Origin of the sequence: uncultured Modestobacter sp. (assembly GCF_947486615.1) — a bacterium.
Taxonomy (GTDB): Bacteria; Actinomycetota; Actinomycetes; order Mycobacteriales; family Geodermatophilaceae; genus Modestobacter.
Genome location: NZ_CANKUD010000008.1, coordinates 57011 through 172353, shown reverse-complemented (window position 1 = coordinate 172353; position 115343 = coordinate 57011). Strand labels below are relative to the sequence as shown.

Genomic DNA, 115343 nt, shown 5'->3' with positions numbered 1-115343 from the left:
AACCCCCCACGCTTGCGGGTCAGGAAGAGGAACAGGTAGACGCCGATGAAGACGACGATGCCCAGCGCGAAGGAGATGGCGGAGGCGTAGTTGAACTGCGCGAAGCGGAACGCGAGGTTGAACGCGTAGACGTTCGGCGTGATGTCGGTGCTGATCGCCCCGTTGGAGATCGGGGTCAGGACCTGGGGTTCGGTGAAGAACTGCAGCGTGCCGATCAGCGAGAACACCAGGATGAGGATCAACGCCGAGCTGATCATCGGGACCTTGAGGCGCAGCGCGATCTGCCGGGAGCTGGCGCCGTCGATCCGGGCCGCCTCGTAGACGGCCGGGTCGATGCCCTGCAGGGCGGCGTAGATGATGATCATGTAGTAGCCGGCCCACTGCCAGGTGACCACGTTGGTGAACCCGTAGAAGAGGTTGTCCGGGCTGAGCAGGAACGGCGCCCCGTCGCCGAAGAGCTGCTCCAGCGGCCCGAAGTTGGGGCTGTACAGGAAGCCCCACATCACCGCGCCGATCACCGCGGGGATCGCGTACGGCACGAAGATCATCAGCCGGGAGAACCGGGCGAACCGGCTGGTCACCGAGTCCAGCACCAGCGCCGCGGCCAGCGCGACGAGGATCTGCACCGGGATGACCACCAGCGAGAACCGGATGACGAACCAGACGCCGCTCAGGAAGGCGGGGTCGGTGAAGGCGCGGGTGTAGTTGTCCAGCCCGGCGAACCGCTCACCAGTGGCCAGCCCCTTGGTGAAGAGGCTGAGGTAGAAGGCGTACAGCAGCGGTGTCACCAGGAAGAGCAGGAACACCACGGCGAAGGGGGCGAGGAACGCCCACCCGATGAGGCCCTGGGCCCGGCCGCGGCGTTGCCGTCGGCTGCGTGCGGGGGCCGGGTCCGCGGCCGGGGCCTGCGGCCGCGGCGCCGTGTCCAGCGTTGCCATTGCGGTCTCGCTCTCGTGCGCAGGGAGGAGGGGTGGCCCCGGGAGCGGGTCGCGCTCCCGGGGCCCGGACGGCCGGCCGGGCAGCTCAGTCGAGCGTGAAGCCCTGCTGGGTCGCGTACGTCTCCATCTCCGCCTGCAGGTCGTCCAGCGCCTCGGAGCCGGTCTTCTCCCCGGCGTTGATCGCGGCGATCTCCTCGGTGAACTGGGCGTAGAACGTCGTGCCGAAGGGGCTGTAGGTCGACCCCTCGTAGGCCTCGGCGGCCGGGATGTAGACGTCCCGGTTCGCGGTCTGGCCGGAGAAGAACTCCGACTCGTTGTCGATGAACTCCTGCGAGCTGAGCACCGACTGGTTGAGCGGGAAGATCGTCTGGCTGGTCCACCCGTCGGTCAGCGAGGCCTCGTCGGCGTAGAGCTCCTTGGCCACCTGCGCGGCCAGCTCGGGCTGCTCCGACTGGCTGGTGACCGAGAACACCGAGCCACCCCAGTTCACCGACACCGGGTTGGCCGGGTCCCACTGCGGCAGCGGTGCCACCGCCCAGTTGCCGGCGTCCTCACCCTCGCCGGCCCCTGCGCCGGTCAGGTAGCCCGGAGCCCAGGCGGCGGAGATGTAGGTGGCGTAGTCCCCGCGGATCGCACCGGCGATGTAGTCGGTGGTGAACTGGTCCTGGGTGCCGACCAGGCCGTCGCGCACCAGGCCGGCCCAGTAGTCGAGGACCTCCTTGCCCTCCGGGCTGTTGAGGTCGATCTCCAGCTGCGTCGGGTCGCCGGAGTCGTAGACCCACGGCTCGGCGCCGTTCTGCTGCATGAGCGCGACCGTGGGGGCCGGCACGTTGGCCGGGAAGTCGCCCATCAGCGGGCCTCCGGCGGCCTTGAGCGCCTCGCCCGCGGCCCGGTACTCCTCCCAGGTCGTGGGCGGGGTGATGCCGTACTGCTCGAAGACGTCCGTGCGGTACATCATCGCCATCGGCCCGCCGTCGACCGGGATGCCGTAGACGGCGTCACCGCTGGAGACGTCCCGCCAGGCGCCCTCGCCGAAGTTCCCCTGGACCTCGTCGGCCCCGTACTGGGTCAGGTCGACGAGCGCCTCCTGCAGCGCGAAGACCGGGACGGTGTCGGTCTCCAGCATGATCACGTCCGGCGCCCCGGTGCCCGCGGAGACCGCCGTCTGGAAGCGGGCGTACTCGTCGGCACCCTGGCCGGCGTTGGTCAGGCAGACCTGGACGTCGTCGTGCAGCTCGTTGAAGTCCTCCACGACCGTCTTGGCGTTGGGGTACCAGGACCACACCGAGACGACGGGCGCCTCGGTCTCGGCGATCGGGACGCTGCAGTTGCCCGCGTCCGCGCTGGCGGTGTCGCCGCCCCCGCCGCCGCCACCGCAGGCGGAGAGCGAGGCCATGACGGTGCCGGCGCCGATGGCGGTGGTGAGGAGTCTGTTCTTCACGGTGCTCCCTCTCGGAGTGACGCCCACTGACGTCGTCGTCGTGGGGTGGTGCGGTGGTGCGGTGGAGCGGTCGTGCGGCGTGGGACGGCGCGCCGGGTGCGAGGTGCCGATCGGCGCCCCGGTGCGGCCGTCCGGCGGGGACGGCGGTGCGCCGGGCACCCACCGGAGCACCGCCGTCGCCCCGGTCGGGGCGAGCGGCGCGCGGGCCATCCCGTCCGCCGTCGGGCGACGGCGACGAGGACGACCCTCAGGCCCAGCGTGTGCGCTGGAGCACTTTTACAACGTTGTGAAACGAGATACTGCTCACCGGCTCAGAGGCTGTCAAGCACCCGCGACCGAGTCGTGACCAAGCCGCCGGGACCCCCGTGCGGGTGCCCACCGAGGCCCCTGCGCAGCGGCGCTCAGCCGGCGCGAGGGAGGCGGTCGCAGCCGTCCGGCAGGGCTCAGCTGGACTCGCGTTCCACCAGCGACCAGCCGACCTCGACGTGCTGCACCGGCAGGTCACGGTCGGCGATCCGCCGGGCCAGCGTCTCCACCGCACGATCGGCGATCTCCCGCCGTCCCGGGTCGATCGTGGTCAGTGACGGCTGGGAGTACTGGCCGTCGTCGGTGTTGTCGAAGCCGACGACCGCGACGTCCTCGGGCACCCGCCGGCCGGCGGCCAGCAGCGCGTGCATCGCGCCCAGGGCCAAGGTGTCGTTGAAGGCGAAGACGGCGTCGAACTCCGCACCGGAGTCCAGCAGCTGGTGCGCGGCCTCGGCCCCCTGGTGCCGGTGCCAGAGCTGGGCCACCCCGAGCAACCGCTCGTCGAGCGGGACCCCGGCCTCCTCAAGCGCCTCGCGATAGCCCCGGAACCGCAGACCGGCGGATCCGATGACCTCGCCGGGGTGGTACCCCACCACCGCGATGCGCCGGCGCCCGCGCTCGAGCAGGTACCGGGTCGCACCCCGCGCCGCCTCGACGTTCTGGATCATCACGTGGTCGACCGACGGGTGGAACAGCCGCTCCCCCAGCAGCACCAGCGGGACACCGATCTCCAGCAGTCCGGCGTCCTCCTCCCCCATCCCCAGCGGGCTGAACAGCAGCCCGTCCACCATCCGCAGCCGGTTGCTGGACAACAGGTCGACCTCGCGCCGCCGGTCCCGGTTGGTCTGCTCGATGAGCACCACCAGCCCCCGCCGCTCGGCCGCCCGGATCACCTCGTCGGCCAGCTCGGCGAAGTAGGGCAGGCGCAGCTCGGGCACCGCCAGGCTGATGGCGTCGCTGCGCCCGGAGCGGAGGCTGCGGGCGGAGAGGTTGGGCTGGTAACCGAGCTGCTCGATCGCCGCCTGGACGCGTTGCCGGGTGCTCGGCCGCACGTGCGGGTAGTCGTTCACGACGTTCGACACCGTCTTGAAGGAGACCCCGGCGAGCCGGGCCACGTCGTGCAGGGTGGCGGCCACCGGACCTCCTCCGCTCGTGGGTCGACGGGCCACCGGTCACGGCGGGGCGGGCACACGTCCGCCGTCCCATCGGCAGCGTGCCACAGCGGGCCCGTGTCCGAGGACCACCAGGGCCGATGCCCGCGCCCGGGGTCGCGCTGTGCACCGAGGGCGGCGCCGGACCGGCCGGCCAGGTCTCGAGGACCTGGCCGGCCGGGGAGCTGGCGGAGGCGGACGGGAATCGAACCCGCCTGGCCGAGATGCTCGGCCACGTCGGCTTTAGAGGCCGCGGGGGCCACCAGACACCCTGACGCCTCCACCACCGAGCCTACGCAGGCGGCGCACCCCCGGCCCGGGCACCTAGATTGGTCCGACGTGACCACCAGCACCGCTCCCGTCCGGCTCACCCAGTACGCGCACGGCGGCGGCTGCGCCTGCAAGATCCCGCCCGGCGAGCTGGAGGCGGTGGTCGCCGGCCTGACCCACACCGGCCCCCGCGACCCGGCGGCCGAGCTGGTCGTCGGCCTGGACGACGGGGACGACGCCGCCGTGGTGCGGATCGCCGGCGGGCAGGGGCTGGTGCTCACGACCGACTTCTTCACCCCCGTGGTCGACGACGCGTACACCTTCGGCCGGATCGCCGCGGCCAACGCGCTCTCCGACGTCTACGCCATGGGCGGCACGCCGGTGATGGCGGTCAACCTGCTGGGCTGGCCGCGGGACGTGCTGCCCGCGGAACTGGCCGCCGAGGTGCTGCGCGGCGGCCTGGAGGTCGCGCACGAGGCCGGCTGCCACGTCGGTGGCGGCCACTCCATCGACGACCCGGAGCCCAAGTACGGCATGGCGGTCACCGGCCTCGTCGATCTCGACCGGCTGATCCGCAACGACGCCGCCACCCCCGGGACGCCGCTGTCGCTGACCAAGCCGCTGGGCGTGGGCGTGCTCAACAGCCGGCACAAGAACACCGGCGAGGTGTCCGCGGAGGCGGTCGCCTCGATGACGTCGCTGAACGCGGAGGCCTCGATCGCCGCCGTCGCCGCGGGCATCCGGGCCGGCACCGACGTCACCGGGTTCGGCTTGCTCGGCCACCTCTACAAGATGGCCCGGGCCAGCGGGGTGACCGCAGTGGTCGACGCCGCCGCCGTCCCGTACCTGGCCGGGGCGCGGCAGGCGCTGGCCGACGGCTGGGTCTCCGGCGGCACCCGGCGCAACCTCGACTGGGTGCGGCCGCACGCCGACCTGTCGGCGGTCAGCGAGGACGAGGCGCTGCTGCTGGCCGATGCTCAGACCTCCGGCGGGCTGCTGCTCGGCGGCGAGGTGCCCGGCGCCCCGGTGATCGGTGAGTTCGTCGCCCAGCAGGAGCACGCCGTCGTCGTCCGGTGAGCCCGCGGCGTGACCCACGTCGCTGCCGCCGGCCGGCTCGGTTACGTTGCGGACATGCTGGCTGCCTTCGTCTCCACCCCTGCCCCGAAGGACCCGCTCTCCGTGCTGGAGGTGGGCGACCGCCCCGAACCGGACGCGCCCGAGGGCTGGACGACGGTGCAGGTGAAGGCCGCCTCGCTCAACCACCACGACCTGTTCAGCCTGCGCGGCGTGGGCCTGCCGGCCGAGCGGATGCCGATGACCCTGGGCTGCGACGCGGCCGGCGTCGACGAGGACGGCAACGAGGTCGTCGTGCACGCGGTCATCTCCTCCCCCGGCTGGACCGGCGACGAGACGATGGACCCCAAGCGCTCGCTGCTCTCGGAGGTGCACCAGGGCACGCTGGCCGAGCGGGTCGCCGTCCCCCGGCGCAACCTGGTGCCCAAGCCCGCCGAGCTCTCCTTCGCCGAGGCCGCCTGCCTGCCCACCGCGTGGCTGACCGCCTACCGGATGCTCTTCGTCCGCTCCGGCCTGCGGCCCGGGTCGACGGTGCTGGTGCAGGGCGCCAGCGGTGGCGTCGCGACCGCGCTGGTCACGCTGGGCCGCGCGGCCGGCTACCGGATGTGGGTCACCGGCCGCAGCGAGGAGAAGCGGACGGCGGCGCTCGCGCTCGGCGCGGACCAGGCGTTCGAGTCCGGCGCCCGACTGCCCGAGCGGGTGGACGGCGTGATGGAGACCGTCGGTGAGGCCACCTGGAGCCACAGCATCAAGTCGCTCAAGCCCGGCGGCGTCGTCGTCACCTGTGGCGCGACCAGCGGGTTCAACCCGGGCGCGGAGCTGAACCGAGTGTTCTTCACCCAGCTCTCGGTGATCGGCTCCACGATGGGCACCCGCGACGAGCTCGACGACCTCATCCAGATGTGCCGGATCACCGGGGTGCGCCCGGTGATCGACGTCGAGCTGCCGCTGAGCCAGGCCCGGGACGGCTTCGAGCGCATGCTCGAGGGCCGCACCGCCGGGAAGATCGTCTTCACCGTCTGACGGCGGTCAGGCCTGGGCGAGCCGCTTCTCGATCTTGGCGGTCAGCACCGGCCGGTCCTTCTCCGCCAGGAACGGCAGGATCGGGGTCAGCTCGGGCAGCCGGGCCTTCTCGGTCATCACGATCCGGAAGGCCGTCTCGACGGTGATCCCGTGGTCGGGCCGGGAGACCACCGTGACGGCGTCCCCCGCGCCGATCTCGCCGGTCTCCAGCACCCGGAGGTAGGCACCCGTGGCACCGTGCGCGGCGAACCGCTTCACCAGGTCGGGGACGCCCCAGAAGCGGGCGAAGTTGGCGCACGGGGTGCGCCAGGCGGTCACCTCGAACCGCGCCGTCCCGGCCTGCCACTGCTCGCCGATCACGGCGTTGCGCAGGTCGAGCCCGGTGGTGCGCAGGTTCTCGCCGAACCGGCCGGGCGGCAGCTCGCGGTCGAGCTCGGCCGCCCACCAGTCGGCGTCGACCTGGGCGTAGGCGTAGACCGCCTGCCCCTCGCCGCCGTGGTGCTTCTTGTTGACCTGGACGTCGCCGTCCAGGCCGAGCGGGTGGACGGCGACCCGGCCGGTGACCGGTCGCTTGTCGATGCCGGAGCGGTTCGGGCGCTTGTCGGGCAGCGGCAGCAGCTCGCTGCCGGAGACGCAGACCGCCTCGACCCGGCCGTTCACTTGGGCTTGGCGGCGGTCGACTCGTTGGTGGAGAGCGCGGCGACGAACGCCTCCTGGGGGACCTCGACGCGGCCGACCATCTTCATCCGCTTCTTGCCCTCCTTCTGCTTCTCCAGCAGCTTGCGCTTGCGGGTGATGTCACCGCCGTAGCACTTGGCCAGCACGTCCTTGCGGATGGCGCGCACCGTCTCGCGGGCGATCACCCGGGAGCCGACGGCCGCCTGGATCGGCACCTCGAACTGCTGACGCGGGATCAGCTCGCGCAGCTTGCCGGCCATCAGGACGCCGTAGCTGTAGGCCTTGTCGGTGTGCACGATCGCGGAGAACGCGTCGACGGCCTCGCCCTGGAGCAGGATGTCCACCTTGACCAGCTTGGACTGCTGCTCGCCCGCCTCCTGGTAGTCCAGGCTGGCGTAGCCGCGGGTGCGCGACTTCAGCGCGTCGAAGAAGTCGAAGATGATCTCGCCGAGCGGCAGCGTGTAGCGCAGCTCCACCCGGGTCTCGGAGAGGTAGTCCATCCCGGTCAGCGACCCGCGGCGGCTCTGGCAGAGCTCCATGATCGCGCCGGTGTAGTCGCTGGGCGCGATGATCGTGGCGTTGACGATCGGCTCGAAGACCTTGTCGATCTTCCCCTCCGGCCAGTCGCTGGGGTTGGTGACGACGACCTCGGACTGGTCCTCCATCACCACCCGGTAGACGACGTTCGGCGCGGTCGAGATGAGCGAGAGCCCGCCCTCGCGCTCCAGCCGCTCCCGGACGATCTCCAGGTGCAGCAGGCCCAGGAAGCCGACCCGGAAGCCGAAGCCCAGCGCCGCCGACGTCTCCGGCTCGTAGACCAGGGCGGCGTCGTTGAGCAGCAGCTTGTCCAGCGACTCGCGCAGCAGCTGGTACTCGCTGCCGTCGATCGGGTAGAGCCCGGAGTAGACCATCGGCTTGGGGTCGCTGTACCCGCCGATCGGCTCGGCGGCCGGCTTGTGCTGCAGGGTCACGGTGTCACCGACGCGGGACTGCCGGACGTCCTTCACCCCGGTGATGAAGTAGCCGACCTCGCCGACCCCGAGCCCCTCGACCGGCTTGGGCTCCGGGGCGATGACGCCGATCTCCAGCAGCTCGTGCACCGCGCCGGTGGACATCATCTTGATCCGCTCGCGGCCGCTGATCCGGCCGTCGACCACGCGGACGTAGGTGATCACCCCGCGGTAGATGTCGTAGACGGAGTCGAAGATCATCGCCCGGGCGGGGCCGTCGGCGTCACCGACCGGGGCCGGGATCTTCGCCACGATCTGGTCGAGCAGCTCCGGCACGCCGACACCGGTCTTGCCGCTGACCCGCAGCACGTCGTCGGGGTCGCAGCCGATGATGCCGGCGATCTCCGCGGCGAACTTCTCCGGCTGGGCGGCCGGCAGGTCGATCTTGTTGAGCACCGGGATGATCGTCAGGTCGTTCTCGATCGCCAGGTAGAGGTTCGCCAGCGTCTGCGCCTCGATCCCCTGCGCGGCGTCGACCAGCAGCACCGCACCCTCGCAGGCGGCCAGCGACCGGGACACCTCGTAGGTGAAGTCGACGTGCCCGGGGGTGTCGATCATGTCGAGGACGAAGTCCTCGCCGCCGACCGTCCAGGGCAGGCGGACGTTCTGCGACTTGATGGTGATGCCGCGTTCGCGCTCGATGTCCATCCGGTCGAGGTACTGGGCGCGCATCTGGCGCCCCTCGACGATGCCGGTCACCTCGAGCATCCGGTCGGCCAGCGTCGACTTGCCGTGGTCGATGTGGGCGATGATGCAGAAGTTCCGGATCCGGGCGGGATCGGTGGCAGCAGGAGTCGTCACAGTGCCGCCATCGTCCCACGTCCGCGCCCCGGGTAAAGCGATTGCCCGGGCGGACACCGTCGCCCACCGTGAACCGGTGACCGTCCCCGGCAGTCCCCGCCTCCCCTACGACCGGCTCCCCGCTGCGCTGCGGACGGCGATCGACGCGGCGCTCGGCTCCCCGGTGGTCTCCGTGTCGCCCCGCACCGGCGGCTTCTCCCCGGGCCCGGCCGCCGTCGTGACCTGCGCCGACGGCAGCCGGGCGTTCGTGAAGGCCGTCGGGACGACGCTGAACCCGGACACCCCCGGCCTGGTGCGCGCCGAGGCCGCGGTGACCGCGGAGCTGCCGGCGTCGGTGCCCGCACCCGGCCACCGGGCGTTCCTCGAGTGGGCCCAGGGCGACGACCAGTGGGTCGCCCTGGTCCTCGACGCCGTGGACGCCGACTCCCCTCCGCTGCCCTGGACGCCGCGCACCGCGGCCGCCGTCGTCGACGGGCTCACCGAGCTGGCCCGGACCAGCACGCCCTGCCCGGTCGCCGGGCTGCCCACCGTCGCCGAGCGGCTCGGCCGGTCGCTGTCGGCCTGGGCGGAGCTCGCCACCGAGCCGCCGACCGACCTCGACCCCTGGGAGGCCGCTCATCTGGACTGGCTCGGGGCCGTGCCGGAACGGCTGGCCGCCGCCGGCTGGCTCGGTGGCGACACCTTGGTGCACAACGACCTGCGGGCGGACAACATGCTGCTCGCCCCCGACGGCACCGTGACCTTCGTGGACTGGGCGTGGGCGGCCCGCGGCGCGGACTGGGTGGACACCGTGCTGTTCGCCTTCGACGCCGCCACCCAGGGCGGGGTGGACCCGGAGTGGCTGCTCGACCGCTCCCCGCTCGCCGCGGCGGCCGACCCCGCGGTGGTCACCGACCTGGTGGCGGCGATGACCGGCATGTGGGCGTACGGCATGCGCCAGCCGGCGCCGCCGGGGCTCCCCACGCTGCGGGCCTTCCAGCGGCGTTTCCACGAGGCCGCGCTGGCCTGGACGGTGCGACGGGTGAGCGGGTGATCGCGGGTTGGGTCACTGGAGGGGAGCTGGTATCTTGTGAGGCCGGTCCGCAGTGCGCTGTGCTGCGCCGCGGACGCACTGTCAGAAGTACACCTCCCTGCGACACATCCGAGGCTCACGCGTGGCGAACATCAAGTCCCAGATCAAGCGGATCAAGACCAACGAGATCGCGCGCAAGCGCAACGTCGCGGTCAAGTCCGCCCTGAAGACGCAGGTGCGGCGTTTCCGCACGGCCGCCGACGCCGGGGACAAGGACGCGGCGACCGCCGCCCTCGTGACCGCCTCGAAGGCCCTGGACAAGGCTGCCAGCAAGGGCGTCATCCACAAGAACCAGGCCGCGAACCGCAAGTCGGCGCTGGCCAAGAAGGTCGCCAGCCTCTGAGCTGCGCACCCGCTCTGCGACGAGCCCCCTCCCTGCCGGGAGGGGGCTCGTCGCGTTCCGGGGGGTCTGCTGACGGGGCCGTCAGCGGCCGGTTCGCGCCGGTCGGAGTCGGGCCGTCGTCGGGAGCTGCGCTCCTGACCTCCCTGCCGGGGGGGCGCCCCGGGGGCGTTGCGTCCTGCGGGTCGGTCGACCGACGTCAGCGGGAGGTGCGTGCGCGGCCGCCGGCGCCGGCGGCGCGGATGGCGACGATGCGGCGCACCGCCCGCTCCAGCGCGTAGTCGGCGCTGGCCGCGGCGCCCTTGACGTCGGCGTTGAGCTCGGCCGCGACGCCGATCGCCTGCTGCAGCGCGTCGATGCTCCAGCCCCGGGCCTGCGCCTGGGCCTTCTTCACCTTCCACGGCGGCAGCTTGAGCTGGCGGGCCAGGTCGCCGATGTTCGTGGTGTTCAGCGACGCCACCCGGGCCGCGGTGCGCACCCCGTCGGCCAGCGCGTCGGCGATCAGCACGTGCGCCACCCCTCGGTCCAGTGCCCACCGGAGCATCTCCACCGACCCGGCGGTGTCACCCACCAGCACGCGCTCGGCGACGCTGAAGCCGGTGACCTCGGCCTGACCGCGGTGGAACCGGGCCACCGCATCGGCGTCGATGACCCCACCGAAGTCGGAGACCAGCTGGCTCGCCGCGGCCGACAGCCCGCGCAGGTCGTTGCCCACCGCGTCCAGCAGCGCCGTGACGGCGTCGGGCGTGATCTTCCCACCGGCGTGCCGGACCTCGTTGCGCACGAAGGCGACCCGCTCCCCCGCGGAGCTGATCTTCGGGCAGTCGTCGACCGCTGCCCCGGCGCTCTTGAACGCCTTCAGCAGCGCCTCGTTCCGCTTGCCGCCGTTGTGCACGACGACCAGCGTCAGCTCGGGGTCCGGGTCCTTGGTGTAGCTGACCAGGGAGTCGGCCAGCGCGGCCGCCGACTCCTGCACCCCGGTGACCACGACCAGCCGGTGGCCACCGAACAGCGAGGGGGCGAGCACGTCAGCCAGCTGCCCGACCGGCAGCCCGGCGGCGGCGAGCTCGTGCTCCTCGCTGTCGGGGTGGCGCTCGCGCACCGCGGCCCGCACGGCCGAGACCGCGCGGGCGCGCAGCAGCTCCTCCTCGCCGGCCACGATGCGGAGCCGGGAGGTCGGGGCAGGGGGCTGTGCGGGCACGCGGCCATGCTGCCACGCGGTGCCGACCGGACCGGCCCACCACCGGCGCCCGCCACCGACCGGGTGCGGCCCGTGCGGGCAGCCGGGTCGCTGCGGCTGCTGCGTGCGTCCGGACCGGTACGCCGGGTCCGTGCTCCTGGGTGTCCGGTGGCGCGGCCGTGGCACGCAGCGCCTCGTCCCGGCCACGCACGGCCACGCCCCAGTCCCCCGCGCTGCCGCTGACCGCGACGTCGCCGTCCCGGTCGGTGCGGTAGACGCGCATGCCGGCCAGCATGTCCAGCAGCCGGTCGGCGGGATGACCGTAGGTGTTGTCCGCGCCCACCGAGATCAGCGCCACGACGGCCCCGGTGGCCGACAGGAATCCCGGGTCGGCGTCCGCGCTGCCGTGGTGCGGCACCTTGACCACGTCGGCGGTCAGGTCGACGCCGGAGGCCACCAGCCGCGCCTCCGCCTCGGCGCCCAGGTCACCGGTGAGCAGCACCCGCAGCCCGCGCTGGGTGGCCCGGAGCACCAGGCTCAGGTCGTTGGGCTCGCCACCTGGCACCGCGAGCGCCGGGTCGGGCGCCAGCGCCTCGAACCCGGCGGTGCCCACCGTCCGCCGGTCACCGGGTCGCAGGACGACGTGCTCGGCCCCCGCTGCCGCCACGGCCGCGTCGAGGGCAGGGCGCCGCTCGTCGGTGGGGGTGAGCGTCCCGGTCGCCACCTCGCCGACCTCCCGGCCGGTCAGTGCGCCGGTCAGGCCGCCCACGTGGTCGGCGTCCAGGTGGGAGAGGACGACCAGCGGCAGCCGGTCGACCCCCAGCCGGTCCAGGCAGCCGTCGACCAGCGCCGGGTCCGGGCCGGCGTCCACCAGCACCGCCTCGCCCGGCCCGGTCGGCAGCACCAGCGCATCACCCTGACCGATGTCGCAGGCGACGACGACGGTGTCCGGCACCGGCCACCCCCGGGTCGCCTGGCGCAGCGGCCAGCCGACCGCCACGATCCCGACCAGCGCCGCCAGGGCCAGCGGGCGCAACCGTGGCCAGCGCAGCAGCGCCCAGGCGCCTGCCGCGAGCACCGCGGTGAGCAGCAGGGCACCGGGCAACCCGGTGGGCCAGCCGGTGACGCCGTCCGGCACCGCCGCGGCGCGCTCGGCGATCAGCACCAGCCAACGGACGGGCCACCCGGCCAGCCAGGTGAGCGCGTCGGCCGGACCCGGGGCAAGCGGTGAGAGCAGCGCGGCCAGCAGCCCGAGCACGGTGGCCGGGGCCACCGCCGGTGCCGCCAGCAGGTTGGCCGGCAGCGAGACGATGCTGACCACGCCGGACAGCGCGGCGATCAGTGGTGCGGTCACCAGCCCGGCGGCCGCGCTCACCGCCAGGGCGTCGGCCACCGGCCCCGGGGTGCCCCGGTGGCGCAACGCCCGCGACCAGCCCGGCGCGAGCAGCACGATCGCCGCCGTCGCCGCGACCGAGAGCACGAAGCCGCCGTCGACGGCCAGCGTCGGCGCCAGCAGGAGCAGCACGACCACGCTCGCGGCCAGCGCCGGGACGGCCGCCCGCGCCCGGCCCGACGCCAGCGCCAGCAGCGCCACCCCGCCCATCACCGCGGCCCGCAGCACGCTGGCGCCGGGCCGGACCAGGACGACGAACCCGATGACCGCCAGGCCGCCCACCACCGCCTGCACCCGACGATCGGCACCGCGCGCTCGCAGCGGCCAGAGCACCAGCGCCACGACGATCGCGACGTTCGCACCCGTCAGTGTCAGTTAGACACAGGGCACACGATCTGCCAACGGTGCGGGTCACGGCATCATTGCAGCTCAGGACGCCATCAGTGCGTTTGTCGGGGGTGAGCGATACGGTTGGGTCCGCAAGTGGCCCGGTCTGAGGCCGCACCAAGGATCGGAGTAGTCCTGGCCGCCCGTCACTCCCTCGTCGGCTTCCGGTTCACCATCGAGGACCGGTACGGGCGGAAGGCCAAGCGGCAGAAGTATCCGCTGGCCGCCCTGCCGCTGACCCCGTCCCAGGACACCCTGATGGCGGTCAGCGCCTACTTCGAGTCCTTCGACCAGAAGCTGGACTCGCACAAGGACATCTACTTCGGCGAAGTCGCCGGGATCGAGCGGCGGGGGCGCACCATCGGGGCCACCATGACCGCTGGCCGTGGGGGCCTCTCATCCACCCTGAGTGACCCCGCTGCGCCGCACGAACCGCACTTCCGCCGGGAGCCCCGGCATGTGGAGCGGGTGGCGATCAGGCAGCTGGTCGTCGTCCCCGAGAACAGCGTCGTCGGGTACTGGATCGTGGAGGCCGTGGGCCTACGTACCCTCAGCCAGGTCTACCGCGACAGGTTCCGGCGCGCCTTCACGGGCCGCTGGTCCCGGCTGTCCCCCAAGTTCGAGCCCATCGTGCACGCCGAGGCATGGGACCAGTACGAGGAGGACGACAGCGTCGAGGTCGAGGAGGTCCGGTTCGTCCGCAGCCGTGTGACACCCGACCGCGCGGAGGCACTAGGCGTCGGGGACGTCAAGGGCGAGTACATCGAGATCATGCAGTCCGTTGTCCCGCGCAAGGGCAGCTGGCTGAAGTCGGTGCGCGAAGCCAACTACCGCCGCAACGACAGCGGCGTCCTTGAGCCGCGCAGCGAGGATCTGACAGAGGTCTCTGCCAGAGTGCGTATCGGCGGCCGGGAGACCGACGTCATCATCGACCGGGAGAAGCCGGTCGGCATGCGCATCCTCCTCGGTGACGAGGGGGACGGTCGCCCGACGGACACCTACTTCTACAGCCGGGCGCGCGAGTGGGTCCTCGAGCTGGCGAAGCGCGATGATGTGCTCCTGCCCGCCGGTTGGGCCAAGGACGAGTGGGATCACGACCCGGAGTTCGGGCGACTGGGGGCGGACAGTGATTCATCTGATCAGGGCACTGACCAGTAAGATCAGGATGACGGAGGTGGGTCGGGCTCACCTGGAGACGCTGAGCACCGAACGCGACGTGGACGGACGCCCCGTCGCGTATCTCAGCTTCGGGGACCTCACCACCTTCTTCGGGATCCCGCTGTCCGTGGGGGCGGTCCTGTGGCTCACAGGGGTGCAAGCCCCCAAGCCGGACCCACTGCTGGCGTCCATCTCGATCTTGACCGGCCTGCTCTTCGCTCTCGTCGTCCTGGTGTTTGATCAGGTGAAGCGGGAGAGAGACCGCCCTGCCCCCGAGGCGGGCAACGACCCCTTGATGGACGCCTGGCAGCTGTTCGCCAACGTCTGCTGGGCGGTCGTGGCGTCGACGCTGCTGCTCACCGTCATGTTCACCACCGTCCTGTTCGTGGACGGCAAGCTGGCCCCGTGGCTGACCGCGCTGGTGACCACCCTCTTCCTGCACCTGATGCTGACCCTGCTCATGGTGCTCAAGCGCATCTTCTTCATGGCGCGCCGGATCGCCGGCATCCTGTTCGTGGGTCGGCGCTGAGCGGATGGGCTGGCCCGCACACGGGACCAGCCCATCCGGGGGACGCCTGCCGGTGCCCCAGCTCCCTACGCTGACCCGGTGCCCTATCCCCCGCGCCCGCAGCTGAGGCCGCTGGCGGAGTTCGCCGGGACTGCGGTGCCGCGCCCGGACCCGGCGGTACAGGCGCGCGTCGAGCGGTTCATCCTCGACGGCTACTCCGCTGGGCGGTCCCTGCGTGAGCTGGCGGAGCTGAGCGACCGCTCTCACTCAGCGGTCCGCAACATCCTGGACAAGCACGGCGTCAGGCGTCGCCCAACAGGGGCAGCCGCAATGTCGCCCAACGAGGCGAGCGAATGACTCAAGATCCCGGCGGCGAGGCTGGCCACAGCTCTCGGGCTCGAACCGGCTCTAGCTGGCCCGTTGGGCGGCTGTTCACCTATCGCAATCAGTCACTGTCCAGGCACCTATGGGTCTCAGGGACCGTCCACGCTCGTCGCGCGCTGTCCACATTTGGTCCAGCCGACCCCGACGCAGCACAGCTCACCGCAATCTCAGTGGGCTGTGCGGTCGAGCTGCTGAGCAAGAGCCTAGTTGCAGCCACGGCCCCCCCTCTTCTCACTGAGCGAGGCGACCGCGACACGCTGCTCCACCTGACTGATAATGGCCACCTGGCCAGTAAGCCAGCCACCGAAGTGCGGACCATCTCCGCTGCCGAGGCCGTAGCGACGGCTACTCACTTGTACCCCGGCCTGGCTTGGCGTAAGGAACCCGATTCGATTGTGTTCCAAGTGCGCAACGCCGCCGCTCATATGGGCCTCGTCGACCCTAGTGAACTCCATACCGCGATGCTCACGATGCTCCGCTACGTGGACAGCGCGCTGACCGTCAAGGCCGAGTCCGCTCGAACCTTCTGGGGCGAAGACCTGGCCGCACTAGCGTCCGAGCTGCTGAGCGAGGCAATGACCCAGCGCCGCCGCATAGTGGCAGCCAAGCAAGCGGCGGCGCGGGCTCGCCTCGCCACACTGCTCGGTGATCTCGATGAAACCGCTCGCACAATTATCCTCGCTTCTCTGAGTGGTCACAATGTGGCGCTCGACTCTGAGGTAGACCAGCCACAAACATGCCCAGTCTGCAATCAGCGAGGGTGGCTCTACTGCGGCGTCGAGATGGGCGACGTGCTGCGAGACGAACAGAGCGGCGCGAAGTTTGTCGCTCGGACCGCCCACCCCGTGACATTCATGTGCTTCGTGTGCGGCCTGGATATTGAGCGCGACGAGCTTGACGAGTTCGCCTTTCCTGACCAGGTGGAGTTGGAGCCGCTCGCGGTCGAGAACGACTCGGACCCGGACGAGGACTGGCTGCGAGATCGGTAGTCGTGCGAAAGCCAGCCGGAAGCGGGACACAGGGAGGACCCGCCCCCGGCTAGCTCGCCGTCCTGGCCGTGGACGCGGTGGGAGATCAGCACCGCGCTGCGACGGCCAGGACCAGGGAAGGCGCGCCCCGGCTGGGATGACCCAGCCGCGTCCGGGTGGGCACGCCGTCCCGGTCTGTGGTCAGTCCCAGCCGGGGACGCTGACCCCTGCCAGCCCCGCGCCCCCGTGGAGGGCGGACACGGCGCGGTCGGACCTCAGCAGTGCGGCGGCCTCGTCGTCCCCCAGCCGCCCGTAGGTCTGCACCAGTGCGTAGGCGGCGGCGTGGTCCGGCGCGGCGGCCAGAGCGCGGCGCACGGACGGCGGGACCTCGGACAGCATGGACACCGGGATGCCGGAGGCGGTGAAGCTGATCCGTGGGTCGGGCTCGGGCTTCGGCTCTGGGTAGGCCACGGCCTGCGCCGCCGCCCGCTCGGTGTCCTGCCGCCGGGCCACGGCCAGCACGTCAGCAGCGGTGACCGCACCAGCGGGGCCGCTCCCGCGCACGTGGCGCAGGCGCACGCCCCGGCCACCGGCCAGGTCCCGCACGTCCGCGTCGCACGCGACGGTGGCGTTCTCAGCCGCCAGCCAGGGCTGCACGATCGGACGGCCGTCGAGGCCGATGGCCGTCAGCGTGGTCGGGGCCGGACGCTGCGGGGGGTCCTGAGGCTGGGCCTCCGGGACGTGTGCCCGGGCGGCTGCACGGACGTCCTGGGCGCGGACCCGGCCGCCCTCACCTGTGCCGGTCACGGCGGCCAGGTCCACCCCCGCCTCGGCGGCGAGGCGCTGGACCATCGCGCTGGCGCGCACGGTCACCGGGTCACCCCCAGCACGCTGGCAGCGGCGGCGGCGATCTCCGCGCGGTGGGCAGCGTTGCGGCGCGCGGTCTGCTCGGCGCGCTGCTGCACGGCGGCGCGCTCGGCGGCCACGTCAGCGGCCGTGCGCACCGGCTGCCCGGCCCGGCGCAGGGCATCCTCGTACAACGGCTGCAACGCCCGGGCCGCGCGCAGCTCGGCGGTCTCGTAGACCGACCCGAGTGCGTCAGTGCCGCCCAGCTCGTCCACCAGCGGGATGGTGCTCATCGCGTGCTCTCCTTCCTGTCCTCGGCGGCCACGGTGACCGCGCGGGCGTCCAGCAACCAGGCCCCGCCGACCTTGCGGCCGCCGAGCTGGCCGGAGTGGGCGAGGTTGCGCACCTGCCGCTCCTGCACGCCGAGTAGGTGCGCCGCGTCCTTCACGGTCATCTGCTCGGCTGCGTCCCACGGTGCCTGCTTCACGAGCTGCGGCAGTGCCGACTGCCGTGTGCGGCGCTGAGCTGCCTCGTCTCGGTAGGCGTCCACCCGCCGGGCCAGGGTGTCCCGCAGATCAGCGACCTCCGGGCGTACCTGCACGCCGGTGCCCCGCTGCGCCCGGATCGCGCCGTCCAGGGCAGCCAGCACGTCCTGCATCGCCAGCGGGCTGGTCAGGAGGACCCCGCCCGCGCCGAGGTCCAGCGCGTAGGCCCCGGCCACGTCGGCGGCGGGGACCACCCGCCGGGGCACTGGCTGACGCGCGAGACCGGCAGTCCTTCGAGTCGGCGCAGACCGAGGGATGGGGGTGCCATGGGTGCCCGTGGTGCCCGGACCGGCTGTCGGGCCGCTGTCGCTGACGTCGCGGGCGGCGTTGGTGCTGCTCATGCTCTGGCCTCCGGTGGGAGACGGTGGCGGGTGCGCCCACTCGGTGCGGGCGCTCACCCTTCGCCGGTTGCTCCCGGCGCGCCAGCCACTGGCGCTGTCTCTGCGGTCAGACGGCAGCGGCCACCTCCGCACGGCGGCGCACCGCCAGGCGGCGACGGTCGCTCCAGGTCAGGCCACCCCACACGCCATGCGGCTCGCGTGCCGCCACCGCGTACGCCCGGCACTCGGCCAGCACCGGGCACCCTGCGCACAGGCTGGCCGCGCCCTCAGCCCCCACGTCCTCATGCCAGGCATCGGGCCGCGCAGCGGACCGGCATGGCGTGGAACCGGCTGAGGCGACCGCTGCACCAAGGCGCGCGTAGGCAGCCTGCGCAGCCCGCACACGGCCAGGAGCCAGCGGCCAGACCAGCCCCGGGCCGCTCCACACCTCTGGCCACTCCTCCCCCGGTCGCGGGTGGCCTGCACGCGGGCTCACAGGTCACCACCTACGGCAGCCCGGACCGCGCCGGGACGGACTGCCCACTCCTCGGCCCACCGCGCGACCTCGCCGGACGGCCACCGGCCACCCTGCTCACACCAGGCCTCCCGCGCCTGCCGCCACCGCGCCCACGCCCGCAGCTCGCGGGCCACAGAGGGCGGTAGCCGGTCACCCGGAACCCGTGGGAACGGCTCCGCATCTGGCCAGTCCGCCGGGACGAACGCCAGCAGCTCCGGCGGCGGCCAGCCGCGCCCGGCAGCCTCGCGGCGCTTCACCGGTCACCGTCCACGGCGTGCAGGCCGCGCGGCGCGTAGGGACCCCGCATGCCCCGGTACTGCGTGCGGGGAGCGGTCTCCCCGCCGTCCTGCTCCCCCAGGGGCACCCGCAGGGCGACGATGAGCCGCCCCAGCAGGAGGCGCTGCTGGCGCAGCTCCACGCTGGCGGGGTGGATGTGGTCCCCCAACATCAGGCCGTCACGGTCCAGCATCGCCTGGAGGTCTGCGCAGGTGTCCGCCACCCGCACGGCCTGACGCAGCAGCGCCAGCTCATGCTCCTCCAGCTCGTACTCGGCTGTGATGGCGTCCCACAGGCGGCGGCCCTCCGGCCCCGTGCCCTCGGGCGGCTGGTCCCCTGCCGTCTCGCCGCTCATCGATGCTCCCTTCGGTCAGTCACTGCTCGGCTCAGGTGTTTCAGCTCGTCGGGTGGGGTGGCCTGCCTGAACGGCGCGGGGGCAGGGCGGCCCCTGTCCCCAACTTTTCCCCAGGCCCGTCCACAGGGTCGCGCTGGCTGGGCCACTCCCGCCGCTGGCGGCCCCCTGCATGCCGCTGCGGTGGGGTGCTGCGGGACTGCGGTGGGGACGGCGCGAGGCTCGTGCCGTCCGTGTCCGCCTGGACGGCGGCGCACTCCGTTGCTGGCTGTCGGACCACTGCAGGCGCTGCTGGCGCTCGGTCATCGGGACGTCGGCGGTGCAGCAGTCCCGCGATGTGTCGGTCCGCTGTCCGCTGTCCGCTGTCCGCTGTCCGCTGTCCGCTGTCCGCTGTCCGCTGACTGAGACGTCGTCGCGTTCGGAGCAGCGACGCTGCGGCTGCGCGCCGTCGCGCGCTGTCCTGTCCCGTCTGGCTGGGTAGCTGGCTGCCTGTGGGACGCGGTCTGGGCCTTGGCCTGGGCTTCCTGCGGTGTCCGCGCTTGTGCGTGCGGGTGTCGTGCCGGTGGCCTGCCTGGACTGCCGTAGCTGCGCCCTGGCTGGGCTTTGCCCCATGCTCCCCAGCGCAACTGTCCCCACCCTGCTGTGCCGCGCACGGGACGGCGCGGGGTGCCGTGGACGTCAGCACACGGGCGGGGACGCCGGGTCCGCGTACGGCCACCGGGAGGGGGTGCACCCCCTCCCGTGCCGTGGGGGTGGTGCCGTGCCCCGTCGCCGCCCCCGCACGGCGGGCTGGGTGCTGCCTCCACAGGTGCCGGGCAGCGGACGACAGCGGGCGCGACAGGGCGAGAGGGCCGAGGGAGGAGTCGCCGGGGGCACTAGGCCATCCCTCGATGCCCACGGGCCAGGCGGCCAAGTCGGCGGTCATCGCCACGGCCTCGTCTGGAGCTGGGCCGTACTCGCCCACGCGCATCCGGAGCAGACGGTCGCCCCGTCCAAGCCGATCGTCTGCTTGTTGGCGGAGTGCCACGGGCACGGGCCGCTGCTGGTGGCCTCCAGCTCCATGGCCGTCCCGCCGGTGCCTTGGTGGTCCGGCTGCTCATCACCGCGCTGACGCGCGGCGCGCGGACGAACGGCGAGATCCTCGTCGGCGGCAGACGCTGGTGCGTCCTGGCCTGCGGTCAGCAGGGCTGGCGCACTGCCCGCGCTGGTGTCCGTCAGTAGTCGCGCGCGGGTATTGGTACCCCTGTTGGGGGTACCTGCCACCGGCGAATCCGCAGGTGGCAGGTACCCCAAACCAGGTACCCCGGCACCCGTTACCTGTTCCTCCACAGGTACCCCGGTTGGGGGTACCTGCTCGGAGGCCCCCTGCTGGTCCGCCAGCCAAGTCCTCTCGGCGCGCGGGATCATGGCCTGGTAGCGGGCCGGGCGGCCGTTGCTCCCCCCGTCCAGCTTGGACAGGTACCCGGCGGTGCAGGCGGCGAGCAGGCGGTCGGTGACCCGCTGCTTGTTGCTCAGGCGCAGCAGGTCCGCGAGCACCTGGCGGTTGACCTGCACCACCCCCCGGGGATTCATGTGCTCCGCGAGCGCCAGGCACGCCAGTCGCTCGGCAGGGGTCAGCCGGGGCGCGCCGAAGATGGCCTGCCGCCAGGCGGCGCGGACGGACTGCTTGCTGCGTGGCTGCGGGCCGGTCACCGGGCAGACCTCCGGTGGATCAGCTCGGCGCGGCGCACCGCCTCCTCCGCCTCCGGCCGGGCGATGCCGGCGACCTCGGCGGTGAGGACCGCGACCATGCGCGCACGCACCGCGTCCACGGCACCGGCGCGGACCAGCGGCCCCAGCAGCGCCAGGCCGCTGGCCAGCCGGATGGCAGGTGGACCGCAGGCCGCGTGGGCAGACACGTGCTCCGCTACGGCCGCCAGCGCGGTGTCTGCGGCAGCGTGTGCGTCAGCCGGGCCGGTACCGTCGCTGACGGCGCAGCGGACTCGCGTGGTGGCAGCAGCAGCGTCGGTACCGGCCCGGTTCCCCGTCTCACCGGGGGCCGGGCCGCTTCGGTCGGTCACCGCGCGTCCGCCAGGATCGCCGCCAACTCGCGCCGGTGGTCACCGGTCAGGAGGCCCGCGCTGAGCGAGGCCCTGATGTCACGGGCCAGGACCGCGCAGCGCAGGTGCTGCTTGGCAGCCAGAGCCTGTGCGGAGTCATCACCGTGACGGCGGGCGGCGAGCATGACGCGGCCGACTGCGGCGCGGATCTCGGGCGGCTGGTTACGGATGGGCACGGTGGGGCCTCCCTGACGGGTAGGCCCCTCGGTCCCCGGCAGCCCGTGGGCCACCGCAGTTCCTCCCGAGGGGAAAGTGTGGGCTGCTCGCGGGGTGGGTCTTCCCCACTAGCTGCCCTGCCCAGCACTGTAGGGCGAACGCCGGGCTTGTGAGCCGAACGTGCACCAGCGCGCTGCTCCGGGGACCAGGAGGCGCTGGGGTGGTCACTGCTGCTGGCCCCGCTGCTGCCTCGCGGGAGTCAGGAGGCCAGCGAGGCGGCTCCGCTGCTCGCTGGTCAGCGGCGGCGCAGCATCGACGACCCGCTTGATGTGGTCGGCCAGCTTGGCGGCCTTGAGGTCTCGGCGCGCCTGCTGGGCGGCCTCCGACTCAGGGCCTTGGTACCGGACGGACAGGCCCAGGCGGCTGCGCGCCTCGGCGGTCTCAGGGGACAGGGGACGGCGCATGAGCGGCGGTCCTTGGACCCACCGGAGGTGGACCAGCCCCACGCGGGAGCTATGCACGCAGGGTCTTCCTGCGGGCGGTCAGTCGGGCTGCCGGTGGACAGCTCGGCCGTTGCCCAAGCTACCTAGCTGGTCAGGGACTTGCCCAGACCGCGCACCCCAGGAGCAGTGACGTCCGCTACGGACCGCCTGATCACCCCACGGCCCCCTTCCAGACGATCTCCACGTCCTCAGGACGGAAGGTCCGGACGCCCCGACCGGTGGGGTGCACGCGCACGGTCATCAGGGTGTCGATGACCTCCCGGCGCTGCGGCAGCGTCAGCTCCGCCCATCGTGCCGCCGCGTCCGGCCCGGCGGTCCCCGCCACCACGGCCGGGACCGTGGCCCGCTGCGCCCGCCGCTCAGCCTCATCGATCTCCGGCAGCAGCCGCGCCTCGATGCGGGCCAGAGCCGCAGGCGTCAGCTCGCCGGAGGCAGCCGCGTCGTAGAAGCCGTCCAGGCGTGCGCGCTTCTCGCGCGCCTCGGCCAGAGCCGTAGCCACCGTCTCGTCCCCGTCGTCGGCCAGCACCGCCAGGACGTCGGGCCTCTGCAAGCGGGCCACGGTGACGCCCTGGACCAGCTCGTCCACCTTCTCCTCAAGGCGGCTGACGTGGAAGCCGTCCGTGCACAGGTAGGCCAGGAAGCCACGGTTCTTCTGCACCCGGAGGCGGCCACCACAGACACCGCAGACGGCGATGCCGGACAGCAGGTGCTTCACCGCTGAGTCCCGCTGGGAGCGCCGGCTCGGGTCGGACAGCTTGGCCACCAGGCTCAGGTGCGTGGCCTCGTCCACCAGCGGCGGCCAGGCCGCGTCACCTACGACGCGGCCCTGGTGCACCCGCTTGCCCGCGTACCCGGGGTTGACGCACAGCCGCTTCACCTGCGTGAGGTCCCAGCCAGCACCCCCGCGCGGGGTGGGGACGCCGCGCCGGTCGAGATCCTGGGCGACCGCGTAGGGCGTCTCCCCCGCCAGCACCCGGCGGGCGGCCTCCTTCACGACCTCGCTAGTCACCGGGTCCGGGACCTGCCCGATCAGCTCGCGGGTAGCCGGGTCGTACTCGCGCCGGTAGCCGTACAGCAGCCTGCCGTGGGGGCGACCCTTCTCCGCGTTGGCACGCACCGCGCGCAGCACCCGCTTCCTGGTCTGGTCGGACTCGCGCTCAGCCAGTAGAGCATCGAGGCCGGTGCCGAACCGGTCGTCAGCGTCGGTCATGTCGTAGGTGCGCCCGCTGTAGGACAGCAGCACCCCGCGTCGCTCACACAGGTCCCGGAGGCTGGCGTAGGCGGTCAGGTCACGCTGCGCCCGGCTGGCCTCCCAGGTGACCAGCACGTCCGCCTCGCCCGCGTCCACGGCGGCGATGACCCGCTTGTACTGCGGGCGCGCCTTGGTGGCGTAGCGGCTGGCTGACCGGTCGTTGTCGCTGTAGACGGCCACCACCTGCCAGCCCTCCCGCTGGCACACCGCGCGGCACTCGTCCTCCTGCTCACTGACGGACCGGCCCCGCTCGTTGGGGTCTGAGGACACGCGGGTGTAGATGACGGCGCGGACTGCGGCAGCGTCACGGGAGGCCGGACGCTGCCGGGGCATCGTGCTGGTCATGCGCGTCAAGCTACCTGCCTAACTGACGTTCGCGCCGGAGACCGCCGTCAGGTGTGCCAGGCCGGCCCGCCGGAACTCCGCGGTGAGCTCGGGGTCCATCGCGCTGGTGTCACCCACCACCAGACCCGGCAGCAGCCCGGCGGGGCGTGCCGGCAGCGTCCGGGCCGCCGAGGCGACCAGCCCGCTGCGCAGCGAGCCGGCGGCCAGCTGTCCCCCGCCCGGGCTCCCGACCGCCTCCGGGGGCGAGCGCGCCGACAGCACGGCCACCACGCCGTCCGCCGGCCCGGCTGCCCGGACCGCCGCCCGCAGCCGGACCGTCTGGCCGGGCAGCAGCCCCGTCCACTCGTCGGCCGGCCCGAACAGAAGGACGTCGTCCCCGTCCGCGGCGCGGTCCTCGACCGCTGTCACGCTCCCCCGGACCAGCGCCCGGGGCCCGCCGGCGGCCGTCAGCACGCGCGGGTCGTCGTCCAGCTCGAGCCGGACCTCGACGACCCGGCCGGCCAGCCCGGTCAACGGCGAGTCCAGCCGGTCCTGGGCGCGGGCCGCCGCCAACCCGCCGGTCACGGTGAGCGCGGCGAGACAGGCCACCGTCACCGATGCGCCCGCCCGGCCACGGCCGCCGGACAGGACCGCGGCCGCCCCGAGCGCGGAGCCACCGGCCAGCACGAGCAGCAGCCGCACGTCCAGGTACGGCGCGGCCAGCGTCAGCAGCCAGACGGTCACCGCCACCGGCACCAGGCGCAGGTCGACCCACGACCACCGCCCGGGTGCGCGGACCCGGTGGACCGGCCGCCCCGGCGCTCGTGCCGCTGCTGGACGGGTGGGCACCGTCAGACCCGGACCCGCTCGGCCAGCTCGGCGTAGATCGCCGGACCGATGCCGCTGACGTCGTCCAGCTGCTCGACGCTGGTGAACGGGCCCTGCGCGGTGCGGTGGTCCACGATCCGCTGGGCCAGCACCGGGCCGATGCCCGGCAGCGCGTCGAGATCGGTCACGGTGGCGGAGTTCAGGTCCAGCGGACCCCCTGGTGCGGCTGATCCCGCGGCGGCGGGCGCGGCGACGCCGGGGACGCCGATGGCGATCTGCTCGCCGTCGGTGACCACGGCCGCGGCGTTCACCGACGCCGGATCGGCCGTCGGCAGGAGCCCACCGGCGGCGGCGAGCGCATCGGCCACCCGGGCGCCGGCCGGCAGCGTCACCAGACCGGGAGCGGCGACCTGCCCGACCACGGAGACGACCACCGTCCCGGTCTCCACCGGGGCTGCCGCGTCCTCCGTCGGCTCGGCCGCCGCGGTCGTGTCGCCGGCCGGGACGCTCGACGAGGTCGAGGTGGGCACCTGCTCCACCGCCGGCCGATCCGCCCACGTCCAGCCCACGACCACCACCGCGGCGAGGACGGCGACGACCCACAGCGTCCACGCTCCCGGTCGGCCCGGGTCGAGCCTGGCCGTCCGACCGGGGGCGCGGTGGCGGCCCAGGCCGGCGGGCAGTGCGGCGTCGTCCCGCGGCAGGTCGGCCACGTCGTAGAGCTCATCGGTGTCGTCCTCGTCCGCCCAGCGGACGGCTCGGGGGCTCCGGGCAGAGGTGTCGTCCTGCTCCTCCGCCGAGCGGGCGGTCCGCGGGCTCCTGGCGCTGACGCCGTCCTCCCGTCCCGGCCACCGGGCGGCCCGGACACCGCCGCCATGAGGGGCGTCCTGCTCGTCCGCCCAGCGGACGGGTCGCGGGCGGACGTCGTCCTGCTCCGCCGCCCACGGGGCGTGCCGGGCGCGGACGTCGTCCTCCTCCCCCGGCACCCAGCCGGCTCGCTGCGGCTCCTCGGCCAGCAGCGCACGCAGCCGAGCGCGGATGACGTCGGAGTCGTCGCTGCGACGAGCGGAGGAACGCACTCGCCGGACGCTAGGAGCCGGTCACCCGCGGAGGCACCGGCCGGTCGGGACTGTGGACGACCGTTCCGGCTGTGGACGACCGGCAGCACCGACTCGGGCCGCGACGCCAGGGTGCCGGGATGCCGAGTCCACGCCTGCTGCCCCGACTACTCCTTCGGCTGGGCGTCCGCGGGCAGCTCGGGTGCACCGTCCTCCGGTGCGGCTGGTCCCGGCGGCTGCAGCCCGGTACCTGCCGGCCGGGGCGTCGGGTCGATCACCACGCCCACGGCGCCCGGCCCGACGTGCGCGCCCACCGCCGCGCCCAGCTCGCTGACGTACAGCTCGGTGAGCCGCGGCAGGCGGGCCGTGAGCTGGTCGGCCAGCCGTTGGGCCCGCTCGGGTGCGGCGAGGTGGTGCACGGCCGCGGCGACGGCACCGTCACCCGCGACGTCCACCGCCCGCTGGACCAGCCGGTTGACCGCTCGGGCGGAGGTCCGCACCTTCTCCAGGGCGACCACGTGGCCGTCGGTCACGTGCAGCACCGGCTTGACCGCCAGGGCGCTGCCCAGCAACGCGGCGGCCGCGCCGATCCGACCACCCCGCCGGAGGTGCTCCAGGGTGTCGACCACGAAGAACGTGCGGGTCGCCGCGGCCGTGTCCCGGGCCGCCGTCGCCACGTCCCCGGCCCCGGCGCCGTCGGCCGCCGCACGCGCCGCGGCGAGCACCGCGAACCCGGTGCCCATCGCCGCGGACCGGGAGTCCAGCACGGTCACCAGGTGCTCGCCGACCTGGCCGGCGGCGACCCGGGCCGCGTCCCACGTGCCCGACAGCTCGCCCGACAGGTGCACCGACACGACCCGCTCGGCACCACCGTCCAGCAGCCGGCGGTAGACCGCGACGAAGTCACCCGGCGTCGGCCGGGAGGTGGAGACGTGGCCGCCGCGCACCCCCAGCGACCGGGCCACCTCTGCAGAGGTGACGTCGCCGCCCTCCCGGCCCGACCGCCCGGCCAGCACGACGTAGAGCGGCACGACCTCGATGCCCAGCGTGTCCACGACCTCGGCCGGCAGGTAGGCCGTCGAGTCGGTGACCACGGCGACGGACATGGCGAGAGGTTAGACGGACAGGGCGCGGGGTCGGTCGGACTGGCCGCGAGGTCGGTGACGCGGACGACGACGGCGGCGGTCAGCCCGCGGCGTCGGCGTCGGTCAGGGTCGCCGGCGGGGCCTCATCCGGGGTGGCGCCCGACGGCGGGGCGTCGGGCACGTCCGTGCCGGACGGCCCGGGGAACGGGCCCCGGTCGCCGGTCGCCCACCGGCCGCCCTCGACCGGGACGGGCACCGACACGTTGTGCCGCATCAGCCGCCACCCCGAGGCCTGGAAGGACAGTTCGCTCCAGTGGCAGTTGCCCAGCGGCCCGAACAGCCGGCGGTGCTCCGGGCCGATGCCCAGCAGCGCCTCCAGCAGCCGACCCGCCGTGCCTCCGTGGGTCACCAGGACGGCGACGTCCGCGGGCGGGAGTGCGGCGACCGCGGCGAGCGCCCGGGCGGCGACGTCGGCCTGAGCCTCGCCGCCGCGCCCCGGCACCGGACGGCCGGCCATCCAGTCCGCGTACTGCTCGGGGTGCCGCTCGGCCACCTCGTCGCGGGTCAGCCCCTCCCAGCTGCCGAGTCCGTGCTCCCGCAGCCGCTCGTCGACCTGCAGCGGCACGCCCAGGAACGGCGCGAGCGCGCCCGCGGTGTCCACGGCCCGCTGCAGGTCACTGGAGACCAGCAGCACCTCCTCGCCGCGCAGCAGGCCGGCCAGCACCGGCGCGGTCCGCGCCGCCTGGGCCCGACCCTCGTCGTCCAGGGGCGGGTCGAGCTGGCCCTGGAACCGGCCACCGGCGTTCCACTCGGTCCGCCCGTGCCGCCAGACGAGCAGGCGGCGCACCGGCGGGTCGCCAGCGCCGTCGGTCACCGGTCGGACTCGCCCTGCTCCGGGTCGTCGGACCGGCCCTCGCCGGACGCGTCGGCAGCGACGGTCGCCTCGGCGGCGCCCGTCGCCTCGGCGACGCCGGACTGGTCAGCGGCGCCGGTCGTCGTCCCGGCCGATGGTGGGGCTGCCGCATCGGTGAAGGGGATGACCGGGCAGTCCTTCCACAGCCGCTCGAGGGCGTAGTAGGCCCGCTCCTCGGCGTGCTGCACGTGCACGACGACGTCCACGAAGTCCAGCAGCACCCAGCGCCCCTCTGCGACGCCCTCACGGCGCACCGGCTTCACGCCGTGCTCGCGCAGCTGCTCCTCCACGGCGTCGACGATCGCCGCCACCTGACGCTCGCTGGGGGCGGAGGTGAGGACGAAGGCGTCGGTGATCGCCAGTCGATCGCTGACGTCGACGATCGAGACGTCGGTGGCCAGTTTGTCGGCGGCGGCCTGCGCTGCGATCAGCGCGGTCTCGCGGGCCTCGGCCGAGGCGGTCATCGGGGCATCTCCTGCAGGTCGGGGGACGTGCCGTCCCCGGGGGCTGGGTCGTCGGGCAGGGTGGGCCTGCCCGACTCGAACGGGACTGGGGTGGCGGGCGTGCCGGCGCTCGTCGTCCGGTCGGGCGTGCCGTGGACGCGGACCCCGGTGCCGGGGAGCAGCTCGTCGGGACCGGCGGCGCCGGGGTGGTAGAGCCCGCGCTTCTCGATGTACTGCACCACGCCGTCGGGCACCAGGTACCAGACCGGCCGCCCCCGGCGGACCCGGTCACGGCAGTCGGTGGAGCTGATCGCCAGCGCGGGCACCTCCACCAGGCTGACCGCGCCCTGCGGCAGCTCGGCGTCTGCCAGCTGGTACCCGGGCCGGGTGACGCCGACGAAGTGGGCCAGGTGGAAGAGCTTGTCGGTCTCCCGCCAGCCCACGATCTGGGCGAGGGCGTCGGCGCCGGTGATGAAGAAGAGCTCCGCGTCGGGGTGCTCCCGGCGCAGGTCGTTCAGGGTGTCGATCGTGTAGGTCGGGCCGCCCCGGTCGATGTCGACCCGGCTCACCGAGAACCGCGGGTTGGAGGCGGTAGCGATCACCGTCATGAGGTAGCGGTCCTCCGCCGGGCTCACCCCGCGCTCGGACTTCTGCCACGGCTGACCGGTCGGCACGAACACGACCTCGTCGAGCCCGAACCTGCCGGCGACCTCGCTGGCGGCGACCAGGTGACCGTGGTGCACGGGGTCGAAGGTCCCGCCCATCACCCCGAGTCGACGTCCTGCCACCGACCGAGCCTAGCCCGGCTCCGCCACGGCCGGTCCTCCGACCGTCGGCCGCAGGGGACTCCGACGCCCCGCCGGCCCTCAGAGGGTGGTGACGAAGTCGGCCAACTGGGCGGCCGTGCGCACCTCCACCATGGGGATCACCTGCCGGTACTGGTCGGCCGCGGAGTCACCGCTCCCCCACAGCCGGCGGGGCTCCGGGTTGAGCCAGTGCGCGGTCCGGGAGCGGTGCACCAGGTCGGCCAACGTCGGCAGCCCGGGGTGCCGGTAGTTGGTGCGGCCGTCCCCGAGGACCAGCAGCGACGTCTTCGGTCCGACCGCGGCCGGCCACCGCTCGGCGAACACCTCCAGGGAGTTGCCGTAGTCGCTGTGCCCGTCGAAGCCGACCACGCCGGCCTCCCGCCCGATCCGGGCGATCGCGTCGACCACGTCGGCGCCGGGGGCGAAGAAGCGGGACACCTCGTCGGTGGTGTCGACGAACGCGAACGCCCGGACGCCGCTGAAGTGCTCGCGGAGCGCCTGGGTGAGCATCAGCGTGAAGTGGCTGAAGCCGGCGACCGACCCGCTGACGTCGCACAGCACGACCAGCTCGGGCTTGTGCACCGCGCGCGGCCGGTGGTGGGTGACCAGTGGCATGCCCCCGGTGGCCAGCGAGGCCCGCACGGTGCGCCGGAAGTCCAGCCGCCCGGCCCGCCCCAGCCGCCGCCGGGCGGACAGCTTGGCGGCCAGCCGCCGGGCGAGCGGGGCGACCGTGCGCCGCAGCTCGGCCAGGTCGGCCTGCTGCGCCCGCAGGAAGTCGACCTGGTCGGCCAGCGGCCGGACGGCGTTGCGGGCGACCTTGTCCCGCCCCTTCTCCGCCGCGGTCCGGCGCCGCACCTCGGCCTCCACCGCCGTCCGGAACGCCGCGATCCGCTCCTTGGCCGTCGACCGGGCCACCTGCTCGGCCAGGCCACCGCGGTCCGCCGAGCCCAGCATCCCGGCGAGCAGCTGGGCGACCAGGGTGTCCGGCGAGAGCGCGCGCAGCACGCGGTAGCTGAAGAACGACTGCCCCGACGCCGTGGGCGTACCCGCCCCCAGCCGGTCCACCGCGAGCCGGGCGAACCGGCGCAGCGCCTCCTCGTCGCCGTCCAGCAGCAGGCGCAGCAGCTCGGCGCGCATCGCCTCGGCGAGCGCACCCGGGTCGCCCACCGGCAGCGGCCCGTCGGGGTCCCCGCCGTCCTCGCCGTCGGCGTCCTCGGGCTCGTCCTGGCCGTCCGGAGCGTGGGCCGGGCGGTCGGTCAGCGGCCACCACAGGTCGAACAGGACGTCGTAGGCCTCCCGTTGCGCGGCCCGCCGGAGCAGCACCGCGGCCAGCCCGTGCCGCAGCTGCTCCCGGTCGAGCAGGTCGACCACGGTGAGCACCTCGGCGGCGTCCACCGCCTGGCTGATCCCGACCGGGACGCCGGCCTCGCGCACCGCACGGACGAAACCGTCCAGGTGCCCGGCCAGCCCCCCGGGCACGGCCGGGCCGCGCGGCTGCGGCGACGGCCCGGACATCAGTTCAGCCGCAGCTCGGCCGCGGCGCGGGCCTGGTCGCTGGCGTGCTTGAGCACCACGCCCAGCGTCGAGCGCATCGCCTGCTCGTCCAGGGTGTCCAGCCCGAGCGCCAGCAGGGTCTGCGCCCAGTCCAGCGTCTCGGAGATCGACGGCGACTTCTTCAGCTCCAGTGCCCGCAGCGCCCGCACCGTGCGCACCAGCTGGTCGGCCAGGCCCGGGGCGAGGTCGGGCACCCGGGAGAGCACGATCTCCCGCTCCCGCTCCGCACTCGGGTAGTCCAGCGCCAGGTACAGGCAGCGCCGCTTGAGCGCCTCGGACAGCTCGCGGGTGGCGTTGGAGGTGAGCACCACCATCGGCCGGCGGACGGCGGTGATCGTGCCCAGCTCGGGGATGGTCACCTGGAAGTCGCTGAGCACCTCCAGCAGCAGGCCCTCCACCTCGACGTCGGCCTTGTCGGTCTCGTCGATCAGCAGCACGGTGGGCTCGGTGCGCCGGATGGCGGTCAGCAGCGGGCGGGCGAGCAGGAACTCCTCACCGAAGACGTCGTCGTGCACCGTGTCCCAGTCGGCGCCGCCGGTGCCCGCGGCGGAGATCCGCAGCAGCTGCTTCTTGTAGTTCCACTCGTACAGCGCCCGGGCCTCGTCCAGCCCCTCGTAGCACTGCAGCCGGATCAGCTCGGCACCCGTCGCGGTGGCCATCGCCTTGGCCAGCTCGGTCTTGCCGACCCCGGCCGGGCCCTCGACCAGCAGCGGCTTGCCCAGCCGGTCGGCCAGGAACACCGTCGTGGCGATCTGGTGGTCGGGCAGGTACCCCGCGGCCGACAGCCGCGTCGTCACGTCCGCGACGTCGGCGAACTGGGCGGCGTGCGTGGGCGTGCGGGACATGCGGCTCCTCGTTGAGCGGGCGTGACGGGGTCAGCGGGTGTGGCCGCTGCCGGTGACGACGTAGGTGGTGGAGGTGAGCTCCGGCAACCCGAGCGGGCCGCGGGCGTGCAGCTTCTGGGTGGAGATGCCGATCTCGGCGCCGAAGCCGAACTCCCCGCCGTCGGTGAACCGGGTCGAGGCGTTGACCAGCACGGCGGCGGCGTCGACGCCGGCGGTGAACTCGGCGATCGCCCGCGCGGAGTCGGCGACGATCGCCTCGCTGTGCCCGCTCCCCCACCGGCTGATGTGGTCCAGCGCGGCGGGCAGGTCGTCGACCACCCGCACCGCCAGGTCCAGCGACAGGTACTCGGTCGCCCAGTCCTCGTCGGTGGCCGGGACGACGCCCTCAAGGGCGGCGCGGGCGGCCTCGTCGCCGTGCAGGGTGACCCCCGCCTCGGCCAGCGCCGCCAGCAGCCGGGGCAGGAACGCGACGTCCCGGTGCACCAGCAGCGTCTCCGCGGAGTTGCACACGCTGACCCGGGAGGTCTTGGCGTTCAGCACGATCGCCTCGGCCATCGCCGGATCGGCGGAGGCATCGACGTAGACGTGGCAGTTGCCGACCCCGGTCTCGATCACCGGCACCGTCGACTCGCGGACCACCCGGGAGATCAGCGACGCGCCGCCACGCGGGATGACCACGTCGACCAGGCCGCGGGCGTTCAGCAGCTCGCCGACCGACGCCCGGTCGGCGGGCAGCAGCGCGATCGACCCGGCCGGCAGCCCGGCCTTCTCCGCCGCCTCGGTCAGCACGGCGACCAGCGCGGTGTTGGTGCGGTGCGCCGAGGCCGACCCGCGCAGCAGCGCCGCGTTGCCGCTCTTCAGGCACAGCCCGGCGGCGTCGACGGTCACGTTCGGCCGCGCCTCGTAGACGATGCCGACCACGCCGAGCGGCACCCGCACCTGCCGCAGCTGCAGCCCGTTGGCCAGCGTCGACCCGCGGACGACGTCACCGACCGGGTCGGGCAGCGACACCAGGTGCCGCAGCGCGTCGGCCACCGCGGCCAGCCGGGTGGGGTCCAGCCGCAGCCGGTCCAGCACCGATTCGGCGGTGCCCTCGGCGGCAGCGGCCTCGACGTCGGCGGCGTTGGCGGCCAGCACCTCGTCGGCCCGCTCCAGCAGCGCGTCGGCCATCGCGGTGAGCGCGGCGTCCTTGGTCTCGGTGGGCAGGGTGCGCAGCACGCGGGCGGCCGCACGGGCGCGGGTCGCGGCGGCCCCGATGAGCGGGAGGTCGGCGTCGGACACGCGTCGAGGTTACGCGCGGCCCCCACGCCGGAGCCTGCCCCGAGCAGGCCGCCGGTCGGTCTCAGCCGGCGTGCCGGGCCAGCCGGGAGCGCAGGCCGGCGCGCACCGCCGGCCACTCGGTGTCCAGGATCGAGAAGACCACGGTGTCCCGGAGCGACCCGTCGGGCTGCCGGCGGTGGTTGCGCAGCACACCGTCCTGCTTGGCGCCCAGCCGGGCGATCGCCGTCCGGGACTGCTGGTTGTGCCAGTGGGTGCGGAACTCGACCGCGAGGCAGCCGAGCACGTCGAAGGCGTGGCCGAGCAGCAGCAGCTTGCTCTCGGCGTTGACCCCGGTGCGCTGCGCGGACGCCGCGGTCCAGGTGTAGCCGATCTCCAGCCGCGGCGTCTCGGCGTCGACGTTGCAGTAGGTGGTCACCCCGACCACGGCGCCGGTGTCGTTGCGCCGGACGGCGAAGGGCAGCATCGTGCCGGCGTCCCGCTGGGCGATCTTGGCCGCGACGTCGGCAGCCATGCCCTGCGGCGTGGGCACCGAGGTGTACCAGAGATCCCACAACCGGCCGTCGGACGCGGCGGTCGCCAGCGCACCCACGTGCTCGGCCGCGAGCGGCTGGAGGGTGACCAGCTCACCGGTCAGCGTGACCGGCGCGAGCCAGGCCTGGTCCGGTGCCACGCCCGCCATCGATCAGCTGCGGAGCGCCCGGAGCACCCGCTTGCGGGCCTCGCCGGTCAGCCGGTCGACGAAGAGCTTGCCGTCCAGGTGGTCGACCTCGTGCTGCAGGCAGCGCGCCATCAGGCCGCTGCCCTCGATCCGCAACGGCTCGCCGTGCACGTCGAAGCCCTCGGCCACACAGTGCATCGCCCGCACCGTCGGCGCGTAGAGGCCGGGGATGGACAGGCAGCCCTCGTCGTCGTCCTGGGTCTCCTCGGAACGCTCGGCGATCACCGGGTTCACCATGTGCCCGATGACGCCGTCCACGTTGTAGGAGAAGACGCGCAGGCCCACGCCGATCTGGGTGGCCGCGACCCCGGCCCGGCCGGGGTGGTCGACGGTCTCCTCCAGGTCGCGGACGAGCGCGGCGAGGTCGGTGTCGAAAGCGCGGATCGGGTCGGCCGGAGTGCGCAGCACCGGGTCGCCGATCTCGCGGATGGGACGAACGGTCACCGGGTGATCCTCTCAGCCGCGGGTGCGGCGGCCGACGAGCACCATCTCGTCGCGGTGCACCACCTCGCGCCGGTGTTCCGGGTCCAGGTCCCCGGTCTTGCGGCCCAGCAGCTCGGGCAGCTCCCGGGCGTCGTAGCCGACCAGGCCCCGGGCGACGACGACGCCGTCCGGGCCGACCAGCTCCACCGGGTCGTCGGCGAGGAACTCACCCGTCACCCCGGTGATCCCGGCGGCCAGCAGCGAGGCGTGCCGGTCGCGCACCGCGCGCACCGCTCCGTCGTCGAGCAGCAGGCGGCCGCGCGGGCGGCTGGCGTAGCGCAGCCAGAACTGCCGGGCAGAGGGGCGGCGGCCGGTCGGGGCGAACAGCGTGCCCACCCGCTCCCCCGCCAGCGCAGCCGCGGCCTGCGGGGTGGAGGTCACGACGACGGGGACGCCGGCGCCCGAGGCGATCAGCGCAGCCTCGACCTTGGTCGCCATGCCCCCGGTGCCCACCCCGTTGCGGCTGGCCGAGCCGAGGGTGACGGCGGCCAGGTCGTCGGGGCCGTGCACCGTGTCGATCAGCTGCGCCGGGCCGGTGCGCGGATCGCCGTCGTAGACGCCGTCCACGTCGGAGAGCAGCACCAGGGCGTCGGCCACCGCGACGTGCGCGACCAGGGCGGCCAGCCGGTCGTTGTCGCCGAACCGGATCTCCTCGGTGGCGACCGTGTCGTTCTCGTTGACGATCGGCAGCACCCCGAGGGCCAGCAGCCGCTCGATTGTCTGCTGGGCGTTGCGGTAGTGGCTGCGCCGGGTCAGGTCGTCGGCGGTGAGCAGCACCTGCCCGACGGTCACGCCGTGCGCGGCGAAGGCGTCGGCGTAGGTCTGCACCAGCCGCAGCTGCCCGACGCTGGCCGCGGCCTGCGCGGTGGCCAGGTCACGGGGACGGCCGGTGAGCGCCAACGGCGCCAGCCCGGCGGCGATGGCCCCGGAGGAGACGAGCACGACCTGCCGGCCGGCGGCGCGCAGTGCACCGAGGACGTCGACCAGCGCCCGCAACCGCGCCTCGTCCAGGCCGCCGGGCAGGGTGGTGAGCGAGGAGGACCCGACCTTGACCACCACGCGGTGCGCGGTGGCCACCTCCGCGCGGGCGCTCACCGGTCGGCGTCGTCGAGCAGGTCGGCGTCCACCCAACCGTCGCCCTCGGCGACCTCGTAGGGCAGTCGGCGGGCCTTCTTGGCCGCCAGCCGGTCCTCGGCCGACAGCCGGGTGTTCGTGTCCAGCCGGGCGTCCGTGCCCCGCCCGCCCAGACCGGCGGTCTCCTCGACGGTGAGCGTGCCCGCCGGCAGGGTCGGCTCCCAGTCGAAGGTGACGTCGCCGACGGTGACCGCGTCGCCGGGGACGGCACCGGCCTTGGCCAGCTCCTCCTCGACGCCGAGCCGGTTGAGCCGGTCGGCCAGGTAGCCCACGGCCTCGTCGTTGCTGAAGTCGGTCTGCCGGATCCACCGCTCGGGCCGGGCACCGCGCACCAGCCAGCCGTCGGTGCGGGGGTCGGGCTCGACGCTGAAGCCGCCGTCGTCCACCGCGCGGGGCGCGATGGTGATCGGCGCGGCCGGGATCTCCGGGAGCGAGGCCCGGTGCTCCGCCACCGCCGCGGCGAGTGCGTAGCCGAGTTCGGTGAGCCCCTCGCCGGTGGCCGCGCTGATCGCGAAGACCCGCAGACCGCGCGCCTCCAGGGCGCCGCGCACCAGGTCGACCAGCTCACGGCCGTCCGGCACGTCGATCTTGTTGAGTACGGCGATCCGCAGCCGGCCGACCAGGTCCAGCTCCTCGCCGCCGTACTCGCGCAGCTCGTGCTCGAGGGCGTCGATGTCGGTCTCCGGGTCGCGCCCGGGCTCCATCGTGGCCATGTCGACGACGTGCACCAGGACGGCGCAGCGCTCGACGTGCCGGAGGAACTCCAGGCCCAGGCCCTTGCCCACCGAGGCGCCGGGGATGAGCCCGGGGACGTCGGCCATCGTGTAGACGACGTCGCCGGAGCGGATCACACCCAGCTGCGGGACCAGCGTGGTGAACGGGTAGTCGGCGATCTTCGGCCGGGCCGCGGACATGGCGGCGACCAGCGAGGACTTCCCGGCCGAGGGGTACCCGACCAGGCCGACGTCGGCGATGCTCTTGAGCTCCAGCACGGCGTCGACCGCCTCGCCCGGCTCGCCGAGCAGGGCGAAGCCGGGGGCCTTGCGCCGGGCGTTGGCCAGCGCGGCGTTGCCGAGCCCGCCCTTGCCGCCGTGCGCCAGGACCAGGCGGGCGCCGGCGCCGACGAGGTCGGCGACGACCTGACCGTCGACGCTGACCACCGTGCCGGAGGGGACGCGGAGGACGAGGTCCTCGCCGCGGCCGCCGTTGCGGTAGTCCCCGGCCGCCTGCCTGCCGTTGCCGGCCCGCTGGTGGGGACGGTGGTGGAAGTCCAGCAGCGTGTGCGCGCTGGGGTCGACCTGCAGGACGACGTCGCCGCCGTCACCGCCGTTGCCCCCGTCGGGGCCACCGAGCGGCTTGAACTTCTCGCGGTGTACGGAGCTGACCCCGTTCGCACCCTTGCCTGCTGACACGTGGACCGTCACGCGGTCGACGAAAGCGGCCATGATCGCCGCCTCTCTGCGTTACGGCCGAACTGTCCGGAAAGGGAAACGGGTGGCGGCGCCGGAGTCCGGCGCCGCCACCCCTCAGTTGAAGGACCCCGTTCCCCTCAGCCCTCGTTCCTCGGGCCGAGCCTCTGAACGGGGCCGAAGAGCCTTACGCGGAGACGGTCTCGCGGGCCGGGACGGCCGAGATCGCGACCTCGCGACGACCGCGGCGGAACCCGAAGGTCACCGAGCCGGGGACGAGCGCGAACAGCGTGTCGTCCTTGCCGCGGCCGACGCCCAGACCCGGGTGGAAGTGGGTGCCGCGCTGGCGGACGATGATCTCGCCGGCCTTGACGACCTGGCCACCGAAGCGCTTCACGCCCAGGCGCTGGGCGTTCGAGTCGCGACCGTTGCGGGACGACGATGCGCCCTTCTTGTGTGCCATGTCGTCAGCCCTTCGTGATGTCGCGGACCACGACGCTGGTCAGGGGCTGACGGTGCCCCTGGCGCTTGTGGTAGCCCGTCTTGTTCTTGAACTTGTGGATGTGGATCTTCGGGCCCTTGCCGTGCTCGACGATCTCGCCGGTCACGGTCACCCCGGCGAGCGTCTGCGCATCGGCGGTGACGGTGTCGCCGTCCACCAGCAGGATTGCCGGGAGGGTGACGGTGTCACCGGCCACCCCGCTCAGGCGGTTGATGGTGAACGTGTCACCGACACCCACCTTGTGCTGCGCTCCACCGGCCTTGACGACTGCGTACACCACTGACTCCTCGATCGGTTCCATGTGTCCAGCACTGTGTCCTGCGCGCACGACCGCCACGAGGGCCGAGGTGCTGGACGAGCTGCTAGCGCCGGCCAGGCGGCACCGGAGTGCACTGCCCGTGGTGCAGCAACCCGTCCAGCGTACCCGAGTCCCCGAGCGCGGGTCGAACGTGGTCTGTCTGCCGGCCCCCGCCATCGGGGGCCGGCGTGACCGGCGGCGGGCCGGTCAGGAGGCCGGCGGACCGGCCGGCCGCGACGCCGCCCGGCGCCGCCGCGGCCGGGCCACCGGCGGTGCGTCCTCGGTCACCGGCTCGGCGACCGGCTGCGGCGCCACGACGACGGCCGGCTCCGGTGCCTCCGGCTCCACCGGGGCCGGCGCACCGGACGGCGCCTCGGCCTCGGAGACCGCGGTGGCCAGCAGCGTGTCCGGGGTCGCGGACTCCGAGGTCGTGGACTCCAGAGCCTCTGCTCCTGCCGGCTCCGGCTGCCCGGCCACGGCCGTCTCCGGCTGCTCGGTCACCGTCTCGTCGGCGCCGGTGGCGTCCTCGGCCGCGGCCCGGGCCTCGGCGGACTGCCCGCGCCCACGACGTCCCCGACCACGGCTGCGGCCGCGGCCGCTCGCGGTGGCGTCCCCGGGCTCCTCGGTCGGCTCGACCGCGTCCTCCGGCGCCGGCGCGGTGCCGACCGCGCTGCCCTGCAGGGCCATGGCGTCGGCGACGTCCCAGCCGGCGGCCGGGTCGACCCGGCGCGAGGACTCCCCCGCACCCGCCGGCTCGGCGGCCGGTGCGCCGGCGCCGTCCGCGACGGCCATCACCTCGTCGGCCGGGGCCGCGTCGGCCGGAGTCGTGTCGGCCGGAGTCCTGTCGGTCGCCGTCCCACCGGCGCGGGCGTCGGAACGCCCGCCACGGCGACGACTGCTGCGCGAGCCGCGCTCCTGCGGCGCCTCGTCGGCCGCCACGGCGTCCTCGACGGCACCGCCGCGGCGGTTGCCGGCGCCCACGGTCGACGCGACGGGTCCGGCGTCCCTCGTGCCCTCGTCCGCCGGCCCCGCGTTCCGGCCGGACCCGTTGCCCGCGTCCTTGGCGGAACCGTTGCCCGCGTCCTTGGCGGAACCGTTGCCCGCGTCCTTGCCGGACCCGTTGCCCGCGTCCTTGGCGGAACCGTTGCCCGACTCGTTGGCGGAGCCGTCGCCCGAGTCCTTGCCCGAGTCCTTGGCGGAGCCGTTGCCGGGCTCCTGGCTCCCGCGGTTCCGGCCACCACCGTTGCCGCCGCCGTTGCCGCCGGAGCGCTTCTTGTCGTCGACCGGGTCGATCTGCACCAGCACGCCGCGACCGCGGCAGTGCTCGCACGGCTCGGAGAAGACCTCGAGCAGGCCCTGGCCGACCCGCTTGCGGGTCATCTGCACCAGGCCCAGCGAGGTGACCTCGGCGACCTGGTGCTTGGTGCGGTCCCGGCCCAGGCACTCGGTGAGCCGCCGCAGCACGAGGTCGCGGTTGCTCTCCAGGACCATGTCGATGAAGTCGATGACGATGATCCCGCCGATGTCCCGCAGCCGGAGCTGGCGGACGATCTCCTCGGCGGCCTCGATGTTGTTCCGGGTGACCGTCTGCTCGAGGTTGCCGCCCGAACCGACGAACTTGCCGGTGTTGACGTCGACGACGGTCATGGCCTCGGTGCGGTCGATGACCAGCGAGCCGCCCGAGGGCAGCCAGACCTTGCGGTCCAGGGCCTTCATCAGCTGCTCGTCGATCCGCAGGTCGCGGAAGACGTCGCCGGTGCCGGTGTAGCGCTGCAGCCGCTGCGACAGCTCCGGGGAGACGTGCGCGACGTAGGCCTCGACCGTGTCCCAGGCGGCGTCCCCCTGCACGACCAGCCGCTTGAAGTCCTCGTTGAACACGTCGCGGATGACCCGGATCGCCAGGTCCGGCTCGCCGTAGAGCAGCGTCGGCGCGTTGCTGGTCGAGGACGCCTTGGTCTGGATGACCTCCCACTGCGCCTGCAGCCGGGCCACGTCGCGGGTGAGTTCCTCCTCCGAGGCGCCCTCCGCCGCGGTCCGGATGATCACGCCGGCGTCCTCGGGGACGATCTTCTTGAGGATGTCCTTGAGCCGGGTGCGCTCCTTGTCCGGCAGCTTCCGGCTGATCCCGGTCATCGAGCCACCGGGCACGTAGACCAGGAAGCGGCCGGGCAGGTTGACCTGCTGGGTCAGCCGGGCGCCCTTGTGACCGATCGGGTCCTTGGTCACCTGGACCAGGACCTTGTCACCGGACTTGAGCGCGGTCTCGATGGAGCGGGACTTGCCGGACAGCCCGGCGGCGTCCCAGTTGACCTCACCGGCGTACAGGACGGCGTTGCGGCCCTTGCCGATGTCGATGAAGGCCGCCTCCATGCTGGGCAGCACGTTCTGCACCCGGCCGAGGTAGACGTTGCCGGCGAAGGACGTCGCCTGCGCCTGGGTGACGTAGTGCTCGACCAGGACGTCGTCCTCGAGGACGGCGATCTGGGTGCGCTCGCCCTGCTGCCGGATGACCATGGCGCGGTCGACGGCCTCGCGGCGGGCCAGGAACTCCGACTCGGACAGGATCGGCGCGCGGCGGCGACCGCCGTCCCGGCCCTCGCGGCGGCGCTGGCGCTTGGCCTCCAGCCGGGTGGAACCGGCCACCCCACGGACGTCGTCGTCGCTGGAGGTACGGCCGTTGCGGCCCGCCCGCTCCGGCCGGTCGTCGGCGTCCTCGGTGCTCTCGTCGCTGCCGGCCTCGGCGCTGCTGCCCCGGCGACGACGGCGCCGCCGGCGGCGGGTGCTGGAGCCGGAGCCGCCCTCGGTGGCGTCGTCCTCCTCGTCGGACCCGCCCTCCGCGTCGCCGGACTCGTCCGGCTCGTCGGCGGTGCCGGCGTCGGACTCGGCCGGGCCGTCGGTGTCGTCCTCGGTGTCGGTGGCGTCCTCGCCCGTGCGGCCGCGGCCGCGGCCACGGCGGCCGCGGCGACGGCGGCGGCTGCCCGAGGCGCCCTCCTCACCGTCCCGGTCGTCGGTGTCCTCGGAGTCCCGCTCGTCGGTGTCGGTGTCGGTGTCCTCGGCCTCGGGGTCGGAAGCCGGTGCGTCCTCGGCGGCGGCACGGCGACGGCTCCGGGACCGGCGCGGCGGGCCCTGCTCGTCGTCCCGGTCGTCCCGGCCCTGCTCCGCGGGCGGGGTCACGGCGTCCGTGGGCTCGGCGGGCGACTCCGCCACTGCCCGGCGGCTGCGCCGGCGGGGCGGTACGACGTCGGCCTCGGGGGCCACGAAGGACACGAAGGCGGGGGCGGTCGGGGCGACCGGCGCCGGCGGTGCCACGGAGTCGGGGTCCGCGGCCAGGGCCGGCCGGGTGGCCCGGCGCCGCGGGCGGGCGGTGACGGTGGTGGGCTCCGGGGAGCTGAACTGGGCCCCGAAGCGGGGCAGCTCGGGCTCAGGCTCGGGCTCGGGGGCGGACGGGGCCTCCTCGGCCGCGAGACCGGTGAGGGTCTCCTCGTCCTCCTCGGGGGCGGCCTCCGGGTCCTGCCCCTCGGGGGCCTCCTCGACGGGGGGTGCCCCGAGCAGCTCGGCGGGGTCCGGAGCTCCCGCGGTCACGTCCCCGGTCGCGGTGGTGTCGCTGCTGTCACTGTCGATGCGGTCGGCCACGAAGGGCTCGCCTCCTGTGCGTTCCCGGGCGCCGATCGTCTCCGACTGGCGGCCGCGCAGGAACGGGGTTGGGCGGGTCGGGCGGCCGCTGCGCGGCAGTTGTGCCCGGCCCGCGAAGTCTGGGTGCGCGCCCCGGCCGGTGCGGCTGGGGCCCGGTGGTGCTGCGTGCTGTACGCGGGTGGTGCAGTGGATCGAAGGGTGCGGTGGAGCGAAGAGTGCGGTGGAGCTCAAGACTGCGATGGAGCGAAGACAGGGCGGTGCAGGTGCGCCACGGCTGGCAGACGTGTCGCAGGCGACGAGCGCCCGGCCTCCGGCTCCGCTGGATCAGACCTGCGCGCGCTCCTCCTGGCAGCAGGAGCGCACCGCACGGTCGGGTCCGAGCGGATCGGCGACGTCACCGCTGTCGTCGAGCCGGCCCTGCGCCTCACGCACGGCCCTCACGGGCAACGGCGGGCGCAGGTCGGCGACGGCAGCCAGAGCGGCCATCACGTCGTCCGGTCGCACTGTCGGCGTGAGCTGACGTACGACCACGTGCAGTATGGCACAACCTGCCTCCACGGCCACGGCTGCGCTGACCACCGCGGCCCGTGCGTCGACGTCCCGGGTGCCGTTCTTGGTGCGCTTGGTGACCGTCACCGTCTCGGCCGCCAGCAGGGCCTGCACGGCCCGGGCCAGCTCGTCGCCGTCCACCCCGGGCAGGTCGATCCGCCAGCGGGTGGCGTCGAGCCGGTCGGCCAGCGAGCCGGTCCCCTCCCCCGCCTCGACGCACTCCAGCACGTCGATCCCCGGCGGGAGCGAGGCGTCCAGGGCGGCCCGCACCTGCTCCGGGTCGCGACGCTGGGAGAGCCCGATCTCGAAGTACTCCGCCTCGGAGGCCGCACCGGTCGGCGCGGCCCCCATGTAGGAGATCTTCGGGTGCGGGCTGAAGCCGGCGGAGAACGCCATCGGCACCTGGGCGCGGCGCAACGCCCGCTCCAGCGCCCGCGCCAGGTCGCGGTGCGAGGCGAACCGCAGCGGCCCGCGCTTGGTGTAGCGCAGCCGGAGCTTCTGGACGGTGGGCGGCGGCGGGGGCCCGTCGGGCTGGCGGGCCATCAGTGCGTGTGGACGGGGTCGGTCGCCGCCGCGTCGACGTCCACGTCGACCTGCGGGCGCGCCCCCACCACCGACAGCGGGATCAGGCTGCGTCCGGTGGGGCCGATCTGGATCTCGGTGCCCATCGTCGGGCAGACACCGCAGTCGTAGCAGCCGGTCCAGCGGCAGTCGCCGACCTCGTCCTCGCTGATCGCGTCCTGCCAGTCGTCCCAGAGCCACTCCTTGTCCAGCCCGGAGTCCAGGTGGTCCCAGGGCAGCACCTCGTGCTCGGTGCGCTCCCGGGTGGTGTACCAGTCCAGGTCCAGGCCGAACGCGGCCAGCTCCTCGGCGGCGGCCGTCGTCCACCGCTGGAAGCTGAAGTGCTCGCTCCAGCCGTCGAAGTGCCCGCCGTCGCGCCAGACCCGCTCGATGACCCGGCCGACCCGGCGGTCGCCGCGGGACAGCAGTCCCTCGATCACGCCGGGCTTGCCGTCGTGGTACCGCAGTCCGATCGAGCGGCCGATCCGGCGGTCGGCGTTGATCGCCTCACGCAGGATCCGCAGCCGGTGGTCGATCGTCTCCGCACTCGCCTGCGCGGCCCACTGGAACGGGGTGTGCGGCTTGGGCACGAAGCCACCGATGGAGACGGTGCAGCGGATGTCCTTGCTGCCGCTGGCCTCCCGGCCGGCGCGGATGACCTCGACCGCCAGCTCGGCGATCTCCAGCACGTCCTCGTCGGTCTCGGTGGGCAGGCCGCACATGAAGTAGAGCTTCACCTGCCGCCAGCCGTTGGCGTAGGCCGTGGTGACCGTGCGGACCAGGTCCTCCTTGGACACGGTCTTGTTGATCACCCGGCGGATCCGCTCGCTGCCGCCCTCGGGGGCGAAGGTCAAGCCGGAGCGGCGGCCGTTGCGGGAGAGCTCGTTGGCCAGCGTCACGTTGAACGCGTCGACGCGGGTGGACGGGAGCGAGAGGCCGGTGTTGGTGCCCTCGTACCGGTCGGCGAGCTCCTTGGCCAGCTGGCCGATCTCGGAGTGGTCGGCGCTGCTCAGCGAGAGCAGGCCCACCTCCTCGTAACCGGTGGCCTTGAGCCCGGCGTCGACCATCGAGCCGATGCCGGTGATCGTCCGCTCGCGCACCGGGCGGGTGATCATCCCGGCCTGGCAGAACCGGCAACCCCGGGTGCAGCCGCGGAAGATCTCCACGCTCATCCGCTCGTGCACGCTCTCCGCCAGCGGCACCAGCGGCTGCTTCGGGTAGGGCCACTCGTCGAGGTCCATCACGGTTCGCTTGCCGACCCGCGGCGGGACGTCGTCCCGGGTGCGGAGCACCTCGGCGATCGTGCCGTCCGCGCCGTACGTGACGGCGTAGAAGCGGGGCACGTAGACGCCCTCGACCCGGGCGAGCCGGGCCAGCAGCTCCACGCGCCCGCCGGGGCGGCCCTGCTCCTTCCAGGCGGCGACCACGTCGGTGATGTCACCGACGACCTGCTCACCGTCGCCGAGCACGGCACAGTCGACGAAGTCGCTGACCGGCTCGGGGTTGAAAGCGGCGTGCCCGCCGGCGACGACCACCGGGTGGCTCTCGTCGCGGTCGACCGCGTGCAGCGGGACGCCGGCGAGGTCGAGGGCCTCGAGCAGGTTGGTGTAGCCCAGCTCGGTGGCGAAGCTGACGCCCAGCAGGTCGAACTCGCGCACCGGGCGGTGGGCGTCGACGGTGAACTGGCCGACGCCGTGCTCGCGCATCAGCCCGGCGAGGTCCGGCCAGACGGCGTAGGTGCGCTCGGCCAGGGCGTCCGGGCGCTCGTTGAGCACCTCGTACAGGATCATGAGGCCCTGGTTGGGCAGCCCGACCTCATAGGCGTCGGGGTACATCAGCGCCCAGTGGACGGCGACGTCGTCCCACGGCTTGATCTGGGCGTTGAGCTCTCCACCGACGTACTGGATCGGCTTCGCCACCTGGGCGAGCAGCGGCTCGAGACGGGGGTACAGGGACTCGACAGTCATGACCCGCCCAGGGTAGCCGCCCGCCCCGGCGGCCATGTCGGCGAACATGGCCGCCGGAGGCGTCGGGGTGGCCGACGCGCCGGGTACGCCGACGTGACCGCCGGGGCGTCAGCCCAGCTGGGGGAAGAAGAGCGCGATCTCGCGCGCGGCGGACTCGGGCGAGTCCGAGCCGTGCACGATGTTCGACTGGACCTCCAGGGCGAAGTCGCCGCGGATCGTGCCGGGGGCGGCCTTCACCGGGTCGGTGGCGCCGGCCAGCGCGCGGAAGGCCTCGATGGCCCGCGGGCCCTCGACGACCAGCGCGAGCAGCGGTGCGCTGGTGATGAACTCGACCAGCGAGCCGAAGAACGGCCGCTCGCGGTGCTCGGCGTAGTGCTCCTCGGCGACCTCGGTGGTCAGGGTGCGCAGCTCGGCGGCGACCAGGCGCAGGCCCTTGGCCTCCAGTCGGGCGACGACCTGGCCGACCAGGCCACGGGCGACACCATCGGGCTTGACCAGGACCAGCGAACGCTCAGCAGTGGGTGCAGACACGGCCGGGAGCGTACGGGACCACCCGTGTCAACTCCGGTTGACAGCCCGCACCCGTCAACCTACGTTGACGGCATGGCCTCTCCCACCGACGTCACCACCGCCGCCGCGGCCGACGACCCGGACACCGGGCTGCGCGCCATCCGCGCCCTGCGCGACCTCGCCGACCGGCTCGAGGTGCTCCAGGTCGGCAACGCCCGGGCGCGCGGCTGGTCGTGGCAGCAGATCGCCGACGCCCTCGGCGTCAGCAGGCAGGCCGTCCACAAGAAGCACGCAACCTCGCGAAGGGACCGCTGACGTGTTCGAGCGTTTCACCCGAGAGGCCCGCCAGGTCGTCGTCATGGCCCAGGTGCAGGCCCGCTGGCTGCACGCCGCGCGGATCGAGCCGGTGCACCTCCTGCTGGCCCTGACCGCCGACCCCGGTAGAGGGGGCCAGGTGCTGCGGGCGACCGGCGTCGACCTCGGATCCGTCGAGTCGGCCCTGGCCCGCTCGAACGGTGCGCTGGACGCCGATGCGCTGGCCGCCGTGGGCATCGACCTCGACCAGGTGCGCGCCGCCGCCGAGTCCGCCTTCGGGGCCGGTGCCCTGGACCGCGGGAGCCGCGAGCCGGCCGGGCACATCCCCTTCGCCGACGGCAGCAAGCGCGCCCTGGAGGAGGCACTGCGGCACGTGCTCCGCTCGAGGCTGCGCCGTCGTGCCCGGGCCATCGACACCGGGGCGGTGCTCGCCGGACTGCTGACGGTCGGCGACCCGGTGGTCGTGCGGGTGCTCCAGCAGGTGGGCACCGACAGTGACCGGCTCCGGGGCCAGCTCGGGGACGCCTCCGCGGCGTGACCACGGCCCCGCCGCGGGGCCGTGGTTCAGCGGGTCAGGTCGAGGCGGGCCATGTGCCGCCAGAGCTCCTGGTCCTTCTCGCTGAGCCCGTTCCAGCAGTCGTAGCTGGCCCGGGCGTGCAGCTCGCGGGCGTGCCGGTCCACGGCGTCCTCGCCCACCCGGTGCCGGACCCGCGCGGCGTAGGAGACGATCGTCGTGCTGATCGGCCCCGCCAGCGGGATGGCCGGGTCGACGTCCTGGCCTGAGCGCTTCCTGGGCTTGCCGTCGTGGTGTCCGGCGCAGCAGCGGCTGTGGTCACTCATCGCCGTCCTCCTGTCCCTCGGCTCTCCGCGCGACGCGTCCGTGCGTCACTGCTGGGGAGTTCGGCAAGCCTCGCCCGCCGGTGCAGCCGAGCGCACCGCGGACCCCCCGATCGGATGAGCCGGCGGAGCCGCCGTCACTCAGCGGCAGGCGGGGGTGCGGCCGGCGGCGGGCCGAGGGGCGAGCCCAGCAGGTCCTTGCGCACCTGGAGCAGGTAGAGCCAGATCAGCACGAAGACCCCGCCGACCAGCCACATGGCCGAGCTGAACAACCCGGTGATCAGCAGCGGCACCTGCAGCACGCTGCCGATCAGCAACCCCTGCGGCCGGCGCTGCACCCCGCTGGCCAGGATCAGCAGCACCGCCAGCACGATCAGGTAGCCCAGCCGGAAGCCGGTCAGCCCGTCGCCGCTCTGCGCGATGCCCCGCGGCACGAACAGGACGGCGATCCCCTCCAGCAGCAGGATCGCCGCCGCCGCGCCGCCCAGGGCCTTCCCGGCGCGCACCGGGTCGGGAGCGGTCATCGCGTCTTCCCGCCCAGCAGGGCGCGGGCCTCCCCTGCCGTGATCACGCTGCCGGTCACCAGCACGCCCGACCCGCCGAGGGCGTCGTCCGGGCCGGCCTCGGCCAGCTCGATCGCCGACTCGATGGCCTCGGTGAGCCGCGGGTGCACGCTGACCCGGTCGGCGCCGAACACGTCGACCGCGAGCGCGCCCAGCTCGTCGGCCGGGATCGCGCGCGGCGAGCTGCTCTGGGTGACCACCAGCTCGGCGCACAGCGGCTCGAGCTCGGCGAGCATGCCGCTGACGTCCTTGCCCTGGACGCAGCCGACGACCCCGACCAGCCGGGTGAAGTCGAAGGACTCGCGGACGGCCTCGACGGTGGCCCGCATGCCGGCGGGGTTGTGCGCGGCGTCGACCAGCACGGCCGGCGAGCTGCGCACCCGCTCCAGCCGGCCGGGCGACCGCACGGCGGCGAAGGACTCCCGGACGACGTCCTGGGCGACCACGCCGGTGGCCGCTCCGGCCCCGAGGAACGCCTCGACCGCGGCCAGCGCGACCGCCGCGTTCTGCGCCTGGTGCGCGCCGAACAGCGGCAGGTAGACCTCGTCGTACTCCCCGCCCAGGCCCTGCAGCCGCACCTGCTGGCCGCCGACGGCGACCCGGCGCTCCAGCACGCCGAACTCGGTGCCCTCGCGGGCCACGGTCGCGTCGACCTCGATCGCCCGCCGCACCAGCGCCTCCAGCGCGCCGGCCGGCTGGTGGGCCAGCACCGCGACGACGCCGCCGTCCGGGCGCCCGTCGGGCAGCACGGCGTCCGCGGCCGCCGGCTTGATGATCCCGGCCTTCTCGGTGGCGATCGTGGCGACGTCCGGGCCGAGGTACTCGGCGTGGTCCAGCGAGACCGGGGTGACCACGGCGACCCGGGCGTCGGCGACGTTGGTGGCGTCCCAGGTGCCGCCCATGCCGACCTCGATGACCGCGACGTCGACCGGCGCCTCGGCGAAGGCGGCGTAGGCCATCGCCACCATCACCTCGAAGAAGCTCATCGGGACGTCGCTGCCGGCGTCGACCATCTGCACGTAGGGCGCGATGTCGTCGTAGACCTCGACGAAGCGCTCGGCCGGCAGCGGCTCGCCGTCGAGCACGATCCGCTCGCGCATCGACTCCAGGTGCGGGCTGGTGAACCGACCGACCCGCAGGCCGAAGCCGCGCAGCAGCTCGTCGATCATGCGCGCCGTCGTCGTCTTGCCGTTGGTGCCGGTGACCTGGACGACCGGCATGGCGCGGTGCGGCGAACCCAGCAGGTCGACGAGGGCGGAGATGCGGGTGAGGGACGGCTCGAGCCGGGTCTCCGGCCAGCGCGCCAGGAGCGCCTGCTCGACCCGGGCCAGGTCACGGGAAAGGGAGGTGCTCATCGCTCTTAGGATGCCAGTCATGGTTGCCGACACCCGATCCCTGGACAGCACTCCCCCGGGGAGCACCGGCGGCGTACCCGAGAAGCCCTCGATCGACGGGCTGGAGGCCAAGTGGGTGGCCCGCTGGGCCGAGGGCGACACGTACGCCTTCGACCGCGACGCCGCGCTGTCCGCCCCCCGCGCCCAGACCTACGCGATCGACACCCCGCCGCCCACCGCGAGCGGCTCGCTGCACGTGGGCCACGTGTTCAGCTACACCCACACCGACATCGTCGCCCGCTACCAGCGGATGCGCGGCAAGCACGTCTTCTACCCGATGGGCTGGGACGACAACGGCCTGCCGACCGAGCGCCGGGTGCAGAACTACTACGGGGTGCGCTGCGACCCCTCGCTGCCCTACGACGACTCGTTCGAGCCACCGGAGAAGCCGGGCAAGGACCAGCAGCCGATCTCCCGGCGCAACTTCGTCGAGCTGTGCGAGCGGCTGACCGCCGTCGACGAGGCCGCGTTCGAGGAGCTGTGGCGCCGGGTCGGCCTGTCGGTCGACTGGACCAACGTCTACCGGACCATCTCGGAGTCCTCCCGGGCCACCGCGCAGAAGATGTTCCTGCACAACCTGGCCCGCGGTGAGGCCTACGCCCAGGAGGCGCCGACCCTCTGGGACGTCACCTTCCGCACCGCCGTCGCCCAGGCCGAGCTGGAGGACCGGGAGCGACCCGGCGCCTACCACCGGATCGGCTTCGCCGGCCCTTCCGGCGACCCGGTCTTCATCGAGACCACCCGGCCCGAGCTGCTGCCGGCCTGCGTCGCGCTGGTCGCGCACCCGGACGACGAGCGCTACCAGCCGTTGTTCGGGAAGACGGTCACCACTCCCCTGTTCGGCGTCGAGGTGCCCGTGGTCGCGCACCGGCTGGCCGAACCGGGCAAGGGCTCGGGCATCGCGATGATCTGCACCTTCGGCGACCTCAACGACGTCACCTGGTGGCGCGAGCTGCAGCTGCCCACCCGCCCCGTCATCGGCTGGGACGGCCGGTTCGTCGCCGAACCCCCGGCCGGGGTGCCCGCCGACGTGTACGCCGAGCTCGCCGGCAAGACCTCGTTCAGCGCGCAGCAGCGGATCGTCGAGCTGCTCCGTGAGTCCGGTGACCTGGTCGGTGACCCCAAGCCGATCACCCACCCGGTGAAGTTCTTCGAGAAGGGCGAGCGCCCGCTGGAGATCGTCACCACCCGGCAGTGGTACATCCGCAACGGCGGCCGGGACGGCGACCTGCGCGAGGCGCTGCTGGAGCGTGGCCGGGAGATCCAGTGGGTGCCCGAGCACATGCGGCACCGCTACGAGAACTGGGTCGAGGGCCTCAACGGCGACTGGCTGATCAGCCGGCAGCGGTTCTTCGGCGTGCCGTTCCCGGTCTGGTACTCCCTCGACGCCGAGGGCGAGCCCGACTACTCCGCGCCGATCCTGGCGCCGGAGTCGGCGCTGCCGGTCGACCCGTCCTCCGACGTCCCCGAGGGCTTCACCGCCGACCAGCGCGGCAAGCCGGGCGGCTTCATGGCCGACCCCGACGTGATGGACACCTGGGCGACCTCGTCGCTGTCGCCCCAGGTGGCCTCGGGCTGGGAGACCGACCCGGAGCTGTTCGCGCACGTCTTCCCGATGGACCAGCGGCCGCAGGCGCACGACATCATCCGCACCTGGCTGTTCTCCACCGTCGTCCGGGCGCACTTCGAGCACGGCTCGGTGCCGTTCACCCACGCCACCATCTCCGGCTTCGTGGTCGACCCCGACCGCAAGAAGATGTCGAAGTCCAAGGGCAACGCGACCACCCCGATCGACGTGCTGGAGCGGTACGGCACCGACGCGGTGCGCTGGCGCGCGGCCGGTGCCCGCCCGGGTGCCGACTCGCCGTTCGACGAGGCGCAGATGAAGGTCGGCCGCCGGCTGGCGATGAAGGTGCTCAACATCGGCAAGTTCGTGCTCGGCCTCGGTGCCTCCACCGACCTCTCGGCCGACGCGGTCACCGAGCCGATCGACCGGGGGCTGCTCGCCTCGCTGGCCCAGGTGGTCGACGAGGCCACCGCGGCGATGGAGGCCTACAACTACACCCGGGCGCTCGAGGTCACCGAGTCGTTCTTCTGGTCGTTCTGCGACGACTACGTGGAGCTGGTGAAGACCCGGGCGTACCAGTCCGACGCGGCCGCCGCCTCGGCGCAGGCCACGCTGGCGCTGGCCCTGTCGGTGCAGCTGCGGCTGCTCGCGCCGGTGCTGCCCTTCGTCACCGAGGAGGTCTGGTCCTGGTGGCAGACCGGCTCGGTGCACCGCGCGCTGTGGCCGACCGCGAGCGAGCTGCCGGCCGGCGGCGACCGGGCGGTGCCCACGGTGGCCGCCGAGGCCCTCGCGGCGGTGCGCAAGGCGAAGTCGGAGGCCAAGCAGTCGATGCGCGCCGACGTCGCCACGGCCACGGTGCACGCCCCGGAGGCGCAGGTGCCGCTGGTCGAGGCCGCCCGCCGCGACCTCGTGGACGCCGGCCGGATCCAGTCGCTCACCGTCGTCGCCGGAGACGCCCCGCTGCGCGTCGACGTCGTCCTCGCCGAGGTCCCGGAGGCCTGACCCCTCGGCTCTGAACGCCGGCGGCCCAGAACCCATCCGGTCTGGGCCGCCGGTGTTCAGTTCCCGACGGTCGTCCACAGGGACTCGACGCGGCGGCCGGGGGTTCGGGCAGCCTGCCCGGCATGTACGAGCTCGCCCCGCTGCTCCCCCACGGCGTCGCCCGCCGCGACGAGTTGACCCTCGCCACCAGCTCGAGCAGCGTGAGCCGCTGGCTCGACAGCGGCGAGCTGCTGCTCGCGCATGCGGGGGTGGTGGTCCTGCCGGATCGCGCCCGGGAGTGGTCGGTCAGGGCGCAGGCGGCCGCGCTCTGGGCACGCGGGCCGCTGAGCCACCTGTCCGCCCTGGCCGCGGCCGATCTCACCCCACCGCCCGCCGGGCCGATCCACGTGACCGTGCCGGCCGACCGGAACCCGCGGGGCTGCCGGGACGTGGTCGTCCACCGCTCGGAGTTGCCGATCGGCCCGACGGAGGGGTTCTCGCCACCCCGGCTGCCGGTCGCCCGCAGTCTGGTCGACGCCTGGGGCTGGGCACACTCCCCGCGTCGCAACCCGCGGGCAGACCAGGAGCAACCCCTCGTGCGGCACCTCCTCATCGAGTGCGTGCGCCAACGGGAGGTCCAGGTCGGTGACCTCCGGCGGGTGTCGGCCCGCCAGCTCGTGCACGGTGGGCGCAGTGCGTTCGGCTCGCTGCTCGACCTCGTGGAAGGCGGCTGCCAGAGCGAGCTGGAGGTCTTCGGGGTGACCCACGTGCTCCGGATCCCCGGCATCCCGGCGCCCGTGCAGCGACACCGGGTGTTCCTGCCCAGCGGCCGGTACGTGGACCTGGACGCCGCCTACCTGCAGGCGGAGGTCGGCGTCGAGCTGGACGGCGAGAGGTGGCACGGCAGCCGGGAGGCGCGCGAGCGTGACATGCGCAAGGACACCGCGCTGGCAGCTCTCGGCTGGGTCAGCCTGCGGTACAGCTACCACCGGCTGACCACGGAGCCGACGGCCTGCCAGCACGAGATCGAGACCGTCGTCCGGCGGCGACTGGGCCGTTGAACGGCCCCGTCCAGAGGCTCGCCCCGAGCGTGCGAGGGGTGAGGAGGACGGGGTCCTTCCTCAGGCGCTCTTCTCGCGGGGGGCGCGGGTGGGCTTGCGCGGGACGATCGTGGGGTTCACGTGCTCGAGGACGACGTCCTGGGTGATCACCACGGTGCCGACGTCCTCGCGGCTGGGCACGTCGTACATCACCGACTGGAGCACCTCCTCCATGATCGCGCGGAGGCCGCGGGCACCGGTGCCGCGCAGGATGGCCTGGTCGGCGATCGCCTCGAGGGCGTCGTCGGTGAACTCCAGCTCCACCCCGTCGAGCTCGAACAGCCGGCGGTACTGGCGCACCAGGGCGTTCTTCGGCTCGGTGAGGATGTTGATCAGCGCCTCGCGGTCCAGCTTCTGCACGCTGGTGATGACCGGCAGGCGGCCGATGAACTCGGGGATCATCCCGAACTTCATCAGGTCCTCGGGCATGACCTGGGCGAAGGCGTTGGCCTGCTCGATCTCGGCCTTGCCGCGCACCTCGGCGCCGAAGCCGATGCCCTGCTTGCCGGTGCGGGCCTCGATGACCTGGTCCAGCCCGGCGAAGGCACCACCCACGATGAACAGCACGTTGGTGGTGTCGATCTGGATGAACTCCTGGTGCGGGTGCTTGCGCCCACCCTGCGGCGGCACCGACGCCGTCGTCCCCTCGAGGATCTTCAGCAGCGCCTGCTGCACGCCCTCACCGGAGACGTCCCGGGTGATCGACGGGTTCTCGCTCTTGCGGGCGATCTTGTCGACCTCGTCGATGTAGATGATCCCGGTCTCGGCCCGCTTGACGTCGTAGTCGGCCGCCTGGATGAGCTTGAGGAGGATGTTCTCGACGTCCTCACCGACGTAGCCGGCCTCGGTCAGCGCCGTGGCGTCGGCGATGGCGAAGGGGACGTTCAGCATCCGGGCCAGGGTCTGCGCCAGGTGCGTCTTGCCGCAGCCGGTCGGCCCCATCAGCAGGATGTTGGACTTCGCGAGCTCGACGCCCTCGTCGCGGGCGGCGCGGTCACCGCCGGCCTGCACGCGCTTGTAGTGGTTGTAGACGGCGACGGCGAGCGTGCGCTTGGCCTGGTCCTGGCCGATCACGTACTGCTCGAGGAAGTCGTGGATCTCCTTGGGCTTGGGCAGCTCGTCGAACTTGAGGTCCGACGACTCCGAGAGCTCCTCCTCGATGATCTCGTTGCAGAGGTCGATGCACTCATCGCAGATGTAGACCCCGGGGCCAGCGATGAGCTTCTTGACCTGCTTCTGACTCTTCCCGCAGAAGGAGCACTTGAGCAGGTCGCCGCTCTCACCGATACGTGCCACCTGGCTGACCTCCACCTCGAGTGGGACGACGGAGTCGCCGTCCCCGGTATGTGCGTTCGTGTGCCCTCGTCGACGCCGTCGATGCGTGGCGTCCGTCGTCCCTGCGGTGTCGACCGGGGATCGGGTGTTCGCCGAACCTACCCGGCTGGTCCGACCTTCCGGGGCAGGAACTCACCCTGGTCGCCCGGCCCGCACCACCCGTCTCGGCACTCCCCCGTGACCCGGCGGAGACGCTGGCGCGGGCCGCCTGGACGGGTTGGGGAAACGGTACGGGCCGAGAGCGCGACACGCGCACCCTCGGCCCGCACCGGCCCCGTCGCCCCCCCCCCCCGTTCAGGGGGCGGGGTTCAGCCGGCCAGGTCGGGCAGCGCGTTGAGCTTGCGGCTGGTGACCACCTGGTCGACGATCCCGTACTCCTTGGCCTGTTCGGCCGTGAGGATCTTGTCGCGGTCGATGTCCTTGCGGACCTGCTCCTGGGTCTGGCCGGTGTGCCGGGCCAGGATGTACTCCATCTGGGTGCGCACGCGCTCGATCTCGTTGGCGTGGATCTCCAGGTCGGTCACCTGACCGCCGGCCTCGCCGGAGGGCTGGTGGATCAGCACCCGCGAGTACGGCAGCGCCAGGCGCTTGCCCTTGGTCCCGGCCGCGAGCAGGACGGCGGCCGCGGAGGCGGCCTGGCCCATGCAGACGGTCTGGATGTCGGGCCGGACGAACATCATCGTGTCGTAGATCGCCGTCAGCGCGGTGAACGAGCCACCGGGTGAGTTGATGTACATGGTGATGTCGCGGTCGGGGTCGTTGGACTCCAGCGTGATCAGCTGGGCCATCACGTCGTTGGCCGAGGCGTCGTCGACCTGCACCCCGAGGAAGATGATGCGCTCCTCGAAGAGCTTGTTGTACGGGTTCGACTCCTTCATGCCGTAGCTGGTGCGCTCGACGAAGGAGGGGAGGATGTACCGGCTCTGCGGCATCTGGAAGTCAGCCATGGTCACTTCTCCGGTCCGTCGGTGACCGGGTTGTCGGTCTGGGTCATGGTGTCGGCGCGGGTCACCACGTGGTCGACGAAGCCGTACTCGAGGGCCTCCTGCGCGGTGAACCAGCGGTCGCGGTCGGAGTCCTTCTCGATCTGCTCGACCGTCTGCCCGGTGAACTGGGCCTGCAGCTCGTTCAGCTGCTTCTTGGTGCTCCGGAACAGCTCGGCCTGGATGGCGATGTCGGAGGCGGTGCCACCGACGCCGGCGGAGGGCTGGTGCATCAGGATCCGGGTGTGCGGCAGCGAGTAGCGCTTGCCCTTGGTGCCGGCGGTCAGCAGGAACTGGCCCATGGAGGCGGCCAGGCCCATCGCGTAGGTGGCGACGTCGCAGTCGATGAACTGCATCGTGTCGAAGATCGCCATGCCGGCGGTCACCGAGCCACCGGGCGAGTTGATGTAGAGGTGGATGTCCCGGGTGGGGTCCTCCGCGGACAGCAGCAGCATCTGGGCGGCGAGCTGGTTGGCGATCACGTCGTCGACCTGGGTGCCGAGGAAGATGATCCGCTCACGCAGCAGGCGCTCGTAGACGGAGTCGTTCAGGTTCATCATCGACCCACCGGCGCGCAGCAGCGGCGCGCTCGGCGTGATCAGGTCTGGGTTGCTCACGGGTGCGGTGACCTCCGTAGGACTGCGGTGCAGTCGGTCTCGTGGAACGGGTTGGCCGGTGGTCGGGGGGCGGTCGGTGAGGCCGCGGACGGCCGGTCGGTGCCGGTCGCCAGTGCGGCCTCGTTCGATCGCCCATCAGGTTCTCCCGAGTGTCACGTCGACCCTAACGCGCACCCCCGACGGGTTCCTCCCGGTCCGGGCCGGTGTTCGCCCTGGGCGCAGCGTGCCCCGGAGGAGACCGGTGACCGGGTCCGCCAACGACAGCGCCGCCCACACCCGGGCGGGTGTGGGCGGCGCTGGTCAGCCGGGTGGATCAGGCCTTGTCGGTGCTGCCCTCGGCCTCGTCGACGGCGGACTCGCTGTCGGTGACGACCTCGTCGTCGCCGTCCGCGGCCGGCTCGTCGGACGCCGTGTCATCGGCGGCGACGGTGCGCGGGCGGAGCGCCTCCAGGTCGACGACGTTGCCCGACGCATCGGTGATCGTCGTCTGCTCGAGCAGCTGGGCCAGCGCCTTGGTGCGGCGCACGTCGGCGACGAACTCGGCGATGTTGTTGCCCTGCTGCAGCTGCTGGGCGTACTGCTCCGGGCTGACCCGGTTGCGCTGGGCCTGGGCCATGATCTGCGCCGACAGGTCCTCGTTGTCGACGGTGACCTCGCGGGCGTCGGCGATCGAGTCCAGGACGAACTGCGTCTTGACGGCCTTCTCGACGTTCTCGCGCATCTCCGCGTCGTAGGCCTCGCGGCTGTCGACCTCGGCCATCGAGAAGTAGGCGTCCCAGTCCATGCCGGCCTGCTGCAGCTCGCGCTCCATGGCCTGGCTGCGCCAGCTGAGCTCCTGCTCGACCAGCTTCTCCGGCACCGGGACCTCGATGGTCTCGAGCAGGTGCTCGACCAGCTTGTCGCGGGCCTGCGCCCCCTGCTGCAGCACCTTGGTCCGGGCCAGCCGGGTACGGACGTCCTCGCGCAGCTCGGCGAGGGTGTCGAACTCGCTGGCGATCGAGGCGAACTCGTCGTCCAGCTCGGGCAGCTCCTTGGCCTTGACCGAGCGGACCGTGACGGTCACCTCGGCCAGCTGACCGGCCTGGTCGCCGGCGAGCAGCTCGGTGGAGAAGGTGGCGCTCTCGTCGGCGGACAGCCCGCGGAGGGCCTCGTCCAGCCCGTTCATCAGGTTGCCGGCGCCCACCTCGTAGGACATGCCGGTGGTGCTGCCGTCCTCCAGGACCTCGCCGTCCAGCGTGGCCGCCAGGTCGATGGAGACGTAGTCGCCGTCCTCGGCGGCGCGCTCGACGCCGGCCAGGGTGGCGAAGCGCTCGCGCATGACGGAGACCTGCTGGTCGATCTCCTCGTCGGTGACCTCGACGTCGTCGACGGTCACGGCGAGCGCGTCCAGCGAGGGCAGCTCGAGGGTGGGGGCGACGTCGACCTCGGCGGTGAAGGCGAGGGCCTCGCCGTCCTCGAGGCGGGTGACCTCGACGTCGGGCTGGCTGATGACGCGGACCTGGTTCTCCCGGATCGCCTCGGAGTAGACCTCCGGGACGGCGTGCTGGACGACCTGCTCCAGGACGACCGGGCGGCCGATCCGCTGGTCGAGCACGCGGTTGGGGACCTTGCCGGGGCGGAAGCCGGGAACGCGCACCTGCTTGCCCAGCTCCTTGTAGACCTCACCGAAGGCGTGGTCCAGGTCGCTCCACGGCACCTCGATCGCGAGCCGGACCCGGGTCGGGCCCAGGTTCTCGATGGTGCTCTTCACAGCGGCGTGCTCCTCAGGTACGACGGGATGGGCGCGGCCTCCGTGGGACGGCGGCCGATCGTGCCCGCGAGTCTTCCAGACCTCGCGGCAGTGTCGGGGTGACAGGATTTGAACCTGCGGCCCCCTGCTCCCAAAGCAGGTGCGCTACCAAGCTGCGCTACACCCCGTGGCCACGGCGAGTCTAGGCCGACGGCCTGCGGACGCCACGGCGAGGGCACGGACTAGGCTGGCGCAGCACGCATGCGGGTGTAGCTCAATGGTAGAGCCCCAGCCTTCCAAGCTGGCCATGCCGGTTCGATCCCGGTCACCCGCTCCACGCATCGACCAGCTCGTATGCCCGTCTGCGCAGCTCAACGCGGCCTCGGCGCCACTCCTGTGCCCTGCCGGCGCTGACCCCTGTTGACCGCTGACTGCCCGCTTTGGCCGGTGCTTGAGGCACGCGTAAGGCACGACCCGAGTGCTTGCCGGCATGAGACTCCGAGTGGCAGGCGGGCATCAGCCGGCAGAGAAGGAGCGTCGAGCCGACCTCCGATCGTGCTGCGGAAGGCGCCATGCGGCCTACTGGGAACGGCTAGCGCTGGCACGGGCTGCCACCTCGCCGGGTGCCCAAGTCCTACGCGCTCACGCGGAACTGCGCAGGCTTCCCTCGCACTCGCCGCTTCTCCCTCACTGCCAGGCCGTCACGACCTCGCTCAGAAGATCTCGACCGTTCCGTAGGCCACTTGACGTGCCGTTCGTACGACCGCATACGCTGGTGCACCGGGGCGAAGGCGCACAAGTGCAACCAGAACCGCAACCACGTCGGCCTCGGCACCGCCGCCCATGCAAGGCCCTCCTTAAGCGACAAGTGGATGGCCGGGCGTCTGAATGTCCCTAACGGCCCGCCGCTGGGCCGCTCCCATGTCGAGGGACACGGTCCAGCCCTCGATGACAGTGGTTCCGGCCGAATACCGTCACGGCGAGTCGGCGTGCCCCTTCCGCCTACTTAGAGTTGGAAGGGTTGGTCCGACTTCCCGGCACAGCCACGTGAATGATGTGGCGCGGCTCCGGGTCGCCCTCAATGTCGAACGCGGTGTGGCCAATCAGTGATTTGATATGCGGCGGGGGACCGGTGGGGTCGAACGCCTTATGTCGCAGCGCGATGAGGAACCCGATGCGAACGTCATTACCCTGGTACGTCGCCGCCTGCTTCAAGTACGCAGTTCGATCACTCATCGGGAGCTTCGTACTGTCCACCTTCATCTCGACGTGGAGGGCAAAGGTACTAAACTTCAAACGAATGTCGACCCGACCCCCTCCGACATGCGACACTTCGTACTCGACCCGACTGCCGAGGTTACCGACAAGGTAGCCGTAGAGATCTTCGTGAATCGCGTCTTCGTTTGCCGCAACATCGAACAAGTAGCCGTAATGGCCAGCCGAAGATCCGGTTCTACTGGCTACGAAGTTGATGATGAGCAGTAAGACTTCGTCTACGGCCGACACAACCTCGTCTTTGTAATCAGGGCTCGTCGACAGCGCCGCGCGTAGCTTGTCGAATAGCTCCTGCTGCGCGAGGTTCAGGTGCGACCGTCCCGATGCAACGTGATCAAGTTGGTGTTCTATGGCGGCGAGCGTGTCCGGTGAGATTTGGGCGATCAGATCTTCGTCAATCGAGCCAGATGGGATCAATCGTCCAAGCAGAGGTGGCAGCGTCGAGGGCGGGACGCCGCGGACGGCTTTTCCCGGCGCCTCAACTCCCCTTGCTGCGCGTCGTGCCATCGCGATAATGCTGCGGGCAGCGTGGAGTTGAGTCGCCTCTTCATCGTCCTTATCGCCGCCACGTTGCGACTCAAGATCAGAGGCGTACTCCTCGAGGTTGCTCAGGTGGCTGGCGTTGCTGGCGAAGCCGTCGTCGATGACTGGCTGAATTAGGTCCTGCACACCGACGATTTCGGCGCCGCGGGTGCCGACGCGAAATGTTCTCGAGCTGACGTAGATGGCAAGGAGGTCGCGGACAACGATCTCAGCTTGATAGAAGCCATCCTTGCCGAGTTGACTGCCCATCCGTTCGAGGTCATCGGCGAGCGCGGACCAGGCACTGAGGGCCGCACGCTTGTTGTCGCCATACCAATGGTCCAAGCCGCTGGAGTCGACCCTGAATCTCAGAATCTGGTCGCGAACAACAGCGAGCGCGTTCGCCGAAAGCGGCGTTGTAGCCATTGCGCCCATCGCATCACTGGAGACAACGCCTTTGACCAGCTCGCCAAGAGCTTCGACGATGCCGAGCATCGGGGCAGCATCGGGCCGTTGGTGAGCGTTGGCGGCTACTCCGAAGAATCTAGCTGCGTCTTCGAGGTGCGGCGTCATGCCCTGCACCGAAGGCGCGCGCAACGATCGGAGCAGGGAAGCCATCGCAAGAACCCATGCGGCATCTGACTCCACGTCAGCTACGAGAGCGGGGTCACCACCGTCCACCGCGTCGACGCCACCGAGGACACGGACAACGTCGACCAGCGCGTCCGCTTCGGGCCAAACGTCAATGGCGGTGCTCACCGAACGGATGACTGCGCGCGACATGGGGGCGGTCGTCGGAGCGTTGAACTTCTGCAGCAGCGCCAACAGTGAGAAGTGTGATCCGTGCCCGGCAGCAACAAGACGGGTCATGGCCTCAAGAGCGTCCGCAGATGCCAGGTCGGCGAACGCTGGCGTTTCACGGGCAAGGAAGCCGGCGGCGATCGGCTCGAGCCCTGCGACGAGTTTGGCGCCGGCAGCCTGGGTGACGACAGCGCTGTCCAACAGCGCATCGAGCGAGTCCCGGAGGAGCGACGGCTGGGTAGTGGCGACCACAGCGTCGGCGATGGCTTCCGCGGCTGCAGCAGCGTCGGTGTCACCGGGCTGGGCCTCCCTGGCTACCAAGGCGGCGACGAGCGGAAGAACCGGTTGGCCAGTGAGGCTCGCGGCGTCCGAGGCGATCCTTGCCCATCCCCCGAGGTCGGTCACCACCGAATGTGGGAAGGGCCCGCCGCCGGCTTGCTGCGCGAGTGTCAGGACAGCCTCGGCGAGCGACACTGCACCGGTGTCACACATCTGGCCCCCTCCCGAATTTGGCCTGTTCGACCGACGGTCCTCGGGCCACCGACTTAGTCAGGTTGGAAATCACCACACAAAGCTGTCGCCGTCGGCGATCAGCCGGTTCTCCTCGGGCAGCAGTTCCACGAGCGGGCCAGTGCTTCGGGTAGCGACAATGATCTGCATCGGCGCCTCTTCGGCTACCTCCAAGAGGGCCGAGACCATGGTGGCCAAGTCTCCGTCCGGCATCTCCTCGGCCGCTGGCGAGTCCAGAAGCAGAAACCCCGGGTGACGACCGATCTTCTCGGCGTACCCGTGCTTGATGAGCGCGATTACGGTGGCAATCTTCAACCGCAACTGCTCTCCCGCCGAGACCGCCCCGTACGTCGACGGGTCCCCGTTCTGCCTCAACGTCATGTTCGCGGCGCCATCTAGCCTGACGTTGCTCAAGCTGTCGGCCCCAAAGTTCACAACAAGGCGCTCGATCTCGGCCGAGATAGTTGCGAGCAGCGGATCCTGGTGGCCCTTCACCCAGTCGCTGAGAACCTTCTGGGCGGCGTCAGCGACTGCCAGCTGCACGGGGTCGACCGGGGCCGCGTCCACCGGCGCGACCGGCTCGGCGAGTGCGCCGGCGGCACCCTCGGCCCGAGCCAGCTCCAGCTCCAGCAGCCGACGCCCCTCCACCGCCTCCAACAGCGAAGTACCCAGGTCGGTCTCTTTTACGAGTTCGTCGTGGGTGGCCTGCAACTCGTTGATCTGCTCACGCAGACCCGCCATCACGCTCTCGACGTTGACGCGAGCCTGCTCAAGCGCGTCGATCTCGCTTGTCGGCGCGTCCCCCTCCTCGCTCATCTCGATTGCATCGGCTGTGGACTCGACCAAAACGCTGGCGACGCCGGCGCCGACTGAGGTTGCGACCACGACGTTCGCCTCAAGCGCCTCCAAGTTCAGGTCGCTGCTGCACACCGAGCACTGGTGCTCATCGGACTCAGCAGCACGCCGCTCTACGGTCACGTTGGCAGTGCACCGCGGGCAGACTGTCGGTTCCATTTGGTGGAAGAACTTCGTCAACAACGCGTGCTCGTGTTCAGTATGACGGCGCGCCTTCGCAGCCTTTAGCTGCTGCCGCACGGTGTCGGCCGCCACCGAACGTCTTAGAAGATCCATCTCGAGCGCGTGCATTTCGCGAGCCAGTTTGCTGATTTTGGTGTTTGCCTCGGAAATCTTCGCCGGGTCGGGGACGCCCTCGGGGAGTGCGGCCATTCTCGCCTTGACCCCCTCGACTGCCCGCAACGCCTCATCCCTGAAGGTCTCCACCGCCGCGGTCGCGGCCTTCGTCCGCTCCTGGGCGGCTTTCTTCTCTGCCTCCAACGTTCCAGAGATCGTCGCAGCGGTCGCCAGCACCGGCACCCAGTCCGTTCCGATGAACATCTGCATCAGCCGGACGCTGAGGGTCGCTTCCTTGCCGATGATCGATTTTAGGTATTTGGGCCGCACCCAAAGTGCGTTCACATACGACGCCCACTTGTGCGTCACCGGCTTCCCTGATTGCGAGACGGTAAATGTCTCCAAGCGAAGGCGGCTCAACATGACCGAACTCATTGCGTCCTCGAACGACCCGCCGTCGAATGAAGCGAGAACTGTTCCCGAGGTTCCATCATCTTTGACAATCGTCACCGTGCCGCTACTGACTTCGCCGTTGTCGGCATCGAAGGCCACCCGCAATGTCTCAGCGCCGACGCCCCAGTCGACCTCGACATGTTCGATCCACCGCTTCACCGCCACCGAGAACTCCGCACACCGGCCGGATAGCGACCACAGGAGCACGTTGACGATGCTGGACTTACCGCGCAGGTTGCTGCCCGACCCGACACCGTTCACCCCATCGATCGGCCGCCACGTGAAGTCGAACGGGACCAGAGCACGGAGAACCGGCTCCTCAGCCTCGTCGCCCTCCGCACCCTCCCTGTCCTCACCGCCGCCGGACGGCACCCCACCGGTCTCGGCGTTCGCTCGTACGGCTTTGGCGGGCTCGTCGAGAGCTAAGGACAGCTGCTCGTCGCCGGTGTCCATCGCCTCGAGGTCGCAACCCTCGGCATCTGGATGCGACGGGTCTAGGCGCTTCGTCCCCCGGAAGGAAATCCGAGCTACACGAAGGTGAACCGGCACACCCTTCGACGCCGACGTGGGGATCCCCAGGTCTTCAAGGACCCGGTCCACCTCCGCGGACGTCATCTCGAGCCGCCCCTCCTTCCGGCGACGCCCGAGGACCTTCACGATCTCGTCAGCAAGAGAGCTCACATGCCACCCCCAGATGTCTCCGCCGCGGGGAGAATATGACCATCAAGGCGTTTCCGCACGTGTTCGGCAATCGGCGCAATGTCCAGACCCAACTCCGTTCCGGCATAGGTCGCCTGCTCGTACTGGCGTTCCTTCAGCTTGCTTCCGACCGTGTCACCGGCGACTAGCGCCACGAGCTCGGCTTGATGCGTGTACCAGCCCAATACTGGATCACCTGCCAATTCCGCGACAGCGTCCGCGCCGGCAGAGGTCAAAAACAACTGGTTGCGGTGACTCTTTGTGCCGGGTTCCCCAGAACGCCGAAACGTGGCCAATCGGTACGTCTCCAATAGGGCCATCGCGTCATCGATCGCCTCGTACGCGCCGTAGAACCATCGCGGCATCGGGTAGTAATGCAGGTCCGGTTCGGGGTCCTCCAGCAGACGATGCGCGACCTGCAGGTACGAGTCCGACAGCTTGCCCTCCTCAACCTGTGAGATGAGTTCATCAGCCAAGTAGTCCGGGTTGCGCATCCAGAAGTCCATGGCCTGCAAGCGCACCTCGCTGCGTACAGCCTTCACTGCAACTGGCGGGTCGCCGTCGGTCACGTCCTCGCCCGTCCGGTCGAGGAGCACGAGGAGACGAACTGCATGCTGCGTCCGGGTATGTGAGGGACGCTCAACGCCGACGCCAGAACTGGCCGTCATCGTCCTCCTCCCTTGGCGCGGTCACGTGCGCCACTCGTCGGAACGAACCAGGACCGTAAACCTAGGCGACTCTTGCCGCGCATCGGCGCCTGTCGACTTCAAGTCGTGTCCCTGTTGTTCAACGGTGAGAGTCGCTCGCCTTGGCTCCTGGGCGAGTCAGTCGCATCGTTTGACAGTCCGTGGATCCCAAACCCGACCCAGCGGGAGAAGTCAAGATCACGAGCCGTCACACGTCTTGCATCTGGGGCAGCCCGTCCGTCGCAGTCTGCTTGCGGGTGACGGGCGGCCACGCCCAGGTGGGGCCTGAGGGTTCGCCGAGCGAAGCCCTGGTCGTCGTGGGCGGGGATCTGCGTCATGTCCACGTTCGCGCGATCGTCGAGGGGCCCTGGCCGCCCCTCTCCCACCATCGAGCTACTGGAGAAGTGCGGCAGCCGTAGTGGAGTCCGCCTTCCTACCGTCCGCGGCCGTGATGACGCTGCACAAGCTGACCGCCGGCGACGGCTACACGTACCTGACGCGGCAGGTGGCAGCGTTCGACGCGACGGAGCGGGGTCACGCCGGGCTGGGTGACTACTACTCCCAGCGCGGAGAGTCCCCGGGGAGGTGGACCGGCAACGGCCTGGCCGGGCTCAGCGAAGTGAGCGCCGGTCAGCCCGTCGCTGAAGAGCAGATGAAGGCGCTCTTCGGGGAAGGGCGGCATCCCGACGCGCGGCGGCTCGAGAAGGAGGCCCTGGCCCGGGGACAGACGCCGCAGGAGGCACGGGCGGCAGGAGCCCTGGGGCGGGCCTTCTACGTCTTCGCTCCTCAAGCCGACGGGTTCCGAACCCGCTGCGCGGAGGAGTTCGCCGCCTTCAACACTGCCCGCGGGGAGCCGGCCACAGCGCCGGTCCCGGACGACGAACGAGCGCGGATTCGCAGCGACCTCGGCCGGGCCATGTTCGCCGAGACCTACGGCCGCGCACCGCACGATGCCCGCGAGTTGTCGGGGTTCCTCGCCCGGGTCTCACGGCCGGCCACGACGGCGGTGGCCGGCTACGACCTCACGTTCTCCCCCGTCAAGTCGGTGTCGGCGTTGTGGGCGCTGGCGCCGCGGGAGGTGGCCGAGCAGGTCGAGGCCGCCCACGCCGACGCGGTCGCCGACGCCCTGGCCTGGCTGGAAGCCAACGCGAGTCTCACCCGGCTGGGCACCGACGGGGTGCGACAGGTGGAGACCACCGGGTTGATCGCCGCGGTGTTCACCCACCGCGACTCCCGCGCCGGAGACCCCGACCTGCACAGCCACGTGGCGGTGAGCAACAAGGTGCAGACCCGCGACGGGCACTGGCGGGCACTGGACGGGCGGGTGCTGCACAAGGCCGCCGTCGCCGCCTCCGAGCGCTACGACACCCGGCTGGAGGCCCACCTGGTCACTCGCCTGGGTGTCCGGTTCACCGATCGTCCCGGCCCCACCTCGGGACGGCGGACGGTGCGCGAGATCGTCGGCATGGAGGACGGACTCCTGACGGCTTGGTCGTCGCGGCGTCGGGACATCGACGCTCGCCGCGCAGTGCTGGCCGGCGACTTCCAGCGCGACCACGGCCGGCCGCCCACAGCGGTGGAGGCGATCGCGTTGGCGCAGCAGGCCACGCTGGAGACCCGCGGCCCCAAGCACGAGCCTCGCTCCCTCGCCGAGCAGCGGGCCACCTGGCGGCAGGAGGCCGCCGCCGTCCTCGGCGCCCCAGACCGCATCACCCGGATGCTCGGCCGCGTGCTGGGCGCTCACGCGTCCCCGCGCCCGGGGGTCACCGAGGTCTGGGTTCGGTTGGCCGCCGTCCGGGTGCTGGACACCGTCTCGGCAGCGCAGGCCACCTGGCAGGTCTGGCACGTGCGCGCCGAGGCCGAACGGGTGGTGCGAGGCGCCGCCCTGGCACCGGACGACGTGGACGCCGCGGTCACCCGAGTCACCGAGGGGGCGCTCTCCCCCGCTCTGTCCGTTCCGCTGGGTGAGTCGGATCCCGTGGTCGAGCCGGCGGAGCTGCGCCGCTCGGACGGGGCCAGCGTCTACACCGTCGCCGGGGCCCAGCTCTACACCAGCCAGGCGGTGCTGGACGCCGAGGCGCTACTCCTGGGAGCCGCCGGCCGCAGCGACGGACGACGTGCCGATCCCGCCACCGTGCAGCTGGCGTTGCTCGAAGCCACCGCCAACGGCGCCGAGCTCAATCCCGGCCAGGCTCAGCTGGTGCGCGAGCTGGCCGGCAGCGGCGCCCGGGTGCAACTGGCCCTCGCCCCGGCCGGAGCGGGCAAGACGACCGCGCTGGCGACCCTGGCACGCGCCTGGACCGCCGGAGGTGGGACGGTGCTCGGCCTGGCGCCGTCCGCCGTGGCCACCGCCGGGCTCCGCGAGTCCCTGAGAGCACCGTGCGACACGCTGGCCAAGCTCGTCTGGTGCCTCGACGCCGGGCAGGCGCCCGACTGGATGGCCGGCATCGGACCGACCACGCTCGTCGTCGTCGACGAGGCCGGCATGGCCGGCACCCGGGAACTGGGGCGCGCGGTCGAGCACGTCCTGGGGCGGGATGGATCGGTGCGGCTGGTCGGCGATCACCAGCAGCTGACCTCGGTCGCCGCCGGCGGCGTGCTGGCCGAGATCGCCGCCATCCACGGCGCAGTCACCCTCACCCAGCTGGTCCGCTTCACCGACCCGGCCGAGGCCGCGGCCACCGTCGCCGTCCGGGACGGCGACACCCTCGGGCTGGGCTTCTACCTCGACTCCGGCCGGGTGCACGTCGGGGACCTGTCCGCCTGCGCCGAGCAGGCCTACGCCGCCTGGGCGGCCGACTCCGCCCGCGGCATGGACGCACTGCTGCTGGCTGCCACCCGGGACGTGGTCACAAAGCTGAACCAGCGCGCGCGGGCCGACCGGCTGGCAGGCGCTGCCTCCTCCCCGGGTGCGGAGGTCGAGCTGGCCGACGGCACCCGCGCCGGGGCCGGGAACCGAGTCATCACCCGCGCCAACAACCGACGGCTGCCGATCACCGCCACCGAGTGGGTGAAGAACGGTGACCGCTTCACCGTCCAGGGCGTCGGCCGGGACGGCGCACTCGACGTCGTCCACACCGGCACCGGACGGCGGATCACCCTGCCGGCGGGCTACGTCGCCGAGCACGTGCAGCTCGGCTACGCGACCACGGTGCACGGCGCCCAGGGCGTCACCGCCGACGTCTGCCACACCGTGCTCGCTGGCGGCGAGTCCCGGCAGCTGCTCTACGTCGCGCTCTCCCGCGGCCGCGTCGCCAACCACCTGTATGTGGCCACCGTCGGCGACGGCGATCCGCACAGCATCGTGACCCCCGCCGCCGTGTTCCCGCCCACCGCCACCGACCTGCTGGCCGACATGCTGGCCCGCGACGGCGCCCAGACCTCCGCCGTCGGCGCCCGCCGGGCGCTTGCCAACCCGGCCGAGCAACTGCACTCCGCCGCCACCCGGTACGCCGACGCGCTGCGCGTCGCCGCCGACCACCGCCTGGATGCTGCGACTGCAGAAGAACTGGAGGACGCCGCCGAGCGCCTGCACCCGGGGCTGACCAGCGCGCCGGCGTGGCCGGCGCTGCGCGGACATCTAGCGCTGCTCGCACTCACCGGTGCCGACCCAGTCGTCGTCCTGAGGACGACGGTCGAAGCGCGGGAACTGGAGACGGCGAACGACCCCGCTGCCGTCCTCGACCACCGGCTGCCCGAGTTCGACCCCGTCGGCCCGCTGCCGTGGCTGCCCGGCATCCCGGCCGCCCTGGCCGACGATCCGCAGTGGGGTCCCTACCTCGCCGCCCGCGCGGATCACGTCACTACCTGCGCGGCACGAGTCGCCTCCGCCGTCATCGAGATGACCTCGGCCACTGCACCGGTCTGGGCTCAGCGCCTGCTGGACCCGGACCACGAGGCACTGCGGACCGATCTCGCCGTCTGGCGCGCAGCACTCGCCGTTCCCCACGGCGACCGGCGCCCCACCGGACCGCCTCGGCGGCCGGCTCCGGAACGCCGATCCCAGACGCGACTCGACGAGACGGTGACCGCCGCCGCTCCCGCCCGGGACAGCTCGGTGTGGGCAGCGCTGGCCGACGGCATCGACCCCCGCATCCGACGCGACGAGCACTGGCCGGTCCTCGCCGACCGGCTGGCCGCCGCCGACCGCGCCGGTCTCGATGCCGCCGGCATGCTCGCCGCCGTCGCCGCACAGCGTCCCCTGCCCGACGACCTGCCCGCCGCGGCCCTGTGGTGGCGGCTGTCGCCCCACGTCACTCCGGCCACCGTGCCCGCGCAGGGCTCGGCCGGGCCGCGCCCGGACTGGTGCGCCACCCTGCTGGGCCGGCTGCCCGTCGAACAGGCCGAACGCGTGCTGGCCGACCCCGCGTGGCCGGCGCTGGTCGCCGCGGTCGCCACCGGCATCCGCACCGGCTGGTCCCCCGCCGACCTGCTCACCGCCGCATTCGCCGGGCTGCCACCCGCGGTGACCGGCGACGTAACCGGACTGGCCGAAGCGCTGGTCTTCCGGGTCGCCGCCCTCACCGACCCAACTCCCGCGCAGCACCCCGAACCGCTGCCACACGATTTGCAGCCACCCGACGACGCCCACCTGCTGCCGCCCGCGCCTGTCCCGAGGACCGCCACCGACCCGGCGCACGGGCCGCCCGGCAACGAGGACGCACCGTTCGACCCCGACTACGACACCCCTCCCCCGGCGTCGCCGCCGCGGTACCTCACGCCGGACCCGTTCACCCTCACCGGCGTGGTCGAGGCCGCCGACGACGCGGACTACCTGCTCGAGCAGCACTTCTGGGCCACCGCCGTGGTCGGCCGCGATCGGCTCATCGAACTCAACACTCAGGCGGCCGCCTTCTTCACCGATCACTACGCCGACTCCTGGGCGCCGGGCTACCTGCACGACCGGCTGGGCACCGACCTCACCGCCGATCCTGGCTTCACCCCCGGCTACGCCCCCGCTGGCTGGACCACCCTCGTCGACCACCTGCGCGACCTCGGCGCCACCGAGACCGAACTGGTCGCCGCGGGCCTCGCCCAGCGCGCCCGCACCGGCGCGCTGATCGACCGGTTTCGTGACCGGCTCACCTTTCCCATTTGCGACCACGACGGCGCCGTCGTCGGCTTCATCGCCCGCCGCAACCCCACCGCGCGCGACGACGAACGCGCCGGACCCAAGTACCTCAACACTCCAGGCACCGACCTGTACCGCAAGGGCGAGCACCTGTTCGGGCTGCACGAGAACCGATCCACGCTCGCCGCTGGAGCCGCCCCGGCTCTCGTCGAGGGACCGCTGGACGCCATCGCCCTCACCCTGGCCGGCGCCGGGCAGGCGGTCGGCGTGGCCACCCTCGGCACCGCCCTCACGGACCGGCAAGCCGACCTCCTCGGCCGACACATCCGCGCCGACGGTCCGGGCATCCTCGTGGCCACCGACAACGACCTAGCCGGTCAGCAGGCCGCCGAGCGCATCTACTGGCAGCTCACCAGCCGTGGCGACGCCCCGCGCCGCCTCGCCTTACCCGAGGGCCTCGACCCCGCCGACCTCGTCCACCGTGACGGCGCCACCGGGCTCCGAACAGCCATCGACTCCTCACGCAGCCTCGCCGACATCCTGCTCGACGCCCGCGTCAATCCGGCCTTGCGCGAGAGGAGCGACTCGGACATCTATGCGGCACTGCGCGAGGCCGGCGCGATCATTGTCGCCCTGCCACCCAGCCTGTGGCTGGCGCACATTGATCGGGCCACCGAGGCACTTGGCGTGCCACCCGGCACCGTCCACCAGGCCGTGCTCGACACCGAATCGATCACCGCTGCGCCTCGCGGGATCACGACTGGTCCCCAACAGGCGCTCCGCATGACGCTGCCATCCGAGATTCATCACCGGACGGCTCATACGGAACAGCCGTCGCAAGGCACAGGACCTGACGTGCGCCACTTCCGGTAGGGAATCCTTCTACGGAATGCGCGTACCGTCCCAAAGAATGCAGGATGCAGCGACAGATGATGCGTGCCCTCACCGTGATTGTTCAGTCCTCGCTCCGACGTCTACACCCCCACAGAGATGTCGCTGGCGACACCTTGCCCTTCTGTACTGCACGGTGCTCGCTGTGTTGACGGTCGCCACGCCCAGGCCTTGAAGTGCCCTCGACTTGGGCATTCCGGCCGAGAAATCGAGCGAACACACGGGGCGTGCTGGCTCCAACGCAAGAGTCGAGAGTCCTCGCGACGACTACTCGTGTCTCTAGGAGTTCTCTGAGTGGCTGCCGCTCGGGTTGTCCTCAGGCTCCTCCGTCTCGTCTCCCGGCAACGGGGTGCCCGCGAGCAGCGCGGTCACGTCTGCTTCGTCGGTGGGATAGCGGTACGCCAGGATCCTGAGCGCAGCGTGCGTGAGTGTCGCCAGGTCGGTAGCAGGCTTCGCGTCGAGCATCATCTCCGTGAAATCAGCGGTGATCTCAGACCGTTCGTCACCGACGCCCGTCGCGACCGTCACGGAGGGCAGGTGGAACGAATCGTCTGCGGTTTCGATGAACGCGGCGATGCGCTGCTTCATATCTTGCGTCGATTCCTGCGCCCCGTACTGGCTTCTCGTCGTAACGCCACTTAGGTCCACTGCCGTCACGGTGTATGTCTGCAAGCTTGGCAGGAGGTCGTCCCAGCGCGCAGACGTCAGGCTGCGATTTGCGGTCTTCAACTTCTGGGCCTTATTGGCGAACGTCAGCCGCCAATTACCAACCTCGGCCGACAGGAGGTTGCCGGTTACGGACCATCGGGGCGTGCGGTCGAAGTCCTCGTCGTCGATCGCCTCGGACCGCGCGCTCATCAGTACGCGCTTGGCGCGCCACAGCCCGCTGGCCGCGGAGGCCAGCGGCGTCAGGTCGAGGCCGGCGAACTGGTTCCACATACGCTCGATCTCGGCTAGGTCGATCAACCGCGCCACGGCCACCCAGAAGTCACGATCGCGGGTCACGCCTTCGAGGCCGAGAAGGTAGGGCACCAGTTCACGAATCTCGGTCTCGCTAAGCCGACCCGACAGCAACAGCGCCTCGGGACTCGGCTCCTCTGCGAGGGCTTGTTCGACGATGCCGAACACGCGGTTGATGCGAAGCACCGCGTCCTCGGTGAAGACCGACGAGACGGTCTCGGAGAACGCGTCCAACTCCGCCTGCGTGATCTGCCGGTCACGAGGAAGGACGAGGTTCTCGACATCGGATCCGAGGATTGCGCCCTTCGCACTACGTACGATGCTGGACCTCACCAGCCCTAACACCGGGTCTGGAGTCGCCGTGGTCGGGGTCAGGTCGTCGAGTGCGGCCACCGTGGTGACCAGCACTCTGCTCTCACGGTGTTCTCTGGCACGGGCGCGGACTCGCTGGGTCTCCTCCTCCGGCTCCTCCGGGGCCAGCGAGAGGTAAAACGCCGTGAGGTCGGTCCGGTCGAAGTCCGTCAAGTCGCCGGATGCGCGGCCCGATCGCAACGAGTGCCGCAGGAAGACAGGCCGCTCGAATGCCTCCCGCCCGTTGCCCCACTGCATAATGAGATCGGGCACGTACGAGTGGTTGAAATAGCCGGTGATATCGGTCGTCGCAGTCGGGTCCAGGCTGCGCAATTCCTGCGCCACGACCTGATGCACCCGGCGCCCTGCCTCCTGAGCATCCGAAGTGTCCAGCGCGGCTGAGATCTGCTCCACGAAAGTGCTCATGCCCGGTACCCCTCTTTCCGCAGGTGGTACAACGCCAACCCCGCCTCATCCTTGGTCAGCCGGAGGTTCACCTGCCGCTGGTGCACCACCAGGACCCCAATCCGTTGTGCGACCTTGGATAACAGGTCATCGTCTATCACCGCTCCGTCGAGGAGGCTGGCGTACTCCTCAACGCATCCCCGCAGGTGAGTCACACTCACCAGCTCATTCCATTTCGTCTGGGAGAAGGGGTGGTACGTCACCCAGAGGAACTCTCGCTCGGCGTCACCTCCCATCGACTCGATCGTGTGCACCGTGTTGGCGTACGCGACGGCCAGGAACTCGCGGTAACCCTCCGCCTGACCACCGACAGTCGTGTACTTTTTGCACTCGACGCTCACCGGACGGGGCCGCTCGTAGGGCGCTCCCACCGTGTTCCCCTCCAGGTCGAGCGCCTTCTTGGTTCCGTCGGGACACTCACGGGTGCACATGGGCTCGCTGTCCCACACTGTGTACGAGAACGCGAACCGCGTCGTGGCCTCCAGCCACTCCTTGATTTCGTGCAAGCCCTCGTGCCCGATCCGATGTGCAGTTTCCTTCGCCACTCGATGCGCCTCCTGGCACCCGACCCTAGCGGCGGCGCACACCGGCGGCGCGCACAACGGTCAAGAGTCGCCCCGCGGCCTGTCCGCCGCGATGGGAGGTATCACCAGACAGGCGCCCCATTGCGCGCGCCCGCGCGAGGATCGGCTATCGGGACGGTGGGATTTGTCGCGACGCGCGGAGCAGCCGGATTCCCTGGCTGTCGCAGTCGACGGCGTGGGCGCGACTGAGCAGGCGCTCGGCATCGCCCGGCACCTGCGCTCTCCGCTCACGCCGGTCGGTTGAGGGCCGTTGCGCCACTGACTCCGTCCTGGAGGCGCGGTGCAGCGCGTCGGCCAGTCGCGATGAGAGGTCAGCGGCCCGACCAACGACCTGCCGAAGGCGGTGGAGGTCGGCGCCGCTGGCCCGCACGTGCCGTCCGGCGATCACCGCCTCGATCCGGTCCGCAGGCATGGCTTCCATGGCTGGCAGGTCCCGGGCGTTCGCGAACAGCTGGCCGGTGCGGGACCAGTGCTCGACCGCCATGGTGAGGCGGTCGGCGAGGACCGGCATGTGGCTCGCGACCTGCTGGACCGCAGCTGCCACGTCCGCGAGCGTCCTAGGGCCATGTGGCTCGCCAAAGCGCGTGGGCGCGCCGACCTCGTTGTGCAGGGCGCGGACGAGCGCCTGCGACGACGCGACGACGCCTCCGCCGTCGCCGGGCGCTCCTCGGCGTCCGTCGTGGAAGACCATGCTGGCGCAACCGGCAAGTTGCCAGCCGAGCCCGGCGACCAGCAGCGGTCCGGCGTCCCTTCCGGTCATGCCCGCGGCGACGGCGGCGTAGCGACTGGTGAGCTCGGCGGCGGCGACGGCGGCACGGAAGTCCCGCAGTGTCAGGTCGTCGGCTCGCTGTGCACGGTCGAGCGCAGCCAGGAGGCCAGCGGCGGCGTCCAGGACGGTCACCTCGGCCTCTCCGGACGGCGGGCCCGACAGGTGAACCAGACGCTCGAGCACCACGGAAGCGGCGGCGGCCGGCGGATCAGCCTGCGCGTCACGCTCGATGGTGGCGGCCCACTGGCGGACGACGTCCAGCTCGGGAGCTGCCGCCTCCGGCAGCAGACGGCGACCGAGCCGTGCGCAGTGGTCGGCTACCTCGGCCACTTCGACGGTGGCCGCCCAGCGGTGGGAGCGGCCCATGACGGCCCGGTCGCGGCCGATGAGGTCGGCGGCGGCACCGGCGAGGTCGGTGAGCGGCCCGCCGCTGTGCGGCCACAGCCGGCCGGCGGTCATGCAGGCGGCTGCCAGTGCGGAGGCGTTGCGCTGCCGGTAGCTGTCGCCGGGGGTGAGCCCGTCTTCGGCCAGTCCGGACAGCGCCCGGCCGAGGTGGGCCATTGCTCCGCTGACGTCCTCGATGGTCGCCGCCGCGGGGCGGGCGCCGGCTCGCTCGGTGAGGCCGTCGAGCAGCTGCCGCAGGGTGGTGACCACCGCTCAGCCCAGCCGTCGCAAGGCACGGCGGGCGGCGCGCGCGGCGTCGAGGACCGGTGTGCTGGCGAAGGTGCGCTCGTCCAGCAGGCCGAGTGCGCCCATCGCTGCGCGGATGCTGGCGGCGGGGTCGCCGTCGATCAGCGGGACCGGTTGGGTGCGTCCGCCGGCGAGCTCGAGGAGCTCTGCGGCGTAGAGGCACTCCAAGGCGATGTCGGCAGGTACCTGCTCCCGGTCGGCGCCGACGGCGTCGAGCAGGGAGGCGGCATAGCCGAGCGGGTCGCTGACCGTGTCGATGGTCATGGGGCACGTCCTTTCCTCACGGGGTTGGTTCTGTCGACGCTTGCGTCGCCGCGGTGGGCTGCGGGGGTGTTGCGGGACATCTGTGGAGGACCGACCGGGCTGTGTGCGTTGGAGGAGCGGTGACCGGTGGCAGCGCGCGTCGGAAGGGCGGCGGCGCAGTCGTCGAGCAGCCGCCAGTGCAGCTCACGGGCGGGGTGCCGGACGGGCAGTGGAGCGGCGGCAGCCAGCGCGGGCAGCCGGGCGGCCACGTCGTAGCCGGCCGTCGCGGCGCGGGCAAGCGCGGCTGCCGGCGGCAGCCAGTCCGGGCCTCGGACCAGGCGGGCGTCGATGCGGGCCACGAGCTGCCGCCAGGCCGGGTCGGTGGCTGCATCGTCGCGCTCGGGTTCGCTCTCCAGGTCGGTGGCGATCTGCAGGATGCGCGTGGCGATCGCGCGGCGGCCCTCGGCGGTCGCGGCGTCGCACCAGGCAGCCAGCAGGTCGGGGGTGTTCCGGACCATCCAGCCGCGGCTGATCCGCACGCCGGCGAGCAGCGACACCCATTCGCCGCGGCCGGACGGTGATCCGTTGCGCATCACTGGCCTCCTGCCGCTTCGGGAGTACGACCGGTCGTGGCGGCGCGCAGGTCGCCACCGAACAGCGCTTGCCGCGCTGCGGTCGCCTGCGGGCTGTTGTATTCGGCGGCCCAGGAGCGGGCGGGCCAATCGGTGTGCCGGCCGGGTGGGCAGCCGATGCCGAGCCGCTCGGCCAGGCGGGCGTGGAAGGCCGGCAGCGCGTATCGGTGCCACTCCTCCAGCGCGTGCGGAGCCGCCGCGTCGGCGGCGGTGGCGCGCAGGCAGGCCAGGACCGCGAGCTCGTGCACGAGGTGGGGATGGGCGGGCCAGCAGGAGGGGATGGCCTGCGTGGTCTGCCAGGCGTAGCTGTGGTTGAGCCAGGCGGCGACGTCGTCCAGCCACGGCCACAGCCGGGTGCGCAGATGAGCCGAGCAGGTCGCCGGCTCCCAGGGCCGGTCCAGCAGCCGCAGGCCGGCGGGCTCGAGGCCGGCGTCCTCGGCCTGCCGGAGCTGCTCGAAGGCCCGGCGGATCTCCCGCGGCGGCGGTGGGAACGGCAGGGCCACGTGGGAGACGGTCATCGCAGGCCCCGCTCGACCGGGGTGAGCCCTGCGCGAGCGGCCGCGGCGTGCGCGCGACCGGTGCGGTCGACCACGCTGGTGGTGTGTTCGCGGGCGGCGGCGACACGGTCGCGGGCCGAGGCCTGTGCGTCCAGCAGCTGCGCGCCGCGGCGTCCGGTGAGGCAGCGGGTCAGCCGGGCGATCAGCGGCGGGGCGTTCTCCGCGACCACGAGGGCCCGACCGGGCGGCAGCTGGCGGATCTCTTCCGGGCGCAGCACAGGCACGGTCTCGCCATGGGTGGATCGGGCCCATCCGGTGCCCCGGTAGCTGTAGGAGGTGCGCCGGACCCGGGTGCTGCCCAGCAGCTCGGAGAGTTCGCGGTAGAAGCCGCCGTCCTTGCCGCCGCCGAAGGCGACGAGCACGTTGGTGAGCCCGAACAGGGCGCGGGCCTCGTCCTCCCCGTAGATGAGTACCAGCTGCCGCCACGTCTGCGCGGCGTAGAGGAAGCTGACCCCGAGGGCCCGGTCGTTGGCCATCCGGGTGCGCAGGGTGGGCAGCGGCGCGGTGGAGGGCAGCTCGTCCAGGCAGGCCAGCAGCGGCGGGCACAGCCGCCCGGTCGGGGCGTCGCCTGCCAGTTGCAGGGCGGTGTCGAGGACGTGCTCGGCCAGGGCCGTCATCAGCGGGGCCGCCGAGGCGTAGGGATCCTCGCGGCCGAGCAGGTAGACGGTGCCGCCGGCGGCGAGCAGCGCGGCGATGTCGGTGGCCGGCCGGCCGGGCCCGGGAGTGCACCGTCGGCGGATGTCGGCCTGGAAAAACAGGGTCAGCGCCTGCTGCACCGTGGTGGCGGTGTTTCCGGCGGTGCGCGAGTCGCCGTGCAGAGCACCGTGCAGCAGCCCGTCCCAGAAGGGCGCGGCGTGCGGATGAGCGCGCAGGACGTCGGCCGGCTGGGTCGCCGCCTGGGGGTGGGCGGCCCACTCCAAGACGTCCTCGATGGTGCGGCCGGTCAGCGCGGCGGCGTGCAGGTAGCCCTGGAGCACCTTGGCGGCTTCGAAGGCGTAGAAGCGGGCCGCCGAGTCGGTGGTGCCGCCGGTGACCGCACCGGGAACGGTGCCGGCGGTGAAGGCCTTGGCGCGGCGTTCGGCCGTCATGGGGTCCACGCAGCCGGCGACGGGGTCCCACACCAGCTCCGGCAGTCCAGGAACCGCACCGAAGGGGTCGAGCACGGCGACCGGGCGGTCGCCGGCGGCCCGGGCGTCGAGGGTGAGCAGCAGGTCCTCGGCCTTCGTCAGGGTGACCAGCGCCGCGCCGGGCGCGTCGAGCAGGGCAGGGGCGAGCAGGTCGAGGGTCTTGCCGGACCCCTGCGGGCCGTAGACGCCGGTCGTGCGGTCGAAAGGCACCCACAACTGCCCGGCGGCGGGCACGGTGGCGTCCCCCAGCCGCCATCCCACGTCCGTGTTCGCCACGCGGCGAGGCCTGCACCGGCGAGCCGGGGGCAGATCAGGGCGGACGACGGGTCCGACCCGGCGCAGCCGACCGCTGCCGAGCACGTCGGCGACCTGGCTGCGGGTGGCCATGCCCGACCGCCCGGTCAGCCATCGGTGCCCGGCCCAGGCCGCTCCCCCGCTGGCGGCCAAAAAGAGTGCGAGGCACCCGGCGATGACGGCGTACACAGCCGCGGGCGGCGGCAGCGTCGCCATCTGTGCGGCGTCCAGTCCGGCGGTGGGATCGGCGGTGAGCAAGCCGGCGACGGAGGTGACCAGGGCGGCCGACTCGTGCGGCCACACCCAGCCGCCGCCGACCAGCAGTGCCGCGGCCGCGCGGCCGGTCGGCAGCAGCAGCGCGGCGGCCGTCACCCACACCAGGGCGGCGGCGAGCGGGATCTCCCAGCTGGCGGGGCCGACGTCGGGCCGCGACCGGCCAACGTTCATCGCTGACCGCCTGCGTTCGCGTGGTGCATGACTTCTCCCTTGTGAGGGTCCGGGCGGCTCATGCGCCATCGGAGGCGTGCAGGTCGACGCCGCGGTCGGCCAGCCACGGGACCGGGTCGACCGGCGCGCCGTCCTGGCGGACCTCGAAGTGCAGGTGGACAGCGGTGCTGTTGCCGGTGGACCCCTGAAAACCGAGCAGCGCCCCGGCGCTGACGCGCTGGCCAGCGGTCACGGTGAAGGCCGACAGGTGCGCGTAGCGGGTAGCCAACCCACCGCCGTGGTCAAGTTCGACGAGGTTGCCGTAGCCGGCCAGGCTCAGGCTGCCGTCACGGTCGCAGTAGTCGCTGGTGCATTCGGCTCGAAGCACGGTGCCGTCGGCGGCGGCGTAGACGGGCGTGTTGTGGGGGCCGGCGATGTCCACGCCGGCGTGCAGCGTTCCCCAGCGGGACCCGTAGCCGGAGGTGACCGTGCCGGCGGTGGGCCGGATCCACGACCCGGCGGCCACCGGCAGCCCCGGGCAGACCGCGGGCGCTGGGCCGGAGGGGGCGGCCGCTGCGGCCAGGGCGGTGGGCCACAGCATGGCGGTCAGCTCCCGGGCCAGCGGCATCCAGCGGGCGTAGGCGCCGCCGGCGGCGGAGACCTGCACGGCCTGGGCCGCCTGCGTGAGCGGGATGGTCTGCCAGTCCGGCACCTCGACCAGCCGGGCGTAGAATTCCTCGGCGGCGTAGACGGGGTCCATCAGCTCGGCGAGGGTGCCCCAGCCGGCGAGCCAGCGCTGCTGGAAGGTGTTGACGCTGTCGTGGTCGGAGCCGATCCCGTCGTGCGGGTGTTGCAGGCTGGTGGCGGTCACCGCTGCCTGCTCGGCGGTGAGTTCGGGGCTGCTGCCGTCATTGGCCAGCATCCGGATACGGGACTCCTGGTAGGCGGTGGCCAGCGCCACCGTGGCCGCGTACGGGTCCAGCCCTCGTGCCGCAGCGACGGTCGCGATGGTCTGCGCGTGGCCCATCTGGACGGCGTCCAGCTCGATGCCGGTGACGGTGGCGGCGGTGCCGCCGATCGAGCAGGCCGACGAAGCGGTCGGCGTCGACGCCGCTCGAGCACCCATGACCGCGAGCGGGATCAGCAGCAGCGTGAGCCCCGCGAACACCGGAAGAGCGCAAGGAGAGGCGGCCCGCCACAGCCCCGCACGTGCGTACGAATCCGCCACGCGCGCCGTCGTCCCGCTCACGTCGGGCCTCCGGCGGCGAGCGCCTCGTTGGTGTAGGTCAGGCGGAGCTCGGGTTCGGTGAGGACGGTCTGCACCTTGAACGCCCGGTCCCCCACCAGCCACAGGGCGCGTCCCTTGCCGGCGATCGCCCAGCCGGTGACCACCCGCTGGGCGATCGGGGTCAGTCCGAGCATGCTGCCGAGCTCGTCGGCGACGGCCTGGTCCTGGCCGTGCAGCACCTTGACGTCGCACAGGTGCAGCAGGTCGCGGGCGATGGCGACCGCCTGGGACGTGGCGTCGCCGGCGGTGAGCATGTCCGACGGTTTGTGTGCCAGCAGGATCTGCACGTCGGCGTCGCGGCGGCTCAGCCGCAGGTTCGCATCCAGGCTCTTCATCGCCTCGGCACCCAGACGCATCTGCCGCCACGTCTCGTCGCGGACGACGATGCGCAGGTCACCCGGGTCGGCGACCTCTCGCATCGCCTGCCCCCAGGAGTTCAGGCAGGTCAACGCGATGCCGACGGCCTGGTCACCGAGCGGCTCGAGCCGGGACAGCGACAGGGATTGGATGGGCGCCCGCCAGTCGACGGCGATGGACGTGTGGTCATCGAACAGCCCGGCCAGCGACCCCTTCACGAGAGAGCCGAGGGCATCGCGCAGGGTGCGGGTGGCGTCGAGGAAGTGCCGCCGGTCGGCGTACCGGCAGCAGGCGACGAGCTCGTCGGTGGGCTCGTCCAGGGCCCGCCACAACTGCGGGATCGTGCCCTCGGTCAGCCGGGTGGCTCCGGTTCGGTAGCCGGTGAGCTGCCGAAGCGCCTCCCCGACCGCGGTCTCCTCCACCGGACCGAACGGCACGCCCTGGGAGCCGACCAGGCCACGGATCAGCACGATCCACCGGGCGAACATGATCGCCTCACGGCGGCGGGCCTCGGCGGCGTCCAGCCGGTCCCAGTTGCGCCCCAGCGGACCGAAGGCCAGCGGGTTGACCCGGGCGGACAGGCCATGGCCGATGACGAACGGCTCCACGCCCAGCGCGCGGCACAGTGGCTCGTACTCGTCCTTGGTGTCGCCCAGGATCAACGTGCGGTAGCCGTAGGCGAGCATGCGCAGCGCCAGGGCCTTGACCGTCGCCGACTTTCCTCTGCCGGGTTTGCCGAAGACGACGATGTTCGGGTTGGTGACCGGGATGTCGTCGTCGGTGACCCAGCCGACCGGATCGCAGTAGAACGCCCCGCCGGACAGCAGGTCGAGTCCCATCTGCGCTCCGGTGGGCGGCAGACCGGAGGTGGCGATCAGCGGCCACACCACCGGCGTCTGCTCCGAGGTCATCCGCCACACCGACAGCGGCGCAGTCGTCACCGCCCGGCCCCGGCCGGGGCCGCGTGGCCCGCGAGCGGGCACCAGCGTGGAAAACGGCCCGCGCTCGCGTCCCGGCGTCTCGAGCGCGGGGACAGCGGGCAGTCGGTGGCCGAAGTCGTCGAGCAGGACGGCGATGTCCCGTCCGCGGTGCGCAGCACGGCGCGTCATCGCCGGCCCCTGCGGTCGGGCAGCCCGACGCCGAGTGGGATGGCGGCGGCGGCGAAGGCGGAGTCCTGTGCCAGGTCCAACCGCAGCGGAACGTATCCGGCGGCGCGGATCGAGGCGTCCAGCCGGCGGCCGTGCTCGGCCACCGGCCAGCTCTGCGGCACGGTGACGCAGGCCGCGACGGCCGGGCGGACCAGCGCCCGCCCGGCAGCCAGCTTCTCGTCCGCGACGCCGATCCGCTCGGTGTCCCGGCGTTGCCGGGCCCGCTGCCGGAAGCCCATGCGGGCGCGCAGCTCGTTGCCGGTGGTGGCGCTCATCTCCTCTCGGCCCACCAGCCGGGTAGCTCGGTCCAGCGGCAGCGGAGCGAGGAACACCGTCACGCAGCGCCGCTCCCCCGCCGTCGTCGGCACCAGCACCGGGGCAAGCGCCCCGAGCACCGCCCCGGAGTCGGGCAGCAGGATCGTGTCGGTGACCGACGCCCACGCGTCGTGCACGTAGTGCCGCATCTCGGCCCGGGCCGAGGTGGGTCCGGCGGCGGCCATCGGCACCCCGGTCACCAGTCGGGTGCCGTTGGCGGCGGCCAGGTCGGCGGCAATCAGCTGGCCGCGGTCGCCAGGAGCGAAGCCGGTGCGCACCGCGGAAGCGAGTGCCGCAGAGTCCAGCCAGGTGACCGAGGTGCAGCCGACCGGGCCGCGCAACGCGCTCTCGACCTCGGCCATCACGCCGTGCAGCACCCGGGCGCGGCCGTCCAACCCTCCGCCGCTCTCCTTCGCCGCCCGGCCGATCCGACCTTCGCCGACCACGACGGTCACGAAGGCCTCGGTGCGGACCGCAGCCGGAGTGAGGGTGGCGCCCAGCAGCGCGTTCACCCGGGTGGCCAGTGGCGCGGCGTCGGCACGGGTGTGGGCCCGCTCCCAGGCAGCGCGCTCAGCACCGTCGTCGGGCACGGTGCGCACCTGCAGGGCCAGGACGTCGACCAGTTCGGTGCGCGCTGCGATCTCGCACAACTCGGCCAGGCCGGCGCCCATGCGGTCCCGCTCGCCCGGCTCGGCCATTCCGATGCCGGGATGGGCGATCCGCGCTACGGCCGCCCAGGTGCGGGCCGCGGAGTTCTGCACGATCACCGGGCGGGTGAACAGCTGCCCGTACGGCGGTCCGTCGTGGGTCCGGATGCCGGCGAGCACGCCGGGCAGATCCGCCTCGGCCAGCTTGTCCGCCGTCCCGGCGGCGGCTCGTGATCCGAACGTCCGCCAGCCCATGACTCCTCCGATCGCGTAGAGACAGAGATCGCCGATCCAGCGGCCGGCTGCCCGGCCCCGGATGGGAACCAGGAGGACCACCGCCAGCAGCGCCCACACCGGCAGCCACAGGACGAGCAGTCCCCATGCCTGGGCGTTGAGGGCCAGCAGCGCCGGGACGCCGGCGAGGGTGACCAGGGCCAGTTGGGTGCCGGTCATGCCGAGGAACCAGCCCGAGACGTCCTTGGCGTAGTCGCCGTACCGGGCGCTCACCGCGCACCGCCGTCGCCGGTGCCGCCGTCGGGGCGCTGGGTTCTCGGAGCCGGAGCATCGGCCTCATCCGGTTCGGTGGACCCGGTGCTGCTGGTGTGCTGCGCGGGCCAGGCCACGCCGACCGGGCCGTCGTCACCAGCGGTCGCCTGACGCGAGCCCTGGCTTCCACCGCCGGGCGCCCGGACCCCGTCTTCCCGACGGCTCGGGCCTCCGACCAGGGCCGGACGACCGAGCCGCAACCCGGACCCGTGGCTGCCCGTTCCGCTTCGGCTGGGCGAGGGCTGCCCGTAGTGGTGGACCGAGTGCCCGACGCCGGCACCGGACAGCACGTCGGCGGCCGAGGCGGCCACCCCGGTGGCGAGCCGACCGGCGGAGGAGGTGCCGGTGGCCAGCGCACGCAGCGCGCCGGCGAAGCGCCCACTGGTCGCCGCATCCGCGGTCGACTCACCCTGCGCGCGATCACCGGCCAGCTGGGCCGCGGCCCCCGAAGCGGCCACCCCACCCGACGCCGCAGCCGCTGCTGCCCCCGCGGCGCGACCCCGTCCGCCGCCGACGTTGCCCAGTGCACTCATCACCCCGCCCGAGGCGGTCAGCGACGACCGCAGGCCGGCCCCACTGGACGTGCCGGGGTCGACGAAGGCCAGTAGCCGGAACAGCACCAACGGGCAGATCGCACCGAGCAGGACCAGCAGGCAGCCGATGACCGCCATCCCCACCGCGGACTCGGTGCTCGTCCCTTCCGCCCCGGTGACGATCCCCTCGGTGATGGTCACCCCGACCCCGAGGACGAGGACGGCGACCGGGGCGACCAGCAGGGCGGCGAGGAACCAGCGCAGGCTGCGCCAGAACCACGTGCTCGAGGTCTGCGCCATCAGGCCCCCGGCTGAGATCGCCGAGGTCGCCGCCAGCACGATCAGCGCCGCTTCGCGGACGAGCATCAGCAGCAGGTAGCCCACGCTGGCCGGCACCAGCAGGAAGATCGAGCTGACCCCCAGCACGGTGGCGACCGTCCCGTCGACGAGGTCGCGGCCCACGCTGATCGAGGGGTCGAAGGCGGCCATGGTGTCGATGTCGAGCAGGCTGCGCAGGAGGCCGGTGGTCAACCCGGACACACCGGTGACCAGCAGAGCCGCCACCCCGACGTAGCCGACCCACACCAGGCCGAACTGGACCAGCCCGATCAGCAGCCGCCCCAGCGTCTCACCGTCCCGGCGCACCAGCGCCGCACCCAGTTGCACCAGCGCCATCAGCGCGGCCACGGTCGCGCCGATGCCAAAGGTCACCGGATAGATCCCGGCCAGCGGGCCGCCGGCGGACAGGTCCGGGGTGGTGAGGGCGTCGATCACCGAGAACGCCAGGCCGAGCAGCCAGAGCCCGGCCTCCCAGAGCGACAGCATGGCGCTGGTCCACACGTCGGCGGCCACCGCGCCGGCTGCCTCGCCGATCACACAGAACGGGTTGATCGGCAGACACGACGAGCTCTCCTCGGCCGATGACGGATCTGCCGGAAAGGCCCAGACCACCGGGCCGGCCGACGCCGGACCCGCGGTCGCCAACCACACCGGCGCCAGCAGCAGCACGAGGACCAACGCCCGCGGGCACAGCCACCGGATGCCTCGGCGAGGCTGCGGCCTAGCCATGGCGAAGGTCCCGCCACCCGGCTTCGATCGCGGCGTCGGTACCCGGCCAGACCGACGGAGCCTGCGCCGGCTCCTCCCCCGCACCGATCACCCACCGGCCCCGGTTCCACTGCATGCGCTGGCAGTCGGCGATAGCGATCCGCGACGTCTGCTCCACGGTGACGGTGAACTCGAAGTTGACGCACACCACCGCGAACTCCGACCCCACCGTGCCCTTGATCAGACCCATGACGGGGCGGACGACGATGGCCACCTGCGGCGAACCGGCACCGGACAGACCAGCCGCAGACAGCAGAGCGGCCATGCCGTCCACCCCGGACCAGGTCTCGGGGGTCGGGCCGCCCGGCGCTGCCCAGTCGGCGATGACCCGTCGCACGCCGTCCATCGAGCCGGTCTGCATCGCGGTCACGTCGATGGCCGCCAGCTGCGCCACCGCGCCTTCGGGTGTGCGGGAGAAGCCGCTGGGCACCCCGCCCGGGCCGGCACCGGTGGCGCGGGGCAGCTGGATCACGCCCGCGATCTGGTCGGACAGCGGTCCGGGCAGCGCGACGTCCGGATCGGCAGTCGTCATCGGCGCAGCGGCCAGCGCATCCTGCCGCGACGTGGCCGTGGTAGGGGCCGGCGGTCGAGGCGCGTCGGTCGTGCCGGGTTCGCCGTCGACGAACCTGCCGACGACCGCAATCACCAGGCCGGCCAACACCGCCAGCGCCACCACGGCGCTGGACACGATCAGCACGAGCAGGCGACCCGGACCCCACTCCGGGGCACCGCTTCCGCGAGCTTCTGGACGGCGGCGCATCAGGTGCACCCGCTGCCGGTGATCGAATCGAGGATCACCAGGATGACCGTGTAGATGATCGCCACCATCACGACCACCGCGACGCCCATCGCCCCGTAACGGGAGGCGTGCGGGTGGGAGAAGATGCGGCCCACCAGGATCGACCCCAGCGACGCCACGGCGCTGATCCCGATCAGGGCCAGCACTCCCCACTTCACCCAGCCGGTCACCTGGTTGGCGAAGGTCTCCATCCCCGGCGGCGCCTGAGGGCAGACCGCGGCGGCCAGGTCCACCGACGCGGCCTCGGCAGGCCACGCCGTCAGGGCGACCAGGCCAGCGCCAGGAGGGCGACGGTTGATGCGCCTCGAACCCACGCACGGTCCGTGCAGCGCCGATTGATCACCTCGAGACACCTGCGGCCTTGCGCCGGGTCTGCGCCTCCGGAGCCCGATGCCGCGGTTGCGGCTGCGACGGCGGCGGCACGGCCGGCATCAACAGCGCGGCCAGCGACCGGCCGGCGGCGGCCACCGCCTTGGGCAGCCGATCGCTTGTCAGGCCCGACGTCGCGAGTCGCCGGTCCCATGGCACCCGCACCACGCGGCCACGCGATCGCAGCTCAACCAGCCGCGGTCCACAACTGGCCTGGACCGCCCGCGGCCATCGGGCGGGTCCCACCGCGGCCACCACCGCCTCGCCGCCGACGGCGGCCAGCACGTGCTCCGTCTGCCCCATCGCTGGAACCGTCACCCGCGTGACGACGAGGAGCATCGAGCCGCGAGCGAGCGGACCGGGCGACGCCAGCAGCTCGGTGGCCACAGCCCAGCCCGCATCGACCACCGCCAGCCGCGCTGTGTCCGCTACCTCCGGTAGCGGCGGGCGCGCTCTGTCACTCGGATGCTGAGCGAGGCGGAAGACATCCAGCCGACCGCGGCGACCACGCCGCCACCCCGCGTTGTCCGTGCCCAGCTCGATGGTGGAGGCCGCAGCCAGCCCCGACCGCAGCGGTTCGGCGTAGTCGACCAGCTGCACCCGCTGGCTCTGCGCCAGTCCCTCGGCAACGGCCAGCGCAACCGCAGAGGTCCCGGCTCCGGCGTGGCCCGGCAGAACGATCACGACGGGAGCGAGGACATCGGCGGTTGCCCAGAGTGGGAGGTCGACAGCCGACCGGCACCGCTCAGAGATGGTTCGCGCGTTCGACGCCTCATCAGCGCGGTCGCCGTCGTGACCGTCAAGTCGGTCGAAGACTCCACCACGGATGGCGATGACGGCCGCACGCATGGCCGGCACCGTCATCGGCCACGGACCGTGTCGGGTCAGGGAGGCGGAGCTCGTCTTCGTCGCCGCGGAGACGTGGTCACGACGGTCCGTCGGATTGTGTCTCGACTGCGACGAACTCGACGGGGCTTCGGTCTGCATGCGCCGACCCTGCGACGCTGACCTCCGGTACTTCTCCGGTGCAGTACTGCAGAACTGCACACGCCTCCGCGAAGAGGGACAGGCGCGGAGACAGAAGGCCCCGTGGAACTACCGGAGACTTACTCAAGACCCCCGGCGGACCATCTGACGCGTACACCCAGCGGCCAAGAACTCGGCGTGGATGTCAGCACCAGAGACCAGATGTCACCTGCTCGTGCAGCAGTCCCACCCGTTCCTTCGGCTGGCCGCCGCGTGGTTGGTGAGCCACCCGAAGAAAACCGCGATCGCCTACCGGCGCGACCTACAGGCGTGGGCGACCTGGTGCACCGGCTTAGACGTGCACCCACTGACCGTCGAACGTCACCACGTAGACCTCTGGGTCCGACACCTCACCAGCACCCCGCAGCCGACCAGCCTCGGCCGCGACCGTCGCGCGCAAACTCTCTGCCCTGTCCGGCTTCTTCGACTTCGGGGTCCACGACGCCCAGGTCCTCACCCACTTCCCCGTCGCATATGTCCGACGCCCCCGGGTCTCGGACGAGTCGGCCGCGGTCGGGCTCACCGCCGACGAGTTGCGCCGGCTGCTGGCGGCCGCGGCCGTACACTCACCTCGCTCAGCCCTGGGGACGCTGCTGACCTTCTGCGGGCTGCGGATCTCCGAGGCCCTCGGCGCTGACGTCCGCGACTTCGGCCACGACCACCGCGTACTGCGGGTGACCCGCAAGGGGCGGCAAGACCGCCCGGGTGCCCCTGGCTCAGCCGGTGGTGCGCGCGCTCGAGCGAGTAATCGGCGACCGAACGACCGGCCCGATCCTCCTCAGCTCCGACGGCGCCGGCCGCTACGCCTACCGCCGGGCCCACGAGCAGCTGGCCCGCTGTGCCGGGCTGCCGGACTCCCGACCGGTGTGGTGCCCAGGGCTGACTGCACTGGACACCACGGCGGTCCAGTCAGTTGCTGCACGGCACCGCGGAGTGGCCAGGACGACGCGCGAGGAGATCGATGTGATGAGCCGCGACCTCATGCGCAGGCACGCCCTCGGGCTGCTGGGTCTGGTACCGCGAGCGGGCTCGTTGCCTGCTCGGGCTCACCGGGCACCGCCGGGACGTCGAAGGAGGACTCGGGCGAGTTCGACTTCACGGGCGCCACGCCCCTTGGCCAGGCCATCCCCCAAGCCGAGCGATTGACGGCCCCGCTTTCTACGGGCAGCTGCTGGATGAGGCACCGTTCGATTCCTCGGCGCTGGCCGGCGACCTCGCCGTGGTCAACTTCTGGGGGTCCTGATGCGCGCCCTGCCGGCTGGAGAGGCCGGACTCCCAAGCCGTCTACAGCGACATCAAAGACGAGGGCGTGCAGTTCCTCGGCGTCGACGTCAAGGACCAGAGACAGCTGGCCCAAGGCTTCGTGGACTCAATCGGCGTGGACTGGACCCACCGAACTGACAAGGTCGGAGGGCCGCTAGCATCGCTGTATGACGATTACATCGCCCCGGGCTGAGGCCCGGGAGGATTGCCGGATCGGGGCGGTCGGCCTGTCGCCGGCTGCGTCGCTGTTCCACAGCCTGGCTGATCCGGCGCGCCTGGCGATCCTGCGCCATTTGAGCCTGGGTGAGCACCGCGTGGTCGAGCTGACCGGGCACCTGGGCCTGGCCCAGTCCACCGTGTCCAAGCACTTGGCCTGCTTGCGTGACTGCGGCCTCGTCGACTCCCGCCCGCAGGGGCGGGCGTCGATGTTCTCCCTCACCACCCGCGACGAGCTCCTGGAGCTTTTCTCCGCCGCCGAGCGGCTGCTGGCGCTCACCGGCGATGCCGCAGACCTCTGCCCGACCTACGGGGCGGACAGCCGCAAGGAGGTCGCGTCCCGATGAGCGAGACCACCGCGCTGACGGCGGCGGAGACCGAGCGGCTCACCAAGCGTGGGCTGCGCCTGACGCAGTTCACCGTCGTCTACAACGTGGCCGAGGGCGCCATCGCCATCACCGTGGGCATCCTCGCCGGCCTGGTCTCCCTCATCGGCTTCGGCCTGGACTCCGGCATCGAATCGGCATCCGCGGTCCTCGTGGGCCTGCGCCTGGCGGCGCGACTGCGCAATGGAGAGGCCGACGAGGCCAAGGAACGCCGGGCTCTCAAGGCCGTGGCGATCACCTTCTTCGTCCTCGCCGCCTACGTGATCGTCGAGGGCATCCGCAGCCTGCTCGGCGACGAGGAACCCGACACCTCCATCGTTGGCCTGGTGCTGCTGGCCGCCTCGGTTGTCGTCATGCCGCTGCTGGCCCGCGCGAAGCGCCGTGTCGGCCTGGCATTGGGTGGCGACCCGCTGATCCTGGCCGACGCGGCAGAGACCAGGATCTGCGTCCTGCTCAGCATCTCCACCCTCATCAGCCTCGGTCTCTACGCCCTCGTCGGCTGGACGTGGCTGGACCCCGTCGCCGGCTTCGTCATCGCCGTCTTCGCCATCAGCGAGGGCCGGGAGGCCTGGGAGGGCGAACTCGTCGAGGACGATGACGAGGACGATGACGATGACGACTGACTCGGCAGCAGTGGCGATGAGCTCAGCCGCAGACGTTCCTGCACAGCAAGCCTGGGCTGTTGCTGCGACACCCCCTCCTGCTGGCCGCTCCGACAGCCTGACCCGCCGCACATTCCTCCGTCAGGTCACCGACGCCGGCGCGTGGGGTTGCCTCCGGTGTAGGGGCAGTCGTCGCAGCGAGGTGTGGAGCGGCAGCACTTGTCATCCGGGTCGAGGGGTGACGGCTCGGCGGCGGCGCGATCAGTGGAGCGGTCGGTCACGGCGGCCTTCTCGTTGAGGTGGAATCGCAGACAAGCGGGCGGCGAGGGTCACCGCTGACCGGCGCGGGCGTCGGCAAGCTGCCCGCTCGGGCTGGGCGAGGGGTCAGCGGGTAGCCGCAGGCGCTTGAGCAGTAGGGCGTTGACCGCGACGATGAAGCTGGACCCGGACATGGACAGGGCGGCGATCTCCGGTCGCAGGACGAGGCCGAAGGCCGGCTCGAACACTCCGGCGGCGATCGGGAGCGCGATGGCGTTGTAGCCGATCGCCCAGCCGAGGTTCTGGCGCATCTTTCGTCGGGTGCCGCGGCCGATCTGCAGTGCCGTGGGGACGTCCAGTGGGTCGGAGCGCATGAGGACGACGTCGGCGGTCTCGATCGCGACGTCGGTGCCCGCGCCGATGGCGATGCCCAGGTCGGCCTGGGCGAGGGCTGGGGCGTCGTTGACGCCGTCGCCGACCATGGCGACCCGCTTGCCGGCACGCTGCAGCTCGATGATCTTCGCGGCCTTGTCGCCGGGGAGGACATCGGCGATCACGCTGTCGATGCCGAGTTGCTCGGCGATGCGGCGGGCTGTGGCTTCGTTGTCACCGCTGAGCATCACGACGTGGACGCCGAGGTCACGGAGTGCGGCGACCGCGGCGGAAGAGGTCTCCCGCGGGGCGTCGGCGAGGGCGATGACTCCGGCCGGGTGGCCGTCGACGGCGATGAGGACGGCGGTCCTGCCGCTGTCGGCGAGCTGGTCCCGCCGGCGGCCCAGCTCCCCCAGGTCGATGCCTTCATCGGCCATGAGGCGCGCGTTGCCCACCAGGACGCGTCGCCCGTCCACCTGTGCGCTGGCCCCATGACCGGGGACGTTGCGAAAGCCCTGAGCGGTGAGGACCGGCAATCCGCGGCTGTCGCCGTGCTGGACGACGGCGGCGGCCAGGGGGTGCTCGGACTCCCGCTCCACGGCGGCGGTGAGGGCCAGCAGCTCCGCCTCGCTCATGCCGTCGGCGACCACGTTGGTGACCTCGGGCTTGCCCTTGGTGAGGGTGCCGGTCTTGTCCATCACGACCGTGTCGATGCGGGCAGAGGCCTCGAGGGCGGTGGCGTTCTTGAACAGCACGCCGCGCTGGGCACCCAGGCCAGTGCCGACCATGATCGCGGTCGGGGTGGCCAGGCCCAAGGCGTCGGGGCAGGTGACCACGACGACGGTGATGGCGAAGAGCATGGCGGTGGCGAAGGAGGCACCGGCTGCCAGCCAGATGGCGAAGGTCGCGCCTCCTCCGATCAGCGCGACGAACACCAGCCAGAAGGCAGCCCGGTCGGCCAGCCGCTGCCCGGGTGCCTTGGAGTTCTGGGCTTCCTGCACCAGGGCCACGATCTGGGCCAGTGCGGTGTCCGCGCCGACCTTGGTGGCCCGCACGCGCAGGGTGCCGGTCGTGTTCACCGAGGCGCCGATGACGCCGGCGCCGGTGGTCTTGTGCACCGGCAGGCTCTCGCCGGTGACCATGGACTCGTCGACCTCGGACTCGCCATCTTCGACGGTGCCGTCGACGGGGATCTTGGCTCCCGGCCGGATGAGCAGCAGGTCTCCGGTGGTCACCTCCGCGGTGGGCACCTCGACCTGCTGACCGTCGCGCAGCACGATTGCGCGCGGTGGTGCCAGTTCCAGCAGGGTGCGGATGGCGTCGTTGGCGCCACCGCGGGCGCGCATCTCGAACCAGTGGCCCAGCAGCACGAACGCGGTGAGCACCGAGGCGGCCTCGTAGAACACCTCACCGCCGCCGGTGAGGGTGATGGCGACGCTGTAGAGCCAGCCGGCGCCCACTGCGACGGCGACGAGCACCATCATGTCCAGGGTGCGGGCCCGCAGTGCCCGGTAGGCGCCGTCGAAGAAGATCCAGGCGGCGTAGAAGACCACCGGCAGGGACAGCAGCAGCGAGAACACGTCGTCGCGCAGCCCGAACGGTGCGGCCACGGTGAAACCGAGCACGTCGCGGCCGATCGGGGACCACAGCAGGATGGGGATCGACAGCACGGCGGCGATGAAGAACCGGTTGCGCATGTCGCGGACCATGTCGTCCATCGCCATCGAGCCGTGGTGCCCGCCGTGACCCATGGCGTCCTGGGGGCTGGGGCCGGCTGGCTGCTCGTGCCCTGTCTGGTGACCGGCGGCGTGGCCGTGCTCGCTGTGCGGGGCAGGCTCAGCGTGCTGAGCGTGGTCGCTGGTGTGTGTGGCCGGGTCGCTGGACCTGTGGGCGTGGGAGTGGGCGGCCGGCGCGGGCTCGGTCTGCGGCTGGCAGACGTGCGTGGGCACTGACTGGCCGACACAGTGGTAGCCGCAGTCCCGCACCCAGTCGGTGAGCTCGGTGACCGTCGTCGTCGCAGGGTCGTAGGCGACGTTCGCGGTCTGGGCGACCGGGTTGACCTCGACCGCGTGCACGCCGCGCTGGCGGGACAGCCTGGCCTCCACGACGGCTTTCGATGAGGCCCGCAGCATGCCCGAGACCTCGATGACCGTTGTTGTTGCTGGTGTCGCCACATCACCCTCCGTATGCCGGTTCGGTTCGTGCGCGAGCTGTCGTGGTTGTCGACGGTGTGGTGGGTGGCTGACGCCGCTCACTGGCTGGTGCCGGCCAGGCTGGTGAAGCGCCGCAGCCGCAGGCTGTTGGAGACGACGAACACCGAGGAGAAGGCCATGGCCGCGCCGGCCAGCATCGGGTTGAGCAGGCCAGCAGCGGCCAGCGGCAGGGCCGCGACGTTGTAGGCGAAGGCCCAGAACAGGTTGCCCTTGATGATCGTCAGGGTGCGGCGAGAGAGCCGGATGGCGTCGGCGGTGGCCCGGAGGTCTCCTCGCACGAGCGTGAGGTCGCTGGCTTCGATGGCGACGTCCGTGCCGGTGCCCATGGACAGCCCCAGGTCGGCCTGGGCCAGGGCCGCGGCGTCGTTGACCCCGTCGCCGACCATGGCCACGACCTTGCCGCGGGACTGCAGGCGCTTGACCACGTCGACCTTGTCCTGGGGCAGGACCTCGGCGATCACCTCGTCGATGCCGACCTGGGCGGCGACCGCTCGCGCGACCGTCTCGTTGTCACCGGTCAGCAGGATGGGAGTCAGGCCCAGCTGACGGAGCTCTGCGATTGCCTGGGCCGAGGTGTCCTTGACGGCGTCGGCGACGACCAGCACGCCTCGTGCGGCTCCGTCCCAGCCGACGGCTACGGCAGTGCCGCCGGTGGCCTCGGCGGCGCTCATGGCCTGTTGGAGGTCGGCGGGCAGCCGCTGGGACCAGTCGGCGAGCAGCCGGGTCCGCCCGACGATGACGGCGTGGCCTTCGACGACGCCCTGGACGCCGAGCCCCTCGGCGTTGAGGAAGCCCTCGACCGGAGGAAGTGACCCAGAGCGGTCCCGAGCCGCAACGGCGATGGCGGCGGCGATGGGGTGCTCGGAGGCATCCTCCAGGGCGCCGGCCAGCCGCAGCACCTGATCGGCGTCCTCACCGGTGCCGGCGATGACGTCGACCAGGGTCATCCGCCCGGTGGTGACGGTGCCGGTCTTGTCCAGCACGACGGTGTCGACCTTGCGGGTGGACTCCAGGACCTCGGGTCCCTTGATCAGGATGCCCAGCTGGGCGCCTCGGCCGGTGCCGACCATGAGGGCGGTCGGCGTGGCCAGCCCCAAGGCGCACGGGCAGGCGATGATCAGCACGGCGACGGCGGCGGTGAAGGCGACGGCGAGGCCGGCGCCGGTGCCGATCCAGAAACCGAGGGTGGCCACGGCCAGGGCGATGACCACGGGCACGAAGACCCCGGAGACGCGGTCGGCCAGTCGCTGGACCTCGGCCTTGCCGTTCTGCGCGTCCTCCACCAGGCGCGCCATCTGGGCCAGCTGGGTGTCAGTACCGATCCGGGTGGCGCGGACGACGATCCGGCCGCCGGCGTTGACCGTCGCCCCGACGACGGCGTCACCGGGACCGACCTCGACGGGCACGGACTCCCCGGTGAGCATCGAGGCATCGACTGCCGAGGAGCCTTCGGTGATGACGCCGTCGGTGGCGATCTTCTCACCCGGGCGCACGATGAACAGGTCCCCGGCGGCCAGCAGGTCGGCGCTGATCCGCTCCTCGCGGCCGGAGCGAAGCACCGAGACCTCCTTGGCGCCCAGCTCGAGCAGCGCGCGCAGGGCGGCGCCGGCGCGGCGCTTGGACCGGGCCTCGAAGTAGCGGCCGGCGAGGATGAAGGTGGTGACCCCGGCGGCGGCCTCGAGGTAGATGTTCCCGCTGCCGTCGGTGCGGCTGATGGTGAACTCGAACGGGTGGGTCATCCCCGGGATGCCGGCGGTGCCCCAGAACAGGGCGTACAGCGACCAGCCCAGCGCCGCCAGGGTGCCCATGGAGACGAGGGTGTCCATGGTGGAGGTGCCGTGGCGCAGGTTCGTCCAGGCCGACTTGTGGAACGGCCAGGCCCCCCACACGACCACGGGGGCGGCGAGGGTCAGCGACAGCCACTGCCAGTTGGTGAACTGCAGCGCCGGGATCATGGCCATGGCCACGACGGGGACCGTGAGGACGGCGGAGATCAGCAGGCGCTGTCGCAGGGAACGCACCGGGTCGGCCTCTACCGACTCGGTGGAGGTGTCTGTGCTGGCCCGGGGCGGTGCGGGGAGCTTGGCGGTGTACCCGGCCTGCTCGACCGTGGCGACCAGCGTCTCGGGTGCGATCCCGCCGGCGTAGGTGACCCGGGCCTTCTCGGTCGCGTAGTTGACCGTCGCGGTGACGCCGTCGAGCTTGTTGAGCTTCTTCTCGATCCGTGCGGCGCAGGAGGCGCAGGTCATGCCTCCGATGGTCAGCTCGACCTGGCCGCCGTCGGTGGCCACGGTCTGCGCGGGGTGGGTTGCTGAGCTCATCGGTCCTCCTGGGGAGCTGCGTGCTTGCGTGGGTCCGCGGTGCCGGTGTGGGCGCCGGACGCGGGGTGGCTCAGTCGTCGGCTGGGTGGTCGGTGCCTGGCTGCATGTCGTTGTGGTCGGTGCCGCCGGTGTGGGGCACCTCGGTCACCGCGGCCGGCTCGTCCCCGATCGGGCCGACCAGGCTTCCGATCCCGGTTGCTGCCGCGAAGACGACGACGAGGCCCAGGACGTAGGAGCTGATCTTCAGTGGGGTGTTCATGGGGTCCTCCTGAACCGGGCCGGTGAGGGTCGCCCGGTCCCGTCCGTGTGCGGTGGCGGGACCGGGCGAGCGGGCCTCAGCGGCCGGCGACCTGGTAGCCGGCCTCTTCGACCGCGGCCTGGACCGCGGAGTCCTCGACCGGGGTGTTGCTGGTGACGGTGAGGCCCCCGCTGGCCAGGTCGACAGCGACGTCGGTGACGCCGGGCACCTGGCTGACCTCCTCGGTCACGGAGCTGACGCAGTGGCCGCAGGTCATGCCGACGACGGTGTAGGTGGACGTGGTCATCTGACTTCTCTCCTTGCAGTGGTTGCGCGGCGGGCAGTAGGTGGCCCGCCGCGACGCCGCGCGGGTCGCGGGCGTCGGGTCGGGGTCAGGAGCGGACGAGGCGGGCGATCGCCTCCGACGCTTCCTGGATCTTGATGTCGGCATCGGGGCCGCCGGTGGCGGCGGCGCGGACGACGCAGTGGTTGAGGTGGTCGTCGAGCAGTCCCAGGGCGACCGACTGCAGGGCCTTCGTCATGGCTGAGACCTGGGTGAGGATGTCGATGCAGTACTTGTCGTCCTCAACCATCCGCTGCAGGCCTCGGGCTTGGCCCTCGATCCGGCGCAGCCGCTTGAGGTAGTCGTCCTTGCTGCTGATGTAGCCGTGCTGACTGTGCGCTTCCTCGGTCACCTTCTGCCTCCTCCAGGTCGCGGCGGGTCGTCCGCGCCACCCATGGAAGAGGGTACCCCCCAGGGGTATGCCTGCCAAGTGGTTGGTGCGGCCGCGATCTACTCGCACCGGCGATGACTAACCGGCTTAGTAGATGCGGGGTGGGGTAGGTCCGTCGGCGCCGGGGGTGGCCACCAGGGCGAGCCTCCACACCTGAGCGAGGAGCAACCGTGACTGTTGTCGGGTAGATGCTGGAGACCTATCCCAAGGACCTGGGCGGGTTGGACCGCCAGAAGCTGCAGGAGTGCATCGAGGCGTGCTTCGAGTGCGCTCAGGCGTGCACCGCCTGCGCGGATGCCTGCCTGAGCGAGGACATGGTCGCCGAGCTCACCAAGTGCATCCGGACCAACGCCGACTGCGCCGACGTCTGCGACACCACCGGCCGGGTGCTGTCCCGCCACACCGGCTACGACGCCAACCTCACCCGGGCGGTGCTGGAGGCCTGCGCCGCGGCGTGCAAGGCCTGCGGGGACGAGTGCTCCCAGCACGCGGAGATGCACGAGCACTGCCGTGTCTGCGCCGAGGCCTGCCGGCGTTGCGAGGCCGCCTGCCGCGCGCTGCTGGACTCCCTCGGCTGAGCCGCCCAGCACATCGGACCGCCTGGCACCCCGCGCCCGGTACCCCGGGCGCGGGGTCAGTCCCGAAGGTCGGTGAAGGTCTGTCCCCCGTCGCGGGACTCCGCGATGGCGCTGCCGGTGACCACCAGCACCCGACTGCCGCCGTCGGGGGTGCTGCCGACGTCCATGGCCTGCGGCGGGGCAGCCAGGTCCGCGGCAGGCTGCCAGGTCAGGGCGCGGTCCTGGCTGGTCCACACCTGGCCCTGAGGGTCGACGCCGACGGCTCCGCCGCCATCGGGTGACCAGTCGACGAGCTGGAGCAGCGGGGCCCCAGGGATCGGTGCCCAGGTGCTGCCGGCGTCGGTGGAGTGCAGCAGCCCCTGTTCGGTGGTCGCCAGCACCTGGTTCCCGTCCGGGCCGGCCGACAGGCTGGCCGGCGCGGACGGAATCTGGAGCTGCTCCCAGGACAGGCCGTCCGTGCTGCGCTGCAGGGTGCCGTCGTAGCCCAGGACGCCGGCGGGGCTGGCGGTGAGGGCGTGGAAGTCCGACTGGCCCTGCCGGGACAGCGGCTGCCAGCTCTGACCCTGGTCGACCGACTCGATCAGTCCGACCGGTTCCGGCAGGTCGACGCCAGGGCCTGGGTGACCGGAGGCCAAGTAGCGCCCGGGCGCGGCGACGGCGAAGCCCATGAGGTCGATGGTGGGCCCCACCTGGACGTCACCGTCGGCGGACAGCCGGAACAACCCGTTGTGGGCAGCGACCAGGACGGCGTCGCTGCCGGCTTCACCCGCCACCCCGTGCACGTGGTTGAAGTCCGGCGGGTCGGTCTCCAGGTGCGGCGCCGCCGAGGACGAGGTCGTCGTCTCCCCGCTGGCGGTGCTGCAGGCGCTCAGCGCGGCCACGGCGAGGACGCCGACCGTGGAGCGCGCCACCTGGCGTAGGGGCAGGGGAAGGTGCATGAGGAGCCTCCGGGTCGAGAAGCTGGGGAGGGCAGTGCTCTGCGCCGCTGGGCTGCGAGCGACTGCCCCTGTGGGGCGGATCCGGTGGCGGCCCGGTGATGCACCGGGCCGCCACCGGATCGCATGGTCAGCTCCCGAGCTCGGCGAGGAGAGCCTGCATCTCCTCGATCTCGGCGGCCTGGGAGGTGGCGATCTCCTGGGCCAGGGCGATGGCGTCGATGTTCTGACCGTCGGACATCTCGGTCTCGGCCATGTCAACCGCCCCCTGGTGGTGCTCGCTCATCATCTCCAGGAACATCCGGTCGAACTCGGTCCCGGAGGCGGCCTCGATGCCGGACATGTCCATGTCCATTCCGCCCATGTCCATTCCGCCGTGGTCCATGCCGCCCATGTCGTCGGACTCGGGCTGTCCCCAGGCCTGCAGCCAGCCGGTCATGGTCTCGATCTCCGGCTCCTGAGCGGCTTCGATCCGGCTGGCCAGCTCGCGGACGCGGGAGTCCTGCGCGCGGCCCTCGGCCAGCTGTGCCATCTCCAGGGCGCCCTCGTGGTGCGGGAGCATCCCCCGAACGAAGGCCACGTCGGCGTCGTTGAACTCAGCCGCTGCGCTCGCCGACGCGCTCGCCGGTGTAGAGCTGGCGGTGCTGCCACCAGCTGCGGTGCTGTCATCGGAGCCGTTGGAGCAGCCGGCGAGGACGACGACGCCGGCGATGAGGCCGGCAGTGAGGCGGGCGCAGCGAAGGGTCGTGCGGGTCATTGCTTCTCCTGTGAGTGGGATCTGGTTGGTGGACGACTGACCCGGTGCTGTCGGGGAGGCGGCCGGGTCGGTGGTTCGGCCTAGATCCGGAGGAGACAGAGAGAGGCGAGGTCGGGCGGTCTGGGGAGCTGGATGGCAGTCCACCAGGATCGGGCGCGGGCCAGCAGGGCTTGACGGCTACCGATCGGTGCGGCTCTCCTGAGCAGGAGTACTGCCGCCAGCACGGCCAGTCCGGCCAGCAGCACTGCCAGGCACACCGCGAGGGCGTGCGCCCAGCCGTGTCCCGATTCGGGGTTGGCCGGGCCCGCCGGGCCGGCTGCTGGCACAGCTAATGCGCCGTGGGTCGGACTGGCGGCCTCGACCGCGGTGACGTGATCGGGACCGTCGGCGAGCTCCGCCGTCATGGCCGACGCCATGGACACGGCCGAGGCCACAGGCGCCATGACGGCCATGGAGTCTGCGGAGGGCATGGCGCCGTGGTCGGCGGGGTGGGTGCCGCCGGGGTCAGCACTGACGCACTGCAGCCCGTGCATGGCGAATACCGCCGCGAGGGTCAGCAACACCAGCAGTCGGGCTGCCCGCGTCCTCCCCACTTGCCCGAGCATGTCCAAGACGTTACTACCTTGGGTAGTACTCGGCTCATGCCCGCAGCGACTGCCCGGGGTCACTCAGCGGAGCGGCAGTGCAGATCGGTGATGCTGCTCAAGGCAGGATGCGACGTGCCCCGGCGTAGCCGGACATGTCCACACTGCCGACGTTGACCGGTTGCCCGAACGTCCGGGCATGGATCATCTTGCCGCCGCCGAGGTAGATGCCGATGTGGCTGACCGGGCTGAAGAAGTAGACGAGGTCACCGGGCTGCAGCTCGGCCCGGGTGACCGGGCGCCCTAGGGCGGCCTGGGCCTTGCTGGAGTGCGGCAGGGAGATGCCGGCCGCGGCGTAGGCGTACTGGGTCAGCCCTGAGCAGTCGAAGGCGTCCGGTCCCCCGGCGGCCCACACGTAGGGGTCGCCCACCTGGGCCAGCGCGGTGTCGATGATGACCTGGGCGGCGTCGCTGCCGGCCTGCACCGACCCGGCGGTCGGCGCCTGCAGCGCCGGCCCACCGTGGGCGGCGTTGGCCTGCTCCTGCTCGGCGGCCGTGAGGGCGGCGTACTGGGCCTTGTAGTCCTCGATCTCGCCCAGCAGCCGCTCCTGCTGCCCTTCGACGGCCGCCAGCTGCTGCTCTGCTGCGGCGGCGGCCTGCGCGGCCGCGGCACCGGCGCTCTCGGCGGCCGCGCGTGACTCGGCGACCTGCGCCAGGACGTCGTTGTGGTAGCTGGCGACGGAGTCCAGGGTGGCGACCCGCTCGAGGAACTCATCGGCGGACCCGCTGGTCATGAAGGCCTGCAGGGAACCCAGCCCGTCCCCGGTGAACGCGATGTGCGCGACGGCGGCGATCTGGTCCTGCAGGGCAGCCAGCTGCGCGTCGGCGGCCACCATCTGGGCGGCGGCGTCAGCGGCGGCGGCCTGCTGCTGGGCGAGGGTCTCCCGGGCGTCGTTGAACTCCTCGGTGAGGACCTCCAGCTGGTGACCGCTGTCGGCGGCCAGCTGGGCCGCCTGCTCACCGGTCGCGGCCTCACCCGGCGCGGCGCTGGCCCCGACGGGAGTCAGGGCGACGCCTGCGGCGGTGAGCACCGTGAGGAGCGCGAGCACGGTGGCCGGGCGCGCTCCGGCAGCCCGGCGGGGCCGGTGGGGATGCATGGTCGCCACGGAGGCGCCCTCCTGTCTTCCGTGGCCGCCTACCGAGTTAGCTGACGGGTTCGGGCGGGAAGTCACTCGTCGTGCTCACCCGACGTGGGCGGGCACGATTCACCCCAGGACTGCGATGGGTCCCCGGTCCTCAGCGGTGCACTGAGGTTCGGCGGCGCCGGACCGAGGCCCCCTCGTGGGTGACGACGACTCGTCCCGGCGCCGCTGAAGATAGGGCGGTGATCACCGGGCCATCCCGCTGTCCTATGCGTGTCGGGTAGTTGGTGCCAGTGGGGTGAATGAGGTGACCCCGGAGGCCGGTTCCGCCCCGCATCCTGGGGTGCTGACCTGGTCGGGCTCCTACGATGACGGCTGGCCCGCCCGACCGGCGGGGCCACGCGGTCGGCCCTGCAGCAGCGTTGATCCACCGTGTCGACCCAGGAGAGACGAGGAGCGGCCATGCCCCGCTTGGGCAAGCTCGAAGCCGCCGTGATGGACGTCTTGTGGTCCACCGACGCGCCGCTGACCGTGCGCGAGGTCCTGGACAAGATGCCGCCGCAGCGCAACTTGGCCTACACGACCGTGATGACCGTGCTGGGAAACCTGCTGCGCAAGGGTCTGCTGGCGCGGGAGCCGGTGGGACGGGCGTTCAGCTACCGCCCGACCATCACGCGCCAAGGTGCGGCGGCTGCATCGCTGCGGGAGATCCTGGACGCCTCGGAGGACCCACGGTCGGTGCTGCTGCACTTCGCTGAGACCGCCACCGATGAGGAGTCCTCGGTGCTGCGCGAGGCACTCGAGCGGCGAGCAGCGACCTCATGATCGGGATGCTGGCCGTTCTCCTCGCCGGAACGGCTGTGGGCCTGCACGGGCACCGGCCGCTGCTGTGGCTGGCTGAGCGGCGGGTCGATCCGACGATCCTGCTGGTGGGCTGGTCGCTGCTGTCGATCGGGCTGGTGGCCTCGACGCTGGCCATGATCGGCCTGCTTGCGCTGCCGATGGACGAGCACGAGGCCAGTGGGCTCTTCCAGCTGGTGGGGGGCTGCTGGACCGCGGTCACCACGGGCACCGTGCCGGCCTGGCAGCAGACAGTCGCTGGCATCAGCCTGATCATGGCCGCGACCATCCTGGTGCGGCTGGGTAAGGCCATCACCAGCCGCCTCAGGTCGGTCCGGCGGCACGCCCCGCACGTGGAGCAGCTCCGGCTGCTGGCGATGAGCTCCTCGGCCGGGGAGCCACTGTGGGTTCCCGGCCGGCGCGCGATGGCCCTGTCCATCGGCGGTCGGCCCGGGGTGATCATCGCCTCGGACGGTCTGCGGGCACACCTGCCCCCGGAGGCGGTCGCAGCCACGCTGGAGCACGAGCGGGCCCATCTGCGCGGGCACCACCACGCGCTGGTGACGGTCGCCGAGACGCTGGCCGCAGCACTCCCCTGGTGCCCGCTGCTGGGCGCGGCGCCGGCCGCCATCCGGGACCTGGTCGAGCTCGCCGCCGATGACCAGGCAGCCCGCCGGTGCGGACCGGAAGCCGTCCAGGTCGCGCTGCGCCGGATGACCGGGCAGCCGGTGCCGCCCTTCGGGCTGGCCATGGCCTCCCGCCTGACCGAGCTGCGCATCAGCCGGCTGGCCACCTCCGACCCCCAGGGCGCGCGCCACCTGCTGCGCTGGCCCGGGGCTGCGGCGATGGCGGCCGGGACGCTACTGCTCCCCGCAGCCACCACCTGGCTGGGGATCAACGTCGTGCTGTGCGCGGTCACCTGATCAGCTCCGCCACGCACTGACCTACTCAGGTCACCACCACCGGTCTACACGCCGGTGCGGTCAACTTCATTGCCTGGCTGGCTGCCCACGGTGTGTCCATGGGTGGCAGATGTCGGTGAGGCCGCACAGCGGGCCGGTTCTGCCGGAACCAGATCACCCATACTGGCCGCCGGCTACCGGGCGCACCGTGTAGGTGTGCCTGGTCGGTGGCAAGTGGCCCTGCTGGCCTAGCGCCCTGGTCCGGGGGGCGTGATGCGCCGGGGGGATCGGTGGGTCCGCAGCGGCTGCTCCGCCGACGCGGCCTCTCCGACCTCAGGGGTACCCGAGAGCCGGCGCGAGCTGATCACGGGCACCCACGGCGCCGCGGGTCCGCCGGCGCGGGCACCGCGATCACACTGCCGGTGGCCCCGCCGGCGGTCAGCCGCAGCTGCCGCCCAGAGGGAGGCCGCGCTGGCTCAGCCACGGGATCGGGTTGGTGCGGTTCTGGTAGAGCCCACCTTGATGCACTTCGAAGTGGAGGTGCGGACCCGTGGACTGTCCCGTGTTGCCCACCTCGGCGATCTGATCGCCCGCCGACACCTGCTGTCCGGCGGCCACCGAGTAGCTGTTGATGTGGCCGTACACGGTGATGGAGCCGTCAGCGTGCTGCAGGTAGACAGCCAGGCCGAAGCCGGACGCGGGCCCCGCCTGCAGGACCGCACCACCCTCGGGCGCGTAGATCGGGGTGCCGATCGGAGCAGCGATGTCCACGCCGTAGTGCATGGTTCCCCAACGCGAGCCGTAGCACGAGGTCACCCGGCCGGTCGTCGGTATGCCGGTGCTCGTGCCGGCGGAGGTCCGCTCGCTTCCGCGGGAGGCCGCTTGTTCGCCCCGTTCGGCCGCTGCGACTGCGGGTTCGCCGGCGTCTGTCTGCTCGGCAGCTGCTGAGGTGGCCGTTTCGCGGGCGAGGGTGGCCACTCGCTCCCGGGCCTGCTGGAGTTGCTGCTCCAGCGCGGCCCTCTCGCCTACGGCGGCGTCGTAGGTCCGCTGGGCGGTGGCGAGCTCGTCCTTGGCGACCCGCTCGGCCTCCGCGGCGGCCTGAGCGGCCGCGTCGCGGGCATCCACGGCCGCCTTGGCGGCCTCGGTCGCTGCCTGCTGCTGGACCTCGACGACCTCGAACTCCTCGAGCTGCTCGGCCCGACCATCCCCGAGGTACTCCAAGGTCGCGGCCCGGTCGAGCACTTCCTCGGGGCTTGCTGCACCGAAGAACGCCGAGGCAGCGCCGTAGGCGTCAGCACCCATGTAGCTCTGCCGGCCCACAGCCGCGACGTCGGTGCGTGCCTGGTCGACCGCAGCCTGTGCGGCACTCAGCTCCGCAACCCGGGTATCGGCCAGCTGCCGGGCTACGGACAGTTCGGCCTGGGCGACCAGGCTCTGGTCGGCGACTGCCTCCGCTTCCACGGTGAGCCGCTGCAGGTTCTCCTCAGCTGCCGCCACGGACTCTTCGATGCCACGCAGCGCGGCATCGGCCGCGGCGAGCTCGGACTGGCTCGCTGCGGGAGCCGGTTCTGCGGGTGCGGCCTGGGCTGCGGGGCCCGCGAGGGCCAGCAGCAGTGCGGCACTGGTGGCCAAGGCCGGTGCGAGCACCGCGGTGCGCCAGCGGGGGCGCTGCGGGTGAGCCGACTGCGGGTGTGCGAGGTGCCAGATGATGTCGTGCGATGTCGCCAACGCGACGGGCTCCGTTCTCCCTCACCGTCTACCGAGTTAGCTGACGGGTTCGGGCCGGAGACAGCCCTACTCGCGGCGGCACTGTGGCCAGGCGAGATTCACCCCAGGGGATCGATGGGTCCCCGGTCCGCCACCGCGAGCGGTGGTGGTTCGACGGGGTCCGGGCGAGGACCTCAGGGCGAGGTCGTGGCTCACACGGACCGGACGGGACGGTACTACGACCTTGGATAGTTGTCACAGATCGGTAACAGTGGCCAACTACTTCGGCCTGCCGCGTCGGTGCTAGCGGCCATCTCTGTTCCAGGCCTGCGCTCAGAAGCTGTCGAGCACCGGCAGCAGCTGGACTCTGGCACCGACCACAGCGGTGGCGTCGGCCAGCGCCTGGCGGGCTTGATTAGGGCCGGCTGGGACCGGCGCGTGCGGGGAACTCCGGCTCGTGACGGCGCGGGTAACCAGTGCGGACATGTCGAGGTCGCTGGTGCGGGCATGGATCACATCGACGATCTGCTGCTCGATCTCCGCCAGGACGTCGCCATCGCTGGCCAGGACGTGATGCCACCGGGTGCCGCTGGTCGCTGCGTCATCGATGCGGGTGAGCACTCACCCTGAGGCGCGGTCGAGAGCTTCAGGATGCCTTGTTGAGGTACTGCCGCCGGGCGCGGTTGATGGTCTCCGCCGTGCTCATGGGCAGGTCCATCTCATCCTCTCCGTCATGCACCTGCACGATGCGCGCTACGTAGGTCTCGGCTTCGGCGCGGTTTCCCTGGTGGTAGCCGACTTCCATCGCGTCGAGCAGTACCTGCTCGTCGTCCGATGCGACGAGCAGCGCAGTCGCCGAGCCAGTGCGCGCCGCAGCCAGGTCGCCGATGGCGAGCGCGACGGTGACGACCTGGTGGGCGACGTCGCAGATCGCGGCGCTGAGGGTGAAGTCGAGACCATCCAACCATTCATAGCCTGTGGGACGTTGGGCGAACGGCGGCCCGGACACCAACTCCAAGGCGGCGAGCAAGTCGGGCAGACCATCGTCGCCGCGTACCTCCGCGCGAGCACGCAGCTGACGGAACAGGTCAGCGTCGACAAGCACGTTGGTCAGCGTGTACCGGCCACGGTGACCAGAGCTGAGGTGCTTGTGCCCGGTGGCGGGGTCGACGCCGAGCCACCCACGCGCGCCGGCGGTGACCCGGTGCACGTACGCGCGGGCGCTGACCGGGTCTGTCTTGCCGCCGCGGGCCGGTTGCAGGGCAGTGGCGGCCTCGTCGGCGGTGGCGCCGTGCGGGCGGGTGGCGAGGTAGGCGACCGTCTCCTCGTAGCGGCGGCGCAGCCCGAACTTGGCCACGGCCGTCTCGTTGCCGTGGGCTCGCAGGGTGACCGGTCCGAGCAACGTCAGCCGCGGCCGGGTGCAGTCGGGTGACCACCAGTCAGCAAGATCGTGATCGAGCTGGGTGAGGTCGTTCTGGATGCGCCGGCGGAGTGCGGCAGGGACAGTCCCCGCCGTCGCCTGCGCAACGTCGGTGGTCGCCAACGGACCGGAGTGACTGGCAGTTGCCTCGAAGGGTGCTGCGGCAGCGGGCTGTTGGTGTGGCGCCGGCAACCGATCGAGGGCCGGTGGCGGGCTGGTTGCCGGAGGGGTCACGCTGTCGCGCAGTGCGCCGGCGGCGTCGGTGTGCACCTGCCATGGGCGGTCGCCGTCGGCGGCAGGGATGGGTTCGTCGCCGGAGTCGCGTTCGAAGGCCAGCAGCGCGGCGATGTCGCGCGCTTGCTGAACTGTCAGCTGCGGCGCCGGCAGGCGAAGATCGAGAGCGGGAACGAGAAGCAGTCCGTCCTCGGTGAGCGTGAGCAGCCACTCGCTTCTCCGCTGCGCCGGCTCGGCGCCGAGCACCAGGGCCAGTGCTGTGCGCTGCTGTCGCGACTGCAGGGCAGCGGCGACTTCGGCCAGTTCGCCGTCATCGCCGATGTCGTGCGGAGCGAGAACGACCTGGGGCATCCAGCCGTCGCCGGTTCCGGCCCGGAGCCGACCGTCCAGCACGTCCACGGTGCCGCTCTCACCGGATTCGTCCAGGCCGATGTGAGAACCGGACTCGACGGGGTGGACCCGGTGCGGCGCCAGGTCGACCAGTTCCCGACCGAAGCCGACAGTGGTGACGGTGAGCAGGTCTGACCAGCTGTTGACGGCTAGTTCGGCTGCCAGGTGCCGGGCGAAGTCATCCCGGCGGTCGACCGTCCCTGCCACGTGGACAGCGCCCATCCGCTCCAGGTCCAGCAGCCAGCGACCTCGGCTGTCGGAGCCGATGGTGACCAGCGCTGGATACGGCGCCAGGCGTGCGCGAGCCAGATCCACGGGGACGCCGGTGTCCTGGTCGAGCTGCACCGTCCACCAGAGACCGGTCTCGTCGGCGGTCCATGGGTCGGGTGGCGGGCGGCTGGCCGGGGCGTACAGCCGAAGACCAAGGTGGCTGCTGTCCAGTCGCGCAGCCACGACGTCGGGCAATCTTCCCTCAGGGTCTTCGCAGATCTTGACGGCGAGGCTGCGCACTGCTCGGTCCAGCGCCGCGTAGTCGGCATGGCCGGCGTCGGCCGCTGCGGTCACGGTCCTCTGAGCGCCAACGAGTTCCCTCGGCAGGGAGGCCAGTCGGCGACCAGGGCGTCGACGGCGCAGACGCTGGCGGCGGTGTGCCAACCAGACTGCGCCGACACCGGCGGCGAGCAGCGCGCCGCTGCCAGCAAGAACGGCCACCAGCTCCGACGGTGCCGGGCTCTCGTCGGCGTCGCGGCCGTCGACATCTGCCGACGGTGGTTCGGAGCGCTCGGATGGACGCGCCGATGTCGGCGACGTGGCCGGTGTCGACTCGGCCGGATCGGAGGACTCGCTCTCCCCCGGCAACGCGGGTGGCGCCTTCTCCGCTGGCGAGACGGGCGTGGCCGACGGAGCGGGGTCGGAAGTGGCCGGGTCGGCAGTGGCCGGGTCGGCGGGCGGGATGTCGAGGACTTGCCCAGGACGGATCAGGTCAGGGTCGGTGAATCGACCGCCGCCCGGCAACGGTTCGCCGACATTGAGGTCGAAGATCGGCTGCCAGTGCTCCAGGCCATTCTGCTCGGCCAGGTCGGCCAAGGTGTCCCCGGGCTGCACCGTCACCTCGCCCGCGGTCGCGCCGGCTTCGGGAAGACTTGCGTCCGGTGGGAGGACCAGCGTCCAGCCAGGGCGGATCAGCCCCGGGTCGGTGAGGAGTGCGCCGTCGGGCTGGGGCCGGCCGCGGTTGAGCTCGAGGATCTCCTCGAAGCGGGCCCAGTCGCCCAGGTAGCGGGCGGCGATGCGGCCGAGGGTGTCGCGCGGCTGCACCGTGTAGGTGGAACCAGCCAGGGCGGGCGCAGCCGGCGGGGTGTCCGCTGGCGGGGCGGGCGCCGACGGGGGCTCCGCGTGGCCGACCGGCTGGTCGGCGACGACGGGTGGGCCGGCCAGGGCGGGAGCGGCAAGCAGCGGCCCGCTGCCGACTCCGAGGACGGCAGCCACGAGCAGGCCGGCCATCTGCTGCGGCGCCGCCAGGCCGGGCAGTCGCATCGGTGGCAGGCCGCGCAGCTGGCTGGCGAGCTCGACGGTCACCGAGAGGGTGAAGCAGGCCCACGCGATCCAGCCGATGACAACGAGCAGGCCGAGGAAGAGCGCGCCGGTGTCCGGGCCGCTCAGCGCGGTGGTCACCTGTTCCCAAGAGGGCAGCTCGTCGGGCAGGTAGGCGCCGCCGAGCTCCCAGAGCGCGATCGGGACGCCGGCGACCGCGGCCACCAACAGGACTCCGGCGATCAGCCGGCGTAGCAGGTCCTGCACCTGCGGTGATGTGGTCATGGGCCCGCTCCGCCGTTCTGGCCGGTCCCGCTGATCAGGTCGGCGGTGCCGGTGCCCTCCACGGTCAGCGTGGAGATCCCGATCAGGCCGAGGAAGACCGTGGGCTCGGTGATGGTGGTGGTCACCTGCAGGGTGTCGCCGTCGACGACGGTCACCGCGCCCTGCACGTCGTTGCGGTCGAGGTAGTACTGCGCGGCGGCGACCGCGGCGGCCGGATCAACGCGGATCTGCCCGATCAGGGCGGCGGAGACGTCGAGGGCCTGCCCGCCGGCTCGAGCGGCTTCGTCGGCGATGGCGTTGGCGCGCTGGGTGGCGGCCACCTTGGCGCCGCCGTCGACGGCCAGGCCGATGATGAGCAGCAGCCCGGGGACGAGGACGGCAAGGAAGGCGCTGATCGCGCCGCGCTCGGCATCGGCGTACCGGAGCCGCTGGCGGGTGCTCATCGTTCGCGATAAGCGTCGACGGGGCTGGTGAAGGACGCCTCGACGGTGACCGATCCGGGAAGGCCCGGGGCCAGCAGGTCCCCCATGCCGATCACGCAGGTGATCGACACGGTGACGTCGCCGGGCTGACCGGGCAGGGCCTGGAATCCGGTGGTGTCGATGTCGACGCTGGTGCTCTGACAGCGCAGGTCCTGAGCGGCAAGGGTGCGGTCCGCCTGAGCCGCGGCCAGTGCGGCGGCGGTGACGTCATCCCGCGCGAGGGATGCCTCCCGGGCGGCCGCGCGGGCGGCTTCGGCGACGGCACCCTCGGCCACCTGGGTCCGCCCGGCGACGACGGCGAACGACACCAGCAACAGCAGCACCGGTGCTAGCAGTGCGAGCTCGACCGACACCGACCCCCGCTCTGCGTCCTGGGCGCTCATGGGGTGGGCCGTTCGACGGGGCCGACGGCGGTCTGGGTGACCGACCAACCGGAGAGGCCGGGAAAGAGGCTGAGCGAGGTGCCGGTGACGGTCACCTCGATGCTGCTGGGAGAGCCGCTCACCGTCACGTTGCGGCCGGTGAGCAGATCCTGCGCGGTCTGATCGAGGAAGCCCTCGGCCGCCGACTGGGCGCGTGCGGTCGAGGCGGGCTGCACCCGGCCCTCGCGGGCGCCCTCCTGGGCCGCGCCCAGGGCGACCGACCGGGCGTAGAACCACAGGGACGCCTGGATCAGGGTCATCACCAGCAGCAGTACAACCGGGAAGGTGACCGCCAGTTCCACCGAGGCCGCCCCACGCTCGCTGGACAGCCGTCGTTGTTCTCGGCTGCCGGTCCGGCGGCCGAGGGCATGGCGCGGCGGGGGCATGCCCGCACGGTCGCTGGCGGTGGCGGGGCCGTACACGAGCTGGCTACTGGATCTCGGCGGAGCGGGAACTGACCGCGTTGGCGATCACGGCCACCAGCGCGATGGCGATGCCGATCAGCGCTACGGTGATGATCACCTGCTCGACCGACAGCGAGCCTCGCTCCGGATCGTCGCGGGCATCGCGGAGTCGGTCGCGCAGGGCAGCGCCGAGAGCGGTCAGGGTGCTGATCAGTTGCGTCATCGGATCTCCTCGACTGGTGCTCGGTCAGCTGGTCATGAGTCGGGCCAGGGCGGGATAGAGGAACAGCAGCAGGAAGGCGATCGACAGCAGGGCAACGGGGGCGGTGAGCTTCTCGCTGGCGGTGTTGGCCGCCGCTTCCTCCTCGGCCAGCAGCTGCACCCGCAGCGACTGGGCACGGGCTCGCAGCGTCGGGGCGATCGACGCGCCTTCGACGGCGGCGACGGCGGCGATGTCGGCGACATCGGCCAGTTCGCCGACCCCGGTGTCGGTGGCCAGCCGGCGCAGCCCGTCCCAGGGCGGGTCGCCGGCCAGCCGTGCGGCGACAAGCGCGTCGGCGATCCGCCGGAACACCCAGCCCTCGCCCAGGGCGGCGGCCCGTTCCAGAGCGATGGTCGGCCCCTCGCTGGCGTCGCGGCGGAGGCTGACCAGGTCCAGGTAGGAGCACAGCGCCCGGCGCAGCTGGCCGCGTGCCTCGCCGGCCTGGTCACGCGCGACGATGTCGACGACGAAGAACAGGATGACGGCCAGAACCAGCGACCCGGCCGTCGGAACCACCACCGGCAGGCGTACGCCGAGGACTCCGAGCACGGCGGTCAACAACGGCACGAAGGCCGCGCCGAACGCCGCGAGGCCGATCTTGCGGGCGGCGTACCCCTCCGGCGTCCAACCGATGAGCGCGAGCGCCTGGGATGGCGCCCGCAATGCGTCGGCGGGCAGCCGTGCCGCGACCCACGTTCCGGCGCGCCCGGATGCCCGCGCCCACCGGTCGCCTCCCTCAGTCATCAGACCGACGGGGACCGGGGCCGCGCGCCCGTCAAGGCGGGCGAGCGCGTCGACCAGCCGCGGCTGCTCGACCACGAGGGCGGCGCGCACGAGCAGGAACGCGCCGAGCCCGACGATCCCACCGAAGGCGATCAGCAGCGCCTGGGGGCCGCTCATCGGACCGCTACCTCATCCGACTCGAGCTCGGCTGTCTGCCGGCCGCCGGCGGTATCGACCAGGAAGCGCGGCGAGGGCGCTGGCATGGTGAGCTGGCGCATCCACAGCAGGCAGGCGCCGATCAGCCCGGCGATCACCGCCAGCACCAGCTGCCCGACCCCCGTGCCGTAGGGCGCCAGGTAGTTCCCGTTGAGCGCGGCCAACCCGGATGCGGCCACGGTGATCAGCAGCAGCCAACGTGCGTTGGCGCGGGGCTTGGCGCGGTCAGCCTCGACCTTGCGGCGCATGGTGACTTCCTCGGTGAGGCTGCCCGCCAGCTCGGTCAGCACCCGCGCCAGTCCGGGCCCGCGCAGCTCCGCACCGAGCAGCAGGGCGGCGACGACCAGATCCCCGGCGGTGTCGTCGAGGTCGTCGGCGAAGGCCAGCAGCGCTCTGGACGTCGGCCAACGCGCCTGCAGCCGCGCGGCCAGCGTCGCCACCTCAACCGCGATCGGCCCGGGGGCGGTGCGGGCCGAGCGGATCAGCGTCTGCTCCAGACCGCCGCCCGCGCCCAGCACGTCGGAGGTGCGGCGCACCCACTCCTGCAACGCCTCCAGCCGCTCCACTGCGGCATTGCCACCGGAGAACTGCGTCAGCAGCCAGGGCACCCCGATCACCGCCAGTCCGGCCAGCGCACCACCGACCGGCCACCCCGAGACCAGCCACACCACAGCCGCCACCACGGCTGCGGCCACCCGCAGTACCTGCTGCCGCAGCGCCGCCGGCCGGTCGGGCCGCGCCGTCGGTCGCGGCTTGCGACGCCGCGACCGAGCCGGGGGCTCGGCGGCGGTGAGCGCGTGGGCGGCCAGCAGCAGCCCGCCGACCGACAAGGCACCGCACACGCCGGCCAGCAGCCCCGCGCCGCTCATCGCCGTCCCCCAGCGGCGCTCGTCCAGTGACCTCCGCCGGCCCGCAGCCAGTCGGGGTCGAAGCCGACGCGGACGTAGTCGGCCAGGTCCACCGGATCGTGCTCGGGCACCGCCCGCCCGTCGGCGCCAGGGGCGAAGACGTCGGTGACCGCCGGGCGGCCGCCCTCACCGATGCCGTTGCACTCGACCACCTGGCTGACGAACCGCTGCCGCTCGCCCCCGACCCACCGCTCGTCGACCGTGGTGATGTGGACGATCAGGTCGACCGCCGACGCGCACGAGCGGTAGGCATGGTCCGGGGTGACGGCGGCGCGGCCGCGCATGCACAGGTTGGCCAACCGCTCGAAGGCGTGGTGCGCAGAGCGAGCGTGCAGCGTGCAGGCGGACCCGCCCTCCCCCGCCTCCATCACCTCGATCAGCGGCCACGCCTCCTCGCCGCGCACCTCGCCGAGCCAGACCCGGCTGACGTTCATGACCAGTGCCTGCTCGACCAGCTCCGTCAGCGTCACTTCGCCCAGGCGGCGGCCGTCCGGAGCACGCTCGCCCGTCCCTTCGCGGGCCTCGAACGGCACCACCCGCGGATGCCGGTCGGGCAGCTCGTGCAGCAGCAGCTCGAAGTGCTTCTCGATCGTGGCGAGGTTCTCGCTGACGGGAAGCTCGTTGGCCAATGCCCGCAGCAGCAGTGTCTTCCCGGCGCCCTGCGCGCCGGTGACGACGATGTTCTTGCGGGCCCGCACCGCCGCGCGGAGAAACTCGGCGAGCGCCCGGTCAACGGCCCCCAGCTGCACCAGGTCGTCGAGATCGACGTCGCGGATGCGGTGCCGGCGGATCACCAGCTGCGGGCGGGGCACGGTCTCGATCACCGCCGCCAGCCGGGATCCGTCCGGTAGGCGCATGGTCAGCAGCGGACTCGCTGTGGTCAGGGTTCGCTCCGCGCGGCCCAGCCGGGCGGCGATGTGCTGCAGCTGGCGGACCAGGTCCTCGTCGGAGTCGGCGATCGGATCGACCCGGACGTCGCGTCCGTCGGCGTAGCCGATCCACACGTTGTCGTGCCCGTGCGCCTCGATGTTCTCGACCTGCGGGTCGTCGACGTAGGGCTGCAGCCGGCCCAGACCGAACTGTGCGGCGAACACCGCCTCGGCGATCGCCACCTCGTCGTCAGGAGTCGGCACCGCCTGCCCGGCCCGCATGCGTTGCCGGACCAGGTCGTCGATCCCGTCCTGGGCGAGTGTGCGGGCCAGCTCCTGCTGCGCCGCTGCGCTGAGCGCCGGACGGCGCTTGAGCTCTTCGGCCAGCGCCGTCGCCGTCGCCTCGTGCAGCCGGCGCACCAACGCCCAGTCCACCGTGGCGGGCGACGCGTGGAGTCGTCGAGGCACGGCCTCCTGGCCGAGCGGCTGCATGAAGTCAGCGGACACGGCTGCCCCTTGTTGCGACCGCGGACGCAGGCACATGCGCCGGCGGTGGGGCCACCCGGGACTGGTGCGCCGCGACGGATTCGACCAACCGGTTGGCGATCGTGCGGGCGGCCCGCAGCAGGGCCGACTGCGCGAACAGGCGGCCGGCCGGGGCTCCGTCGCTGAGCACCACCGCCGCCTTCTCGTCCCGCGGCATCGAGCCGACGACGGGAACGCCGAGCGCCTCGCTGATCTCTCGCTCGCCGTACGGCTCCCCCGGCCCGATCACCAACGCGCCCAGCATGCCCGGACAGGCATTGCGTTCCCGGAGTTCGGCGACCGCCTGCGTCGCCGAACGCACGCCGCGAAGTGTTGAGCCGGTGGCCAGCACCACGGCGGCGGCCCGATGGAGCACCGCGCCCGGGAAGTGCTCGGCGCGCAGCCGCCCGACGTCGGCGACGACATCGATCGCACCGTCCTCCACCGCCACCAGCGCAGCGGCCAGGCGATCCCAGTCGATGTGTCGGGCGCTGGCGGGGTCGGCCAGGCCGGGTAACAACCGTGCCCGCCCTTCGGAGTCGAGCCGCAGCAGCTGGCTGTCCAGGTGACGGGACGTCCCGCCCCGTCGCGCCGCAAGCGCCAGGTCGGCCAGCCCGCCCGCGGACATCTCCCCCCGGCCGTATCCCGCCAGCACGTCCCCGCCGGCCGGATCCAGCTCGGCCAGGATCACCGGCCGCGGCCAGGACAACGCCAGCGCCAGCGCGCTGGTGGTGACCCCGGGGGCACCCTTCGCCGAACACAGCGCGATCAACACGGCGGCAGCCCCGCTCTACTCGCCGGCGACGACGACGATGGCGACCAGTCCCGCAGCAGCGCGAGCAGCGACGTCCGGTCCGTCGGCAGCCGCGACGAGCACGTCGACCACTCGACGGCCGTCCGTCCCGGGTGGACCGCTCTGGACCACGGTCGCCTCAACCGCGCTCGGGGCGCCACTGTCGGCGGCAGCCGGAGCGCTTCCGGCGGCCACGGGCACCAGGAGGACGTCGTCGCCCGGGCGCAGCGGTGTCGTCGGCAGCTGCACCGCAGACACCCCGACCCCGACCAGCTGCTGGCCGGGAGCCGGAAAGCGCTGATCGGTCAGGGCTTCGTGGGTGAGCAGCGAGCCCGGCGCCAGGGTGGTCGCGGCGACCAGGCCGATCACCTGGTCGCGGTTGCCGTACGGGATGGGCTCCAGCGCCGCATCGGTCGAGATCCTCGCCTCCACCAGGTCGGCGGCGGTGAGGGTCTGTCCCCAGGGCACCTCCCGCGCGATCGCGATCACCGGTGACGTCTGACCCAGCGACGTCGCCAGATAGGCCGAACCCAACGCCCCGAGGACCACCATGGTCACGGCCAGGGCCAACAGGCCCGGACGGCGGCGGCGACGAGGTGGGGGCAGCACCGGCGCTCGGGACAGACCATTGACCGACGCGGCGGCGGGCGGTGCGCCGGCCTTCGATGGCTGGGCGGCAGTCATCGGTCGCTCCCGTCCCGGTTGAGAACGTGCAGCTCACCGACGAACAACTCCGCCGACGACGACAGCTCCAGCGTCTCGGTGCCCGACTGCCCGCCGCCGGACCAGGTGACCGTCCACGTGCTCGTCGCGGTGATCGGCCAGGAGCCGCCGCCTGGCACGTGCCGGCTCGAGGCCTTCGCATAGATGTGGCCGCAATCCGGTGACCCTCCCCCGGCGCCTGGGGAATACGGCGTCCCCGGCCCGCAGACCACGGTGGTGCCGTCCCCCATGTCCCAGACGATGCGGCTCACCTCGCCCACGGCCGCCACCGTGACTCCACCGGCCGACACCGACTGCCGGGTCGGGCCGACGAACTCCTCGTCGCGTTCGGTCCACATCCAGACCGGCAGACCCACCAGACCACTGGTGGATCCGGCTGGCGGCGCCATCCGGATCTCCGGGGCGCGCATGACGAGCGATGCGATCGCCTGCTCCGCCAGAACGCGCGGATCCACGGGCGCTCCCGCCGGCGGAGTGGAACCGTTGGGTATGAACACGAACATCGTGGTGAGGCCCGGGCCGTCCACCCGTGGACAGACCTGGGCGTACATCGTTCCGTCGGCCGGCGACTGCCCCTGCCACACGGCACTCGTCGACGGTGGCTGCGGCTGCGGCACCGTGTAGGTGCATGGGTTCTGGGGCGCCGTGTCTCCGCCAGCCGGCCCTCCCCCACCGGGGTTGTCATCGCCGGCTACGGGCACGACGTCCGCGTCCTCACCGGGAGAGGTCGCCTCGACCAGGCAGATGCCAGTCTGCGCATCCTGCTTGACACAGTCGACCGGCGGGGCTGCCATGGCGCCGTCCAGTGCACCCGGGAGGGCGAGCATCGCGGCTGCCAGCACGACCACGCGGGACACCCTCAACATGGTCGATCCGTCAACGGATCGAGCTGGTTGACCAACCATGGGGATCCCGGTTCGGCCTCGTAACGGGTCACGGTGATGTCCCAGACGTACCGAGGCGGAGTCCCCGGTGGCACGACCTCGCCGGTCTCCACCTTCACCAACCGGGTGCTCTGACTGTCGTAGCAGCCCGTGATCTTCACGGTCGGCCCTTCGGGAGACGCCAGGTCCACGGTCGTGACCTCCAGGTCGACCACGGTGTCGCCTTCCTGGCGGAGGCCGATCGTCGCGTAGTCCCGTACCGCCGTGACGGCGAGCAGGGCAGCGGGGTCGCCGGCGTATCGCCGGATCTCCGGTTCCCAGTCCCTGGCGCCCGGGTCCTTCTTGGCCGCGTCGGTCACGCGCAGCATCTCGCTGACGACCGCGGTGGCGGCCTCCGCCGCCTCCTCCTCGGGAGTGGGCGAGCTGCTCGGCGAGGAGGAGGTACTCGAGGGCGGTGGAGCCGACGTGGTCGTGGCACTCGGCGACGACCCCTCGGGGCTGGCCTCGCCTCCCGTGCAGCCAGCGAGGGGCAGCAGCGTAAGGAGTACGCCAGCCATCCACCGCCGCCCGGTCATCGCGAGCACCATCGCCGGGTCCGCAGGCCGGCCTGCGCCACCGGGAACACTGCGAGAGGTCCGTGTTGCAGGCTCGAAGACACGCCATTCCACGCCGCGTTCGACTTCGTCGTGCGGTCCATGAGCACCTCCCCGGGGCGATGTGCGCGGGAAATTACCACCGCGATCGCCCGGAGAGGCAAGCACTTTCCCCAGTAATTCTCCTGTTCAGCCGCTGAAGGATGCCAACGCCGCGTAGTCGCTCCGCGAACGGCGGACGGCCGCCTCCACGCATGGGACATCCACACCCAGAGCGTGAGCGACAGCGCCGATCACCTCAGCCGAGGGAATGGCCCCTGTGCGGCCGTCCTCCAGTCGCACGTACGTCATGACCGACAGACCGGGAGCCGTCACCTCATTCGTCGCACGTCCGGCCGCCAGGCGCAGAGCCGCCAAGGGCGGGTCGTCGGGATCGACGTCGAGCAGGTGCAAGGGTGCAACGCCCAAGGCGGCCGCGAGCCGGGGCACGAATCGGGGCCGTGGCCGCTCGATTCCCGTCTCCCACACGCGGATGCGGGACGGACCCGAGAGCTGCAGCTCTGCGGCCAGTTCTTCGCGAGTGAGTCCCTTGGCTTCCCGGGCAGCCTGCAGGCGGTCACCTCGAAGCAGTGGCCTCGCCACGGCAGCCCTCCATCACCCGATCGGGGGACACCCGTCCGTGGAGAAGAACCCTAACGCTCACCGTCCGCCGCAGTCGCCGGCATCGTCGCCGCGATACGTGATGCGGCTGGCAATCAACGGAAGTCCAGGCGCGGTAGGGCCGGTTGACCTCGGCGTGACATCGGGAGCGCGTCCGTTGCCTTGACCGCTTACCGACCCACCGGAGAACTGCTGCAGGTTCACGGCAGAGTGCGTTGCCGCCACGGTCCACGAGCTGGAGGTAACCCAGGGACGGCGCCCTCAGCGATCCCCGAGTCTCCGCGTGGCTGCCTCGTGCACTCGCGTCGTTACGGCGGTGCACTGGGGCGGGGGCCCATCAACTGCAGGAACACCGGAACTGTCTGCCGAGGCTGTGGGCCATGAGACCCGCAGTCCATCCCCGGCCGCGACGTCGTCCCTGCCAGGCGTGGTACCGGCCGGTCGCCGGTCGCTCCCTTCTCGGACGGCCGCACCCCGACCGGCAGGACGGCACCTGATGCCCGGGACGACCTCGGAGCGAGCCGCGCTCAACGGGCGGCACGATCCGTTGCTGACCGTCGCGCAGGCCGGCGACTACCTGGGAACCGGAGAGCGGTTCATCCGTCGGCTCATCGCTCAGCGGCGGATCACGTACGTCAAGCTCGGCAAGTACGTCAGGCTCCAGCGTTCAACCCTCGACGACTTCATCGAGGCAGGACGTGTCGCAAGCGAGGGGTCGCCCGGTTCGCGGAGCGCGTAGAGGGCGCCGGTCAGCCCGGACCCCGGTCTCTAACGACGTCGCCACACCACCACGCGCCGATCCGGACGTCATCCCCGGGGCCACTCGACCGACCTCGTACATGCACCGGGATCTCGCGGCCCGCGGCCGAGGGCCAGCTTCGGCTCAGCCAGCGACACGTCCTCGAAGAAGTCAAGTGCTCTGTGGAACCGGTGGACGGCTTTCCACCGACCGACGCAGTCGCCACCACCCCGGTCGGCACCACCGCAATCTCATGCCGGTCGAGAAGAAGCAGGAGGTCGTCATGGGTCGACGGGCTTGGGGCACGGTCCGCCGGCTTACCTCAGGCCGCTACCAGGCTCGGTACCCGGATGGCTCGGGCAAGCAGGTCTCGGCGCCGCACACGTTCGCGACCAAGGCTGACGGCAATCGGTGGCTCGCCAAGGTGCAGACCGAGTTGGACTCGGGCAGATGGATCGACCCGAAGGTGGGCCAGGAGACGCTAGAGGTCTACGCGGAACGGTGGGTCGACACCCGCCTCGTTCGCGGCCAACCGCTGGCCCCCCGCACAGCCGAGCTCTACCGGGCACAGCTCAGGAACCACGTCGTCCCCGCGTTGGGATCGACGCCGCTGCGCCAGCTGGACGCGTCCGCCGTCCGCGCCTGGTACGGGAAGCTCAGCGGTCCAGACGGGCCGGGTCAGGTCACGGCAGCAAAGTGCTATCGACTGCTGCGTGCCATCTGCACCACGGCGGTGGACGACAACCTCATCGCCCGAAACCCGTGCTCCATCCGTGGCGCGGGGCAGGAACGCTCGAGCGAGCGACCCATGTTCACCCTCGCTCAGGTCCAGGCGCTCGTCGATGCCGTCGAGGACCGCTGGCGAGCGCTGATCCTCTTGGCCGCCTGGACGGGCCTGCGCATCGGTGAGTTGTCGGCGCTTCGCCGGGAACACCTCGACTTGACGGCGGGCGCCGTAAGCGTGCGGAGCTCTGTCGTCGACGTGATCGGGCAAGAGCGCTCTTACGGACCGCCGAAGTCGACCGCCGGCCGGCGAACGGTAGCCATTCCGCCGCACATCATCGACGACCTGGAGCACCACCTCGCGACCTACTCCCAGCCCGGCGCACAGGGGCTGGTCTTCGTAGGGCCCAAGGGCGGGCCCATCCGGCGCAACAACTTCTCCGCACGAGTGTGGGCTCCAGCCGCTGAGGCAGCCGGACTCCCGCCCGGCTCTCATCTACACGACCTGCGGGGTTGGGGCGCCACCGTCGCCGCCCGGCACGGCGCCACCACCAGGGAGTTGATGCACAGGCTCGGGCACGCCTCCCCCGCCGCCGCGCTGCGCTACCAGCGCGCCGAGCAGGAGCGAGATGCCGCTCTCGCCGCCGCCATGAGCGCGGCGCTGAGACAGTCGACAGATTCGACGTCGTCCGACCAATGACGCGGTGGTCGTGCCGACCCGCGGCGGACCCGGTTCACACCGACTTCAGCTTCTCCCGGCGAAGTTCGCGGGCCATCACACCGTGCTGCCGAACTCGGCCGCCGCTCAGCTTGTCGGACAGTCGCGCAGCGCGGAACCCTCGAACTCGGGGACGGACCGGGCCTGGGCCTCCTCGAGGGTCTCGGCCTCCCCGTTCTGCTCGATGTCCTCGATCAGCCATTCCATCTCGCTGATCTCCCGCTCCTGGGCCTCGATGATCTCGACGGCCAGCTGACAGACGCGCACGTCGGTGATGTCGGCACGCTCGGAGCGAGTGATGGCCAGGGAGTGGTGCGGGATCATCGCGTTCATCCAGGCGGAGTCGTCCACGGTGGCCTGGCTGCGATCCAGCGCGATGCCGCCGCCCAGCAGCAGAAGGCTCACCGCCACGATCGCGATGTTCCCCTTCATGTTCTTGTACATGTTGAGCATCCAGCCCAACATGATCAGCCCCATGGTGCCGCCCATGGTCAGCGCCATGAACACGCGGCTCTGGCTGAACTGGACGTGGCTCCACTCCCATGTGCCCGCGAACATCGTCCAGTACATGACCACCATGGACGTTGTGATCATCGCGGCGAAGCGGAGGTACATCTTCTTCTGCATCTTCTTCTGCATCGCGTCGTGACCGGAGTCGTCGTGGTGACCGGACTCCTCGCCCCCGTGATCGTGCCGGTGTTCCGCGTTGCTGCTCTTGGTCGCCATGGGTTGGTGCTCCGTTCTCTCGTCGCCGGTCAACGGGGGCCGTACGTGGGTGGTCATGTCCTGCCGACGTCCCGACGTCCCGGCGCCTGGTCGGGGGCTGGTGCGCCGGGACGCCGGTTGGTACGGGCCGGGTCGGTCAGCCCAGCGAGCTGATGAGGTCGCGGCACGCCTGCTCGCAGCGCCGGCAGGCCTCGGCGCAGATACGGCAGTGCTCGTGCATCTCGGCGTGCTCGGCGCACTCGTCACCGCATGCCTTGCACGCCGCAGCGCAGGCCTCGAGCACCGCCCGGGTCAGGTTGGCGTCGTAGCCGGTGTGCCGGGACAGCACCCGGCCGGTGCTGTCGCACACGTCGGCGCAGTCGAGGTTGGTGCGGATGCACGTGGTGAGCTCGGCAACGGTGTCCTCGGACAGGCACGCGTCGGCGCAGGCGGTGCAGGCCTGGGCACATTCGAAGCACGCCTCGATGCACTCGCGGAGCTTGTCCTTGTCCACCCCACCGAGGTCCTTGGGGTAGGTGTCGAGCATCTGCGCGGCCACGGTCATGGCTACCTCCTCAGATCTCCGGCGCCGGAGGGCTCGGTACCGCCCGTAAATGTCGCCGGCGAACCCGTGCTACCCGTAGATCCGTACGGGTATAGGTGCATCGGAGGTGTTTCTCGATGTCCGAACCCACTCACGCCCATCCGATCGACCCCGAACGCGTCGACCACGCCCGCGCCCGGCTGCCCAGCCGCGATGACGCAGCCCAACTGACCAGCGTGCTCAGTCTCATGGCCGACCCCACCCGAGCCCGCGTGTTGTTCGCCCTCGACATGGTGGAGGAGCTGTGCGTCGGCGACCTCGCGCTGGCCCTGGAGGCGAACGAGGACGCGGTTGGCTACGCACTGCGCCTGTTGCGCACGGCGGGGTTGGTGATCAATCGCAGGCAGGGGCGCGTCGTCTACTACCGTCTCGCCGACGGCTTCCCCGAGCCGCTGCGCGAGCACTGCCTACGCCAGTTGATCGTCTTGTCGCGGGCACCGGCGCCCGACGAGGGCTGAGGGTCAGGCGTCGCGAACCCGGCTGGTCGACCCGCCGAGCCCGCCCGGCCACGGCCCGGCGGGTCGTCCGGCAGCCGCCGCAGGTCGAGCTCGTGTCGCGCTGCCGGGGCTCCACCGCCGCCCCACATGTTCAGTACGAAGGGAAAGTGCCATGAACTGGTTCGTCACCGCCGCCGGCGCCGGGATCGTCCTGTTCGCCGTACGGGACATGTTCCACACCATCTGGCACCCCAGTGGTCAGGGCACCCTCAGCCGCCTGGTCTTCCGGATGGTCTGGCGCGGGTCCCGCCTGCTGAAGCGACGTGCCGAGCAGAGTTCGGTCGTGGGGCCGGTGGCGCTGCTCAGCGTGATCCTCACCTGGGCGATCGCCATCGTCGCGGGCTGGACGTTGGTCTACTGGCCGCACATGACCGAGGCGTTCTCCTTCGGCTCCACCTTGGATCCTGCCCAGCGCAGCGACTTCCTCGACTCGCTGTACCTGTCC

General features: G+C 72.2%; 108 protein-coding genes, 3 tRNA genes and 2 riboswitches (2 of these 113 running past the window's edge). Of the genes, 23 read left to right on the top strand and 88 right to left on the bottom strand.

Annotated elements, in window-relative coordinates; translation table 11 throughout:
• The 4 genes from Q1A09_RS15785 to Q1A09_RS15770 all read right to left on the bottom strand — a co-directional run.
• Positions 1–938, bottom strand: partial view of a carbohydrate ABC transporter permease gene (locus Q1A09_RS15785; RefSeq protein ID WP_299956754.1) — the 5' portion only. 10 nt of this gene lie to the left of the window's left edge; only the first 938 of its 948 coding nucleotides appear in the window; its start codon is at positions 936–938; its stop codon lies off the left edge, out of view.
• A gap of 85 nt (positions 939–1023) precedes the next feature.
• Positions 1024–2379: an extracellular solute-binding protein gene (locus tag Q1A09_RS15780; RefSeq protein ID WP_299956751.1), complete on the bottom strand. Its 1356-nt coding sequence runs from the start codon at positions 2377–2379 to the stop codon at positions 1024–1026.
• A 443-nt stretch (positions 2380–2822) separates the two neighbouring features.
• Complete coding sequence (locus Q1A09_RS15775) at positions 2823–3821, bottom strand: LacI family DNA-binding transcriptional regulator (protein WP_299956748.1); 999 nt, start codon at positions 3819–3821, stop codon at positions 2823–2825.
• A 201-nt stretch (positions 3822–4022) separates the two neighbouring features.
• A tRNA-OTHER gene (locus Q1A09_RS15770) sits at positions 4023–4118 on the bottom strand.
• Between the two features lie 57 nt (positions 4119–4175).
• Between Q1A09_RS15770 and selD the strand changes: the two genes are divergently transcribed.
• Positions 4176–5183 (top strand): selenide, water dikinase SelD, encoded by a 1008-nt coding sequence (gene selD / locus Q1A09_RS15765; RefSeq protein ID WP_299956746.1) that lies wholly within the window; start codon positions 4176–4178, stop codon positions 5181–5183.
• Between the two features lie 54 nt (positions 5184–5237).
• Positions 5238–6203 carry a zinc-binding dehydrogenase gene (locus tag Q1A09_RS15760; RefSeq protein ID WP_299956743.1) on the top strand — a complete coding sequence of 322 codons (966 nt, stop codon included), beginning with the start codon at positions 5238–5240 and terminating at the stop codon, positions 6201–6203.
• A 6-nt stretch (positions 6204–6209) separates the two neighbouring features.
• Here Q1A09_RS15760 and Q1A09_RS15755 read toward each other — a convergent pair whose 3' ends face one another.
• Together Q1A09_RS15755 and lepA are read right to left on the bottom strand one after the other, a co-directional pair.
• A complete protein-coding gene (locus Q1A09_RS15755) occupies positions 6210–6863 on the bottom strand; it encodes an MOSC domain-containing protein (RefSeq protein WP_299956741.1) in 654 nt (217 codons plus the stop codon).
• Positions 6860–8692 (bottom strand): translation elongation factor 4, encoded by a 1833-nt coding sequence (gene lepA / locus Q1A09_RS15750; RefSeq protein WP_299956739.1) that lies wholly within the window; start codon positions 8690–8692, stop codon positions 6860–6862. Before lepA ends, Q1A09_RS15755 begins: the two co-directional genes overlap by 4 nt.
• A 76-nt stretch (positions 8693–8768) precedes the next feature.
• Between lepA and Q1A09_RS15745 the strand changes: the two genes are divergently transcribed.
• Both Q1A09_RS15745 and rpsT read left to right on the top strand, forming a co-directional pair.
• Positions 8769–9725, top strand: a complete 957-nt coding sequence (locus tag Q1A09_RS15745; RefSeq protein WP_299956737.1) for a phosphotransferase — start codon at positions 8769–8771, stop codon at positions 9723–9725.
• A gap of 121 nt (positions 9726–9846) precedes the next feature.
• Positions 9847–10107 (top strand): 30S ribosomal protein S20, encoded by a 261-nt coding sequence (gene rpsT, locus Q1A09_RS15740; RefSeq protein WP_299956735.1) that lies wholly within the window; start codon positions 9847–9849, stop codon positions 10105–10107.
• A 196-nt stretch (positions 10108–10303) separates the two neighbouring features.
• On the opposite strand, the gene holA is transcribed toward rpsT, so the two are convergent.
• Both holA and Q1A09_RS15730 read right to left on the bottom strand, forming a co-directional pair.
• The gene (gene holA / locus Q1A09_RS15735; protein ID WP_299956944.1) at positions 10304–11206 is read right to left on the bottom strand and encodes a DNA polymerase III subunit delta; all 903 of its coding nucleotides are present in this window, start codon (positions 11204–11206) and stop codon (positions 10304–10306) included.
• On the bottom strand, positions 11133–13019 hold the full coding sequence (locus Q1A09_RS15730; protein WP_299956733.1) for a ComEC/Rec2 family competence protein: 1887 nt from the start codon (positions 13017–13019) through the stop codon (positions 11133–11135). Before Q1A09_RS15730 ends, holA begins: the two co-directional genes overlap by 74 nt.
• Before the next feature lie 141 nt (positions 13020–13160).
• Here Q1A09_RS15730 and Q1A09_RS15725 point away from each other — a divergent pair, with 141 nt between their 5' ends.
• From Q1A09_RS15725 to Q1A09_RS15710, 4 genes are all read left to right on the top strand, one after another.
• Positions 13161–14222: a hypothetical protein gene (locus Q1A09_RS15725; protein ID WP_299956731.1), complete on the top strand. Its 1062-nt coding sequence runs from the start codon at positions 13161–13163 to the stop codon at positions 14220–14222.
• Between the two features lie 16 nt (positions 14223–14238).
• Positions 14239–14751 (top strand): hypothetical protein, encoded by a 513-nt coding sequence (locus tag Q1A09_RS15720; RefSeq protein ID WP_299956729.1) that lies wholly within the window; start codon positions 14239–14241, stop codon positions 14749–14751.
• Positions 14752–14829: 78 nt separating this feature from the next.
• Positions 14830–15087: a helix-turn-helix domain-containing protein gene (locus tag Q1A09_RS15715; RefSeq protein ID WP_299956726.1), complete on the top strand. Its 258-nt coding sequence runs from the start codon at positions 14830–14832 to the stop codon at positions 15085–15087.
• 431 nt (positions 15088–15518) lie between these two features.
• Complete coding sequence (locus Q1A09_RS15710; RefSeq protein ID WP_299956723.1) at positions 15519–16103, top strand: hypothetical protein; 585 nt, start codon at positions 15519–15521, stop codon at positions 16101–16103.
• 180 nt (positions 16104–16283) lie between these two features.
• Here the strand turns inward: Q1A09_RS15710 and Q1A09_RS15705 are convergent, their stop codons facing one another.
• The 29 genes from Q1A09_RS15705 to ndk form a co-directional block, all read right to left on the bottom strand.
• Positions 16284–16955 (bottom strand): E3 binding domain-containing protein, encoded by a 672-nt coding sequence (locus tag Q1A09_RS15705; RefSeq protein ID WP_299956720.1) that lies wholly within the window; start codon positions 16953–16955, stop codon positions 16284–16286.
• Positions 16952–17221 carry a hypothetical protein gene (locus Q1A09_RS15700; RefSeq protein ID WP_299956717.1) on the bottom strand — a complete coding sequence of 90 codons (270 nt, stop codon included), beginning with the start codon at positions 17219–17221 and terminating at the stop codon, positions 16952–16954. Before Q1A09_RS15700 ends, Q1A09_RS15705 begins: the two co-directional genes overlap by 4 nt.
• Entirely contained in the window at positions 17218–17679 is a 462-nt protein-coding gene (locus tag Q1A09_RS15695; RefSeq protein WP_299956714.1) for a helix-turn-helix domain-containing protein, read from the bottom strand. Before Q1A09_RS15695 ends, Q1A09_RS15700 begins: the two co-directional genes overlap by 4 nt.
• Before the next feature lie 241 nt (positions 17680–17920).
• Positions 17921–18196, bottom strand: coding sequence for a WhiB family transcriptional regulator (locus tag Q1A09_RS22640; protein ID WP_366139797.1), 276 nt, complete (start codon positions 18194–18196; stop codon positions 17921–17923).
• Positions 18197–18563: 367 nt separating this feature from the next.
• A complete protein-coding gene (locus tag Q1A09_RS15690) occupies positions 18564–18941 on the bottom strand; it encodes a hypothetical protein (RefSeq protein WP_299956711.1) in 378 nt (125 codons plus the stop codon).
• Positions 18942–19859: 918 nt separating this feature from the next.
• Positions 19860–20630 (bottom strand): hypothetical protein, encoded by a 771-nt coding sequence (locus Q1A09_RS15685; RefSeq protein WP_299956709.1) that lies wholly within the window; start codon positions 20628–20630, stop codon positions 19860–19862.
• Positions 20627–20836 carry a hypothetical protein gene (locus Q1A09_RS15680; protein ID WP_299956706.1) on the bottom strand — a complete coding sequence of 70 codons (210 nt, stop codon included), beginning with the start codon at positions 20834–20836 and terminating at the stop codon, positions 20627–20629. Before Q1A09_RS15680 ends, Q1A09_RS15685 begins: the two co-directional genes overlap by 4 nt.
• A 158-nt stretch (positions 20837–20994) precedes the next feature.
• On the bottom strand, positions 20995–21213 hold the full coding sequence (locus tag Q1A09_RS15675; RefSeq protein ID WP_299956703.1) for a hypothetical protein: 219 nt from the start codon (positions 21211–21213) through the stop codon (positions 20995–20997).
• Positions 21214–21417: 204 nt separating this feature from the next.
• Positions 21418–21657 carry a hypothetical protein gene (locus tag Q1A09_RS15670; RefSeq protein WP_299956700.1) on the bottom strand — a complete coding sequence of 80 codons (240 nt, stop codon included), beginning with the start codon at positions 21655–21657 and terminating at the stop codon, positions 21418–21420.
• A gap of 190 nt (positions 21658–21847) precedes the next feature.
• A complete protein-coding gene (locus tag Q1A09_RS15665; protein ID WP_299956698.1) occupies positions 21848–23293 on the bottom strand; it encodes a recombinase family protein in 1446 nt (481 codons plus the stop codon).
• Between the two features lie 18 nt (positions 23294–23311).
• A complete protein-coding gene (locus tag Q1A09_RS15660; protein WP_299956695.1) occupies positions 23312–24016 on the bottom strand; it encodes a ComEC/Rec2 family competence protein in 705 nt (234 codons plus the stop codon).
• Between the two features lie 107 nt (positions 24017–24123).
• Positions 24124–25179, bottom strand: a complete 1056-nt coding sequence (locus Q1A09_RS15655; RefSeq protein WP_299956692.1) for a ComEA family DNA-binding protein — start codon at positions 25177–25179, stop codon at positions 24124–24126.
• Between the two features lie 146 nt (positions 25180–25325).
• Positions 25326–26264 (bottom strand): DegV family protein, encoded by a 939-nt coding sequence (locus Q1A09_RS15650; protein ID WP_299956689.1) that lies wholly within the window; start codon positions 26262–26264, stop codon positions 25326–25328.
• 79 nt (positions 26265–26343) lie between these two features.
• Positions 26344–27117, bottom strand: coding sequence for a histidine phosphatase family protein (locus Q1A09_RS15645; RefSeq protein ID WP_299956686.1), 774 nt, complete (start codon positions 27115–27117; stop codon positions 26344–26346).
• Positions 27114–27620, bottom strand: coding sequence for a ribosome silencing factor (gene rsfS, locus Q1A09_RS15640; RefSeq protein WP_299956684.1), 507 nt, complete (start codon positions 27618–27620; stop codon positions 27114–27116). The genes Q1A09_RS15645 and rsfS overlap by 4 nt, the downstream gene beginning before the upstream one ends.
• The gene (nadD, locus tag Q1A09_RS15635) at positions 27617–28387 is read right to left on the bottom strand and encodes a nicotinate-nucleotide adenylyltransferase (protein WP_299956681.1); all 771 of its coding nucleotides are present in this window, start codon (positions 28385–28387) and stop codon (positions 27617–27619) included. The genes rsfS and nadD overlap by 4 nt, the downstream gene beginning before the upstream one ends.
• 78 nt (positions 28388–28465) lie before the next feature.
• The gene (locus Q1A09_RS15630) at positions 28466–29920 is read right to left on the bottom strand and encodes a VWA domain-containing protein (RefSeq protein ID WP_299956678.1); all 1455 of its coding nucleotides are present in this window, start codon (positions 29918–29920) and stop codon (positions 28466–28468) included.
• Positions 29920–30804 (bottom strand): MoxR family ATPase, encoded by an 885-nt coding sequence (locus Q1A09_RS15625; protein ID WP_299956676.1) that lies wholly within the window; start codon positions 30802–30804, stop codon positions 29920–29922. Before Q1A09_RS15625 ends, Q1A09_RS15630 begins: the two co-directional genes overlap by 1 nt.
• 30 nt (positions 30805–30834) lie before the next feature.
• On the bottom strand, positions 30835–32085 hold the full coding sequence (locus Q1A09_RS15620; protein WP_299956673.1) for a glutamate-5-semialdehyde dehydrogenase: 1251 nt from the start codon (positions 32083–32085) through the stop codon (positions 30835–30837).
• A 61-nt stretch (positions 32086–32146) separates the two neighbouring features.
• Positions 32147–32755, bottom strand: coding sequence for a GNAT family N-acetyltransferase (locus tag Q1A09_RS15615; protein WP_299956670.1), 609 nt, complete (start codon positions 32753–32755; stop codon positions 32147–32149).
• 12 nt (positions 32756–32767) lie between these two features.
• Positions 32768–33247, bottom strand: a complete 480-nt coding sequence (gene def / locus Q1A09_RS15610; RefSeq protein ID WP_299956667.1) for a peptide deformylase — start codon at positions 33245–33247, stop codon at positions 32768–32770.
• Between the two features lie 12 nt (positions 33248–33259).
• The gene (proB, locus tag Q1A09_RS15605; RefSeq protein WP_299956664.1) at positions 33260–34381 is read right to left on the bottom strand and encodes a glutamate 5-kinase; all 1122 of its coding nucleotides are present in this window, start codon (positions 34379–34381) and stop codon (positions 33260–33262) included.
• Positions 34378–35865, bottom strand: a complete 1488-nt coding sequence (obgE, locus tag Q1A09_RS15600; protein WP_299956661.1) for a GTPase ObgE — start codon at positions 35863–35865, stop codon at positions 34378–34380. The genes proB and obgE overlap by 4 nt, the downstream gene beginning before the upstream one ends.
• 151 nt (positions 35866–36016) lie before the next feature.
• Positions 36017–36292 carry a 50S ribosomal protein L27 gene (gene rpmA, locus Q1A09_RS15595; RefSeq protein ID WP_153360664.1) on the bottom strand — a complete coding sequence of 92 codons (276 nt, stop codon included), beginning with the start codon at positions 36290–36292 and terminating at the stop codon, positions 36017–36019.
• A 4-nt stretch (positions 36293–36296) separates the two neighbouring features.
• Positions 36297–36608: a 50S ribosomal protein L21 gene (gene rplU / locus Q1A09_RS15590; protein WP_299956941.1), complete on the bottom strand. Its 312-nt coding sequence runs from the start codon at positions 36606–36608 to the stop codon at positions 36297–36299.
• A gap of 228 nt (positions 36609–36836) precedes the next feature.
• Entirely contained in the window at positions 36837–40262 is a 3426-nt protein-coding gene (locus Q1A09_RS15585; RefSeq protein WP_299956653.1) for an Rne/Rng family ribonuclease, read from the bottom strand.
• A gap of 324 nt (positions 40263–40586) precedes the next feature.
• Positions 40587–41354, bottom strand: a complete 768-nt coding sequence (locus tag Q1A09_RS15580) for a TIGR03936 family radical SAM-associated protein (protein WP_299956650.1) — start codon at positions 41352–41354, stop codon at positions 40587–40589.
• The gene (locus Q1A09_RS15575; protein ID WP_299956647.1) at positions 41354–43339 is read right to left on the bottom strand and encodes a TIGR03960 family B12-binding radical SAM protein; all 1986 of its coding nucleotides are present in this window, start codon (positions 43337–43339) and stop codon (positions 41354–41356) included. Before Q1A09_RS15575 ends, Q1A09_RS15580 begins: the two co-directional genes overlap by 1 nt.
• Before the next feature lie 108 nt (positions 43340–43447).
• On the bottom strand, positions 43448–43870 hold the full coding sequence (gene ndk, locus Q1A09_RS15570; protein ID WP_222193236.1) for a nucleoside-diphosphate kinase: 423 nt from the start codon (positions 43868–43870) through the stop codon (positions 43448–43450).
• 72 nt (positions 43871–43942) lie between these two features.
• Between ndk and Q1A09_RS15565 the strand changes: the two genes are divergently transcribed.
• Complete coding sequence (locus Q1A09_RS15565) at positions 43943–44164, top strand: helix-turn-helix domain-containing protein (protein WP_222193235.1); 222 nt, start codon at positions 43943–43945, stop codon at positions 44162–44164.
• Position 44165: 1 nt separating this feature from the next.
• The gene (locus tag Q1A09_RS15560; protein WP_299956636.1) at positions 44166–44702 is read left to right on the top strand and encodes a Clp protease N-terminal domain-containing protein; all 537 of its coding nucleotides are present in this window, start codon (positions 44166–44168) and stop codon (positions 44700–44702) included.
• Between the two features lie 26 nt (positions 44703–44728).
• Here the strand turns inward: Q1A09_RS15560 and Q1A09_RS15555 are convergent, their stop codons facing one another.
• The 3 genes from Q1A09_RS15555 to Q1A09_RS15545 all read right to left on the bottom strand — a co-directional run bounded on the left by Q1A09_RS15555 (position 44729) and on the right by Q1A09_RS15545 (position 46919).
• Positions 44729–45004 carry a hypothetical protein gene (locus Q1A09_RS15555; protein WP_299956633.1) on the bottom strand — a complete coding sequence of 92 codons (276 nt, stop codon included), beginning with the start codon at positions 45002–45004 and terminating at the stop codon, positions 44729–44731.
• A gap of 134 nt (positions 45005–45138) precedes the next feature.
• Entirely contained in the window at positions 45139–45525 is a 387-nt protein-coding gene (locus Q1A09_RS15550; RefSeq protein WP_299956630.1) for a DUF4233 domain-containing protein, read from the bottom strand.
• Positions 45522–46919, bottom strand: coding sequence for a folylpolyglutamate synthase/dihydrofolate synthase family protein (locus Q1A09_RS15545; protein ID WP_299956627.1), 1398 nt, complete (start codon positions 46917–46919; stop codon positions 45522–45524). The genes Q1A09_RS15550 and Q1A09_RS15545 overlap by 4 nt, the downstream gene beginning before the upstream one ends.
• A gap of 19 nt (positions 46920–46938) precedes the next feature.
• Here Q1A09_RS15545 and valS point away from each other — a divergent pair, with 19 nt between their 5' ends.
• Positions 46939–49527 carry a valine--tRNA ligase gene (gene valS / locus Q1A09_RS15540; RefSeq protein ID WP_299956624.1) on the top strand — a complete coding sequence of 863 codons (2589 nt, stop codon included), beginning with the start codon at positions 46939–46941 and terminating at the stop codon, positions 49525–49527.
• Positions 49528–49649: 122 nt separating this feature from the next.
• The gene (locus Q1A09_RS15535; protein WP_299956621.1) at positions 49650–50567 is read left to right on the top strand and encodes a DUF559 domain-containing protein; all 918 of its coding nucleotides are present in this window, start codon (positions 49650–49652) and stop codon (positions 50565–50567) included.
• A 60-nt stretch (positions 50568–50627) separates the two neighbouring features.
• Here Q1A09_RS15535 and clpX read toward each other — a convergent pair whose 3' ends face one another.
• From clpX to Q1A09_RS15510, 5 genes are all read right to left on the bottom strand, one after another.
• Positions 50628–51902 carry an ATP-dependent Clp protease ATP-binding subunit ClpX gene (clpX, locus tag Q1A09_RS15530; RefSeq protein ID WP_299956618.1) on the bottom strand — a complete coding sequence of 425 codons (1275 nt, stop codon included), beginning with the start codon at positions 51900–51902 and terminating at the stop codon, positions 50628–50630.
• A 347-nt stretch (positions 51903–52249) separates the two neighbouring features.
• Positions 52250–52888 carry an ATP-dependent Clp protease proteolytic subunit gene (locus Q1A09_RS15525; protein WP_299956615.1) on the bottom strand — a complete coding sequence of 213 codons (639 nt, stop codon included), beginning with the start codon at positions 52886–52888 and terminating at the stop codon, positions 52250–52252.
• Between the two features lie 2 nt (positions 52889–52890).
• Positions 52891–53484 carry an ATP-dependent Clp protease proteolytic subunit gene (locus tag Q1A09_RS15520; RefSeq protein WP_299956938.1) on the bottom strand — a complete coding sequence of 198 codons (594 nt, stop codon included), beginning with the start codon at positions 53482–53484 and terminating at the stop codon, positions 52891–52893.
• Positions 53485–53854: 370 nt separating this feature from the next.
• Positions 53855–55291 (bottom strand): trigger factor, encoded by a 1437-nt coding sequence (gene tig, locus Q1A09_RS15515; RefSeq protein WP_299956613.1) that lies wholly within the window; start codon positions 55289–55291, stop codon positions 53855–53857.
• Positions 55292–55384: 93 nt separating this feature from the next.
• Positions 55385–55458 (bottom strand) — tRNA-Pro (locus tag Q1A09_RS15510).
• Between the two features lie 75 nt (positions 55459–55533).
• Here Q1A09_RS15510 and Q1A09_RS15505 point away from each other — a divergent pair.
• Positions 55534–55607: transfer RNA gene (locus tag Q1A09_RS15505), tRNA-Gly, on the top strand.
• A gap of 665 nt (positions 55608–56272) precedes the next feature.
• On the opposite strand, the gene Q1A09_RS15500 is transcribed toward Q1A09_RS15505, so the two are convergent.
• The 3 genes from Q1A09_RS15500 to Q1A09_RS15490 form a co-directional block, all read right to left on the bottom strand.
• The gene (locus Q1A09_RS15500) at positions 56273–58342 is read right to left on the bottom strand and encodes a hypothetical protein (RefSeq protein ID WP_299956610.1); all 2070 of its coding nucleotides are present in this window, start codon (positions 58340–58342) and stop codon (positions 56273–56275) included.
• An 87-nt stretch (positions 58343–58429) separates the two neighbouring features.
• On the bottom strand, positions 58430–60643 hold the full coding sequence (locus Q1A09_RS15495) for a hypothetical protein (protein ID WP_299956607.1): 2214 nt from the start codon (positions 60641–60643) through the stop codon (positions 58430–58432).
• Positions 60640–61230 (bottom strand): hypothetical protein, encoded by a 591-nt coding sequence (locus tag Q1A09_RS15490; protein ID WP_299956604.1) that lies wholly within the window; start codon positions 61228–61230, stop codon positions 60640–60642. The genes Q1A09_RS15495 and Q1A09_RS15490 overlap by 4 nt, the downstream gene beginning before the upstream one ends.
• A gap of 568 nt (positions 61231–61798) precedes the next feature.
• On the opposite strand from Q1A09_RS15490, the gene mobF reads away from it, so the two are divergent.
• Positions 61799–67291 carry a MobF family relaxase gene (mobF, locus tag Q1A09_RS15485; RefSeq protein WP_299956936.1) on the top strand — a complete coding sequence of 1831 codons (5493 nt, stop codon included), beginning with the start codon at positions 61799–61801 and terminating at the stop codon, positions 67289–67291.
• A gap of 297 nt (positions 67292–67588) precedes the next feature.
• On the opposite strand, the gene Q1A09_RS15480 is transcribed toward mobF, so the two are convergent.
• The 14 genes from Q1A09_RS15480 to Q1A09_RS15415 all read right to left on the bottom strand — a co-directional run bounded on the left by Q1A09_RS15480 (position 67589) and on the right by Q1A09_RS15415 (position 82503).
• Positions 67589–69046, bottom strand: coding sequence for a hypothetical protein (locus Q1A09_RS15480; protein WP_299956601.1), 1458 nt, complete (start codon positions 69044–69046; stop codon positions 67589–67591).
• On the bottom strand, positions 69043–69630 hold the full coding sequence (locus tag Q1A09_RS15475) for a hypothetical protein (protein WP_299956598.1): 588 nt from the start codon (positions 69628–69630) through the stop codon (positions 69043–69045). Before Q1A09_RS15475 ends, Q1A09_RS15480 begins: the two co-directional genes overlap by 4 nt.
• 145 nt (positions 69631–69775) lie before the next feature.
• Positions 69776–71092, bottom strand: coding sequence for a hypothetical protein (locus Q1A09_RS15470; RefSeq protein ID WP_299956595.1), 1317 nt, complete (start codon positions 71090–71092; stop codon positions 69776–69778).
• 3 nt (positions 71093–71095) lie between these two features.
• Entirely contained in the window at positions 71096–71392 is a 297-nt protein-coding gene (locus tag Q1A09_RS15465; RefSeq protein ID WP_299956592.1) for a hypothetical protein, read from the bottom strand.
• Positions 71389–71964 carry a hypothetical protein gene (locus Q1A09_RS15460; RefSeq protein WP_299956589.1) on the bottom strand — a complete coding sequence of 192 codons (576 nt, stop codon included), beginning with the start codon at positions 71962–71964 and terminating at the stop codon, positions 71389–71391. Before Q1A09_RS15460 ends, Q1A09_RS15465 begins: the two co-directional genes overlap by 4 nt.
• Complete coding sequence (locus tag Q1A09_RS15455) at positions 71964–72521, bottom strand: hypothetical protein (protein ID WP_299956586.1); 558 nt, start codon at positions 72519–72521, stop codon at positions 71964–71966. The genes Q1A09_RS15460 and Q1A09_RS15455 overlap by 1 nt, the downstream gene beginning before the upstream one ends.
• Positions 72518–74428 (bottom strand): type IV secretory system conjugative DNA transfer family protein, encoded by a 1911-nt coding sequence (locus Q1A09_RS15450; RefSeq protein WP_299956581.1) that lies wholly within the window; start codon positions 74426–74428, stop codon positions 72518–72520. Before Q1A09_RS15450 ends, Q1A09_RS15455 begins: the two co-directional genes overlap by 4 nt.
• A gap of 58 nt (positions 74429–74486) precedes the next feature.
• Complete coding sequence (locus Q1A09_RS15445; RefSeq protein ID WP_299956579.1) at positions 74487–75575, bottom strand: M23 family metallopeptidase; 1089 nt, start codon at positions 75573–75575, stop codon at positions 74487–74489.
• Positions 75576–75652: 77 nt separating this feature from the next.
• The gene (locus Q1A09_RS15440) at positions 75653–77161 is read right to left on the bottom strand and encodes an ATP-binding protein (protein ID WP_299956577.1); all 1509 of its coding nucleotides are present in this window, start codon (positions 77159–77161) and stop codon (positions 75653–75655) included.
• The gene (locus Q1A09_RS15435; protein ID WP_366139794.1) at positions 77158–78669 is read right to left on the bottom strand and encodes an SCO6880 family protein; all 1512 of its coding nucleotides are present in this window, start codon (positions 78667–78669) and stop codon (positions 77158–77160) included. Before Q1A09_RS15435 ends, Q1A09_RS15440 begins: the two co-directional genes overlap by 4 nt.
• Positions 78666–80117 (bottom strand): hypothetical protein, encoded by a 1452-nt coding sequence (locus tag Q1A09_RS15430; protein WP_299956574.1) that lies wholly within the window; start codon positions 80115–80117, stop codon positions 78666–78668. The genes Q1A09_RS15435 and Q1A09_RS15430 overlap by 4 nt, the downstream gene beginning before the upstream one ends.
• Positions 80118–80301: 184 nt before the next feature.
• Positions 80302–81045, bottom strand: coding sequence for a hypothetical protein (locus Q1A09_RS15425; protein WP_366139793.1), 744 nt, complete (start codon positions 81043–81045; stop codon positions 80302–80304).
• A 62-nt stretch (positions 81046–81107) separates the two neighbouring features.
• Positions 81108–81461 (bottom strand): hypothetical protein, encoded by a 354-nt coding sequence (locus Q1A09_RS15420; RefSeq protein WP_299956571.1) that lies wholly within the window; start codon positions 81459–81461, stop codon positions 81108–81110.
• 25 nt (positions 81462–81486) lie between these two features.
• The gene (locus Q1A09_RS15415; protein ID WP_299956569.1) at positions 81487–82503 is read right to left on the bottom strand and encodes a hypothetical protein; all 1017 of its coding nucleotides are present in this window, start codon (positions 82501–82503) and stop codon (positions 81487–81489) included.
• A gap of 1469 nt (positions 82504–83972) precedes the next feature.
• Here Q1A09_RS15415 and Q1A09_RS15410 point away from each other — a divergent pair.
• Complete coding sequence (locus tag Q1A09_RS15410) at positions 83973–84368, top strand: helix-turn-helix transcriptional regulator (RefSeq protein ID WP_299956566.1); 396 nt, start codon at positions 83973–83975, stop codon at positions 84366–84368.
• Positions 84365–85030, top strand: a complete 666-nt coding sequence (locus Q1A09_RS15405) for a cation diffusion facilitator family transporter (RefSeq protein ID WP_299956563.1) — start codon at positions 84365–84367, stop codon at positions 85028–85030. The genes Q1A09_RS15410 and Q1A09_RS15405 overlap by 4 nt, the downstream gene beginning before the upstream one ends.
• A 308-nt stretch (positions 85031–85338) precedes the next feature.
• Here Q1A09_RS15405 and Q1A09_RS15400 read toward each other — a convergent pair whose 3' ends face one another.
• The 5 genes from Q1A09_RS15400 to Q1A09_RS15380 all read right to left on the bottom strand — a co-directional run bounded on the left by Q1A09_RS15400 (position 85339) and on the right by Q1A09_RS15380 (position 91106).
• Complete coding sequence (locus Q1A09_RS15400; protein WP_299956559.1) at positions 85339–87813, bottom strand: cation-translocating P-type ATPase; 2475 nt, start codon at positions 87811–87813, stop codon at positions 85339–85341.
• Between the two features lie 77 nt (positions 87814–87890).
• Complete coding sequence (locus tag Q1A09_RS15395) at positions 87891–90173, bottom strand: cation-translocating P-type ATPase (protein WP_299956556.1); 2283 nt, start codon at positions 90171–90173, stop codon at positions 87891–87893.
• Between the two features lie 70 nt (positions 90174–90243).
• Positions 90244–90432, bottom strand: coding sequence for a hypothetical protein (locus Q1A09_RS15390; RefSeq protein ID WP_299956553.1), 189 nt, complete (start codon positions 90430–90432; stop codon positions 90244–90246).
• A gap of 76 nt (positions 90433–90508) precedes the next feature.
• Positions 90509–90718 carry a heavy-metal-associated domain-containing protein gene (locus Q1A09_RS15385; RefSeq protein ID WP_299956550.1) on the bottom strand — a complete coding sequence of 70 codons (210 nt, stop codon included), beginning with the start codon at positions 90716–90718 and terminating at the stop codon, positions 90509–90511.
• A gap of 85 nt (positions 90719–90803) precedes the next feature.
• Positions 90804–91106, bottom strand: coding sequence for a metal-sensitive transcriptional regulator (locus tag Q1A09_RS15380; RefSeq protein WP_299956547.1), 303 nt, complete (start codon positions 91104–91106; stop codon positions 90804–90806).
• Between the two features lie 227 nt (positions 91107–91333).
• On the opposite strand from Q1A09_RS15380, the gene Q1A09_RS15375 reads away from it, so the two are divergent.
• Positions 91334–91723, top strand: coding sequence for a four-helix bundle copper-binding protein (locus Q1A09_RS15375; protein ID WP_299956544.1), 390 nt, complete (start codon positions 91334–91336; stop codon positions 91721–91723).
• 56 nt (positions 91724–91779) lie between these two features.
• Here Q1A09_RS15375 and Q1A09_RS15370 read toward each other — a convergent pair whose 3' ends face one another.
• The 4 genes from Q1A09_RS15370 to Q1A09_RS15355 form a co-directional block, all read right to left on the bottom strand.
• Positions 91780–92634 carry a F510_1955 family glycosylhydrolase gene (locus Q1A09_RS15370; protein WP_299956541.1) on the bottom strand — a complete coding sequence of 285 codons (855 nt, stop codon included), beginning with the start codon at positions 92632–92634 and terminating at the stop codon, positions 91780–91782.
• Between the two features lie 154 nt (positions 92635–92788).
• Positions 92789–93415: a DUF305 domain-containing protein gene (locus tag Q1A09_RS15365; RefSeq protein ID WP_299956538.1), complete on the bottom strand. Its 627-nt coding sequence runs from the start codon at positions 93413–93415 to the stop codon at positions 92789–92791.
• Positions 93416–93495: 80 nt separating this feature from the next.
• The gene (locus Q1A09_RS15360) at positions 93496–93978 is read right to left on the bottom strand and encodes a hypothetical protein (RefSeq protein WP_299956535.1); all 483 of its coding nucleotides are present in this window, start codon (positions 93976–93978) and stop codon (positions 93496–93498) included.
• 139 nt (positions 93979–94117) lie between these two features.
• The gene (locus tag Q1A09_RS15355; RefSeq protein WP_299956929.1) at positions 94118–95155 is read right to left on the bottom strand and encodes a C40 family peptidase; all 1038 of its coding nucleotides are present in this window, start codon (positions 95153–95155) and stop codon (positions 94118–94120) included.
• A 20-nt stretch (positions 95156–95175) separates the two neighbouring features.
• A riboswitch (cyclic di-AMP (ydaO/yuaA leader) is annotated at positions 95176–95328 on the bottom strand.
• A 274-nt stretch (positions 95329–95602) separates the two neighbouring features.
• On the opposite strand from Q1A09_RS15355, the gene Q1A09_RS15350 reads away from it, so the two are divergent.
• Both Q1A09_RS15350 and Q1A09_RS15345 read left to right on the top strand, forming a co-directional pair.
• Complete coding sequence (locus Q1A09_RS15350; protein WP_299956532.1) at positions 95603–95965, top strand: BlaI/MecI/CopY family transcriptional regulator; 363 nt, start codon at positions 95603–95605, stop codon at positions 95963–95965.
• Positions 95962–96903, top strand: coding sequence for a M56 family metallopeptidase (locus Q1A09_RS15345; protein WP_299956529.1), 942 nt, complete (start codon positions 95962–95964; stop codon positions 96901–96903). Before Q1A09_RS15350 ends, Q1A09_RS15345 begins: the two co-directional genes overlap by 4 nt.
• Positions 96904–97320: 417 nt before the next feature.
• Here Q1A09_RS15345 and Q1A09_RS15340 read toward each other — a convergent pair whose 3' ends face one another.
• The 15 genes from Q1A09_RS15340 to Q1A09_RS15270 form a co-directional block, all read right to left on the bottom strand.
• Positions 97321–98610 (bottom strand): M23 family metallopeptidase, encoded by a 1290-nt coding sequence (locus Q1A09_RS15340; RefSeq protein WP_299956526.1) that lies wholly within the window; start codon positions 98608–98610, stop codon positions 97321–97323.
• Between the two features lie 11 nt (positions 98611–98621).
• Positions 98622–98776, bottom strand: a riboswitch (cyclic di-AMP (ydaO/yuaA leader).
• 146 nt (positions 98777–98922) lie between these two features.
• On the bottom strand, positions 98923–99210 hold the full coding sequence (locus Q1A09_RS15335) for a hypothetical protein (protein WP_299956523.1): 288 nt from the start codon (positions 99208–99210) through the stop codon (positions 98923–98925).
• A gap of 25 nt (positions 99211–99235) precedes the next feature.
• Positions 99236–102448 (bottom strand): LysM peptidoglycan-binding domain-containing protein, encoded by a 3213-nt coding sequence (locus Q1A09_RS15330; protein ID WP_299956520.1) that lies wholly within the window; start codon positions 102446–102448, stop codon positions 99236–99238.
• On the bottom strand, positions 102445–102891 hold the full coding sequence (locus Q1A09_RS15325; protein WP_299956517.1) for a TadE/TadG family type IV pilus assembly protein: 447 nt from the start codon (positions 102889–102891) through the stop codon (positions 102445–102447). Before Q1A09_RS15325 ends, Q1A09_RS15330 begins: the two co-directional genes overlap by 4 nt.
• Complete coding sequence (locus tag Q1A09_RS15320) at positions 102888–103283, bottom strand: TadE/TadG family type IV pilus assembly protein (RefSeq protein WP_299956514.1); 396 nt, start codon at positions 103281–103283, stop codon at positions 102888–102890. The genes Q1A09_RS15325 and Q1A09_RS15320 overlap by 4 nt, the downstream gene beginning before the upstream one ends.
• A 26-nt stretch (positions 103284–103309) precedes the next feature.
• Positions 103310–103738, bottom strand: a complete 429-nt coding sequence (locus Q1A09_RS15315; RefSeq protein WP_299956511.1) for a TadE/TadG family type IV pilus assembly protein — start codon at positions 103736–103738, stop codon at positions 103310–103312.
• Between the two features lie 43 nt (positions 103739–103781).
• A complete protein-coding gene (locus tag Q1A09_RS15310; RefSeq protein WP_299956509.1) occupies positions 103782–103979 on the bottom strand; it encodes a hypothetical protein in 198 nt (65 codons plus the stop codon).
• Between the two features lie 24 nt (positions 103980–104003).
• Positions 104004–104918 (bottom strand): type II secretion system F family protein, encoded by a 915-nt coding sequence (locus Q1A09_RS15305; protein ID WP_299956506.1) that lies wholly within the window; start codon positions 104916–104918, stop codon positions 104004–104006.
• A complete protein-coding gene (locus tag Q1A09_RS15300; RefSeq protein WP_299956503.1) occupies positions 104915–105826 on the bottom strand; it encodes a type II secretion system F family protein in 912 nt (303 codons plus the stop codon). The genes Q1A09_RS15305 and Q1A09_RS15300 overlap by 4 nt, the downstream gene beginning before the upstream one ends.
• The gene (locus tag Q1A09_RS15295; RefSeq protein ID WP_299956500.1) at positions 105823–107241 is read right to left on the bottom strand and encodes a CpaF family protein; all 1419 of its coding nucleotides are present in this window, start codon (positions 107239–107241) and stop codon (positions 105823–105825) included. Before Q1A09_RS15295 ends, Q1A09_RS15300 begins: the two co-directional genes overlap by 4 nt.
• Complete coding sequence (locus Q1A09_RS15290; protein ID WP_299956497.1) at positions 107231–108034, bottom strand: hypothetical protein; 804 nt, start codon at positions 108032–108034, stop codon at positions 107231–107233. Before Q1A09_RS15290 ends, Q1A09_RS15295 begins: the two co-directional genes overlap by 11 nt.
• Positions 108035–108049: 15 nt before the next feature.
• Complete coding sequence (locus tag Q1A09_RS15285; RefSeq protein WP_299956494.1) at positions 108050–108736, bottom strand: SAF domain-containing protein; 687 nt, start codon at positions 108734–108736, stop codon at positions 108050–108052.
• Positions 108733–109623, bottom strand: a complete 891-nt coding sequence (locus Q1A09_RS15280; RefSeq protein WP_299956491.1) for an ATP/GTP-binding protein — start codon at positions 109621–109623, stop codon at positions 108733–108735. The genes Q1A09_RS15285 and Q1A09_RS15280 overlap by 4 nt, the downstream gene beginning before the upstream one ends.
• A gap of 11 nt (positions 109624–109634) precedes the next feature.
• The gene (locus tag Q1A09_RS15275; protein WP_299956488.1) at positions 109635–110018 is read right to left on the bottom strand and encodes a hypothetical protein; all 384 of its coding nucleotides are present in this window, start codon (positions 110016–110018) and stop codon (positions 109635–109637) included.
• A 423-nt stretch (positions 110019–110441) separates the two neighbouring features.
• A complete protein-coding gene (locus tag Q1A09_RS15270; RefSeq protein ID WP_299956486.1) occupies positions 110442–110894 on the bottom strand; it encodes a helix-turn-helix domain-containing protein in 453 nt (150 codons plus the stop codon).
• A gap of 514 nt (positions 110895–111408) precedes the next feature.
• Between Q1A09_RS15270 and Q1A09_RS15265 the strand changes: the two genes are divergently transcribed.
• Positions 111409–111651 carry an excisionase family DNA-binding protein gene (locus Q1A09_RS15265; protein ID WP_299956484.1) on the top strand — a complete coding sequence of 81 codons (243 nt, stop codon included), beginning with the start codon at positions 111409–111411 and terminating at the stop codon, positions 111649–111651.
• 253 nt (positions 111652–111904) lie between these two features.
• Positions 111905–113074, top strand: coding sequence for a tyrosine recombinase XerC (locus tag Q1A09_RS15260; RefSeq protein ID WP_299956482.1), 1170 nt, complete (start codon positions 111905–111907; stop codon positions 113072–113074).
• A gap of 105 nt (positions 113075–113179) precedes the next feature.
• Here Q1A09_RS15260 and Q1A09_RS15255 read toward each other — a convergent pair whose 3' ends face one another.
• On the bottom strand, positions 113180–113818 hold the full coding sequence (locus Q1A09_RS15255) for a DUF305 domain-containing protein (protein ID WP_299956479.1): 639 nt from the start codon (positions 113816–113818) through the stop codon (positions 113180–113182).
• Between the two features lie 136 nt (positions 113819–113954).
• The gene (locus Q1A09_RS15250) at positions 113955–114362 is read right to left on the bottom strand and encodes a four-helix bundle copper-binding protein (RefSeq protein ID WP_299956477.1); all 408 of its coding nucleotides are present in this window, start codon (positions 114360–114362) and stop codon (positions 113955–113957) included.
• Positions 114363–114478: 116 nt separating this feature from the next.
• Between Q1A09_RS15250 and Q1A09_RS15245 the strand changes: the two genes are divergently transcribed.
• Positions 114479–114859, top strand: a complete 381-nt coding sequence (locus Q1A09_RS15245; protein WP_299956474.1) for a helix-turn-helix transcriptional regulator — start codon at positions 114479–114481, stop codon at positions 114857–114859.
• A 151-nt stretch (positions 114860–115010) separates the two neighbouring features.
• Positions 115011–115343 carry the 5' end (the start) of a potassium channel family protein gene (locus Q1A09_RS15240; RefSeq protein ID WP_299956471.1) on the top strand. 546 nt of this gene lie beyond the right edge of the window, so 333 of the gene's 879 nt are visible here — the first part of the coding sequence; it begins with the start codon at positions 115011–115013; the stop codon falls past the right edge of the window.

Bases quoted from the DNA above. Each gene is read 5' to 3' on its own strand.
- Q1A09_RS15760 (WP_299956743.1), top strand. From the start codon at position 5,238: ATGCTGGCTGCCTTCGTCTCCACCCCTGCCCCGAAGGACCCGCTCTCC.
- Q1A09_RS15700 (WP_299956717.1), bottom strand. From the start codon at position 17,221: ATGAGCACCATCCCGCTGGTGGACGAGCTGGGCGGCACTGACGCACTC.
- Q1A09_RS15690 (WP_299956711.1), bottom strand. From the start codon at position 18,941: ATGAGCGGCGAGACGGCAGGGGACCAGCCGCCCGAGGGCACGGGGCCG.
- Q1A09_RS15670 (WP_299956700.1), bottom strand. From the start codon at position 21,657: ATGCGCCGTCCCCTGTCCCCTGAGACCGCCGAGGCGCGCAGCCGCCTG.
- Q1A09_RS15665 (WP_299956698.1), bottom strand. From the start codon at position 23,293: ATGACCAGCACGATGCCCCGGCAGCGTCCGGCCTCCCGTGACGCTGCC.
- Q1A09_RS15650 (WP_299956689.1), bottom strand. From the start codon at position 26,264: ATGTCCGTCGCCGTGGTCACCGACTCGACGGCCTACCTGCCGGCCGAG.
- rsfS (WP_299956684.1), bottom strand. From the start codon at position 27,620: ATGACCGCCTCGGCCGAGGCCCGCGAGACCGCGCTGATCGCAGCGCAG.
- Q1A09_RS15630 (WP_299956678.1), bottom strand. From the start codon at position 29,920: ATGTCCGGGCCGTCGCCGCAGCCGCGCGGCCCGGCCGTGCCCGGGGGG.
- Q1A09_RS15625 (WP_299956676.1), bottom strand. From the start codon at position 30,804: ATGTCCCGCACGCCCACGCACGCCGCCCAGTTCGCCGACGTCGCGGAC.
- obgE (WP_299956661.1), bottom strand. From the start codon at position 35,865: ATGGCCGCTTTCGTCGACCGCGTGACGGTCCACGTGTCAGCAGGCAAG.
- rpmA (WP_153360664.1), bottom strand. From the start codon at position 36,292: ATGGCACACAAGAAGGGCGCATCGTCGTCCCGCAACGGTCGCGACTCG.
- Q1A09_RS15580 (WP_299956650.1), bottom strand. From the start codon at position 41,354: ATGGCCCGCCAGCCCGACGGGCCCCCGCCGCCGCCCACCGTCCAGAAG.
- Q1A09_RS15575 (WP_299956647.1), bottom strand. From the start codon at position 43,339: ATGACTGTCGAGTCCCTGTACCCCCGTCTCGAGCCGCTGCTCGCCCAG.
- Q1A09_RS15565 (WP_222193235.1), top strand. From the start codon at position 43,943: ATGGCCTCTCCCACCGACGTCACCACCGCCGCCGCGGCCGACGACCCG.
- Q1A09_RS15555 (WP_299956633.1), bottom strand. From the start codon at position 45,004: ATGAGTGACCACAGCCGCTGCTGCGCCGGACACCACGACGGCAAGCCC.
- Q1A09_RS15550 (WP_299956630.1), bottom strand. From the start codon at position 45,525: ATGACCGCTCCCGACCCGGTGCGCGCCGGGAAGGCCCTGGGCGGCGCG.
- Q1A09_RS15545 (WP_299956627.1), bottom strand. From the start codon at position 46,919: ATGAGCACCTCCCTTTCCCGTGACCTGGCCCGGGTCGAGCAGGCGCTC.
- valS (WP_299956624.1), top strand. From the start codon at position 46,939: ATGGTTGCCGACACCCGATCCCTGGACAGCACTCCCCCGGGGAGCACC.
- Q1A09_RS15535 (WP_299956621.1), top strand. From the start codon at position 49,650: ATGTACGAGCTCGCCCCGCTGCTCCCCCACGGCGTCGCCCGCCGCGAC.
- Q1A09_RS15525 (WP_299956615.1), bottom strand. From the start codon at position 52,888: ATGGCTGACTTCCAGATGCCGCAGAGCCGGTACATCCTCCCCTCCTTC.
- Q1A09_RS15520 (WP_299956938.1), bottom strand. From the start codon at position 53,484: ATGATGAACCTGAACGACTCCGTCTACGAGCGCCTGCTGCGTGAGCGG.
- mobF (WP_299956936.1), top strand. From the start codon at position 61,799: ATGACGCTGCACAAGCTGACCGCCGGCGACGGCTACACGTACCTGACG.
- Q1A09_RS15480 (WP_299956601.1), bottom strand. From the start codon at position 69,046: ATGAGCACTTTCGTGGAGCAGATCTCAGCCGCGCTGGACACTTCGGAT.
- Q1A09_RS15465 (WP_299956592.1), bottom strand. From the start codon at position 71,392: ATGACCATCGACACGGTCAGCGACCCGCTCGGCTATGCCGCCTCCCTG.
- Q1A09_RS15460 (WP_299956589.1), bottom strand. From the start codon at position 71,964: ATGCGCAACGGATCACCGTCCGGCCGCGGCGAATGGGTGTCGCTGCTC.
- Q1A09_RS15455 (WP_299956586.1), bottom strand. From the start codon at position 72,521: ATGACCGTCTCCCACGTGGCCCTGCCGTTCCCACCGCCGCCGCGGGAG.
- Q1A09_RS15450 (WP_299956581.1), bottom strand. From the start codon at position 74,428: ATGAACGTTGGCCGGTCGCGGCCCGACGTCGGCCCCGCCAGCTGGGAG.
- Q1A09_RS15440 (WP_299956577.1), bottom strand. From the start codon at position 77,161: ATGACGCGCCGTGCTGCGCACCGCGGACGGGACATCGCCGTCCTGCTC.
- Q1A09_RS15415 (WP_299956569.1), bottom strand. From the start codon at position 82,503: ATGCAGACCGAAGCCCCGTCGAGTTCGTCGCAGTCGAGACACAATCCG.
- Q1A09_RS15410 (WP_299956566.1), top strand. From the start codon at position 83,973: ATGACGATTACATCGCCCCGGGCTGAGGCCCGGGAGGATTGCCGGATC.
- Q1A09_RS15405 (WP_299956563.1), top strand. From the start codon at position 84,365: ATGAGCGAGACCACCGCGCTGACGGCGGCGGAGACCGAGCGGCTCACC.
- Q1A09_RS15395 (WP_299956556.1), bottom strand. From the start codon at position 90,173: ATGAGCTCAGCAACCCACCCCGCGCAGACCGTGGCCACCGACGGCGGC.
- Q1A09_RS15390 (WP_299956553.1), bottom strand. From the start codon at position 90,432: ATGAACACCCCACTGAAGATCAGCTCCTACGTCCTGGGCCTCGTCGTC.
- Q1A09_RS15385 (WP_299956550.1), bottom strand. From the start codon at position 90,718: ATGACCACGTCCACCTACACCGTCGTCGGCATGACCTGCGGCCACTGC.
- Q1A09_RS15375 (WP_299956544.1), top strand. From the start codon at position 91,334: ATGCTGGAGACCTATCCCAAGGACCTGGGCGGGTTGGACCGCCAGAAG.
- Q1A09_RS15365 (WP_299956538.1), bottom strand. From the start codon at position 93,415: ATGACCCGCACGACCCTTCGCTGCGCCCGCCTCACTGCCGGCCTCATC.
- Q1A09_RS15355 (WP_299956929.1), bottom strand. From the start codon at position 95,155: ATGCATCCCCACCGGCCCCGCCGGGCTGCCGGAGCGCGCCCGGCCACC.
- Q1A09_RS15350 (WP_299956532.1), top strand. From the start codon at position 95,603: ATGCCCCGCTTGGGCAAGCTCGAAGCCGCCGTGATGGACGTCTTGTGG.
- Q1A09_RS15345 (WP_299956529.1), top strand. From the start codon at position 95,962: ATGATCGGGATGCTGGCCGTTCTCCTCGCCGGAACGGCTGTGGGCCTG.
- Q1A09_RS15330 (WP_299956520.1), bottom strand. From the start codon at position 102,448: ATGACCACATCACCGCAGGTGCAGGACCTGCTACGCCGGCTGATCGCC.
- Q1A09_RS15325 (WP_299956517.1), bottom strand. From the start codon at position 102,891: ATGAGCACCCGCCAGCGGCTCCGGTACGCCGATGCCGAGCGCGGCGCG.
- Q1A09_RS15315 (WP_299956511.1), bottom strand. From the start codon at position 103,738: ATGCCCCCGCCGCGCCATGCCCTCGGCCGCCGGACCGGCAGCCGAGAA.
- Q1A09_RS15310 (WP_299956509.1), bottom strand. From the start codon at position 103,979: ATGACGCAACTGATCAGCACCCTGACCGCTCTCGGCGCTGCCCTGCGC.
- Q1A09_RS15305 (WP_299956506.1), bottom strand. From the start codon at position 104,918: ATGAGCGGCCCCCAGGCGCTGCTGATCGCCTTCGGTGGGATCGTCGGG.
- Q1A09_RS15300 (WP_299956503.1), bottom strand. From the start codon at position 105,826: ATGAGCGGCGCGGGGCTGCTGGCCGGCGTGTGCGGTGCCTTGTCGGTC.
- Q1A09_RS15285 (WP_299956494.1), bottom strand. From the start codon at position 108,736: ATGACTGCCGCCCAGCCATCGAAGGCCGGCGCACCGCCCGCCGCCGCG.
- Q1A09_RS15265 (WP_299956484.1), top strand. From the start codon at position 111,409: ATGCCCGGGACGACCTCGGAGCGAGCCGCGCTCAACGGGCGGCACGAT.
- Q1A09_RS15260 (WP_299956482.1), top strand. From the start codon at position 111,905: ATGCCGGTCGAGAAGAAGCAGGAGGTCGTCATGGGTCGACGGGCTTGG.
- Q1A09_RS15255 (WP_299956479.1), bottom strand. From the start codon at position 113,818: ATGGCGACCAAGAGCAGCAACGCGGAACACCGGCACGATCACGGGGGC.
- Q1A09_RS15250 (WP_299956477.1), bottom strand. From the start codon at position 114,362: ATGACCGTGGCCGCGCAGATGCTCGACACCTACCCCAAGGACCTCGGT.
- Q1A09_RS15245 (WP_299956474.1), top strand. From the start codon at position 114,479: ATGTCCGAACCCACTCACGCCCATCCGATCGACCCCGAACGCGTCGAC.